General features: G+C 66.3%; 114 protein-coding genes, 2 tRNA genes and 1 other RNA gene (2 of these 117 cut by a window edge). 47 read left to right on the forward strand and 70 right to left on the reverse strand.

Translation table 11 applies throughout. The features are described from left to right. A protein-coding gene (locus tag VH326_RS04550) for a DUF1465 family protein (RefSeq protein ID WP_329630794.1) crosses the window boundary here: on the reverse strand, nt 1-180 show its start. The gene continues 282 nt to the left of window position 1, outside the view; 180 of the gene's 462 nt are visible here — the first part of the coding sequence; the start codon lies at nt 178-180; its stop codon lies off the left edge, out of view. Between the two features lie 82 nt (nt 181-262). Continuing rightward, nucleotides 263-460: a YdcH family protein gene (locus VH326_RS04555; protein ID WP_329630601.1), complete on the reverse strand. Its 198-nt coding sequence runs from the start codon at nt 458-460 to the stop codon at nt 263-265. A gap of 143 nt (nt 461-603) precedes the next feature. Between VH326_RS04555 and VH326_RS04560 the strand changes: the two genes are divergently transcribed. Beyond that, nucleotides 604-759: a YdcH family protein gene (locus VH326_RS04560; RefSeq protein ID WP_329630602.1), complete on the forward strand. Its 156-nt coding sequence runs from the start codon at nt 604-606 to the stop codon at nt 757-759. A gap of 41 nt (nt 760-800) precedes the next feature. On the opposite strand, the gene VH326_RS04565 is transcribed toward VH326_RS04560, so the two are convergent. Both VH326_RS04565 and dksA read right to left on the reverse strand, forming a co-directional pair. After that, on the reverse strand, nt 801-1,175 hold the full coding sequence (locus VH326_RS04565; RefSeq protein ID WP_329630603.1) for a PilZ domain-containing protein: 375 nt from the start codon (nt 1,173-1,175) through the stop codon (nt 801-803). A gap of 92 nt (nt 1,176-1,267) precedes the next feature. Further along, nucleotides 1,268-1,729 carry an RNA polymerase-binding protein DksA gene (gene dksA / locus VH326_RS04570; protein ID WP_329630604.1) on the reverse strand — a complete coding sequence of 154 codons (462 nt, stop codon included), beginning with the start codon at nt 1,727-1,729 and terminating at the stop codon, nt 1,268-1,270. 452 nt (nt 1,730-2,181) lie between these two features. Here dksA and VH326_RS04575 point away from each other — a divergent pair, with 452 nt between their 5' ends. Next, nucleotides 2,182-3,039: a hypothetical protein gene (locus VH326_RS04575; RefSeq protein WP_329630605.1), complete on the forward strand. Its 858-nt coding sequence runs from the start codon at nt 2,182-2,184 to the stop codon at nt 3,037-3,039. Between the two features lie 147 nt (nt 3,040-3,186). On the opposite strand, the gene VH326_RS04580 is transcribed toward VH326_RS04575, so the two are convergent. After that, a complete protein-coding gene (locus VH326_RS04580; RefSeq protein WP_329630606.1) occupies nt 3,187-3,696 on the reverse strand; it encodes a host attachment family protein in 510 nt (169 codons plus the stop codon). A 90-nt stretch (nt 3,697-3,786) separates the two neighbouring features. Between VH326_RS04580 and serS the strand changes: the two genes are divergently transcribed. From serS to VH326_RS04615, 7 genes are all read left to right on the forward strand, one after another. Continuing rightward, nucleotides 3,787-5,067: a serine--tRNA ligase gene (gene serS / locus VH326_RS04585; RefSeq protein ID WP_329630607.1), complete on the forward strand. Its 1,281-nt coding sequence runs from the start codon at nt 3,787-3,789 to the stop codon at nt 5,065-5,067. Nucleotides 5,068-5,135: 68 nt separating this feature from the next. Then, nucleotides 5,136-6,227, forward strand: a complete 1,092-nt coding sequence (locus tag VH326_RS04590; RefSeq protein ID WP_329630608.1) for a M23 family metallopeptidase — start codon at nt 5,136-5,138, stop codon at nt 6,225-6,227. Between the two features lie 495 nt (nt 6,228-6,722). Continuing rightward, on the forward strand, nt 6,723-7,244 hold the full coding sequence (locus VH326_RS04595) for a glycine-rich domain-containing protein-like (RefSeq protein WP_329630609.1): 522 nt from the start codon (nt 6,723-6,725) through the stop codon (nt 7,242-7,244). A gap of 79 nt (nt 7,245-7,323) precedes the next feature. Next, nucleotides 7,324-7,986, forward strand: coding sequence for a class I SAM-dependent methyltransferase (locus tag VH326_RS04600; RefSeq protein WP_329630795.1), 663 nt, complete (start codon nt 7,324-7,326; stop codon nt 7,984-7,986). A gap of 352 nt (nt 7,987-8,338) precedes the next feature. Beyond that, complete coding sequence (locus VH326_RS04605; RefSeq protein WP_329630610.1) at nt 8,339-8,539, forward strand: hypothetical protein; 201 nt, start codon at nt 8,339-8,341, stop codon at nt 8,537-8,539. A 305-nt stretch (nt 8,540-8,844) separates the two neighbouring features. Then, nucleotides 8,845-10,071, forward strand: coding sequence for a tyrosine--tRNA ligase (gene tyrS, locus VH326_RS04610; RefSeq protein WP_329630611.1), 1,227 nt, complete (start codon nt 8,845-8,847; stop codon nt 10,069-10,071). Between the two features lie 88 nt (nt 10,072-10,159). Beyond that, on the forward strand, nt 10,160-10,480 hold the full coding sequence (locus VH326_RS04615; protein ID WP_329630612.1) for a PilZ domain-containing protein: 321 nt from the start codon (nt 10,160-10,162) through the stop codon (nt 10,478-10,480). Here VH326_RS04615 and recG read toward each other — a convergent pair. Next, nucleotides 10,477-12,528 carry an ATP-dependent DNA helicase RecG gene (recG, locus tag VH326_RS04620; RefSeq protein WP_329630613.1) on the reverse strand — a complete coding sequence of 684 codons (2,052 nt, stop codon included), beginning with the start codon at nt 12,526-12,528 and terminating at the stop codon, nt 10,477-10,479. The two genes, VH326_RS04615 and recG, sit on opposite strands and share 4 nt — an antisense overlap. A 185-nt stretch (nt 12,529-12,713) precedes the next feature. Here recG and VH326_RS04625 point away from each other — a divergent pair, with 185 nt between their 5' ends. Both VH326_RS04625 and mfd read left to right on the forward strand, forming a co-directional pair. Continuing rightward, on the forward strand, nt 12,714-12,989 hold the full coding sequence (locus tag VH326_RS04625; protein WP_329630614.1) for a succinate dehydrogenase assembly factor 2: 276 nt from the start codon (nt 12,714-12,716) through the stop codon (nt 12,987-12,989). Next, on the forward strand, nt 12,986-16,438 hold the full coding sequence (gene mfd, locus VH326_RS04630; protein WP_329630615.1) for a transcription-repair coupling factor: 3,453 nt from the start codon (nt 12,986-12,988) through the stop codon (nt 16,436-16,438). Before VH326_RS04625 ends, mfd begins: the two co-directional genes overlap by 4 nt. Before the next feature lie 13 nt (nt 16,439-16,451). Here the strand turns inward: mfd and VH326_RS04635 are convergent, their stop codons facing one another. Together VH326_RS04635 and VH326_RS04640 are read right to left on the reverse strand one after the other, a co-directional pair. Beyond that, a complete protein-coding gene (locus VH326_RS04635; RefSeq protein ID WP_329630616.1) occupies nt 16,452-18,122 on the reverse strand; it encodes a tetratricopeptide repeat-containing sulfotransferase family protein in 1,671 nt (556 codons plus the stop codon). 326 nt (nt 18,123-18,448) lie between these two features. After that, nucleotides 18,449-20,074 (reverse strand): GGDEF domain-containing phosphodiesterase, encoded by a 1,626-nt coding sequence (locus VH326_RS04640; RefSeq protein ID WP_329630617.1) that lies wholly within the window; start codon nt 20,072-20,074, stop codon nt 18,449-18,451. Between the two features lie 107 nt (nt 20,075-20,181). On the opposite strand from VH326_RS04640, the gene moaA reads away from it, so the two are divergent. From moaA to VH326_RS04660, 4 genes are all read left to right on the forward strand, one after another. Continuing rightward, nucleotides 20,182-21,195, forward strand: a complete 1,014-nt coding sequence (gene moaA / locus VH326_RS04645) for a GTP 3',8-cyclase MoaA (protein WP_329630618.1) — start codon at nt 20,182-20,184, stop codon at nt 21,193-21,195. Further along, nucleotides 21,192-21,962 carry an NAD kinase gene (locus VH326_RS04650; RefSeq protein ID WP_329630619.1) on the forward strand — a complete coding sequence of 257 codons (771 nt, stop codon included), beginning with the start codon at nt 21,192-21,194 and terminating at the stop codon, nt 21,960-21,962. The genes moaA and VH326_RS04650 overlap by 4 nt, the downstream gene beginning before the upstream one ends. Nucleotides 21,963-22,105: 143 nt before the next feature. Continuing rightward, a tRNA-Asn gene (locus tag VH326_RS04655) sits at nt 22,106-22,180 on the forward strand. A 140-nt stretch (nt 22,181-22,320) separates the two neighbouring features. Then, nucleotides 22,321-22,902 (forward strand): CC0125/CC1285 family lipoprotein, encoded by a 582-nt coding sequence (locus VH326_RS04660; RefSeq protein WP_329630620.1) that lies wholly within the window; start codon nt 22,321-22,323, stop codon nt 22,900-22,902. 110 nt (nt 22,903-23,012) lie between these two features. Here the strand turns inward: VH326_RS04660 and secA are convergent, their stop codons facing one another. The 4 genes from secA to VH326_RS04680 all read right to left on the reverse strand — a co-directional run bounded on the left by secA (nt 23,013) and on the right by VH326_RS04680 (nt 27,445). After that, a complete protein-coding gene (gene secA / locus VH326_RS04665; protein WP_329630621.1) occupies nt 23,013-25,754 on the reverse strand; it encodes a preprotein translocase subunit SecA in 2,742 nt (913 codons plus the stop codon). Between the two features lie 82 nt (nt 25,755-25,836). Then, nucleotides 25,837-26,091 (reverse strand): hypothetical protein, encoded by a 255-nt coding sequence (locus VH326_RS04670; protein ID WP_329630622.1) that lies wholly within the window; start codon nt 26,089-26,091, stop codon nt 25,837-25,839. A gap of 107 nt (nt 26,092-26,198) precedes the next feature. Further along, nucleotides 26,199-27,026, reverse strand: a complete 828-nt coding sequence (locus tag VH326_RS04675) for an energy transducer TonB (RefSeq protein WP_329630623.1) — start codon at nt 27,024-27,026, stop codon at nt 26,199-26,201. Further along, nucleotides 27,023-27,445, reverse strand: a complete 423-nt coding sequence (locus VH326_RS04680; protein ID WP_329630624.1) for a TonB family protein — start codon at nt 27,443-27,445, stop codon at nt 27,023-27,025. The genes VH326_RS04675 and VH326_RS04680 overlap by 4 nt, the downstream gene beginning before the upstream one ends. Before the next feature lie 94 nt (nt 27,446-27,539). Between VH326_RS04680 and argJ the strand changes: the two genes are divergently transcribed. Then, on the forward strand, nt 27,540-28,766 hold the full coding sequence (argJ, locus tag VH326_RS04685) for a bifunctional glutamate N-acetyltransferase/amino-acid acetyltransferase ArgJ (RefSeq protein WP_329630625.1): 1,227 nt from the start codon (nt 27,540-27,542) through the stop codon (nt 28,764-28,766). On the opposite strand, the gene VH326_RS04690 is transcribed toward argJ, so the two are convergent. From VH326_RS04690 to pdhA, 12 genes are all read right to left on the reverse strand, one after another. Beyond that, nucleotides 28,767-29,108 (reverse strand): virulence factor, encoded by a 342-nt coding sequence (locus tag VH326_RS04690; RefSeq protein WP_329630626.1) that lies wholly within the window; start codon nt 29,106-29,108, stop codon nt 28,767-28,769. 35 nt (nt 29,109-29,143) lie between these two features. Beyond that, nucleotides 29,144-29,467, reverse strand: coding sequence for a thioredoxin TrxA (gene trxA / locus VH326_RS04695; protein WP_329630627.1), 324 nt, complete (start codon nt 29,465-29,467; stop codon nt 29,144-29,146). Nucleotides 29,468-29,528: 61 nt separating this feature from the next. Continuing rightward, a complete protein-coding gene (addA, locus tag VH326_RS04700) occupies nt 29,529-32,951 on the reverse strand; it encodes a double-strand break repair helicase AddA (protein WP_329630628.1) in 3,423 nt (1,140 codons plus the stop codon). Continuing rightward, nucleotides 32,938-35,895 (reverse strand): double-strand break repair protein AddB, encoded by a 2,958-nt coding sequence (addB, locus tag VH326_RS04705; protein ID WP_329630629.1) that lies wholly within the window; start codon nt 35,893-35,895, stop codon nt 32,938-32,940. The genes addA and addB overlap by 14 nt, the downstream gene beginning before the upstream one ends. Continuing rightward, nucleotides 35,888-36,649, reverse strand: a complete 762-nt coding sequence (locus VH326_RS04710; protein ID WP_329630630.1) for a nucleotidyltransferase family protein — start codon at nt 36,647-36,649, stop codon at nt 35,888-35,890. Before VH326_RS04710 ends, addB begins: the two co-directional genes overlap by 8 nt. Then, the gene (locus VH326_RS04715; protein ID WP_329630796.1) at nt 36,646-37,629 is read right to left on the reverse strand and encodes an aminoglycoside phosphotransferase family protein; all 984 of its coding nucleotides are present in this window, start codon (nt 37,627-37,629) and stop codon (nt 36,646-36,648) included. The genes VH326_RS04710 and VH326_RS04715 overlap by 4 nt, the downstream gene beginning before the upstream one ends. Continuing rightward, nucleotides 37,626-38,072: a tRNA (adenosine(37)-N6)-threonylcarbamoyltransferase complex ATPase subunit type 1 TsaE gene (tsaE, locus tag VH326_RS04720; protein WP_329630797.1), complete on the reverse strand. Its 447-nt coding sequence runs from the start codon at nt 38,070-38,072 to the stop codon at nt 37,626-37,628. The genes VH326_RS04715 and tsaE overlap by 4 nt, the downstream gene beginning before the upstream one ends. Then, on the reverse strand, nt 38,066-38,362 hold the full coding sequence (locus VH326_RS04725; protein ID WP_329630631.1) for a CcdB family protein: 297 nt from the start codon (nt 38,360-38,362) through the stop codon (nt 38,066-38,068). Before VH326_RS04725 ends, tsaE begins: the two co-directional genes overlap by 7 nt. Next, nucleotides 38,362-38,610 (reverse strand): type II toxin-antitoxin system CcdA family antitoxin, encoded by a 249-nt coding sequence (locus VH326_RS04730; RefSeq protein ID WP_329630632.1) that lies wholly within the window; start codon nt 38,608-38,610, stop codon nt 38,362-38,364. The genes VH326_RS04725 and VH326_RS04730 overlap by 1 nt, the downstream gene beginning before the upstream one ends. A 48-nt stretch (nt 38,611-38,658) precedes the next feature. Beyond that, on the reverse strand, nt 38,659-40,998 hold the full coding sequence (locus tag VH326_RS04735) for a PAS domain-containing sensor histidine kinase (RefSeq protein ID WP_329630633.1): 2,340 nt from the start codon (nt 40,996-40,998) through the stop codon (nt 38,659-38,661). A 24-nt stretch (nt 40,999-41,022) separates the two neighbouring features. Next, nucleotides 41,023-42,420: a pyruvate dehydrogenase complex E1 component subunit beta gene (locus tag VH326_RS04740; RefSeq protein ID WP_329630634.1), complete on the reverse strand. Its 1,398-nt coding sequence runs from the start codon at nt 42,418-42,420 to the stop codon at nt 41,023-41,025. Beyond that, entirely contained in the window at nt 42,420-43,463 is a 1,044-nt protein-coding gene (gene pdhA / locus VH326_RS04745; RefSeq protein ID WP_329630635.1) for a pyruvate dehydrogenase (acetyl-transferring) E1 component subunit alpha, read from the reverse strand. The genes VH326_RS04740 and pdhA overlap by 1 nt, the downstream gene beginning before the upstream one ends. Nucleotides 43,464-43,616: 153 nt before the next feature. On the opposite strand from pdhA, the gene VH326_RS04750 reads away from it, so the two are divergent. Genes VH326_RS04750 through VH326_RS04760 form a run of 3 tightly spaced genes read left to right on the forward strand, consistent with a single transcriptional unit; the run spans nt 43,617 to nt 47,239 of the window. Next, on the forward strand, nt 43,617-44,903 hold the full coding sequence (locus tag VH326_RS04750) for an MFS transporter (protein ID WP_329630636.1): 1,287 nt from the start codon (nt 43,617-43,619) through the stop codon (nt 44,901-44,903). Further along, nucleotides 44,900-45,820: a cysteine synthase A gene (gene cysK / locus VH326_RS04755; RefSeq protein ID WP_329630637.1), complete on the forward strand. Its 921-nt coding sequence runs from the start codon at nt 44,900-44,902 to the stop codon at nt 45,818-45,820. Before VH326_RS04750 ends, cysK begins: the two co-directional genes overlap by 4 nt. A gap of 57 nt (nt 45,821-45,877) precedes the next feature. Further along, a complete protein-coding gene (locus tag VH326_RS04760) occupies nt 45,878-47,239 on the forward strand; it encodes a cell wall hydrolase (protein ID WP_329630638.1) in 1,362 nt (453 codons plus the stop codon). A gap of 28 nt (nt 47,240-47,267) precedes the next feature. Here VH326_RS04760 and VH326_RS04765 read toward each other — a convergent pair whose 3' ends face one another. The 4 genes from VH326_RS04765 to hisI all read right to left on the reverse strand — a co-directional run bounded on the left by VH326_RS04765 (nt 47,268) and on the right by hisI (nt 50,533). Continuing rightward, nucleotides 47,268-49,067 carry an acyl-CoA dehydrogenase C-terminal domain-containing protein gene (locus tag VH326_RS04765; RefSeq protein WP_329630639.1) on the reverse strand — a complete coding sequence of 600 codons (1,800 nt, stop codon included), beginning with the start codon at nt 49,065-49,067 and terminating at the stop codon, nt 47,268-47,270. 2 nt (nt 49,068-49,069) lie between these two features. Further along, a complete protein-coding gene (locus VH326_RS04770) occupies nt 49,070-49,495 on the reverse strand; it encodes a MerR family DNA-binding transcriptional regulator (RefSeq protein WP_329630640.1) in 426 nt (141 codons plus the stop codon). A gap of 46 nt (nt 49,496-49,541) precedes the next feature. Beyond that, complete coding sequence (locus VH326_RS04775; RefSeq protein ID WP_329630641.1) at nt 49,542-50,033, reverse strand: hypothetical protein; 492 nt, start codon at nt 50,031-50,033, stop codon at nt 49,542-49,544. A 140-nt stretch (nt 50,034-50,173) separates the two neighbouring features. Next, nucleotides 50,174-50,533 (reverse strand): phosphoribosyl-AMP cyclohydrolase, encoded by a 360-nt coding sequence (hisI, locus tag VH326_RS04780; protein WP_329630642.1) that lies wholly within the window; start codon nt 50,531-50,533, stop codon nt 50,174-50,176. A 95-nt stretch (nt 50,534-50,628) separates the two neighbouring features. Between hisI and purF the strand changes: the two genes are divergently transcribed. Next, nucleotides 50,629-52,074: an amidophosphoribosyltransferase gene (gene purF / locus VH326_RS04785; RefSeq protein ID WP_329630643.1), complete on the forward strand. Its 1,446-nt coding sequence runs from the start codon at nt 50,629-50,631 to the stop codon at nt 52,072-52,074. Between the two features lie 2 nt (nt 52,075-52,076). Beyond that, the gene (locus VH326_RS04790) at nt 52,077-52,778 is read left to right on the forward strand and encodes an SDR family NAD(P)-dependent oxidoreductase (protein ID WP_329630644.1); all 702 of its coding nucleotides are present in this window, start codon (nt 52,077-52,079) and stop codon (nt 52,776-52,778) included. Between the two features lie 133 nt (nt 52,779-52,911). Here the strand turns inward: VH326_RS04790 and VH326_RS04795 are convergent, their stop codons facing one another. The 4 genes from VH326_RS04795 to VH326_RS04810 form a co-directional block, all read right to left on the reverse strand. Next, nucleotides 52,912-54,132, reverse strand: coding sequence for a cyclopropane-fatty-acyl-phospholipid synthase family protein (locus VH326_RS04795; protein ID WP_329630645.1), 1,221 nt, complete (start codon nt 54,130-54,132; stop codon nt 52,912-52,914). Nucleotides 54,133-54,196: 64 nt separating this feature from the next. Continuing rightward, complete coding sequence (locus VH326_RS04800; protein WP_329630646.1) at nt 54,197-55,228, reverse strand: 2-oxoacid:ferredoxin oxidoreductase subunit beta; 1,032 nt, start codon at nt 55,226-55,228, stop codon at nt 54,197-54,199. A gap of 47 nt (nt 55,229-55,275) precedes the next feature. Then, nucleotides 55,276-57,246 carry a 2-oxoacid:acceptor oxidoreductase subunit alpha gene (locus tag VH326_RS04805; protein ID WP_329630647.1) on the reverse strand — a complete coding sequence of 657 codons (1,971 nt, stop codon included), beginning with the start codon at nt 57,244-57,246 and terminating at the stop codon, nt 55,276-55,278. A gap of 73 nt (nt 57,247-57,319) precedes the next feature. Then, nucleotides 57,320-58,243: a histone deacetylase gene (locus VH326_RS04810; protein ID WP_329630648.1), complete on the reverse strand. Its 924-nt coding sequence runs from the start codon at nt 58,241-58,243 to the stop codon at nt 57,320-57,322. 40 nt (nt 58,244-58,283) lie between these two features. On the opposite strand from VH326_RS04810, the gene VH326_RS04815 reads away from it, so the two are divergent. The 8 genes from VH326_RS04815 to VH326_RS04850 all read left to right on the forward strand — a co-directional run bounded on the left by VH326_RS04815 (nt 58,284) and on the right by VH326_RS04850 (nt 65,452). After that, the gene (locus VH326_RS04815) at nt 58,284-59,258 is read left to right on the forward strand and encodes an alpha/beta hydrolase (protein ID WP_329630649.1); all 975 of its coding nucleotides are present in this window, start codon (nt 58,284-58,286) and stop codon (nt 59,256-59,258) included. Further along, nucleotides 59,255-59,752, forward strand: coding sequence for an RNA pyrophosphohydrolase (locus VH326_RS04820; protein ID WP_329630650.1), 498 nt, complete (start codon nt 59,255-59,257; stop codon nt 59,750-59,752). Before VH326_RS04815 ends, VH326_RS04820 begins: the two co-directional genes overlap by 4 nt. 9 nt (nt 59,753-59,761) lie before the next feature. After that, nucleotides 59,762-60,958 carry a hydrolase gene (locus VH326_RS04825; protein ID WP_329630651.1) on the forward strand — a complete coding sequence of 399 codons (1,197 nt, stop codon included), beginning with the start codon at nt 59,762-59,764 and terminating at the stop codon, nt 60,956-60,958. Continuing rightward, nucleotides 60,955-61,971 (forward strand): arginine N-succinyltransferase, encoded by a 1,017-nt coding sequence (locus VH326_RS04830; protein WP_329630652.1) that lies wholly within the window; start codon nt 60,955-60,957, stop codon nt 61,969-61,971. Before VH326_RS04825 ends, VH326_RS04830 begins: the two co-directional genes overlap by 4 nt. After that, complete coding sequence (locus tag VH326_RS04835; protein ID WP_329630653.1) at nt 61,971-63,236, forward strand: N-succinylarginine dihydrolase; 1,266 nt, start codon at nt 61,971-61,973, stop codon at nt 63,234-63,236. Before VH326_RS04830 ends, VH326_RS04835 begins: the two co-directional genes overlap by 1 nt. Before the next feature lie 51 nt (nt 63,237-63,287). Then, nucleotides 63,288-63,506 carry a hypothetical protein gene (locus tag VH326_RS04840; protein WP_329630798.1) on the forward strand — a complete coding sequence of 73 codons (219 nt, stop codon included), beginning with the start codon at nt 63,288-63,290 and terminating at the stop codon, nt 63,504-63,506. Nucleotides 63,507-63,599: 93 nt separating this feature from the next. Next, a complete protein-coding gene (locus VH326_RS04845; RefSeq protein WP_329630654.1) occupies nt 63,600-64,667 on the forward strand; it encodes a radical SAM protein in 1,068 nt (355 codons plus the stop codon). Then, nucleotides 64,658-65,452, forward strand: coding sequence for a hypothetical protein (locus VH326_RS04850; protein ID WP_329630655.1), 795 nt, complete (start codon nt 64,658-64,660; stop codon nt 65,450-65,452). Before VH326_RS04845 ends, VH326_RS04850 begins: the two co-directional genes overlap by 10 nt. On the opposite strand, the gene gatA is transcribed toward VH326_RS04850, so the two are convergent. From gatA to VH326_RS04865, 3 genes are read right to left on the reverse strand one after another with little or no spacing between them, the layout of a single operon-like run. Further along, complete coding sequence (gene gatA / locus VH326_RS04855) at nt 65,424-66,908, reverse strand: Asp-tRNA(Asn)/Glu-tRNA(Gln) amidotransferase subunit GatA (protein WP_329630656.1); 1,485 nt, start codon at nt 66,906-66,908, stop codon at nt 65,424-65,426. The two genes, VH326_RS04850 and gatA, sit on opposite strands and share 29 nt — an antisense overlap. Continuing rightward, nucleotides 66,908-67,210 carry an Asp-tRNA(Asn)/Glu-tRNA(Gln) amidotransferase subunit GatC gene (gene gatC, locus VH326_RS04860; RefSeq protein WP_329630657.1) on the reverse strand — a complete coding sequence of 101 codons (303 nt, stop codon included), beginning with the start codon at nt 67,208-67,210 and terminating at the stop codon, nt 66,908-66,910. Before gatC ends, gatA begins: the two co-directional genes overlap by 1 nt. Before the next feature lie 39 nt (nt 67,211-67,249). Next, nucleotides 67,250-69,067, reverse strand: a complete 1,818-nt coding sequence (locus VH326_RS04865) for a DUF4153 domain-containing protein (protein WP_329630658.1) — start codon at nt 69,065-69,067, stop codon at nt 67,250-67,252. Nucleotides 69,068-69,190: 123 nt separating this feature from the next. On the opposite strand from VH326_RS04865, the gene VH326_RS04870 reads away from it, so the two are divergent. Genes VH326_RS04870 through VH326_RS04885 form a run of 4 tightly spaced genes read left to right on the forward strand, consistent with a single transcriptional unit; the run spans nt 69,191 to nt 72,974 of the window. After that, complete coding sequence (locus tag VH326_RS04870) at nt 69,191-70,297, forward strand: DUF3089 domain-containing protein (RefSeq protein ID WP_329630659.1); 1,107 nt, start codon at nt 69,191-69,193, stop codon at nt 70,295-70,297. Continuing rightward, nucleotides 70,294-70,761 carry a Holliday junction resolvase RuvX gene (ruvX, locus tag VH326_RS04875; RefSeq protein ID WP_329630660.1) on the forward strand — a complete coding sequence of 156 codons (468 nt, stop codon included), beginning with the start codon at nt 70,294-70,296 and terminating at the stop codon, nt 70,759-70,761. Before VH326_RS04870 ends, ruvX begins: the two co-directional genes overlap by 4 nt. Before the next feature lie 30 nt (nt 70,762-70,791). Next, entirely contained in the window at nt 70,792-71,778 is a 987-nt protein-coding gene (locus VH326_RS04880; RefSeq protein WP_329630661.1) for an aspartate carbamoyltransferase catalytic subunit, read from the forward strand. Then, on the forward strand, nt 71,775-72,974 hold the full coding sequence (locus VH326_RS04885) for a dihydroorotase (protein WP_329630662.1): 1,200 nt from the start codon (nt 71,775-71,777) through the stop codon (nt 72,972-72,974). Before VH326_RS04880 ends, VH326_RS04885 begins: the two co-directional genes overlap by 4 nt. 1 nt (nt 72,975) lies before the next feature. On the opposite strand, the gene VH326_RS04890 is transcribed toward VH326_RS04885, so the two are convergent. Genes VH326_RS04890 through VH326_RS04900 form a run of 3 tightly spaced genes read right to left on the reverse strand, consistent with a single transcriptional unit; the run spans nt 72,976 to nt 75,639 of the window. Continuing rightward, nucleotides 72,976-74,259 carry an SPOR domain-containing protein gene (locus VH326_RS04890; protein ID WP_329630663.1) on the reverse strand — a complete coding sequence of 428 codons (1,284 nt, stop codon included), beginning with the start codon at nt 74,257-74,259 and terminating at the stop codon, nt 72,976-72,978. 16 nt (nt 74,260-74,275) lie between these two features. Beyond that, nucleotides 74,276-74,902, reverse strand: a complete 627-nt coding sequence (locus VH326_RS04895; protein WP_329630664.1) for a hypothetical protein — start codon at nt 74,900-74,902, stop codon at nt 74,276-74,278. 14 nt (nt 74,903-74,916) lie between these two features. Continuing rightward, nucleotides 74,917-75,639 (reverse strand): ParA family protein, encoded by a 723-nt coding sequence (locus tag VH326_RS04900; RefSeq protein ID WP_329630665.1) that lies wholly within the window; start codon nt 75,637-75,639, stop codon nt 74,917-74,919. A gap of 167 nt (nt 75,640-75,806) precedes the next feature. Between VH326_RS04900 and VH326_RS04905 the strand changes: the two genes are divergently transcribed. Further along, nucleotides 75,807-76,826, forward strand: a complete 1,020-nt coding sequence (locus VH326_RS04905; RefSeq protein WP_329630666.1) for an SPOR domain-containing protein — start codon at nt 75,807-75,809, stop codon at nt 76,824-76,826. Between the two features lie 82 nt (nt 76,827-76,908). Here VH326_RS04905 and serB read toward each other — a convergent pair whose 3' ends face one another. Continuing rightward, nucleotides 76,909-77,781 (reverse strand): phosphoserine phosphatase SerB, encoded by an 873-nt coding sequence (serB, locus tag VH326_RS04910; RefSeq protein WP_329630667.1) that lies wholly within the window; start codon nt 77,779-77,781, stop codon nt 76,909-76,911. A 112-nt stretch (nt 77,782-77,893) separates the two neighbouring features. On the opposite strand from serB, the gene miaA reads away from it, so the two are divergent. The 3 genes from miaA to VH326_RS04925 are packed head-to-tail and all read left to right on the forward strand — an operon-like array spanning nt 77,894 to nt 80,494. Beyond that, entirely contained in the window at nt 77,894-78,820 is a 927-nt protein-coding gene (gene miaA, locus VH326_RS04915) for a tRNA (adenosine(37)-N6)-dimethylallyltransferase MiaA (protein WP_329630668.1), read from the forward strand. Nucleotides 78,821-78,831: 11 nt separating this feature from the next. After that, a complete protein-coding gene (gene ilvC, locus VH326_RS04920; protein ID WP_329630669.1) occupies nt 78,832-79,851 on the forward strand; it encodes a ketol-acid reductoisomerase in 1,020 nt (339 codons plus the stop codon). Between the two features lie 31 nt (nt 79,852-79,882). Next, the gene (locus tag VH326_RS04925) at nt 79,883-80,494 is read left to right on the forward strand and encodes a TMEM175 family protein (protein WP_329630670.1); all 612 of its coding nucleotides are present in this window, start codon (nt 79,883-79,885) and stop codon (nt 80,492-80,494) included. Here VH326_RS04925 and VH326_RS04930 read toward each other — a convergent pair. From VH326_RS04930 to folE, 4 genes are read right to left on the reverse strand one after another with little or no spacing between them, the layout of a single operon-like run. Then, nucleotides 80,491-80,883 carry a BLUF domain-containing protein gene (locus VH326_RS04930; protein ID WP_329630671.1) on the reverse strand — a complete coding sequence of 131 codons (393 nt, stop codon included), beginning with the start codon at nt 80,881-80,883 and terminating at the stop codon, nt 80,491-80,493. The genes VH326_RS04925 and VH326_RS04930 overlap by 4 nt on opposite strands. Nucleotides 80,884-80,929: 46 nt before the next feature. Then, nucleotides 80,930-81,289, reverse strand: a complete 360-nt coding sequence (locus VH326_RS04935) for a dihydroneopterin aldolase (RefSeq protein ID WP_329630672.1) — start codon at nt 81,287-81,289, stop codon at nt 80,930-80,932. Further along, complete coding sequence (locus tag VH326_RS04940; RefSeq protein ID WP_329630673.1) at nt 81,282-82,064, reverse strand: SDR family NAD(P)-dependent oxidoreductase; 783 nt, start codon at nt 82,062-82,064, stop codon at nt 81,282-81,284. Before VH326_RS04940 ends, VH326_RS04935 begins: the two co-directional genes overlap by 8 nt. Then, nucleotides 82,064-82,693, reverse strand: a complete 630-nt coding sequence (folE, locus tag VH326_RS04945) for a GTP cyclohydrolase I FolE (RefSeq protein ID WP_329630674.1) — start codon at nt 82,691-82,693, stop codon at nt 82,064-82,066. Before folE ends, VH326_RS04940 begins: the two co-directional genes overlap by 1 nt. Before the next feature lie 234 nt (nt 82,694-82,927). Here folE and VH326_RS04950 point away from each other — a divergent pair, with 234 nt between their 5' ends. Further along, on the forward strand, nt 82,928-85,900 hold the full coding sequence (locus VH326_RS04950; protein WP_329630675.1) for a TonB-dependent receptor: 2,973 nt from the start codon (nt 82,928-82,930) through the stop codon (nt 85,898-85,900). Between the two features lie 87 nt (nt 85,901-85,987). On the opposite strand, the gene fghA is transcribed toward VH326_RS04950, so the two are convergent. From fghA to VH326_RS04965, 3 genes are read right to left on the reverse strand one after another with little or no spacing between them, the layout of a single operon-like run. Beyond that, the gene (fghA, locus tag VH326_RS04955; protein WP_414714247.1) at nt 85,988-86,821 is read right to left on the reverse strand and encodes an S-formylglutathione hydrolase; all 834 of its coding nucleotides are present in this window, start codon (nt 86,819-86,821) and stop codon (nt 85,988-85,990) included. Nucleotides 86,822-86,835: 14 nt separating this feature from the next. After that, entirely contained in the window at nt 86,836-87,216 is a 381-nt protein-coding gene (locus VH326_RS04960; RefSeq protein WP_329630676.1) for a VOC family protein, read from the reverse strand. Nucleotides 87,217-87,236: 20 nt separating this feature from the next. Continuing rightward, complete coding sequence (locus tag VH326_RS04965) at nt 87,237-88,349, reverse strand: S-(hydroxymethyl)glutathione dehydrogenase/class III alcohol dehydrogenase (protein ID WP_329630677.1); 1,113 nt, start codon at nt 88,347-88,349, stop codon at nt 87,237-87,239. 213 nt (nt 88,350-88,562) lie between these two features. Between VH326_RS04965 and VH326_RS04970 the strand changes: the two genes are divergently transcribed. Continuing rightward, the gene (locus VH326_RS04970) at nt 88,563-88,823 is read left to right on the forward strand and encodes an SWIB/MDM2 domain-containing protein (protein WP_329630678.1); all 261 of its coding nucleotides are present in this window, start codon (nt 88,563-88,565) and stop codon (nt 88,821-88,823) included. 277 nt (nt 88,824-89,100) lie between these two features. Here the strand turns inward: VH326_RS04970 and VH326_RS04975 are convergent. The 5 genes from VH326_RS04975 to VH326_RS04995 form a co-directional block, all read right to left on the reverse strand. Further along, nucleotides 89,101-89,177, reverse strand: a tRNA-Arg gene (locus VH326_RS04975). Nucleotides 89,178-89,212: 35 nt separating this feature from the next. Beyond that, the gene (locus VH326_RS04980) at nt 89,213-89,641 is read right to left on the reverse strand and encodes a DUF1178 family protein (protein ID WP_329630679.1); all 429 of its coding nucleotides are present in this window, start codon (nt 89,639-89,641) and stop codon (nt 89,213-89,215) included. Beyond that, entirely contained in the window at nt 89,638-90,459 is an 822-nt protein-coding gene (locus tag VH326_RS04985; RefSeq protein ID WP_329630680.1) for a carbon-nitrogen hydrolase family protein, read from the reverse strand. Before VH326_RS04985 ends, VH326_RS04980 begins: the two co-directional genes overlap by 4 nt. Further along, nucleotides 90,456-90,713, reverse strand: a complete 258-nt coding sequence (gene grxC, locus VH326_RS04990) for a glutaredoxin 3 (RefSeq protein WP_329630681.1) — start codon at nt 90,711-90,713, stop codon at nt 90,456-90,458. The genes VH326_RS04985 and grxC overlap by 4 nt, the downstream gene beginning before the upstream one ends. 32 nt (nt 90,714-90,745) lie before the next feature. Further along, nucleotides 90,746-91,462, reverse strand: coding sequence for a ComF family protein (locus VH326_RS04995; RefSeq protein WP_329630682.1), 717 nt, complete (start codon nt 91,460-91,462; stop codon nt 90,746-90,748). Nucleotides 91,463-91,503: 41 nt separating this feature from the next. Between VH326_RS04995 and VH326_RS05000 the strand changes: the two genes are divergently transcribed. Further along, nucleotides 91,504-92,334 (forward strand): class I SAM-dependent methyltransferase, encoded by an 831-nt coding sequence (locus VH326_RS05000; protein ID WP_329630683.1) that lies wholly within the window; start codon nt 91,504-91,506, stop codon nt 92,332-92,334. Here VH326_RS05000 and VH326_RS05005 read toward each other — a convergent pair. Beyond that, on the reverse strand, nt 92,317-92,700 hold the full coding sequence (locus tag VH326_RS05005) for a (deoxy)nucleoside triphosphate pyrophosphohydrolase (protein WP_329630800.1): 384 nt from the start codon (nt 92,698-92,700) through the stop codon (nt 92,317-92,319). The two genes, VH326_RS05000 and VH326_RS05005, sit on opposite strands and share 18 nt — an antisense overlap. 94 nt (nt 92,701-92,794) lie before the next feature. Here VH326_RS05005 and VH326_RS05010 point away from each other — a divergent pair, with 94 nt between their 5' ends. Both VH326_RS05010 and VH326_RS05015 read left to right on the forward strand, forming a co-directional pair. Further along, complete coding sequence (locus tag VH326_RS05010; RefSeq protein ID WP_329630684.1) at nt 92,795-92,968, forward strand: Flp family type IVb pilin; 174 nt, start codon at nt 92,795-92,797, stop codon at nt 92,966-92,968. A gap of 124 nt (nt 92,969-93,092) precedes the next feature. Next, a complete protein-coding gene (locus VH326_RS05015; protein WP_294040102.1) occupies nt 93,093-93,260 on the forward strand; it encodes a Flp family type IVb pilin in 168 nt (55 codons plus the stop codon). A 68-nt stretch (nt 93,261-93,328) separates the two neighbouring features. Here the strand turns inward: VH326_RS05015 and VH326_RS05020 are convergent, their stop codons facing one another. Genes VH326_RS05020 through VH326_RS05035 form a run of 4 tightly spaced genes read right to left on the reverse strand, consistent with a single transcriptional unit; the run spans nt 93,329 to nt 97,126 of the window. After that, complete coding sequence (locus tag VH326_RS05020; protein WP_329630685.1) at nt 93,329-94,276, reverse strand: acetyl-CoA carboxylase carboxyltransferase subunit alpha; 948 nt, start codon at nt 94,274-94,276, stop codon at nt 93,329-93,331. A gap of 9 nt (nt 94,277-94,285) precedes the next feature. Next, the gene (locus VH326_RS05025) at nt 94,286-95,200 is read right to left on the reverse strand and encodes a tyrosine-type recombinase/integrase (RefSeq protein WP_329630686.1); all 915 of its coding nucleotides are present in this window, start codon (nt 95,198-95,200) and stop codon (nt 94,286-94,288) included. Further along, complete coding sequence (locus VH326_RS05030; protein WP_329630687.1) at nt 95,197-96,993, reverse strand: hypothetical protein; 1,797 nt, start codon at nt 96,991-96,993, stop codon at nt 95,197-95,199. The genes VH326_RS05025 and VH326_RS05030 overlap by 4 nt, the downstream gene beginning before the upstream one ends. After that, nucleotides 96,974-97,126, reverse strand: coding sequence for a hypothetical protein (locus tag VH326_RS05035; RefSeq protein ID WP_329630688.1), 153 nt, complete (start codon nt 97,124-97,126; stop codon nt 96,974-96,976). Before VH326_RS05035 ends, VH326_RS05030 begins: the two co-directional genes overlap by 20 nt. A 68-nt stretch (nt 97,127-97,194) precedes the next feature. Between VH326_RS05035 and VH326_RS05040 the strand changes: the two genes are divergently transcribed. Genes VH326_RS05040 through VH326_RS05050 form a run of 3 tightly spaced genes read left to right on the forward strand, consistent with a single transcriptional unit; the run spans nt 97,195 to nt 99,619 of the window. Beyond that, the gene (locus VH326_RS05040) at nt 97,195-97,746 is read left to right on the forward strand and encodes a shikimate kinase (protein ID WP_329630689.1); all 552 of its coding nucleotides are present in this window, start codon (nt 97,195-97,197) and stop codon (nt 97,744-97,746) included. Beyond that, a complete protein-coding gene (gene aroB / locus VH326_RS05045; protein WP_329630690.1) occupies nt 97,743-98,843 on the forward strand; it encodes a 3-dehydroquinate synthase in 1,101 nt (366 codons plus the stop codon). Before VH326_RS05040 ends, aroB begins: the two co-directional genes overlap by 4 nt. Continuing rightward, the gene (locus VH326_RS05050) at nt 98,840-99,619 is read left to right on the forward strand and encodes an energy transducer TonB (RefSeq protein WP_329630691.1); all 780 of its coding nucleotides are present in this window, start codon (nt 98,840-98,842) and stop codon (nt 99,617-99,619) included. The genes aroB and VH326_RS05050 overlap by 4 nt, the downstream gene beginning before the upstream one ends. Here VH326_RS05050 and VH326_RS05055 read toward each other — a convergent pair. The 8 genes from VH326_RS05055 to VH326_RS05090 form a co-directional block, all read right to left on the reverse strand. Continuing rightward, on the reverse strand, nt 99,613-99,951 hold the full coding sequence (locus VH326_RS05055; protein ID WP_329630692.1) for a DUF423 domain-containing protein: 339 nt from the start codon (nt 99,949-99,951) through the stop codon (nt 99,613-99,615). The genes VH326_RS05050 and VH326_RS05055 overlap by 7 nt on opposite strands. Further along, a complete protein-coding gene (locus VH326_RS05060) occupies nt 99,948-100,331 on the reverse strand; it encodes a diacylglycerol kinase (RefSeq protein ID WP_329630693.1) in 384 nt (127 codons plus the stop codon). Before VH326_RS05060 ends, VH326_RS05055 begins: the two co-directional genes overlap by 4 nt. Then, nucleotides 100,328-102,157: a cation:proton antiporter gene (locus tag VH326_RS05065; RefSeq protein WP_329630694.1), complete on the reverse strand. Its 1,830-nt coding sequence runs from the start codon at nt 102,155-102,157 to the stop codon at nt 100,328-100,330. The genes VH326_RS05060 and VH326_RS05065 overlap by 4 nt, the downstream gene beginning before the upstream one ends. Further along, a complete protein-coding gene (locus VH326_RS05070) occupies nt 102,157-102,588 on the reverse strand; it encodes an iron-sulfur cluster assembly scaffold protein (protein WP_329630695.1) in 432 nt (143 codons plus the stop codon). Before VH326_RS05070 ends, VH326_RS05065 begins: the two co-directional genes overlap by 1 nt. Nucleotides 102,589-102,675: 87 nt before the next feature. Further along, complete coding sequence (locus VH326_RS05075) at nt 102,676-103,317, reverse strand: CvpA family protein (RefSeq protein WP_329630696.1); 642 nt, start codon at nt 103,315-103,317, stop codon at nt 102,676-102,678. 10 nt (nt 103,318-103,327) lie between these two features. Further along, nucleotides 103,328-104,695: a DNA repair protein RadA gene (gene radA, locus VH326_RS05080; RefSeq protein ID WP_329630697.1), complete on the reverse strand. Its 1,368-nt coding sequence runs from the start codon at nt 104,693-104,695 to the stop codon at nt 103,328-103,330. 62 nt (nt 104,696-104,757) lie between these two features. After that, nucleotides 104,758-105,354 (reverse strand): hemerythrin domain-containing protein, encoded by a 597-nt coding sequence (locus VH326_RS05085; protein ID WP_329630698.1) that lies wholly within the window; start codon nt 105,352-105,354, stop codon nt 104,758-104,760. Between the two features lie 59 nt (nt 105,355-105,413). Further along, on the reverse strand, nt 105,414-106,121 hold the full coding sequence (locus VH326_RS05090) for a glutathione S-transferase N-terminal domain-containing protein (RefSeq protein WP_329630699.1): 708 nt from the start codon (nt 106,119-106,121) through the stop codon (nt 105,414-105,416). A 194-nt stretch (nt 106,122-106,315) separates the two neighbouring features. Between VH326_RS05090 and VH326_RS05095 the strand changes: the two genes are divergently transcribed. Further along, nucleotides 106,316-106,723: a BLUF domain-containing protein gene (locus VH326_RS05095; RefSeq protein ID WP_329630700.1), complete on the forward strand. Its 408-nt coding sequence runs from the start codon at nt 106,316-106,318 to the stop codon at nt 106,721-106,723. Nucleotides 106,724-106,791: 68 nt separating this feature from the next. Beyond that, complete coding sequence (locus VH326_RS05100; RefSeq protein ID WP_329630701.1) at nt 106,792-107,943, forward strand: glycosyltransferase family 1 protein; 1,152 nt, start codon at nt 106,792-106,794, stop codon at nt 107,941-107,943. 16 nt (nt 107,944-107,959) lie between these two features. On the opposite strand, the gene VH326_RS05105 is transcribed toward VH326_RS05100, so the two are convergent. The 6 genes from VH326_RS05105 to VH326_RS05130 form a co-directional block, all read right to left on the reverse strand. Next, the gene (locus tag VH326_RS05105; protein WP_329630702.1) at nt 107,960-108,499 is read right to left on the reverse strand and encodes a J domain-containing protein; all 540 of its coding nucleotides are present in this window, start codon (nt 108,497-108,499) and stop codon (nt 107,960-107,962) included. 142 nt (nt 108,500-108,641) lie between these two features. Continuing rightward, nucleotides 108,642-109,013: RNase P RNA component class A (rnpB, locus tag VH326_RS05110), an RNA gene on the reverse strand. Between the two features lie 11 nt (nt 109,014-109,024). Next, nucleotides 109,025-109,714, reverse strand: a complete 690-nt coding sequence (locus tag VH326_RS05115; RefSeq protein WP_329630703.1) for an N-acetylmuramoyl-L-alanine amidase — start codon at nt 109,712-109,714, stop codon at nt 109,025-109,027. A gap of 38 nt (nt 109,715-109,752) precedes the next feature. Further along, entirely contained in the window at nt 109,753-110,571 is an 819-nt protein-coding gene (locus VH326_RS05120) for a protein-glutamate O-methyltransferase CheR (protein WP_329630704.1), read from the reverse strand. Continuing rightward, the gene (locus VH326_RS05125) at nt 110,565-111,638 is read right to left on the reverse strand and encodes a chemotaxis protein CheB (protein ID WP_329630705.1); all 1,074 of its coding nucleotides are present in this window, start codon (nt 111,636-111,638) and stop codon (nt 110,565-110,567) included. Before VH326_RS05125 ends, VH326_RS05120 begins: the two co-directional genes overlap by 7 nt. A gap of 28 nt (nt 111,639-111,666) precedes the next feature. Continuing rightward, nucleotides 111,667-111,689, reverse strand: the 3' portion of a protein-coding gene (locus VH326_RS05130) for a response regulator (RefSeq protein WP_329630706.1). The gene runs 343 nt beyond the window's last position; 23 of the gene's 366 nt are visible here — the last part of the coding sequence; its start codon lies off the right edge, out of view — the gene reads right to left on this strand; the stop codon is at nt 111,667-111,669.

Genomic DNA, 111,689 nt, shown 5'->3' on the forward strand with positions numbered 1-111,689 from the left:
GGTAACCTTGAGCGACTCGCAGCTGAACGTCACACGTCCCAGCGGGTCGAGCGCCTCGCGCTCGATCCGTGCGCCCTGGTCGAAGTAACCGCGTGCCTCGTCGGCGAGCAGCATCGCCTCGACATAGAGCGAATCGATCAGCCGGCGGTGGATCCGCGCGTTGGTGACAGCTCCTGGCATGGCAGCCACCGTCGCCGGAAACGCGAGCGCCCGCAAGCGCGGCAACACCGCTTTCGCGTCCCGTTTTCGATCATCGTTAAAATTAGGCAATGATGTCGGGGATTAACTGATCCTCGAGTGCGCTGATTTCGTCGCGAAGCGCGAGCTTGCGCTTCTTGAGCCGGGCGATCTGGAGCTGGTCGCTCGAGCCCAGCGCGCGCAACGCGTCGATCGCCGAATCGAGATCGCGATGCTCGGTCCGGAGCGAGTCGAGCCGCTTCACGATCTGCGCTTCCTCCATCACCTCTCCGGCTGCCCCCGCGGATTTTTCCGGTCATCGGCAAAACGATGCGACATGTCGATTCGCAAACGAAATCGATGGCGACTTTTAACGATTAAAGTGTTCTATTCGCATCCCCCGCCCGACTGAAGGAGGTCGCTCCCATGCAGAACCCGCATCTTTCGGCTCTTGAGACGAAGCACAATGTGCTGGACCGGCAGATCATCGCCGAGAGCCACCGCCCCGCACCCGACACGCGGATCCTGGCGGACCTCAAGAAGCAGAAATTGCGAGTGAAGGAAGCGATCGCCGGGCTCTAGCGACCGACAAAGGCGCCCCGGTTTCGACCGGGGCGGCCGATTTACAATATCGGTTTGATCGGCCGGTCTTTGGTCGGCGCGCTCTTGGGCACGCCCACCGGCTTGCGCGCTTGCATCGGGTCGATCGGATGCTCGAACGAAACGCCGATGCGGCCCGCCGCGGTCCAGGCGATTTCACCATTGATCTTGCCGATGCCGCGCAGCTCAACCTCGACGGCCGTGCCGATATCGACCGGATGCGGATAGTCGGCCATCAGCCCGCCGCTCGACAAGTTGCGAACGCGAACCTGGCTCGATTCCAGCCGCCCGTCGATCCGAACCTCGGCGACGAGAAACAGGCTGTCGCGCGGCTTGCCGCGCTGCGCCGTCGCATCGCTCGGTTGGGGAACGAAACTGTCTTTTGGAAACTGGTCCATGCATCCTGTCCGAACGGCGACATGTGCCGGTCACGCCCGCATAGGCCCAAAATATTGTCGAAAGCGTTAAGCCTGCGCGGCGATCGTCGCGCTCAATCCTCGCGGGAGATCTTCTCGTTGCGCTCGTGGCGCTCCTGCGCCTCGACCGTCATCGTCGCGATCGGCCGCGCCTCGAGCCGGCCGAGCGAGATCGGCTCGCCGGTCACTTCGCAATAGCCATATTCGCCCTCTTCGATGCGCCGCAGGGCGGCGTCGATCTTGGCGATCAGCTTGCGCTGACGATCGCGAGTGCGGAGTTCGATCGACCAATCGGTTTCGCTCGACGCCCGGTCGGTGAGGTCGGCCTCACGCAATGGCTCGACCTGGAGCTGCGACAGCGTCGCTTCGGCCTCGCGGTGGATCGCGTCCTTCCAGCGCAACAGCTTCTCACGGAAATACGCCTGCTGGCGCGCATTCATGAAGGGTTCGTCCGCGGAAGGCCGATAATCGTCATCCGCGTCGTTCGCCGGCATCCCGAAACTGGAATTGTCCACGCGATTCAAAGCCGTCGCCATATCCCGCTCTCCCTCATGACCCGCGACTCCGGTACATGCCGTCGCGTCGGGCCATCCCCTGGGGCGGGCCTATAGCGGCGCCGGACCGGCTCCACAAGCAATTGACGACGGGGCGATTTCAGCAAGCCCTTGGTCAACGAAAGCGCCTCTACGCGTCTCAAGGTTGCCGCGGCGTGAACCCCACCTTCATCTTTCGGACAGTATGTCGGCATCCCCCACGGCGCGTGAGAAACGATGGCGACGTATCACAATGATACGTTAACCAAAGCGGGTCCGCAGCCCGAATGCTTAAGATGAGTTTTCTGCGATTATTCTTGGTTAACGCGATTGCGCTTAATGTTTTGTTTTGCGCTTATGCCAATAGCGGCAAGCCAGCTGCGAAGAACCATCACCGTCTCTGTGGGGGCAGATACGGTTAAAGAGAGAGTGATGCGATGTCTGTTCGGATGGCCATGGCTAAACTTTGCGCCTGCGCTTGCGGCGGCGCGATCGTCGGCGGCGGTGCCGTTCGGGTCGCCGAGACCCCGCGCACCGGCTACGTCAAGACCACCTACAAGAAGCGAGTCGTTCGCACGCAGCGCACCGTCGCAGCGCGCGCCGCTCGCGTTCGCAAGGTGGTGACGACGACCACGACGACGTGCCCGCCCGCGATGGTGACGGTCGCCGGCGGTCCGCCGCTTCCCGTCCCGCCCCCATTCGTCGGGTCGAGCGGTGAAGGCGGCGCGACGGTCGTTGGCGGCTCGGGCGGCGGCTTCGGCAGCGGCGGGTTCTTCGCCGGCGGCTTCTTCGGCGGCGGCGGCGGATCATCGGGCGGCATCGTTGTCTCGTCGACATCGAGCTCGAGCGGCGGATCGACCAGCAGCTCAACCTCGGGCGGATCGACCTCGTCGTCTTCGTCGAGCTCGTCCTCGACCGGCGGGGCGAACGTCGACATCAACAACCAGAACAACAACAATAACAATAACAATGACAACAATCAGAACAGCAACACGAACAACAACAGCAACAACCAGAGCCAGAATCAAAACCAGGACCAAAATCAGAACCAGAACCAGAACCAGGATCAGAACCAGCACCAGTCGAGTGCCTCGTCGACCTCGTCGTCGAGCTACGGTTCGTCGTCCAAGGGCTGGGGCTCGAGCGGCGGCTGGTCGTCGAACGGCGGCTGGCACGGCAGCAGCTCGACCGGCTCGACCGGCGGCACGCCCGCTCCGGTCCCGGCGCCGCCGATGATCTTCCTGTTCGGCGGTGCGGCCGCGGCCCTGGTCGCGCGCAAGCGGTTCGCTAAGAAGACGATGGTCACCGCGTAAGGCGACCTGCTCAGGATAAAGAAAGGCCCGCGTTCCCACCGGAGCGCGGGCCTTTTCCTTTTTCGTCGCCCCGGCCTTGAGCCGAGGTCCCGCTTTCGAAACCAAAGCAGCGGGATGCCGGATCAAGCCCGGCATGACGGATAGGAGTTACGCCGCCGACAGCGCCTTCTCGATCTCCAGGATCGGGTGTCCAGTCAGATCCTTGGCGATCTCGCCCGCCAGCCGGTTCTCGACCTCGACATGGTAATGCTTGCGCAGCTCGCCGAGCGTCTTGGCGGGCGCGGCGATGATCAGCGACTCGAACTCGTTGGCGAGCGCGCGAGTCTTGAGCATCGCGCCGATGTCGGCGGCGAAGCGGTCTTCCTCCTGCTGGTGGAAATCGACCTCCCCCATCGTTCCGCGTGACGGCGCGAATTGCGCGCCGCCGCCCTGCGCATGCATCGACCCGCCCTGTGCCACCGGGGGGGCGCCGGCACCGCTCTGGGTCGAGGAAGCGCCGCCCGCCGCGTCGCTCTTCTGATCGCGATCCTTGGGGCTCGGATGGTTCTCGGCATGTTCGACGATGAGGTTAGGAAAGGCGGCGTCGCCTTCGTTGCGCAGGAACAGCGCCTTGCGGCCATCGGCGACGACGACGAGCGCGTTGTGGGCGAGTTGCATGGGGCGAATCTCCTGATTGTTTCGTTGGAAGAACGCCGCAACCGCCCGCCGGGTTGCGCGCCCCGCCCCGCCTCGGCATAGCCGCGAGCCATGCACGACATCCGCCTGATCCGCGAAAATCCGCAAGCGTTCGACGCCGGCCTGGCGCGGCGTGGCTTGGCGCCGATGGCGAGCGAGTTGCTCGCGCTCGACGAGCGGCGGCGTGCGGTGATCACCGAACTGCAGGCCGGCCAGACTCGCCGTAACGAGGCGTCGAAGGCGATCGGCGCGGCCAAGGCAGCGAAGGACGAAGCGACCGCGCAGGCGCTGATGGCCGAGGTGGCGACGCTCAAAACCCGGATGCCCGAGCTCGAGGCCGAGGAGAACGCCGTCGGCGACGCACTCGATGCGCAACTCGCGGCGATCCCCAACCTGCCGCTCGCGGACGTACCCGACGGGGCGGACGAGAACGACAATCAATTGATCGCCGAGCATGGCGCACGGCCCTCCTTCGCCTTCGAAGTGAAGGAGCACGACGCGATCGGTCCTGCGCTCGGCCTCGATTTCGAGACCGGCGTCGCGCTCGCGGGCGCGCGCTTCACCCTGGTGCGCGGCGCCGCCGCCCGGCTCAACCGAGCGCTCGGCCAGTTCGGGCTCGACGTGCTGACCCGCGACCATAGCTATGAGGAAGTCGTGCCCCCGCTGCTCGTCCGCGACGAGGCGATGTTCGGCACCGGCCAGCTGCCCAAGTTCGCGGAGGATCTATTCCAGACCACCGACGGGCGCTGGCTGATCCCGACCGCAGAGGTCAGCCTGACCAACATCGTGCGCGAGAAGATTCTGAGCGAAGCCGAGTTGCCGCTGCGCTTCACCGCGCTCACCGCGTGCTTCCGCTCCGAAGCCGGCGCCGCGGGCCGCGACACGCGCGGCTTCATCCGCCAGCACCAGTTCGAGAAGGCGGAGATGGTCTCGATCGTCGCCCCCGATCAGTCCGAGACCGAGCACGAGCGGATGACCGCAGCCGCCGAGGATGTGCTCACCCGGCTCGGGCTGCCGTTCCGCCGGATGAAGCTGTGCACTGGCGACATGGGCTTCTCCGCCGCGCGCACCTACGACCTCGAAGTGTGGCTGCCCGGCCAGGGGCGCTACCGCGAGATTTCGAGCTGTTCGACCTGCACCGATTTCCAGGCGCGCCGCATGAACGCGCGCTACCGACCCGAGGGGGAGAAGGGCACGCGGTTCGTCCATACGCTCAACGGCTCCGGGCTGGTGGTTGGCCGGATGATGGTCGCGATCATGGAGAACTATCAGCGGGAAGACAGATCGGTCGCGATCCCCGATGCGCTGCAGCCGTATCTCAAGGGACTCAACCGGCTGGAGCCCGCCACCTAGCCGGTGCCGCGGAGGAATTGCCTCCTCGCCCGCCCGCGCTATGCTCGCCCCGCCGGAAGGAGGGCGCGATGCGGAAAGCGGGAATGTCGATCATCGTCGCGCTGTCGCTTGCCGGGTGCATCCCGCCGGGGCAGGATTACGGCCCGCCCGACGCCGGATCGCCGCCGCAGGATTACCCCTCGAACCGCGATGCGCCGCCCGACCGCTACGAACCGCAGCGAATCGATGGCGACGTCCCCGCCCCGGCCGAGGCGCCGCCCACCTGGATCGCTCGCCCGGTCACGCCCGACGCGCGCACCGTCCCCGACTCCACCTACGTCGTTGAGCCCGGCGACACGCTGCGCGGGATTGCCGAGCGAGCCGGCGCGGGATCGGAGAACATCGCCGCCGCCAACGGCCTTCAGCCACCCTTCGTCGTCCGCGTCGGCCAGCGGCTCAGCATCCCCGGCGGCCGCTATCACCTCGTCCGCCCCGGCGAATCGGGCATTGCGATCGCGCGCGCTTACGGCGTCAAATGGGCCGACATCATCGCCGCCAACGACCTGAGCGAGCCCTATCTGCTGCGCTCGGGCCGCCGCATCCTGATCCCCGGCGACGAGCCGTCGCGTCCGCAAAGCCTCGCCGAACGCGCCGCTGCGTTCAGGATCGACCTCGGCGACATCGCGACCGGCGGCGGGGAGCCCGCTATTCCCGAGGGCGACACCGTGCCGCGCCCGACGCGCGTGGTGCGCGCACCGCTCGCCTCATCCGTGCCGATTGCTTCGCCCGGCCCCTTCAACGGCGCATTCACCTGGCCCGTCGCCAGCGGCAACATCGTCGCGCGCTTTGGCGCCGGCGCCAGCGGCGAGCGCAACGACGGCATCAAGATCGCCGTCCCGGTCGGCACCCCGATCAAAGCCGTCGCCGGCGGCGTGGTGATCTACACCGCGACCGGTGTCGCCGGGCTCGGCGGGCTGGTGATGGTCAAGCACGGCGACGGCTGGACCAGCGTCTACGGCCATGCAAGCCGCATCCTCGTCCAGCGCGGCCAGGCGGTGAAGCGCGGCCAGTCCATCGCGTTGTCGGGTGATAGCGGGTTCGCCGACCGGCCGGAGTTGCATTTCGAGCTACGCAAGGGCCGCGCGCCGGTCGATCCGATGGCGGAACTGCCGAAGCGGTGAAACTGCGGCGAAACTTCCGCAATTCGGTGGGTTAGCGGACGTTTGCGGGTTCCAGTTGCGGCGCTATGATTCTTGGGTGACTAGCGACCTCCGATTAACGGGATGCTGCCAGCCAAAGTGTGACAGCTGGAGAACCGGGTCACGCTTTCTCCTAGGAAGCTGTACTACACCAACAGAATATCGACGGTTGCCGACGGGTACCAGCTGGACTCGGAAAAAATGACTGAAGCCACGGCGAAACATCAATCGTTTCCGGCGGCATATCCTAGCCTTCCTTACAAAAGAAGAAAATCCCTTTGCCTAAATAGACTCAAATAGACCAACGAATCTGCCTAGCGGCCAGAGATTGCCAATCACAACCCTTTCCAGTCAGGCGTAAACTTGTCTTGCACGACGAGTAAAAGACGGCCAACGTATTGGGAGGCGTTAGGCGTCTCGCTTATCGTCGGCCATGGAGTACATGCTATGTCAATTGACAATCTAGATTTGCCCCAGTTGAGCGTCGACCTCGTAGAGGCCGCGCACCGCGCACGAGGGCCGCTCGCCGGGCTAGACCGCGCTCTAGTCGGAGAACTCGTTCAGCGTTACCGCATGTTCCTTCACTTGAAGTCGATGAATCCAGACCTCTCATTTGCGCCCAGCGGTTTGCTCGACGAGGTATGGCATCTCCATATGCTACATCCCAGGGCGTACTCGGCGGACTGCGTGGCTATTCTTGGCGACATACTCGACCACAACCCAGGCTTCGGTACGAGCGAGGATGAAGAGACAATTCTACTCGACAAGTTCGAACGCACGGAGGCGCTCTGGAAGGCCACATTTGGCACCGAATACGTCGACGAGGAACTTGGCGAGCGCTGTGGCCTCCAAGATCTCACTGCAGTCGTAATGTGCGACGACAAAGGCAAAGACAAAGACAAGGATGGCACGAAGAAACCAGCGCAGCATCCCGCTAAATCGCCAAGCCATCCTGATAAGAAAAAGCCTACCCCTAAATCGGTTCTGATGATTGCCTGAATCCGAGTCGGAGTATTTCGACCACGTTTACGCGACTCTCGCCGCCACGGGGCGGCGGGGGTCGTCCGTCGAGGCGCAGGTGGCTTTCATACGTCGGCGCCTACTAACGCGACCCGCGCTCGCGTTGCTCGATCTTTGCTGCGGTCAAGGGCGCCACTTGGCGGCCCTGAGCCAGGACGGTCACACGCTTACGGGTATCGACAGCAGTGTCTGCCTCCTCGCTTTAGCAGCGGGCGCCGTCAACTCTGACACCCGGCTTATCCACGCCGATGTGCGCAGCTACTGCTTTGCTCAGCGTTTTGATGTAATCATTTGCATGGAAAGCTCCTTCAATTTCGACGATTCCGAAGCTCCAAGTGTCATGCGGATGCTAGCAAATTCGCTCGCTAAGGATGGCGTGCTATTGCTCCATTCCTTCAATCCTCCCTACGCAAAACACGTTCTTCCGCGACGGACTTGGACCGAGCTTGACCGTGTCTTCATTTGCGAGGGCCGCAGCTATGACAACAATAAGCTGGTAATCATTCAGGAACGTTTCACTCTGCTCGAAAACGGCTGTTACGATCGATTCACCTCGGAAATAGCGATGTCGATGCGTGAAAAACGAAATTTGAGCGTGCTGGCGGCCGAAGCCGGGCTTGACCTCACGGAGGTCTACGGCTCGTTCGAGGAGGGAGAGCTGAATGACGAGCAGCCGGAATTAATATGTCTCTTCCGACATGCTCAATTGCCTGCCCAGTGACCGGGTCGGTGATTCGGGAACGTTGTCATCGACGCGACCCGGTTAATCGAGCGTCGGCAGCATCGTCGAACGATATGCAGAAGGCACCTTTCTGAGGTTGCCTCTTAGTGGGCGAACCGGGCTCAGCACAGCTTGTGATGGCCGTCGGTGAGCAGAAAATGCTACCGAGGGGAGCAGCTGCGGGAGTCGTGACTGGATTGGCACTTGGCGTGGTCGCCGTTCTCTTTTTGGTCTTGAAGTACTTCGACCACTGAACGCGCCACTGGCGGCCGAACTGAATGTCCCCATGGGATGCAAGGGGTCGCCAAACAAACCCTTCCAATGTAGGATTTCGTCTGAAATATACTGGCGGATGACCGAGCAGCCGCGCTCACCGTTCGCCGATCTCGGCCCCGACGACTCCGCGCTCACCTTCGCGCCAGTGGCCACCAAGCTGCGCCACGATGGCTGGACGCCCGAGCGGCAGCGCCATTTCATTCTGCTGCTCCGCGCGATGGGCGTGGTCGCGGCGGCGGCGAAGGCAGTGGGGTGCACGGCCCAAATCTGCCTATAAGTTACGCCTGCGTCCCGATGCCGCCGATTTCGCCGCCGCATGGGACTGCGCAATTTCCGAAGGGCGAGCGCGCGCGCGTTCGAACTCGCCTTCGATCGCGCGATGAATGGCGAGGAGCAACCACGCTGTGTCGCGGCAAGTTGGTCGGCACGGCGCGCCGGGTCGACGACCGCCTTCTTATCGCCGCGCTCAATTATGCTCGCGTGGTCCGCCCCTGCCGGCAGCCATGGGCGGCGAAAGAACCTAGCCAAGGAAACTTCGACAACTTTGCCCGCCGCCCTCCCCGTGCTACCGGCGCGCGCATCATGAGCGCATATCAGTCCGACTTGCTCCGCACGCTCGATGCGCGTGGTTACATCCACCAGATGACCGACGCGGCCGGGCTCGACGCGCTCGCGGCGAAGCAGATCGTGCCGGGCTATATCGGGTTCGATGCCACCGCGCCGTCGCTTCATGTCGGCAATCTCGTCTCGATCATGCTGCTCAGGCGGTTGCAGCAGGCCGGCCACAAGCCGATCGTGCTGATGGGCGGCGGGACCAGCAAGGTCGGGGATCCGAGCTTCAAGGACGAAGCGCGCAAGCTGCTCGGCGAGGACACGATTGCCAGCAACATCGCCTCGATCCGCCGTATTTTCGAACGCTTTCTGAGCTTCGGCGACGGAGCCACGGACGCCGTGCTAGTCGACAATGCCGAGTGGCTCGACCGCATCGAATACCTGCCCTTCCTGCGCGACATCGGGCGCTATTTCTCGGTCAACCGCATGCTCAGCTTCGACTCGGTCAAGCTGCGGCTCGATCGCGAGCAGTCGCTGTCGTTCCTCGAGTTCAACTACATGATCCTCCAGGGTTACGATTTCCTCGAACTGTCGCGGCGGCTGGGCTGCCGCTTGCAGATGGGTGGGTCGGACCAATGGGGGAACATCGTCAACGGCGTCGACCTCGCTCGCCGCGCCGACGGCACTGAAGTGTTCGCCGTGACGACGCCGCTGATCACTAACGCCGACGGCAGCAAGATGGGCAAGACCGTGTCGGGCGCGGTGTGGCTGCACGAGGACCAGTTGCCGCATTACGATTACTGGCAGTTCTGGCGAAACACCGACGATCGCGATGTCGGCAAAAGGCTGCGGTTGTTCACCGACCTGCCGCTCGAGGAGATCGAACGGCTGGAAAAGCTCGAAGGCGCGGAGATCAACCAGGCCAAGGTCGCGCTCGCCGACGCCGCGACCGCGATGTGCCGCGGCGCGGCGGCGGCGGCGTCGGCGGCCGAAACCGCGCGCAAGACTTTCGACGAGGGCGGCGCGGGCGAAGACTTGCCGACGATGCCCGTTCCGCAGGCGATCAACATCGTCGATGCGCTGATCGGATTGGGGTTCTGCACCTCGAAAGGCGAGGCGCGGCGACTGATCGCCGGCGGCGGCGCGCGGGTCGATGGCGAGAAAGTGGCGAACGAATTGCTTACCATCAGGATGGCCGGAAATACGGTGCGCGTGTCGGCGGGCAAGAAGCACCACGGGCTGCTGACGCCCACCTGAAACTTGGTCAACGCGCGTTAAATACGTTCCTTTTCAAGCTCTTCACAAGCAGTCGCGTAGCGGGGGAGTCGAAAGGAAATCACCGGCAATGGGCGCCACCGCACTGGCCTTTACCGAAAAGCGCGAAGCGCCGCGCGACGAGGTCGATTATCGCGCGCGCGCCTATGGCGGCGACGCCCAGCCGCTATCGATTCAGATCGTCAACATGTCCGCGCAGGGGCTGATGGCGCGAGTCGTCGGCGACCGCCCCGTCGGCGAGCGGCTGCACATCACCTTGCCCGTGGTCGGCGTCATCACCGCGGTGGTGCGCTGGTCGCTCGGCGGACGGATCGGCTGCGAGCTCGACCGGCCGATCGGGATGGCGGAATATTACGAATTGCTCGCGGCGTTGCTGAAGGGCGTGCGCTAGCCCGACCGCAGCAGTTGCACGCCCGCGTCTCGTTCGAACAGATAGAGCGCAATCCGCGCCGCTTGCCCGCGGGGCCCGTCGAGCCCGCCGTCTCGGTCGACCAGCAGGCGTGCATCGTCGTTGGCGATCGGCAGCAGCTCGCCCAATTGCTCGGGCGTCGCGAGGCGGAACCCCTGCTCGCCCGATTGCCGCGTGCCGAGCATCTCACCGCTCCCGCGCAGCCGCAAATCCTCCTCGGCAATGCGAAACCCGTCATTGGTCTCGCGCATCAACGCGAGCCGCGCCCGCGACGTTTCGCTCAGCGTTCCGCCGCGGATCAGCAGACAGTTCGACTTCTCCGACCCGCGCCCCACCCGCCCGCGCAATTGGTGAAGCTGGGCGAGCCCGAAGCGATCGGCATGCTCGATCACGATCAGCGTGGCGTTGGGCACATCGACCCCGACCTCGATCACTGTCGTCGCGACCAGCACGCTCAGCCGCCCACTGGCGAACGCCGCCATCACCGCGTCCTTCTCCGCCGGCTTCATGCGGCCGTGAATGAGCCCGATACGATCGCCGAACCGCGACTGCAGCGCAGCGGCCCGAGCTTCGGCGGCGGCGAGATCGGACTTCTCCGATTCCTCGACCAGCGGGCACACCCAATAGGCTTGGCCGCCGCTGTCGATATGCCGGCCGAGCGCCTCGACCACTTCGCCCAGCCGATCCGCCGACACCACGCGAGTCTCGATCGGCTGGCGGCCCGGAGGCATCTCGTCGAGCCGGCTAACATCCATTTCGCCATATTGCGCAAGCGTCAGGGTGCGCGGGATCGGAGTCGCGGTCATAGCCAGCAAGTGCGGCGCGTTGCCCTTGCCCTGCAGCAGCAGCCGTTGCGCAACGCCGAAGCGGTGCTGCTCGTCGACCACCACCAGCGCAAGGTCCTTGTACGCCACCGCCTCCTGGAAGATCGCGTGCGTTCCGACCAGAATGTGGATCGATCCGTCGGCGAGCCCCATCAGCGTCGATTCGCGCACCCTGCCCTTATCGCGCCCTGTCAGCACCGCGACATTGACCGGCAATCCGGCGAGCATGCGCTGCAACGTTTCGTAATGCTGGCGCGCGAGGATCTCGGTCGGTGCCAAGAACGCCCCCTGCGCGCCTGCCTCGACCGCCATCAGCAGCGCCATCGTCGCGACCAGAGTCTTGCCCGACCCGACATCGCCCTGGAGCAGCCGCAGCATCGGCGCGGACTGAGCCAAATCGCCCTCGATTTCGCGGATCGTCCGCGCTTGCGCGTTGGTGGGCGAATAGGGCAGTTGCAGGATGTCGCGCAGCCGCCCGTCGCCCGCCAGCGCCCTGCCGCGCCGCGCTCGTGACGATTGCCGCACCAGCATGAAAGCGAGCTGGTTGGCGAACAGCTCGTCATAAGCGAGCCGTTCACGCGCCTTCGCATCGGCCGGATCGGCATGGATGGCGACAAGCGCGTCGCGCCAGTCGGGCCATTCGCGCTTGGCCTTCACGCCAGGCTCGATCCATTCGGGCAGCACCGGCGCGCGCTCGACCGCCTGGTGCGCGAGTTGCCCCAGCCGCCGCGCCGTCAGCCCTTCGGACAGCGGATAGATCGCCTCGCGCTCGCGAAAGCCCTCCCCCGCTTCACCCAGGTCCGGATGGATGATCTGCAAATCCTCGCCATAGCTTTCGAGCTTGCCCGACACGCGCTTGGGTTCGCCGAGCGGGAGCAGCTTCTTCACCCAGCCGGAAGACCCGCCGAAATAGACCAGGCTGACGTAATTGCCCTTGGCATCGGTCGCATGGACTCGCGTCGGCCCGCGCGGGCTGGCGCTGACACGATAATCGACCGGGGTCAGCGTGATCGCGATCGTGCGGCCCGCGTCGGTCATATCGAGTTCGTCGCGTGGCACGCGGTCGATGAACCCGGTCGGCAGATGGAACGCGACATCGACGACGCGGTGCAGCCCGAGCTTGTCGAGCGGCTTGGCCAGCCCCGGGCCGACGCCCTTCAACGACGTCACCTCGGCGAACAGCGGGTTGAGGATATCGGGGCGCATGACTATTTGGACGCTTATCGCGTTTCGGCTTGCGCCGAAACGGTGCGGTGCCAGCCCGCTCCCCCACCCGACCTCCCAACGCCAGTATCGATAGGGGAGGTCGGGTGGGGAGCGGGCTGGCACCGCGACAAGTCAAACGCCGACTGCGCCGAAAAGCGCTGCCGGCCAATCGCCGTTGGAAGACCATGGACCGGGACACTCGCCTCAAACGCCTGCGCTTCCGCGCCTGGCATCGCGGCACCAAGGAAGCCGATCTGATGATCGGCGGGTTCTTCGACCGCCACGGCGAGAGCTGGACGCCGGATCAGCTCGACTGGTTCGAGGCTCTGCTCGAAGAACAGGACGTCGACATCATGGCTTGGGCGATCGGCACCCAAAGCGTACCCGCGCGTTGGCAGGGGCCGATGATGGACAGGCTGAAGCACCTCGATTTCGTACCGGTCGCCGCGAAACCCGAATGACTGATCCTCGTAATATCCTCGCCGCCGAGGCGCCGCTGACGCTCGCCGGCGTGCCTGCCGGATTCTTGCCCGTTCTGCTCGCGGATCTTGCGCGCGCGGCGCCGAGTCGAGTCGTGCTGATCGCGCCCGACGAAGCGGAAATGCGCAGCGTTGCCGCCACCGCGGGCTATTTCGCGCCCGAGCTCGAAGTGTTGGCGTATTCGGCATGGGACTGCCTGCCCTATGATCGCGCCTCGCCGAGCCTGCGTGTGATGGCGGAGCGGCTGGCCACGCTGCACCGGCTCCAGGCCAAGCCCAAGGGGCCGCAACTCGTCGTCACCACCGCCAACGCCGCGATCCAGCGCACGCTGACGCGGTTCCGCATCCGCCAACTCGTGGCAACGCTCGCGCCCGGTGAACGGATCGGGCGCGACAAGCTCGCCGAATTACTCTCGGCAAACGGCTATGTCCGCACCGACACGGTCCACGACCATGGCGATTTCGCGGTTCGGGGCGGGCTGGTCGACCTGTTCCCGAGCGGCGAGGAACAGGCGCTGCGCCTCGATTTCTTCGGCGACGAGATCGAATCGGTGCGGACGTTCGACGCAGCCGACCAGCGCACGACCGGGCGAGTCGACGGCTTCACGCTACTGCCGGCGTCCGAAGCGTTGCTCGACGACGAATCGATCAAGCGGTTTCGCGCGCGCTATCGCGAGACGTTCGGCGCCACCGCGACCGGCGACCCGCTCTACCAGGCGATTAGCGATGGCCGTCGCCTCGCGGGGATGGAGCATTGGCTGCCGCTGTTCGAGGACCGGCTGGAAACGCTGTTCGACAATATCGGCGGCGACGCGGTCGTCGTACGCGAAGCCGGCGTTCCCGCGGCGGCCGAGCAACGTTTCGACGCGGTCACCGACTATCAGGCTAACCGAGTCCGCGCGCAATCGGGCGATCCCGGCAGCTATCGGCCGCTGCCCGCCGATGCGCTCTATCTCACCGCCGACGAGTGGGCTCGCCGCATCGCCGCGGCGAAGGCGCACCTGACCACGACCTTCCACGAGCCCGAGAGCACGAGCGTCATCGACTTCGCGGTGGATGGTCCGCGCGACTTCGGGCCCGAGCGATCGAGCGGCGTCAACATCTACGAAGCCGTAGTGGAACACCTCGACAAGCTACGCAAGGACAAGAAGAAACCGATCCTCGCCAGCTATTCGGCAGGATCGCGCGATCGCCTCGCCGGGCTGCTCAAGGATCATGACCTGACCGGCGCGGTGATGGTCGATACCTGGCAGGAAGCGCTCGGCGCGGGCAGCCGAGGCGTCGCGCTTACCGTCCTGCCGCTCGAGCACGGTTTCACCTCGGCCGATGTCGCGCTGCTGACCGAGCAGGACATGCTCGGCGACCGGCTCGTCCGTCGCAATCGCCGCAAGAAATCCGCCGACGCGTTCCTCGCCGAACTCACCACGCTCTCGCCCGGCGACCTCGTCGTCCATGCGGATCACGGCATCGGGCGCTATGAAGGCCTGACCCAGATCCCGGTCCAGCAAGCGCCGCACGATTGCGTCGCGCTCTCTTATGCCGGCGGCGACAAGCTCTACGTTCCGGTCGAAAATCTCGAGGTACTGAGCCGCTACGGGTCGGACGAGGCAGGCACGCTCGACCGGCTCGGCGGCGAGGCATGGCAACGCCGCAAGAGCCGGATGAAGGAGCGCATCCGCGAAATCGCCGGCGAGTTGATCGCGACCGCCGCGGAACGCGCGCTCCACCCCGGCGACGTGATTGAGCCCGACGAAGCGGGCTACCCGGCGTTCGTCGACCGCTTTCCGTACGAGGAAACCGACGACCAGGACCGCGCGATCGACGACGTGCTCCGCGATCTCGCGGCGGGCAAGCCGATGGACCGGCTGGTGGTCGGCGACGTGGGGTTCGGCAAGACCGAGGTGGCTTTGCGCGCCGCGTTCGCCGCGGCGATGGCCGGCAAGCAAGTCGCGATCGTCTGCCCCACCACGTTGCTCGCGCGCCAGCATTACAACAATTTCGTCGCGCGCTTCGAAGGCTTTCCGATCCGCATCGGCCGACTATCGCGGCTGGTCGGCACCGCCGAGGCCAAGGCGACTCGCGAAGGCCTTGCCGACGGCACGATCGATCTTGTCGTCGGCACGCACGCGATCTTGGCCAAGCAGGTCGAGTTCAAGCGGCTCGGGCTGGTCGTGGTCGATGAGGAGCAGCGGTTCGGGGTCACGCACAAGGAGCGCCTCAAAACTTTGCGCGCCGACGTCCACGTCCTGACGCTCACCGCGACGCCGATCCCGCGCACGCTGCAGATGGCGATGTCGGGCATTCGCGAGCTGTCGGTGATCCAGACCCCACCGGTCGATCGGCTCGCGGTGCGGACATACGTCATGCCGTGGGACCCGGTGGTGCTGCGCGAAGCGTTGCTGCGTGAGCATTACCGCGGCGGGCAGAGCTTCGTCGTCACGCCGCGGATCAAGGACTTACCGGAGATCGAGGAATTCCTGCGCGAGCACGTGCCGGAAGTCCGCTACGTCGTCGCGCACGGCCAGATGGGGGCGGGCGAGGTCGAGGAGCGGATGTCGGCCTTCTACGACAGGAAGTTCGAGGTGCTGGTCTCGACCACGATCGTCGAGAGCGGCCTCGATATCCCTAGCGCCAACACGATGATCATCCACCGCGCCGACCGCTTCGGCCTCGCCCAGCTATACCAGTTGCGCGGCCGCGTGGGCCGGTCGAAGACTCGCGCCTATGCCTACATGACCACCCCGCCCGATCGGATCGTTACCGAGACCGCCGACAAGCGCCTCAAGGTGCTGAGCGACCTCGACACGATCGGCGCGGGATTTCAGCTCGCGAGCTACGACCTCGACATTCGCGGCGCGGGCAATCTGCTCGGCGACGAGCAATCGGGACATATCCGGGAGGTCGGGTACGAACTCTACCAGTCGATGCTCGAGGAAGCGATCATGGATGCCAAGGCAGGCGGGCTGGCCCACCGTCCGCGCGACTTCAGCCCCCAGATCACCGTCGACGCGCCGATTATGATCCCAGAGGACTACGTCCCCGATCTCGACCTCCGCATGGGGCTGTACCGCCGCCTGAACGAGCTCGACGATGCCAACGGGATCGAGGCATTCGCCGCCGAACTGATCGACCGGTTCGGGCCGCTGCCCGAGGCAACCGAGAACCTCGTCAAGCTGGTCGAGGTCAAGCTCCACGCCAAGCAGGCCTGCATCGCCAAGATCGATATGGGCCCGAAGGGCGCCCTGGTCGCGTTCCACGACGACAAGCCGCCCAACATCGACGGCTTGCTCGCCTATGTCGATCGCCTCAAAGGCGTCGCCAAGCTCCGCCCCGACAGCCGGTTGGTGATCACCCGCGACTGGCCCGACCCGCAAGCGCGGCTCAACGGCGCGCTGCAACTCTCCAAAGGGCTCGCCAAAGCGGCTGGCTAGCCGCGATGCGCGGTCAGGCGGTGTAGCCGCCGCGCTCCATCGCCTTAGCGACGACCGCCTTCACCGGGGCCAGTTCGCTGGCATAGTTCCGCCACCGCCCGACCGACTTGTCGTACAGCGGCTGCTGGACCTGATTGTAGCTCGGCGTCGGCGCGAGCCGTTTGTTTTCGTGAAAGCGCCGCTGCGCCGGATCGACCGCGATTCCGATATGCCCCATCAGACGGCGAGTCTCGCCTTCGGCATCCCCGACGAATTTTTCGTACGCGAAATCATGGATCGGTATCCCGATCGCCTTCCACGCCTCCATCAGGTCGGACACCGCCGCCAGATGCTCCGCGGCGGTGTCGAGGCGGAAGCCACAGTTGAACCCGTGCGTAAGGTTGTGCCCCATCACCGAGACCAGGATGTCGAGCGGATGGCGGCCGACCACGATGACCTTGGATTCAGGAAACGCCAGATGGAGCAGCGGCAGGTACGTATCGTTCAGCGGCATCTTGTCAGTGAACCATTGAGCGCCGGGCGCAAGCAGCCCGTGCTGCTCGGCACGCGCGAGATAGAAATCGCGAAACACAGTGACGAGATGGTGGCGATCCGCGCCAGCCAATGCCGCCAGCCCATCCGGGAAGCGCCCCACCTGCCCTGCCGCGAATTCCACCAGTTCGCCGGTAAAGGGCAGTTCGTCCCCCGCTCGGATTGCCGGATGGCTAGTCAGCAATTGCTCGGTCATCGTCGTGCCCGAGCGGGGGAAGCCCAGAACGAAGATCGGTTGAGGAACGTCCCGCCGCACGGCCGCACGCGGCAATGCCGCCATGCGTTCGGCGCTGAAGAATGTCCGCAACTTGTCGAGATGACCGGCCACGCCAACGCGATCATACGCCAACCGGTTTTCCTGGGCGACTCGATGCTTTCCTTCGACGAAGTCCGCCCAGGCATCGCCGAAGCGCCCCGCTTTGTCGCGCAACCGGCCGCGCGTCAGGAACGTCGCCCCTTGGGTCGGATCGATGCGGTCGAACAAATCCAGCCCGGTTCGCCAGTCGGGCGAGCTCTCCCACAACAGCAATTCCTGTCCTGTCACGTCCTGTCGTGCATCTTCGGCAGCCGCCTTCAGGCTGGCGAATGCCGCCCACGCCTCGTCGAGGCGGCCCAACCGTTCCAGCGCGACTACGTGGTGCGCACGGGCGAGCAGGGCATCCGGCATCGCCGCGACCGCCTCGCGCAGCAGGGGTTCCGCCGCCTCCACCATGCCCTGCCTGATAAGATTGTGCCCAAGCGCCGCCAGCAACTCCGGGTTTCGGCCTTCGATCTGGACAGCCCGCCGCAGATGCCAGGCGCCAGCGACGAGCGAGTCCCGTTCCGACAAACGCATGCCGAGCATCCCGTGGGCCACGCCATTGTCGGGGTCGAGGCTCAGCGCCTCGCGGCATATCGCCTCCGATTCCTGGCTTCGGCCCTGAAGCATCAGTAGACGGGCGAGCGCAATTGTGATTGACCGTGCCGGTTGCGCGGCCAGAGCCGCGCGGAGGCGCGATTCCGCCGCCGCGGTCCGCCCGAGTCCGTGCTCGGCAAACGCGGCGATCTCAATTGCGTTGTCGCGATCGGGCGCTTCGCGAAGGATTTCTTCGGCCCATTGCAGCGCATCTGAAAGTCGGCCGACCGCCAGCGCTGTACGGGCTTGGGCGATCAAATCGTTTTCCGTGGCAGTTTCAGTTATGGACACCATACTACCTCGCTAGCAACGGCCGCGATGGCCGTCACCCCCGCCCCGGCAAAGGGGCCCGCGAACCCTTCGCGGCGATCGGGGCCTATTGGCGCACGGCGCAGCCGGTCGAGGATGATGCGCTGGTGCTGCTCGATATGCTGGCGAAGGGCGCCGGCGCGCAGCTCAAACGCATCGCGGATCAGCGCGCGCGAGGATCGCTTCCTAGTCGGCCAACTCGACCTCGCGCTCTTCGTCGAGCGCCTCAATCGAGAATGTCGCGAGTCACCATATTCCGGCGCGTTGCGGTGATCTCACCCGGCGATCCGGGCAGCCAGCGCTTCGACCGTCAAGGGAGGCGCGCACAGAAAGCCCTGATAATATTGGCACCCTTCCTTGGCGAGGAGATCGAGTTGCTCCTCGGTCTCGACTCCCTCGGCGATGACCGCGAGGCCGAGCGAGCGCGCCATGTCGATCACGCCGCGCACCACGACGCGGTCGCGCACGGTGCCGGTAATGTCGTGCGCGAGCTTCTTGTCGATCTTGAGATAATCGAGCGGCAACGCCTTCAAGTACGCAAGGCTCGAATAGCCCGTGCCGAAATCGTCGATCGCGACTCGGCAGCCCGCGTCGCGCAAGTCGGTCAGCAATTGCGCGGCGGCGCCGAGGTCGTCGATCAGCCCGCTCTCGGTGATCTCGACCGTCAGCCGCGAGCGGGGGAACCGTACCGAGTCGACGCGATCGAGGAAGATGTCGACGAACCCGGGGCGGGCGATGTCGGCGGCGGTCAGGTTGATCGCAAGGCGAAGCTCGTTGAGCGGCGCTTGCCAACCAGCGGCCGTCGCCAGCGCCAGGCGCTGGATGTGATCGGACAAAGCGATGCCCAAATCGGCGCGATCGGCGGCGGCAAACAGCAGATCGGCACCGACCGCGCCGAACTTGGGATGTTCCCACCGCGCCAGCACCTCGACCCCGACGATCCGCCCGGGGGCGATCGCGACTTGCGGCTGGAACAGCACCGCGATTTCTCCGCCGTCGATCGCGCGGCGCAAATCGACCGACAGCGCGTCGGCGATCGCCGGCTCGTCCGCGGTACGGACTGTGGCGCCGTCCGAAATGCGGGCATCGTCGAGTGCGTCGTTTGCCCGGCGCAGCAACGCGTCGACGCTCTCCCCGGCTCGCGCGACCGCCACACCAAGTCGCGCACCGACCGAAACCAACCCGCTCTCGATCGCAAAGGGGCGCGCGAACGATGCCGACAGCGTCTGCGCCAAGGTCTCGGAGTCCGCGCCACCGTCGAACGCCAGCAGGAATTCCGGGCCCTTGGTGCGCGCGACGACGTGATCGCTGGCCAGAACGGTCCCGGCTTCGGCGGCGATCCGGCGCTCGGCTGCGTGGATCAAGGCGTCGCCGGCGGCTTGGCCATAGCCGCTGTTGACGAGATCGAACCGGCTCAGCGCGACGAGAATGACGCCAACCGGCTCGCCGTGATTCAGCCGTTGCGCGATCCAGTCGCGTGCGGCGTCCGGATCGAGCGAATGATCGCCCGGCGCTCCGCCAGGCGATTGCTCGGCAAGGCGTTCGACGTGCCGCCAGGCAAAGTGCAGTGCCTGCGCGAATTCCTCGTCGCCGAATGGGCTGACGAGGAAATGCGTCGCGCCGGCGGCGAGAAACGTATCGAGCGCCACAACATCCTGTTTCGACACCAGCACCAGCACCGCGCCGCCATGCACCCTCGCCGCATCGCCCAGCGCGGGAGCCGCCGCCAAGCCGTCGTCGAGCGCCTCGCGCGCATCGAGCACCACCAAGCGCGCCGAGCCGTCGCGCTGCGCGGTCGCCATACGCCACCCCGCAGCCGTTGCGATCGCCGACAGCTCGTGGTGTCGCCGCGGCGACAGTAGCAGCAACGGGTCGCCCACAGGAACGTGATGCATGTTCATCGCGCGCCCGTGTAGCCACGCCCGGGTTAACATCGCATCCTCCATGGCGGCCAATCGCCGACGATCGCTCTTGCAGCGGTTCGCCCGACGCCCTAGCTCACCCAGCGATGGCGTCCTCCCCCGCCCTGATCGCCAATCCATTGAAAGATGGGCACGGCCGCACGATCAGCTATCTGCGCGTGTCGGTGACCGATCGCTGCGATCTGCGCTGCCGCTATTGCATGGCGGAGGAGATGACCTTCCTGCCCAGGAGCGCGCTGCTCGCGCTCGAGGAAATCGCGATCATCGCCGAGCGCTTCATCGCGCGCGGGGTGACCAAGATCCGGTTGACCGGGGGCGAGCCGCTGGTGCGGCGCGACGTGATCGATCTCGCGCGGCGGCTGGGCGGGCATATCGGCCGCGGGCTCGACGAGTTGACGCTGACCACCAACGGCATGCGGCTCGCCGATCATGCCGCGGCACTCCAAGACGCTGGCGTGCGCCGCATCAACGTCAGCCTCGACAGCCGGGACCCCGAGCGCTTTCACTACATCACTCGCCACGGCGATGTCACCCGCGTGCTCGACGGCATCGCGGCGGCCAAGGAGGCGGGGCTGGCGGTCAAGATCAACATGGTCGCGCTCAAGAACTTCAACGCCGACGAGATCGCCCCGATGCTCGCCTGGTGCGTCGATCAGGGCCATGACCTCAGCCTCATCGAAACGATGCCGCTCGGCGCGATCGACGAGGATCGCACCGACCGCTTCCTGCCCCTGACCGACGTGTTCTCCGAGCTTGCCGAAGCCTTCGAGTTGACTCGCGACAGCCATACGTCGGGCGGCCCCGCGCGCTATTGGCGCGTGGGCGGGGGCGATACGCGGCTCGGGCTGATCTCACCGCTCACCGCCAATTTCTGCGACGGCTGCAACCGCGTGCGGCTGACGACCGAGGGGCGACTTTATTCGTGCCTTGGGCATGACGATCAGGTCGATCTCAAGGCGGCGCTCCGCGATGGCGGCGCCGCGGCGCTCGACGCCGCAATTGATGAGGCGATCGCGATCAAGCCGGCGCGCCACGATTTCCGCATCGCCACCGGATCGGCGCCTGCGGTCGCGCGCCACATGAGCGTCACCGGCGGATGACTCGCCGGGCCTTGGTCGCCTCGCCGACCGACCCTGCCCAGGCCGCCGAGCAAGAGCTGCGCGCCGCCTATGATTGGGTCGATGTCGACGATGCCGAGCTGATCGTCGCGCTCGGCGGCGACGGCTATATGCTCCAGACCTTGCATGCGATGCTCGAGCGGCGCGGCGATCCCGTGCCGGTGTTCGGGATGAACCTGGGTACCGTCGGTTTCCTGATGAACGAGTGGCGCTGCGAAGGCCTCGACGCTCGGCTCGAACGGACCAAGCCGTTCAAGGTCAGCCCGCTCGAAATGACGGCCCAGACGGTCAACGGTGACACGTTCGTGTTGCCCGCGATCAACGAAGTCTCGTTGCTCCGCGAAACGCGCCAGACCGCCAAGCTCGAAGTGACGCTCAACGATCGCGTCGTGATGCCCGAACTGGCTTGCGACGGCATCCTCGCGGCGACGCCCGCCGGATCGACCGCGTACAACCTCTCCGCCAACGGCCCGATCCTGCCGCTGGGCTCCGCGCTGATCGCGCTGACTCCGATCTCCGCGTTCCGGCCGCGGCGCTGGCGCGGCGCGATCCTGCCCGACAAGGCGCGGATCGGGCTTCGCGTCCTCGAGCCCGACAAACGCCCGGTCTCCGCGGTTGCCGATCAGCGCGAGGTCCGCGAGGTCGCCGAAGTGGCGATTGCGATCGACCGCACGCGCGAGCTGACCTTGCTGTTCGATCCCGAACACGCGCTCGACGACCGCATCACGATGGAACAGTTCCTCGCGTAGAGCGGCATGCCGCATGCTACGGCAAGACTCGCTCAAGCGCGGCCGGCGTCGCTTTTGCGACGGCCGTCGGCGCGGCTTTGCCGCGGCGTGTATAGGGCTTGCATCGCCATGTCCGCCGTTTATAGAGCGCCCCTCGACGCTGTTCCCTGATAGCTCAGCGGTAGAGCTCTCGACTGTTAATCGAGCGGCCGTAGGTTCGAATCCTACTCAGGGAGCCAGCGTCGTTCTCCATGCAAATCGCTGAAATCGATCAAAAATCTTTCGGCGAAGGGTTTGGGGAGCCAAACCGTTCATCCTGCGTTCCACCTGTGGTAGGTACGATGGGTCGTTTCGAACCATCGATAAACGGAGATGTGTGATGGCGTTTTCCTTTCGCCGCGCGTCGGCCCTCGGCCTGATCGCGGCTTCCACGCTGGCCTTGGCCGGATGCATGACCGAAACGACGTACCGCCCGGCGACCGGCAGCGGCTTCTCGCGCGAGGGCTATAGCGAGCGACAGATCGAGCCCAATCGGTTCGAGGTCAGCTTTGCCGGCAATACGATGACGTCGCGCGACACGGTCGAACGCTACCTGCTGTTCCGCGCGGCCGAACTGACCGTGCAACAGGGCTATGACTATTTCGTCATGGCCGGTCGCGATACCGACAAGAAGCAACGGACCTATGCGACCCCGAGCTTCGGCGGCGGGTACGGCTTCGGCTATGGCGGCTGGGGCCCGCGCTGGCGGTATTTCGGGCGCGGCTATGGCTGGCGTTCGTGGGATCCGTTCTGGGGCGACCCGTTCTTCGACCGTGACGTCGACATCAACACGGTCGAGAAATACGAAGCCACCGCGGAGATCGTGATGGGCAAGGGCCCGAAGCCCGAAGGCAACGTTCGCGCGTTCGACGCGCGCTCGGTAATGGAGAACATCGGGCCTTCGGTGGTGATGCCGAAATAAATGCGTCGCCCCGGCGAAGGCCGGGGCCGCCATGTCATATATAGCAGTGCCGGCCTACGCCGGCACGACGCAATGAAAAGGCCGGGGATCGCTCCCCGGCCTTTTTCGTATCAGGCCACCTGCCCGTGGCAGTGCTTGTACTTGAGCCCCGACCCGCACGGGCACGGCGCGTTGCGACTGACCTTGCCTTCCCATTCCTTGGGGTCGGTGCCGAGGTCGGGCTGCTCGGGCCGGACGATCGACAGCGCCGGCATCGCCGTCGTCACCGTCCCCAGCGCGCCGCCATCGAAATCGTTGGTGTCGTCGTCGCCCGAGAATGGATCGAAATGCTGCGTGATGAAATCGGGCAGATCGGGCAGCTCGGGCGTAGGCTGGAACTGGAACTGCGCGTGCGCCAGCGTCCGAGTGACGTCCTCGCGAATCGAGGTCAGCATGCGCTCGAACAGTGCGAACGCTTCCTGCTTGTACTCGTTGATCGGCGTCTTCTGCGCATAGGCGCGCAAGTGGATGACCTGGCGCAGCGCGTCGAGCGTCGCGAGATGCTCCTTCCAGTGATGATCGAGGTTCTGGAGCAGGATCGATTTTTCGATGCTCGTCCAGGTCTCCGGCTCGATATCGTTGCTCTTGCCGGCGACCAGCGTATCCGCCGCCTCGCGCAAGCGCTGCTCGACCATCTCGACATCGACCGACTCTTCCTTGAGCCAATCGTCGACCGGCGGCTGGACGCCGAGCAGTTCGGCAGCCTTGGCCTTGATCCCCTCGATGTCCCATTGCTCCGGATACGAGCCGGGCGGGCACGATTCACCGACGATCGAATTGACCGTTTCGGCGCGCATGTCCTCGACCACGTCGCCGACCGCTTCGGCATCCATGATGTCGGCGCGCTGCTCGTACACGACCTTGCGCTGGTCGTTCATGACGTCGTCATACTCGACCACCTGCTTGCGGACGTCGTAGTTGCGCGCCTCGACCTTTTTCTGCGCGGTCTCGATCGCCTTCGACATCCAGCGCGACGGCGGCAGCGCTTCGCCGTCCTCGAGGCTCGATCGCATCATCTTGGCGAACAGGGTGTTCGGCCCGAAGATGCGCAGCAAATCGTCGTCGAGGCTGAGATAGAAGCGAGACAGGCCCGGATCGCCCTGGCGTCCCGATCGGCCGCGCAGCTGATTGTCGATGCGGCGGCTTTCGTGGCGCTCGGTGCCGAGCACGAAAAGTCCGCCCGCAGCGAGCACTTCCTGCTTCTCGGCGGCGATCTCCTGCTTGATCCGCTCGATCGCCTTGTCGCGTTCGGGCCCCTCGGGCATTTCGGCGAGCTCGTCCTCGACCCGGAAATCGAGGTTGCCGCCAAGCTGAATATCGGTGCCGCGGCCCGCCATGTTGGTCGCGATCGTCACCGCGCCCTTGCGCCCGGCCTGCGCGACGATGTGCGCTTCCATCTCGTGATAGCGCGCGTTTAGAACCTTGTGCTCGACCTTTTCCTCGTTGAGAAATTCGGAGAGCATTTCGGACTTTTCGATCGACACCGTGCCGACCAGGATCGGCTGGCCGCGTTCGGCATGCTCCTTGATCGTCTTGGCGATACCGCGGAACTTGTCGTTGATGTCCTTGTAGAAGGTATCCTCCTCGTCGACGCGCTTGACGGGGACATTGGTCGGGATCGACACCACGTTCATCTTGTAAATGTCGTAGAATTCCGCCGCTTCGGTCGCCGCGGTGCCGGTCATGCCGCTGAGCTTGGGGTACATCCGGAAATAATTCTGGAAGGTGATCGAGGCCATCGTCTGGTTCTCCGGCTCGATCTCGACGCCTTCCTTGGCCTCCACCGCCTGGTGGAGGCCATCCGACCAGCGCCGCCCGTCCATCATGCGGCCGGTGAATTCGTCGATGATGATGACCTTGCCGTCCTTGACGATGTAGTCGATGTCGCGCTTGAACATCATGTTCGCGCGTAGCGCCTGGTTGAGGTGATGGACCACCTGCGTGTTTTCGAAGTCGTAGAGATTGTCGCCTTCGAGCAGCCCCCCCGCCTCGAGCATCCGCTCGACCGTCTCGGTGCCGTCCTCGGTCAACGTGACCGACTTCTGCTTCTCGTCCTTCTCATACGTATCGGTGGCAAGCTGCTTCACGATCGCATCGACACTCTTGTAGAGCTCGGACTTGTCGTCGGTCGGGCCCGAAATGATCAACGGCGTGAGCGCTTCGTCGATCAGCACCGAATCGACCTCGTCGACTATCGCCATCGAAAACGGGCGCTGAACCATCGTCTCGCGCTCGTACTTCATGTTGTCGCGCAGATAATCGAACCCGAACTCGTTGTTGGTGCCGTAGGTGATGTCGGCGCCGTACGCCTGCTTGCGCTGGTGATCGGTCAGATTGGGGATGATGACGCCGACGGTCATGCCGAGGAACTTGTAGATCCGCCCCATCCACTCGGCGTCGCGCGCGGCGAGGTAGTCGTTGACGGTGATGAGGTGGACGCCCTTTTCGGTGAGCGCGTTGAGATAGACCGAAAGCGTCGCGACCAAAGTCTTGCCTTCGCCGGTGCGCATCTCGGCGATCTCACCGCGATGGAGCACGATGCCGCCGATCATCTGGACGTCGAAATGGCGCATGCCGAGTACGCGCACCGACGCCTCGCGCACCGTTGCGAACGCTTCGGGGAGCAGATCGTCGAGGCTCTCGCCGCCGGCCAGCCGCTCGCGGAACTTGACCGTCTGGTTGGCAAGCGTGGCATCGTCCATCGCCTGAAGCGACGGTTCGAACGCGTTGATCTTGTTGACGATTCCCCCGAGAGACTTGACGTAGCGGTCGTTGGACGACCCGAAGATGGATTTGGCGAGTCCGCCGAGCATGATGATGATTCCCGTAATATGGAGGGCGCACGATCCGCCGGGACCGCGCCATGAAGTTCGCGAAGTTGTGGCTAGGCCAGCGCTATTCGCGCCGGCGGCTCGCAAAAGCGGGGACTGCGTCAATCAGCGCTAAGGGGCGCGGGATCGCGATCAGCGCGTGAACCGGTCCGGCAATCGCCTGGGCCGGTCGCGAGGCGACGCGCGCCTCGGCGGTTGCCGACGCCCGAACCACGCCCGCGACGCTGCTGCTCAACGCCGCCGGCGTCACCGGCGCACGCGCGCCCGTCGTGCCGCTAAGCGCGGACAGCAGGGCAGACAGGAGCAGGATCAGGTTCAAGCGGGCCGAACTCGAAGATTTTGACGGGCGGTGCATAAGGCGGGCGGGATCAAACGTCCAATCCAAATGGTCACCCCAGCCACCGGGTGCAATCGCATCACGCAACGTCACTTGATCGGCGCCCGCGAAAGAGCGCTGTTCATCGTCAGCCCTTGGGGCCTTTCGATCGGCTGAAACGGCGTCGGCGCGTTCGAGCAGATGTCGGCCTCTGTCCCGCTCTGCGCGATGACGCGGCAGTTTTTCAGGTCGCCCGTCACGTCGACATCGTAGTGGCGCTCGGCCAGCCGGAGGAGTTCCCGACCCTCTTTCTCATAATCCATCGCCAGCGGCTGATCGCCATCGATGTCGAGCGACGTCTCCATCGTCACCTCGACCAACTCAGCAGCCGCTCCGCTGCGAACGGAAAGCCCAAAATTAGCTGGCGCCGTTTTGCTTTCCATACATATCGACAGCCCGGCGGGGGCGGGTCCGGATATTTCATCGCGGCACGACACTATCTTGCCGGTGCGGTCGATCTGCATGATTCCGGCGACCCGCCATGGGCCTGCCAGCTTCAGGCGGGGCCGGGATAATATCCAGCGCACGCCCGGGAGAGATATCTCGCCCATCGTCGCGCGTCCTTGGGCGTCCCTTGCCGGACGGAATTTCCCGTTGGTGACCGCAAGCCTGCAGGTTGCCTCGTCGAGCCCGGCCGACCCACTGCTACTAACGACCGTGCAACCGGTCGGCGTGCCGGTGCTGTCGATGGCGAGCTTGACGACCACCCTGCCCTGTTCTCCCTTGCGCTTCGCCTCTGCGGGATAAGCGCTTTCCGGAAACCAGTTCGCCGGATTGGTTTTTGCCGCGACGGGTGTCGATTTGTCCTTTGCGGCCATCGCGACAGTAGGCAGTGCGATGCAGGCGAACGCAACGATGAGCGCCTTGGAGGTCGTCACTTTTTGGCCTCAGGGACTGGCGGCGTCGCGGGTGGCGCAGGCGGCGGCGTCTCGAGCTTCCAGGTCACCGATGAACTCCATTGGCTCATCACCGGCTTGTTCTTCTTGTCGCGCGGCGGCGTAAAGCGGCCGTTGGCGATCAGGTAGTTGCACGTCGTTTCGTCGAGCAGCGGCGATTCGGACGTCGCGGTCACCTTGCAATCGGACACGCGGCCGGTCTCGTCGATTGTCAGCGTGAATCCGACGCGCCCCTCCTCCTGCGACGCCGCCGCCGCAGGCGGGTAGCCGCCGGCCGGAATCCAGGCGCCGGGATTGCCGATCGGCTTTGCGCGCGGCAGCGGATCGTCCTGCGCCGCCGCCGGTGAAACAGCCGCGAGCGCCAGCCCGCCTGCCAGCACGGTCGATATGATGGTACGCATAACCCTCCGTTGGCTGCTCCCTACCCCAAGCGGAGGCGCGATGTCACTCTCTCGGCGGCTTGCACGCCGGCGGGCCACGCCTATGAGGACGCGGATGACCGATCGCTCGCCCCTCGCCCCTGCGGCCTTGCCCGACACGCCCGAAATCGCCGGCGTCACCCGCCGCGTCGCTCGCGCGCGGTACAAGACGTGGGATCGCTGCGACCTGACCTATGTCGAGCTGGCGCCGGGCACGAGCGTGGCGGGGGTCACGACGCAGAGCAAATGCGCCTCGCCCGAAGTCGATTGGTGCCGTGCGGCTTTGGTGCTCGGCCAGGCGCGGGCACTGGTGGTAAACGCAGGCAATTCGAACGCCTTCACCGGCAATCGCGGTCGTCACGCGGTAGAGGGCATCGCCGCGCAAGTCGCGCAGCATCTCGGGTGCCAGCCGTCGGACGTGTTCGTCGCATCGACCGGGGTGATCGGCGTACCGTTGCCGCTCGACAAGGCCGAAGCCGGACTGGCCGCCGCATTCGCCGCCGAGCCATGCAGCTGGCAGGCCGCCGCCGAGACGATCATGACCACCGACACCTTCGCGAAGGTCGCGGTCACGCGCGCGACGATCGGTGAGCGGACGGTGAGCCTGGTCGGGATCATCAAGGGGTCGGGGATGATCGCGCCCGACATGGCGACGATGCTGGGGTTCGTGTTCACCGACGCCGCGATCGATCCGGCATGGCTGCAGGCGGCACTGTCGGCGGCCAACCGCCGGAGCTTCTCGTGCATCACGGTCGATAGCGACACCTCGACCAGCGATACCGTGCTGGCGTTCGCGACGGGCGCAGCGGGCAACGCACCAATAGGGAGCGACGACGATCCCGGCGCCGACGCGTTTCGTGCGGCCCTCGACGACCTTTGCCTCCAGCTCGCGCATCTCGTCGTCCGCGACGGCGAAGGCGCGACCAAGTTCATCCGTATCGACGTGACTGGTGCGGAGAGCGACGACAGCGCGCACCGCATCGGCATGAGCATCGCCAACTCGCCCTTGGTCAAGACCGCAATCGCCGGCGAGGACGCCAATTGGGGACGCGTCGTGATGGCGGTCGGCAAGGCCGGCGAGCCCGCCGAGCGCGACAAGCTCGCGATCCGGTTCGGCGAAACCCAAGTGGCGCGCGACGGGCTGGCGGTCGAGGGGTATGACGAAGCCCCGGTGGCGGCGCACCTGAAAGGTTCGGAGATCGAGATCGGCGTTGATCTAGGCCTAGGCGATGGCCGCGCGACGGCTTGGACGTGCGACCTGACGCACGGCTACATCTCAATCAACGCCGATTACCGGAGTTGATCAGCCCATCGCGGGCAGTAGGTCGTTATTTTCTTCGATACGCAACATTCTGATGTCGCGCACCGCAGGTTGGAACCAGTCATACTCGCGTCGCAACTCCTGAACCACGAGTACGCAATCGACAGGAGTTACATTCTCATTGCCGAAATATGTTGAGCCCTGTTGCCAATCGAATCCCCGCGTCTCCAAAATTCGCCTGATGTCGGAATACGCGTTGTTCCACGATGCATTTCGGTAGGTAGCCTGCAGAACATTTGTGTCGAGATCGAAAACGATCGCGTACATGCTTCGCCCTCCCGCGCCGCGCTGCGGCCAGTATCGATTATGACCTATCGCGTTCATCAGAGGTCCTTAGCTCAATAAGGGGAGCGCGCCAATTAGGCCAACTCGCCCTCGATCCAGGCCTTGATCCGACCCTTGGGCTCCGCGCCCACCTTGGTCGCCGCGGGGGCGCCGCCCTTGAACAGGATCATCGTCGGGATGCCGCGCACCCCGTATTTGGCCGGCGCGTCGGGATGATCGTCGATGTTGAGCTTGGCGATGGTGACTTGGTCGCCCAGTTCCTCGGCGATTTCCTCAAGGCTCGGCCCGATCATCTTGCACGGCCCGCACCATTCCGCCCAGAAATCGACGAGCACCGGCTTGTCGGAATCGAGCACGTCGGTCTTGAAGCTGTCGTCGGTGATGGCAACGGTCGGCATCGGGGAATCTCCTTCGACTGCTATGTAGTGCGCACGTTTCGCCGGCTCAACGGGCGGAAGCCTAGCTTTGCTCCGTGGCACCCAAGCCGGGCTTGTGGCGGTCGAGCAGATCCGCAGGCAAATCGAACAGCCGCGGTGCGGCGGTGTAGAGCAACGCCGCCTCGACCGCACGATCGGGGAAGATGACGCGCAGCGCTGCGGCATAGGCCGCCATCTGGCGGAGGTGAAACACGGGGATTTCGCCGAGATCGAGCGGCACGCGGCGGCCAGTCTTGAAATCGACGATGCGAACTCGATCCGTCTCGACCAGCAAGCGGTCGACGGTCCCGGCGATGACGTAGCCGCCTGGCACGACCGCGGAGATTGGTGCCTCACCGAGCGAATCGGGACCAAACAAAGCGGCATGCGCTGGATCGCCGATGACGTCGCACACGGTCGCGACGATATCGGCACGCGCGGCAGCATCGGCGACGCCGCCGACGGTCGAAAGCCACTTGTGGGCGGCAGCCGCTCGGCAGTCCGGCGCGACCGCGGGGAGCCGCTCGAACAGCGCATGGATCAGCCGCCCGCGTTCGGCCGCCGCACGCACCTGCGGGCTCGGCGGCGGGTCGGGCACATCGTCCTCGCCGAGCGACGATGGCGCCAGCGGACGCGGCGGGCGTGCTTCGGCGGGCGCGGGCTCACCGACCCATGCGGGCAATGCGGCGCGTTCCGGAACCTGCTTCGTCTCGGGCTTGGCCGACACCGGCGCCGGCGGCTCATGCCCGGCAAACGAACGCCGCGCGGTGTCGGTCGGTTCGGCCCCCAGCGTCGTCAGCGCGGCGTCTGCGACGGCGTACCAACTATGATCGGGCGGCACACCCTTGGCACGCGGGCCGAGCGCGCCGGCGATTTCGAGCCGCTCCTCCGCCCGCGTTGCCGCGACATAGAAAAGCCGCCAATGCTCGGCCAGCTCACGCGCATCCGCCTGGTCGATTGCGGCGGCGAGCGCCTCGGTCCGCTGATCCTTTTTGGGGCGGAAGATCGGCAGCTCTACGTCCTCGTCGACCTGCCAATTCATCGTCGATCGCGGTCGCGCGTCGGGGTCGGCGGTGGCATCGGCGAGGATCACCAGCGGCGCCTGCAATCCCTTGGCGCCGTGCACCGTCATCACGCGGACGGCATCGAGCGGTTGCGACGGGTCGCGCACGATCTCGACATCGCCACGGTCGAACCAGTCGAGGAAGCGCTGGAGCGACGGGATCGCCACGCGTTCGAATTCGAGTGCGGCGTTGAGCAATTCGTCGATCGGGTCTCGCGCCTCCTGCCCGAGCCGCCGGATCAGTTTGCGACGTCCGCCGAGCGGCCCGGTCAGCAGTTCTTCGAGGAACACGTAGGGCGTGGTGAAATCGGCGCGGCGCAGCATTGCGTTGAGCGGGTCAAGCCGATCAGGGGGCTGGGTCGCCTGAAGGTGTGCCCACAACCCGCCGCGCCGCTTCATCGCGGCGTGCATCAGCTCGTCCTGACTCCAGCCGAGCAGCGGCGAGACGAGCAGGCTGGCGAGCGCGAGATCGTCCTGCGGCTGGAGCACGAAGCGGATTGCGGCGAGCAGATCCTGCACCGCGAGCGGTGCGGTCAGCCGCAGGCGATCGACGCCAGCCACCGGCACCCCTTCCGCGTACAGCCGCGCGACGATCAGCGAAGCGAGTTCGCCGCGGCGCTTGACCAGGATCATGACGTCCTCGGGGCGCAGTCGGCGCCCCTTGCTTTCGAGCATCAGCGGATTCGCCGGGTCGAGCCATGCCTTGACCCGCCGCGCGATCCGCATCGCGTGGGCGCGCACCGCGTCCGCGATCCACGCTTCCTCGTCGTCGCCGCCTTCCTCGGGCAGCGTCGGCGCCCACAGGTTAACCTGCCCCGGTCCCGGCACCTTGCTGGCGTGGAGCTCGCGCTCGACCGCCCCCATCCCGTCACCCGGCAACGCCTCGATCGCGGCATCGACGAATTCGAGGATCGGCGCGGTCGAGCGAAACGAGGCGGTCAGCGACAGCCGCTCGAACGGCACCGGCTCGATTTCGTCGATTTCGCTCTGCACCGCGGCCAGCGCTGTGAACAATTGCTCGGCGGCGTTGAAGAAGGCGGGGTCGGTCCCCTGGAACCCGAAGATAGCCTGTTTGTGGTCGCCGACCGTGAACAATGTGCGGGTCCGGTCGCCGCGCGTCCCTTGGCCCGAGAAATATTCCGAGACGATCGAGCGGACGATCGCCCATTGCTGGGCGTTGGTGTCCTGCGCCTCGTCGATCAGGACATGCTCGGTCGCTTGATCGAGCTTGTAGCGGATCCAGTCGCCGATCCCCTCCTGCCGCAGCAAATCGACCGTCGCGCGGATCAGATCGTCGAAATCGACCGCGCCGGCGCGGCGCTTTGCGGCGCGATAGGCAGCGGCATAGTCGCGCCCGACCGACAATCCGCGCGCCAGCAAGTCGGCATAGGCAGCCTGCCGCCGCAGCGCGAGCAACGCGGCGCATTCGTCGTAGAAAGCATTCGCGGTCAGCGGGTAATCGGGGTCCTGCGGCGCCTGTCCCTTGCCGAACGACCGCACCTCGCCGTCGCGCTTGGCCCAGACGCCATGGAGCGTTTCGAGCTCCGTCACGCGCTCGGACGGCGACAGATCTAGCCAGTCGCGGATCAACCCGGCGCGTTCCAGTCCGCTCTTGGTGCCCCAGCCCCGATTGAAGTCGTGGAGGACGCGAAGCCCCTCCTCGTCGATCGCGCCGCATCCTTCGGCGATCGCCCCCTCGACATCGCCGCTCGGCAAATCGAGCGCTCGGCGGATGTACGGCTGAACCCCGTCGCCCAGCGGCAGCGCGGCGAGCGCTTCGGGCGCCTTCGCGCACGCAGCGAGGAACGCTTCCGCCCCACCCTCGCCCAGCGCTCGGCTCAGCGCGCCGACGGCGGCGACCGGCTCTTCGCGGCCCTCGCGCTCCGCATCGACCAGCAGCCCTGCCAACGCCTCCCGCGCGAGTTGCGATTCCTCACGCGCCTCCAACGGCCGAAAGCCCGGTACCAGCCCCGCCTCGACCGGAAACGCCGCGAGCAGCGATTGACAGAAGCTGTGGATCGTCTGGATACGCAAGCCACCGCCCGGCGCGTCGAGCACCTTGGCGAACAGCGTGCGCGCGCGGGCGATGCGTTCGGGGCTCGGCCGCTCGCCGAGCGCAATGAGGTCGCCGCCAAGGTCGGTCTCGCTCGCGCGCACCCACGCCGCCAGCCGCTGTTTGATCCGCCCCGCCATCTCGGCCGCGCCCGCCTTGGTGAAGGTCAGGCACAGGATCGCGCCGGGGTCGGTGCCGCCAAGCAGCAGCCGGTACACCCGCGCGGCCAGCACCTGCGTCTTCCCGGTGCCCGCCGATGCCGCGAGCCACACATGCGTGCGCGGATCGCTGGCACGCGCCTGCTCGTCGACCAGCGGCGGGAGGGGACCGCGGGCGCTACTCACGGCCATACCATTCGTCGCGGCGCATCAGCTGGTCGTAATCGCCGAACGGGGCGTATTCGGGCTTGAGCTTGGCGGTGAACGGCGCATCGCCGGTCAGCCACTTCGCCGCCGCGCCTTCGAAATTGCGCGTCGCGCGCGCGACGAATTCGTCGGCAGGGATCGGGTCGCGGCGCTTGGGATCACACGGGCTGTCGACATAGCCGAACCCGCCGCTGCGGTTGCGCGCGAGCGACCAATATTCGAACCCCGTCGCGGTGCCGCTGACCCCGGCGAACTTGCCACGCTCGGCGATCAGCCCGAGCAGCCCGAGCTGGAGGCTGAACCCTTCGCGCACCGCGCCGATCGAGGGCGGCTGGCCGGTCTTGTAATCGACCACCACCAGTCCGCCGGTCGAGGCCCGGTCGATGCGATCGAACCGCCCCGACAGTTCGACCCCGAACATATCGAGCACTCCGCGTCCCTCGACCGCCAGAATGGTGCGCTCATCCTCGCGCGCGCTAACCTCGCACGCGATCCAGTCGATCGCCTCGATCAGCCGCGGCCCCCAAAGAGCACGGATCATCGGATGCGTGCGAACGTCGCCGAGCAACGCTTCCGCGCGAGGGCGCAGGCGGTCGGGCGCCGCGCCGTCTTCGTCGAACCAGCGCTCGAGGATGGTGTGAACCTGATTGCCCCGCCACGCCGCGCTCGGCTCGGCATCGACCGGATCGATCGGCGACAGTTTGAGCATCCGGCGCGCGTAAAAGGCGTAGGGATCCGCCTTGAGCCGGTCGACCTCCGTTACCGAGATTCTGCGCGGGCGATCGGCGACGGGCGGCGCGGGCGCGGGACGCGGTATGAGTTCGGAATCGCCCGGATCGTCAATCGCGGCGGCCCAATCGGAAAGCTCTGGCGCGTATTCGAACCGTTCGCCCGCCAGCGCTTCGAGCCGTAGCCAGAAACGCGAGGCCAGCGTCGGCGACCGCCCATCGCGCCGCGCCCGCGTGATCAGCACCCTTGGCGCGCCGAGCGCATTGGCGAAATCGTGCGCCGCGACGCCGATGTTGCGTTCCAGCCCCGGCAGCCCGAGCTCGGCGCGGATTCGAGGCGCGAGCCACGGATCGGGCTGCGCGATCGCGGGCCACGTTCCTTCGTTGAGCCCGCCAAGGATCATCAGGTCGGCGGTCTGCAATCGCGCTTCGATCAAGCCATAGATCGCGAGGCGCGGATGCCCGCCCTGCGGCGGCCGCACTGCCGTCTCCTCCATCAGCGTGCGGAGCAACGGCGCAACACTTTCCGGATCGGCGGTCGGCGGGCCGCTCGCCGCCTGTACTTCGAGATCGGCAAGCAGTTCCGCCGCCGCTCGCCCCGCCGGCCCCGCCCACAGCGCATCGCCGCACAACGCCTGCGCCGTTTCGCGCAACGTAGCGATCATCGCCGCCAGCGGTTGCTTGCCGTCGCCGAAGCACTTGGCGATCGGCTCGAGCAGCGCGCGCATCTCCGGCCACACCGCGCGCGCCGCGACGCGAATCTCCGCCTCACGCTCGTCGCCATCGCGCAGATGTGCGTCGATTCCGTCCAGTCCCGGCGCCGGCCGAGGGCCGCGCAGCGCGCGGTCGAGCTTGCGCACGTCCTCGAGCCACAAGGTTCGCGGCGGGCCGGTTTGTACCAGCGGGTGCTTGAGTAGCGCGAGCAGCGCGAGCGGCGCGAAATCCTGCGCCGCCGCCTCGGCCAGCACGGTCAGCAGCGTGCCCGGCGGGCGCGTCGCCAGCGGACGGCCCGCGGTGTCGTCGATCGCGATCCCCCAGCGTGTGCAATGCGCGGCGACTCGCTCGGCCAGCGCGCGGTCGGGGGTGACCAGGGCAGCGGTGCGCTCGGGCGTCTCCAGCGCCTCGCGCAATGCCAGCGCGATCGCCTGCGCCTCGTCGGCGGCGGTCGCCAGCTCGACCGCGCGAATCCCCGCCAGCCGGCGGCGGTCGGCGTCGAGCGTCGTCCACTTGCCCGTGAAATCGGCCGGCGCGAGCGCGTTGGCGATCGCTCGCCCGCGCGCAAGCGACGCGTCGTGATCCGACCCCGCCGGCCATTGCCGCACCTCTCCGCGTCCGGCGCCGATCCGGTCGAGCAGCAGCTTGAGTTGGAATTGCGGATGAGTCTCGATTGCGCGGCGGCGTAGGCCGGTGGCGGGATCGGGCTCGTGCGGCCCGAGCGCGTCCCATTCCGCATCGGGCATGCCGAGCGCCAGATCCTGGAACACCACCGTGCCCTCAGGCAGCGAGGCGACGCGGCGCAGAAGCCCGGCCACCGCTGGCGCGGTATCGCTGATTCCCGCCGCACAGACGAACCCGGCGAGAGGCGTAGCGCGCCATTGCTCCGCCAGCCGCACCAGCATCTTGGCGCGGCGATCGGCGGCGTCGACCGCGCCCAACCGCGCCAGTTCGGCGGGCCAGCGGTCGAGCACGATGCGAAACAGTTCGAGCGAGCGCTCCCAATGCCCTTGCAACTCGCCGAGATCGAGCGCGCGCAGCTTCGTGGGCTCGACGCCCTCGACGAGCATCTGGTCGAGCGTCCGAGCGAGTGCGCCCGCGAGCCGCACCGCTTCGTCCGCGGTTACCGGCTCGCCAACCGTCGCGCGCGCCTCCGCCACCAGCCGAGCGAGGATCATCCGTCGCGCGAGCGGCGACACCGGTGGCGGCAAAGGCTCCGCTTCGTCCGCCGGGTCGAGCAACGCGCCGGCCGCTTCGTCGAGGTCGGGATCGCCGATCGTCACCAACCGCGGCAGCAACAGTCCGCCGCCGCTCGCCCGCACGAACGCGTCCTGCACCGCCCGGCGCCCGCGATTATTGGGCAACAGCACCAGCCCGCGCGCCAGCCGCAGCGGATCGTCGCCATATTGCTTCATCAACCCGGCGACGAGCGAGTCCGCGAACGCTCGCTGCGCGGGGATCGTATAGAGCGCCAGGCGCTCAGCCATCGATCATCAGCGCTTCGGTCTTGGCGATGGCGCGGGGCGTGCCGACGTCGAACCACAGCCCCTGATGGACGAAGCCATAGGCGCGACCCGCAACGATCGCGCGCTCCCAGAACAGCATCGTCGAGAACGGCTCGTCGGGCCAATCCCGGATCACGCGCGGGGACAGAATCTGGACGCCGGTATAGACGAACGGCGCGACCCGGCCGGGCTTGCGGCGACTGGTGATCCGTCCCGTCGCGTCGAGGTGGAAGTCGCCGCGCCCCGGATGGTTGTGCGCGCGGGCATAGGGCACCATCAGCAACAATGCGTCCATCGTCGCATCGTCCCAGCGCGACGCCAGCAACCGTATCGTATCGGCCGGGCCGTCGACCCACAAATTGTCCGCGTTTGCGACAAGGAACGGCTTGTCGCCGATCAGCTCGCGCGCCTTGACGATCCCGCCGCCGGTCTCCATCAGCCGGTCGCGCTCGTCCGAGATCACGACGTCGATGCCCCGGACATGCGCCGCAAGATGCGCTTCAAGCGCGTCGGCGAGATAGTGGACGTTGACGATCGCGCGCTTGACCCCCGCCGCGCGCAGCCGATCGAAGACGTGATCGAGCAGCGCGCGCCCACCCACCGGGATCAGCGGCTTGGGCCGAGTCGCGGTGAGCGGGCGCATCCGCTTGCCCAGCCCCGCCGCCATCACCATCGCGGTTTCGGGCACGGTACCGCCGGGATCGGGACGGATCGCCAGCGTGCGTCTGGCGGTCATGCCCCGGCTTTTTCCGTGCCGATTTCCATCGGATCGCCGCGCAGATCGGGGGGAATATTGGCGTCGAACCACGCCTTCACGGGCACGAGCGCTGGATGTTCGAGGTCGGCGTTCAGGTACCGCCATACGCGCGGGCACAGCGCCGGGTAGCGCGGCTTGCCGTCGCGTTGCCACAGCCGGGTGAAGATACCGACGATCTTGGCGTTCCGCTGCGCGCCAAGCACGTGATATGCCGCGAGGAAATCGTCCCCCGCGCCGGTAGTGCGGCGATAGCGGTTGAGCATCGCCGCTTCGATCTCCCGCTCGACGTCGCGCCGCGCATCCTGCAGCAGCGATACGAGGTCATAGGCCGGGTGCCCCGCCGCCGCGTCCTGGAAATCGAGCAGCCCGAGCGCTTCGGTCCCGCCGATCAGCATCAGGTTTTCGGCATGGTAATCGCGCAGTACCGTCACCGGCTCGGGCGTCAGCGCGGTTTCGAACACTGCGTCCCACGCCGCGCGATATTCCGCCGGATCGACCGCGATCCCGATCGCCGGGCAATACCATTCGACCAGAAGATCGGACTCACGGTGCAATTCCTTGCGATCGTACGCCTTCCAGGGCCCCGCAGGCTCGCGGTGCAGCCGGACCAGGATATCGACCGCCGCTTCGTAGAGCCGCAGCAGCGATTCGGGCGCGGCATCGACGGTTTCGCGCATCCGGGCGTCGCCGAAATCCTCGAGCAGGACGAGGCCTTGATCGAGATCCTTGCCGATAATCGCCGGCGCCGGAAAACCGCGCTGCGTCAGCCACTCGGCGACATCGAGAAACGGCTTTGGGTCCTCGTGCGGTGGCGGCGCGTCCATCAGCACTGCGCTGCGGCCATGATCGGCGACGCGGAAGTAGCGGCGAAACGACGCGTCGCCTGCGAGCGGCAGCACGTCGGCCGCCCCCCATCCAAGCTGGTCGAGAAAGGCGGCGGCGCCCGCCGGCGGGTTCATGTCAGGGGCCATCGCCCTTCCCATGCCGTGGGGACCATGGCTGTCAAGGCGCGTCCGCCATCGGGTGCGAAGTTCAGGCTCAATGCCAGCGCATCGGGCCACCAGCCGGGCGCGCGTTCGGGCCATTCGATCACCAGCACCGAATCCGCTCGCGCTTCGTCGATCCCGAGTTCTTCGATCTCCGCCGGGTCCTCGATGCGATACAAATCGACATGCACCACCGGCAGCCGCGTTTCGGGCGGCGCATAAGGCTGAACGATCGCGAACGTCGGCGACGGCGCTTCACCCTCAAGCCCGAGCGCGGCGAGCATCCCGCGCGCGATGCTCGTCTTGCCTGCGCCGAGCGGGCCCGACAGTGCGACGACGTCGCCGGGACGGACGACGGCGGCGAGGCGAGCGCCGAAGGCTTCGGTCGCCGCATTGTCGGTCAGGTGCCTCAAAATCCGCTCAATAGCATGTCGATCGCATTCATGATCGTTGGTTGCTCATCCGCCAGCGAACCGACCTTTTTGCCGAGCTCCGATTTCGGGATGCCAACCAGCAAGGTTGTCACCATCGCGACCCGCGCGCCTGCAACTTCGAACACCGGATTTAGACGCGGAAGCTTCGGATTGGCGTGGTCCACCGGCATCAGCGGCGCGACCAGCCGGGTTTCGATCCCCGACAGGAAGTCGGTCTGACAATCGAGCAGCAGCGCCCCGCTCGCCGTGCGATAGACATCGAACCGCGCCATCAAAATCGCCGGTATTTCGCCAGCGGCAGCTCACTGGTTCTCACCCACTCATTATATTCGGCAATCGCGTCGCGGTTTTCGTCTAGCCAGCGCCGCTCCCGCTCAGCCTTGAGTTCACGTGCCAATCCTTCCTCGCTGGCACGGGAAACGTTGATCCCAAGCTCTTTCGCCTCGGCAACAAGCCGGGCATCGATCGATACGTTGGTCGGACGGCGGAACGGCGCGCGATCTTCGCGGACTCGGACCATGGCAATCTCCTATGCGCATAGATTATGCGCATATACGACCAGGTCAAGTCAGCGCGGCAGCTCCACGGTGATCAGCGTCCCCGCCCCCACTTCCGACAGTAGCTTGATTGTCCCGCCATGCGCTTCGGCAAATTGCCTGGCGAGCGGGAGGCCAAGGCCGAGCGCGCGGTCGTCGACCTGGACGCTCGGCTCCGAGAATCGCTCGAACGCGCGCGCCGCCTCTTCGGGGTCCATTCCCGCGCCGTCGTCCGACACCACGATCCGCGCGCGCTTCTTGTTGCCGTCGGTATGGAGCAGCACGCGCCCGCCCTCGCCGACTCCGGCGACTGCGTGGCGCAGCAAATGCTCGACCATCTGCTGCAATTTCTTCTGGTCGCCGCGCACCGTGCCCGTCGACGGCGCGACCTCGATTGCGAAGTCGATTTTCTTGCGTTTCGCTGCCGTCGCCACCGATTCGGCCGCGGCGTGCGCGAGGCTTTCGATATCGACGTCGCGGCGCTCGATCGGTTGCGCGTTCTCGGCGAGGTCGAGCACGTCATCGACCAGCGCCGACAGCCGCGCGACCGATTCAAGGATCGCGTCGACATAGCCGTCAGCCTGCTTGGGCAGCTTGCCGGCATAGCCCTCGCCCATCATCTCGGCGAAGCCCTGGATCGACGTCAGCGGGGTGCGCAATTCGTAGCTCATATTGGCGACGAACGCCGTCTTGACCTTGTCGGCGGCCTCGAGCGCTTCGGCACGGTCGCGCAGCGCCTGCTCCGCGCGACGGCTGTCGGAGATGTCGAGCATCGTGAACAGCGCGTTGCCGTCGGGCAGCGGGACTCCGGCGAACTCGAAATGGCGGCCGTCGGCGAACGCCACGCGGCCCGCGCGCTGCGTGCGCCCGACCGCCGCCGATCGCACGAGATCGGCGATCACCGTCGCGCGACCGGGCTGGGCAAGCTGCGCCGCACCCTTTTCCACGAGCGCGTCAACGCGCGGGTGAGTCGCCAGGAACTCCTCGTCGAATCCCCACAATTTTCGGAATTTGTCGTTCCAGATCTGCAGCCGGCCGTCACCCGCGAACACGCCGAGCGCTTCGAACAGATTGTCGAACGTCGCAGTGCGCACGCGCAACAACGTGTCGCGCGCGCTTGCGAGCTGGACTTGCTCGGTCCGGTCCTCGAAGATCAGCAACAGCCCACCGTCGGGGAGCGGGTGCGCGACGACGCGCAAGTGCGTGCCGCCGGGCAATGTCCAGCTTTCCTCGATCGCTCCCGTCGCGACGAACCAGTCGCGCCGCTCCGCCTTCCAGCCCGGGAAGTCGCGCACCTCAGGCAAGCGCCCCGCCTCGCGCATGCGTTCGAGGACGCGGTCGAATTCGGGCCGGTCGGCGAGCCATTCGCCGCGCATCGCGAACAGCCGCTGGAACGGCTGGTTGCAAAAAGTAAGACTGCGATCGGCGGCGAACTGCGCGACGCCGGCGGACAGCCGATCGAGCATCGCGCGTTGCGCTTCGGCGAAGCGTTTGATGCCGCCGCGCGCTTGCTCCAGTTCGTCGACATCGATCGCGAACCCGGCGACGCCGCCCGGGGGGTTCGGCAGCGGCACGTCGTGGACGCGCAACGTCCGCCGCGCACCGTTGATCGTCGCCGGCAAGGTGGTGATCGTCGGCCGGTCGCTGTCGCGCGCCTTGACCGCGCTCGCGAGCGGCCCACCCGCACCCGAGCCTTCGACCAATTCGACCCCGCGCGACACGACATCGTGGGCGTCGGTGCCCTCGACCGCGCGGACATAGGCCGAATTGACCATCGCGAGCCGCAAGTCGGCGCCGCGATACCACATCGGCATCGGCGCCGCCTCGATCAGCCCTTGCAGCGCAGCGAACGCCGCCGCCAACTCGTCGGCTTGCCTGCGCAACGTGCCGATCTCCGCCTCGACATCGGTCGCGTCGAAGAACCAGACGACCACGCCGCCCGGTGCCCCGACCTCGCGCGGCGCGCGCTGGCCACGCGCGGTGAGCGTCCGCGCCGATCCCTGCGGGCGAATCGCCAGGGTAAACGGCTCGCCTGCTTTCTGCGCGGCGGTGACTGCATCGGAAAAGGTTGCCGCATCCTCAGTGGTGAGACCGGCGCCCGGCGCCGTCAGATCTGCGAGGAACCGGGGCGGCGGCGCGAGGCCCAGCCAATCCGCCAGCCGATCGGGCAATTCGAGCCGCCCGTCGGCGCGCACCGTCAGCGCCAGCGCGGGGCCCGAAGCAAGCAGCGCCGACAGCCGGTCGTTCCCAGCCGCCGTCGCTCCGGCTGCCGCCTTCGCGCGCAACCCGATATAGAGCACCCAGCACGCGGCGACGATCGCCAGCGCGAGCGCTGCTCCTACCAATCCTAAAGCGCCACTGGACAGCGCCACCCTCCTTGCCGAACGATCGTCGGGCTAGCGGTAGCACACCTTTTTAACCGCGCTCACCACCTTGTCGGCGGAAATCAGCGCAAGCTTCTCGAGGTTCGCGGCATACGGCAATGGTACATCCTCGTCGGTCACGCGCAGGAGGGGGGCGTCGAGGTCGTCGAACCCTTCCTCCATCACGAACGCCGCGACTTCAGCCGCGATCGAGCAGGTCGGCCAGCCTTCCTCCGCCACGACGATACGGTTGGTCTTGGCGAGACTCTTGAGCACGGTCGCCCTGTCGAGCGGGCGCAGCGTGCGCAGGTCGATCACCTCGGCGTCGATCCCTTCTTGGGCAAGCTTGTCCGCCGCCTCGAGGCTGACCCCGACGCCGATCGAATAGCTGACGATCGTCACGTCCTTGCCCTCGCGCATCACCCGCGCCTTGCCGATCGGCAGCACCCAATCGTCGACGGCCGGCACCTCGAACGTGCGGCCATAGAGCAGTTCGTTTTCGAGGAAGACGACGGGATCCTCGGTGCGAATCGCTGCCTTGAGCAGCCCCTTTGCATCGGCCGCATCGTATGGTGCGATCACGATCAGGCCAGGGACGCTGGCGTACCAGGGCCCGTAATTCTGGCTATGCTGCGCGCCGACGCGGCTCGCCGCGCCATTGGGACCGCGGAACACGATCGGGCAGCGCATCTGACCGCCCGACATGTAATTGGTCTTGGCCGCCGAATTGATGATGTGGTCGATCGCCTGCATCGCGAAATTGAACGTCATGAACTCGACGATCGGGCGCAGGCCGCCCATCGCCGCGCCCGTGCCGACGCCGGCAAAGCCATATTCGGTGATCGGCGTGTCGATCACGCGCTTGTCGCCGAATTCGTCGAGCAGACCCTGCGTGACTTTGTACGCCCCCTGATATTGGGCCACTTCCTCACCCATCACGAAGACGCGTGGGTCGCGGCGCATTTCCTCGGCCATCGCGTCACGCAGCGCCTCGCGCAGCGTGATCTTGACCATCTCCGTCCCCTCGGGAACCGCCGGATCGGCGACCTCGGCGTCGTGCTTGGCAGCCTCGAACATCTGCCGCGCGCCGGTTTCGACCAGATGCGGCTCGGGCGCCTCCGATTCAGAGGCCTTCTGCTCGGTGGCCGGTTTCTCGGCCGGGGCCGGCGCGGGCGCGGAGGCATCTTCACCTTCCGCCGCCAACGTCGCGATGACCGTGCCGACTTTCACGTTGTCGGACCCTTCCGCGACTAGAATCTGCGCGATCGTGCCTTCATCGACCGCCTCGAATTCCATCGTCGCCTTATCGGTCTCGATCTCGGCCATGATGTCGCCCGACTTGACTGTGTCGCCTTCCTTGACCAGCCACTTGGCGAGCGTGCCTTCCTCCATCGTGGGCGACAGCGCCGGCATCTTGATCTCGATCGGCATCAATACGACTCCACCAGCACGTCGGTATAAAGCTCGCCCGGTTCGGGCTCCGGCGTCTGCTCGGCGAAGTCCGCCGCTTCGTTGACCTGCTTACGGATCGCCTGCTCGGCGGCCTTCAACTCGTCCTCCTTGACCCCCATCTTTTCGAGCAACTGCTTGGCGTGCTCGATCGGATCGGACTTGTCGCGCACCGCCTGCACCTCGTCGCGGCTGCGATATTTGGCGGGGTCGGACATCGAGTGGCCGCGATATCGATAGGTCTTCATCTCGAGGATCAGCGGCCCCTTGCCGGCGCGGACCCAGGCGAGCGCTTCCTCGGCAGCACCGCGGCACGCGAGCACGTCCATACCATCGACCTGGATGCCGGGAATACGAAAGCTCTCGCCGCGGCGATAGAGCTGGTCCTCGGCCGACGCGCGATTGACCGACGTGCCCATCGCGTATTGGTTATTCTCGATCACGTAGATGATCGGCAGCTTCCACAGCTCGGCCATATTGAACGATTCGTAGACCTGGCCCTGGTTGGCCGCGCCGTCGCCGAAATAAGCGAGGCAGACGCCGCCGTCTTCGCTGTACTTGTGGCTGAACGCGAGGCCGGTGCCGAGCGACACCTGCGCGCCGACGATGCCGTGGCCGCCATAGAATTTATGCTCGACGCTGAACATGTGCATCGAGCCGCCCTTGCCCTTCGAAATCCCCGCCTGACGCCCGGTCAGCTCGGCCATCACGTCCTTGGGTGGGATGCCGCACAACAGCATGTGCCCGTGGTCGCGATAGCCGGTGATCACGCTGTCCTTTTCGGCCAACGCCGATTGCAGCCCGACCGCGACCGCTTCCTGCCCGATATAGAGATGGCAGAACCCGCCGATCAGCCCGAGCCCGTAGAGCTGACCCGCTTTCTCCTCGAAGCGGCGGATCAATAGCATCTGCTTGTAGAATTCGAGCAGCTCGTCCTTCGACGCCTTGTACGGCTGCGGCTCGTCGGGGCGCGGACGATTGGGAGTCGCGGGCGGCGCGGACTGTTTGGCAGGGGCCTTGGCCAAGGGTAAGCCTCGTTTCCGTAAGTAAGAAAGCGCGGCCTATAGGCCGGGTTCGACGGGGGTTTCAATCGTGCGGTGCGGCATGGACCAGCGCGATAACGGCCCAGCGAAGCTGCGGTTGCGGAAAAGCCTTTGGGCTGCTTAAGGGCAGGTCAGATGTTCCCCGCCGACCATCCGCTCCGCATCGCGAACTTCCGCGCTTACTGGCTGTCGCGCTTTGCCGGCACGATCGCGGTCAGCGCGCAGGGGATCATCATCGGCTGGCAGGTGTACGGTCTGGCGCGCGGGGAGATGGGCTACAGCATCGAACGCGCGGCGGCTCTGCTCGGGCTGATCGGGTTGGTGCAGTTCGTGCCGTTGTTCCTGCTCACGCCGCTGGTCGGGCTCGCCGCCGATACGTTCGACCGGCGCTGGATCGTGCGCGGCACCACCGCACTGCTTGGGGTCAATGCGGTGATGCTAGGCGCGCTGACCTGGGGCAACCATCTGTCGCTGCCGTTCCTGTTCCTCGCCGCCGGGTTCGTCGGCGTGGCGCGGGCATTCTCCGGCCCGGCTTATTCGGCGCTCGCACCAAACCTTGTGCCGCGCGAAGTCCTGCCGACCGCGATCGCGATCTCGACGCTGGCGTGGCAGACCGGGACGATCGCGGGGCCGAGCGTCGGCGGCGTGCTCTACGCGATCCACCCCGATGTCGCCTATGCCAGCATCGCCACCCTGTTCGTCGTCGCGCTCGCGCTGATGTTCCTGATCGGCCCGGTGCCGCAGCCGCCCGCGCAAAGCGACCGCCACCCGCTGCAACGGATCCTCGACGGTTTCCGCTACGTGCGCCGCAACCGGCTGGTGCTCGCCGCCATTACCCTCGATCTGTTCGTCGTATTGCTCGCCGGCGCGACCGCGTTGCTGCCGATCTATGCGCGCGACATTCTCCATGTCGGGGCGAGCGGGCTGGGGCTTCTCGCGGCGGGCATGGGGATCGGCGCGGCGCTGGCGTCGCTGTTATTCTCGTTCCGGCCGATGAAGCACAATGTGGGGATCAAGATGCTCGGGGCGGTGATCGTGTTCGCCGGCGCGATCCTGACCTTCGGCGTGTCGCGCTGGTTCCCGTTGAGCCTCGCCGCGTTGATCGTCGCCGGCGGCGCCGACATGGTGTCGGTCTATGTCCGATCGTCGCTGATCCAGCTCCACACGCCCGATGCGATGCGCGGCCGCGTGAGCGCAGTGTCGCAGCTCACGATATCCGCCTCGAACGAGCTCGGTGAGGCGGAGACGGGGCTGATGGCGTCGTTGCTCGGCCCGGTGGGCGCGGTGGTGTTCGGCGGGGTCGCGGCGATCGCGATCACCTTGCTCTGGTCGCGACTGTTTCCCGAGCTGAGACTTGCAAAGTCGTTCGACCCGCCCGAAATCCTCGAAACGCCCCCCGAACATGGAGTGACTCAGCCATGAAGGCCAACACCATCCTCGATACGATCGGCAACACCCCGCACATCCGCGTCCAGCGGCTGTTCCCCGGCGCCGAAGTCTGGATCAAGTCCGAGCGGGCAAACCCCGGCGGGTCGATCAAGGACCGCGCCGCGCTGTCGATGATCGAGGCGGCGGAGCGCGACGGCAAGCTCAAGCCCGGCGGGACGATCATCGAGCCGACCAGCGGCAATACCGGGATCGGACTGGCGATGGTCGCCGCGGTCAAGGGCTACAAGATCATCCTCGTGATGCCGGAGTCGATGTCGCTCGAGCGACGGCGGCTGATGCTCGCGTATGGCGCGACGTTCGACCTGACCCCGCGTGAAAAGGGCATGAAGGGCGCGATCGAGCGCGCGCTCGAGCTGGTCGAGCAGACGCCGGGGTCGTGGATGCCGCAGCAGTTCGAGAACCCCGCGAACATCGAAGTGCATCACCGCACGACCGCGCGCGAAATTCTCGAAGATTTTGCTGATTCTCCAATCGACGTGATCATCACCGGGGTCGGTACCGGCGGCCACATCACCGGGGTCGCCGAGGTGCTCAAGAAGGAGTGGCCGAACCTCAAGGTGTTCGCGGTCGAGCCGACCCTGTCGGCGGTGATTTCGGGCGGCCAGCCCGGTCCGCACCCGATCCAGGGGCTCGCTGCGGGGTTCATTCCGGCGAACTTGCACACCCAATTGCTCGATGGCACGATTCAGGTCGAGGCAGACGACGCCAAGGAGATGGCGCGCCGCGCTGCACGCGAGGAAGGCGTGTTGGTGGGGATCAGCTCAGGCGCGACGTTGGCTGCGATCAAGCATAAGCTGCCCGATCTGCCCCAAGGCGCGCGCGTCCTGGGGTTCAACTACGACACCGGCGAGCGCTATCTGTCGGTGCCGGACTTCCTGCCCGAGAGCTGACCGGAACGCGGCACGCGGTCGCGGGTTTTGGCAAGCGGCGCGCATTGCGCTAAGGGCTTGCGCCCGCTCGCGCCCGCATACCCCTCGACAGGCCAGGAATTGATCGACCGCCAGCCCCCTTCGTTCGCGCTACGTATCGTGCTGATCGCGCTCGGCGTCGCGTTGGTCGCAGTGCCGGCGCTGATCGTGTTCCTCGCGCCAGCGCCCCGGCCGCACGTGCCTGTCGTGGTCGCGCACCGAATCGTGCCCAAGACCGAGCTGCCCCCGGTCGAGCCGGTCAAGTTCCAGGCCGTCGCGCCCGCCGATGCCAAGGCGTTCAACGACACGATCCCGTTCTCGACTGCGCCCAATCCCGCGGCGCGGCCCTTTCTCTTTTCCGGCGACAGCGCCGCCCGCGCGCGAGCAGTCGACTGCCTCGCGGTCGGCGTGCTCTACGAAGCGGGCGACGATACCGAGGGCGAACGGGCGGTGGCACAGGTGGTGCTCAATCGAGTTCGCCACCCCGCTTTCCCCAAATCGGTGTGCGGCGTGATCTTTCAGGGCTCGGAGCGCTCGACCGGATGCCAGTTCAGCTTTGCGTGCGACGGCGCGATGAACCGCTGGCACCCGACGCCCACCGCGTGGAACCGCGCCCGTGACGTGGCACGCGCCGCTCTGAACGGCTCGGTCTATACGCCGGTCGGCTATTCGACGCATTACCACACCGACTGGGTGGTGCCGTATTGGAGCGCGAGCCTCGACAAGGTCGCCGCGGTCAAGACTCACCTGTTCTTCCGCTGGACCGGCTGGTGGGGCACCCCCGCCGCGTTCGTGCGCACCGTGTCGGGATTCGAGCCCGGCATCCCCGCACTCGCTGGCTTCTCCGCCGCGCATAGCGATGCGGCATTCGATACCGCGGTGATCAAGCCCGCCGAGGTCGACAGCGCGACGCTCGGCGGCGGCGCGCAACCGCTGTCGATCGATCCCAATAGCTTCCTCGTCACGCTCGACGCGCGATCGAGCCCCGATTCGTTCATCCAGGTCGCAACCAAGACCTGCGGCACGCGCGAATATTGCAAGCTGATGGCGTGGACTGACAAGGCGCGCACGCCATCGGGCCTGCCGCTCGGCCAGGCGCAGATCGCGACGATGGCGTTCAGCTATCTGCGCGACAAGGCGCGCGGGTATGAGAAGGCGCTGTGGAATTGCGCGCAGTATAAGCGCGCGTCGAAGGGCGAATGCATGAAGCTGCAGGTGCTCGGCGTGCCGACGGCAGCATTGCCTTCGTCCGTGTCGAAGGCCGCGACGAGCGCGTCGCCCGGCGCGCCACAGTCCAACGTCAGCTTCACGCTCAAGCCGGTCGCACCCGACGGCTTGAGCGGCGTACGGCGCAAGGAGGTGCCGACGCCGGCTGCAACACCGAAGCCGGAACGCCCCTAAAACTCCCCTCCCTTGAAGGGAGGGGAATTCAGGCAGCGAACATCTCCGGGGGGATCGCCATCAACGCGTCCGCGCCACCCTCGATCTTGCGCCGCAACGCCCCGGCATCGGGCATGATCCGCTCCGCGAAATAGCGCGCCGTCGTTAGCTTGGCATCGAGGAAAGCAGCATCGCCCTCCCCGGCCGCTTTGAGCTTCGCCGCCGCGATCGCCATCCGCAGCCACATCAGCCCGACCGCGACGATCCCCATCAAATGCATGTAGCTATACGCGCCCGCCGCGACGTTGTTCGGGTTGGTCATGCCGTTGGCCATGAACCACATCGTCGCGGCCTGTAATTCGCCATTGGCCTTCTCCAGCCGCGCCGCGAAATCTGCGGTCGCTGGGTCGGCCTTGCCCGCCGCGACATCCTCCGCCACGACCTTGAACAGCAATTGCACCGCGCGGCCGCCATTCTGCGCGAGCTTGCGCCCGACCAGGTCCATCGCCTGAATGCCGTTGGTGCCTTCGTAGATCATCGCGATCCGCGCATCGCGGACGTACTGCTCCATCCCCCATTCGCGGATATAGCCGTGCCCGCCATAGACTTGCTGCGCGGCGGTGGCGATCTCGTAGCCCTTGTCGGTGCCGTAACCCTTGATCACCGGGGTCAGCAGCCCGACCAGGTCGGCGGCGTGCTGCCGCTCGTCCTCACTCGCCGCCGCATGTTCGAGATCGACCTGGAGCGCCCCCCACAGGCACAGAGCACGCAGCCCTTCGGTTAGCGCCTTGGCGTCCATCAACATCCGTCGCACGTCGGGGTGGACGAAAAGCGGATCGGCCTTTTCCTGCGGGTCGGCCGCGCCGGTCAGCGCTCGGCCCTGACGGCGATCATGCGCGTATTGGACGGCGTTCTGGTAGGCGGTCTCCGCCACCCCGAGTCCCTGCAGCCCGACACCGAGCCGCGCCGCGTTCATCATGATGAACATCGCGGCGAGCCCCTTCATCTCCTCGCCGACCAGCCATCCTTTCGCGCCGTCGTAATTCATCACGCACGTCGAATTGCCGTGGATTCCCATCTTGTGCTCGATCGAGCCGCACGACACCGCATTACGCTCACCCAGCGAGCTGTCGTCACCGACCAGGAACTTGGGCACCACGAACAGCGAAATGCCCTTCGAACTGTCGGGCGCGCCGGGCGTTTTCGCGAGCACCAAGTGGATGATGTTGCTCGTCAGGTCATGCTCGCCGGCCGAGATGAAGATCTTAGTGCCGGTGATCGAATAGGACCCATCCACATGCGGCTCGGCGCGGGTACGGATCAGCCCGAGGTCGGTGCCACATTGCGGCTCGGTCAGGTTCATCGTCCCTGACCACTCGCCCGAGATCATCTTGGGGACGTATTTCTCCTGCTGCTCGGGCGATCCCTTGGTCAGCAAAGCGGCGATCGCGCCGTGGGTCAGCCCCGGATACATCGCAAACGCCATGTTCGACGAGATCATATATTCCTGGAATGCGGTCGAGACGACGTGCGGCATCTCCTGCCCGCCGAACTGCGCCGGAGCGCTCAGCGTGCCCCAGCCCGATTCGACGAACTTCACGTAAGCTTCTCTGAACCCCTTGGGCGTCGTCACGCTGCCGTCGTCGTTGCGCGTGCAGCCCTCGAGGTCACCCGATTGGTTGAGCGGGAACAGCACCTCCGCGACGAACTTCCCGCCCTCGCCGAGCACCGCCTCGACCATGTCGGGGGTGGCGTTGGCGAACCCGGGGAGGTTCGCGTACCGGTCGAGCCCGAGCACATGATCGAGCACGAAGCGCGTGTCGCGCACCGGGGGCGTGTATTGCGGCATGGTCAGTCCTTCGTGTCGGCGCGCGCGCCTTCTTCGAGCAAGGCGGTGAATTCAGTCAGTTCGGCGATCGCCGCATCAATGTCGCGCTTCTGTGCATTCAACGTCGCGATGCGGTCGTGACAACGGTCGATCGTGCGCTGGCGCTGCGTACGCCGGCCGTCGCCGACATCGTACAGGTCGATCAGTTCACGGATATCGGTCAGCGAAAAGCCGACTCGCTTGCCGCGCAGGATCCACGCCAGCCGCGCGCGGTCGCGGTGCGAATAGATGCGCTGTGTACCCCTCCGTTCGGGGGCGATTAGCCCTTCATCCTCGTAGAAACGCAGCGCGCGCGCGGTGACACCGAACTCGGCCGACAGGTCGGAAATCGAGAAATCGTCGCGCTCGGGCAGCGGCTCGATCGGCGCGTAGGACGGCACCCAGGTCATGGCCCGTTTCTACGCGTGCATTACGTTTACGTCAAAGGGAGCGCCGCTATTTGCCGCCCGCACATAGCATCCTGCCGCGCCCGTCGCGCAGCGCCGCGGCTTCGGATGGCGAATCGCTCAGCCGCTCGACGCTGAGCGCGGCGAGCGAGGCGCGTTTCGAGCACGCTTTTCGGCAAGCATCGGGCAGCGCGCCGGGAAGCGAGATGCGGTCGCCTTCGAACCTCGCGTCGAAGCTGCAACCGGGGGCGCTGGTCAGTTCGACGTGCAATGTCTCCCCCGCGCGAGTCGCCTCGCCGGTGCCGCTGCAGAAGAAGTCGTCGCCGTAATCGACGTAGATGCCCACTCGAAATGCGGTCGCGCTGGGGACGACGCAGATCTTGTCGCGGTCGCGCGCGTAGAGCCCGGTGGGGTCGGTGTTGGCGGGATCGGGGACGATCCCCGCGTCGATCGCGGCGGCTTCGAGGCTGGTCGGGGTGGGTGGCGCGTCGGGGGTGGAGGACTCCCCGGAGCAAGCGGTCAGAAGCACAAGTGCCAACACCCCTCCCACGCCTCCCCGGCGAAAGCCCGGGCCCAGGTGGGGAACGAGCATGGCGACGCGCATCGCTCTTTCGCTCAGCTCTCTCCAACTGGACCCCGGCTTTCGCCGGGGAGGTGTCTTGAGGCGAGAGGTCGCCTCTCTCACTCCACCCGCTCCAACCGATCACCCACCACTCGCCGGAAGAAGCACGTCGCCTCCCCCGTATGACACGCCGGTCCCGCCGCATCGACGATCAGCCACACCGCATCCTGGTCGCAATCGATCCGTATCTCGCGCACGCGCATCGTGTTGCCGGAGGTCGCGCCCTTGCGCCACAATTCCTGCCTGCTGCGCGACCAGAACACCGCTTCTCCGCTCTCGATCGTCGCGCGCAACGCGTCGGCATTCATGTGCGCGACCATCAAAACTTGCCCGGCGATATCGCCCACCACCGCGGTGATCAGCCCGTTCGCGTCCCATCTGGGGTCCAGGGTCAGTCCGGTATCGCGTGAATCGCTCATGGAGCGGTCATATTCCGCGCCGGACTCCGTGACAAATGGGCGACAAACGCATGCGGCGTCACTATATGGCTCTCGCGCCACCGCACCGGATCCCAATGCTCACGACCAACCCGTTCGAGGACGACAAGCTCCGCGAGGAATGCGGCGTATTCGGCGTGTCCGGCGCCGACGGAGCCGCCGCGCTGGTCGCGCTCGGCCTGCACGCGCTTCAGCATCGCGGACAGGAAGCCGCCGGGATCACGTCGTGGGACGGCACACACTTTTATAGCCACCGTGCGATGGGACACGTCGCGGGCAATTTCGACCGCGACGAGATCATGGGCGCGCTGCGCGGTAACGTCGCGTGCGGGCATGTGCGCTATTCGACCACGGGCGAGACCGCGCTGCGGAACGTCCAGCCGCTCTATGCGGAGCTTGCCACCGGCGGGTTTGCAGTCGCGCATAACGGCAACATTTCCAACGCGATGTTCCTGCGCGACGACCTTGTCGCGCGCGGCGCGATCTTCCAGTCGACCAGCGACACCGAGGTGATCCTGCACCTCGTCGCGACCAGCTCGTACCGCGATCCGCTCGACAAGTTCATCGACGCGCTGCGCCGAGTCGAGGGCGCCTGGTCGCTGGTCGTGCTGACGCCGCAGGGGATGATCGCGTGCCGCGATCCGCTAGGCATCCGGCCGCTGATCATGGGGCGGCTCGACGACGCCTATATCTTCGCGTCGGAAACCGTCGCGCTCGACGTCGTCGGCGCGGAATACGTCCGCTCGATCGACCCGGGCGAACTGGTGATCGTCGAGAACGGCCAGCTCCGCTCGCTACGCCCGTTTGCCCAGGCCAATCCGCGCCCATGCATCTTCGAATGGGTCTATTTCTCGCGCCCCGATTCGATCGCGGATGATCAGTCCGTTTATTCGGTCAGGAAAGCGATCGGCGCCGAACTCGCGCGGGAAGCGCCCGTCGAGGCCGACATCGTCATTCCCGTCCCCGACTCGGGCGTTCCCGCCGCAATCGGTTACGCCCAGCAATCGGGAATCCCGTTCGAACTCGGCATCATCCGCTCGCACTATGTCGGGCGCACCTTCATCCAGCCGGGCGACCAGATCCGGCGTCTTGGCGTCAAATTGAAGCACAACGCCAACCGCGCGCTGATCGCTGGCAAGTCGATCATTCTGGTCGACGATTCGATCGTGCGCGGCACCACCAGCCTCAAGATCGTCGAGATGATGCGAGAGGCCGGCGCACGCGCGGTGCACATGCGGATCGCCAGCCCCCCGACCAACAATCCGTGCTTCTACGGCGTCGACACGCCCGAGCGCGAAAAGCTGCTCGCGTCGCGCTTCTCGGTCGAGGGAATGGCCGATTTCATCCACGCCGACAGCCTGGCGTTCGTGTCGATCGACGGGCTCTACAAGGCACTGGGCGAGGCGAAGCGCGACGATCTCACGCCGCGCTATTGCGACGCCTGTTTCACCGGCGACTATCCGACTCGCCTGACCGATCACGACGCGATCGACGAACTCGCTCTCCACGAAGCCGCGGAATAAATATGACACTTGAAGGACAACTCGCGCTGGTGACCGGCGCGAGCCGGGGGATCGGCGCCGCCACCGCCAAGGCGCTTGCCGCGGAAGGCGCGCACGTCATCCTGACCGCGCGCTCGGCGGGGGCGCTGGAGGCGGTCGAGGAGGAAATCCACGCGGCCGGCGGCAGCGCAACGATCGCCCCGCTCGATCTGACCGAGACCGACAGCATAGCGCGGCTCGCGACCGCGGTGGCCGAGCGCTGGGGAGCGCTCGACATATTGGTGCTCAACGCGGCGACGCTCGGGTCGCTATCGGCGGTGCCGGCGATCGATCCGGCCGAGTTCGCACGCGTGATGACGCTCAACGTCTCGGCGCAAGCCGCGCTGATCGCCGCATTCGACGGGCCTTTGCGCAAATCAAAGCACGGCCGCGTGATCGCGCTAACGTCGAGCGTCGGGCGCAAGCCACGTGCCTATTGGGGCGCGTACGGTGCGTCGAAGGCGGCGATGGAGACCTTGGTGCTCGCCTATGGCGAGGAAGTCGAAGCGGTGACCAATATCCGAGTCGCGGTGCTCGATCCCGGTGCCACCCGCACCAAGATGCGCGAGCGCGCCTATCCCGGCGAGGACCCGGCGAGCGTCAAGCCGCCCGAAGCGGTAGCGGGCCGCATCGTCGCGTTGCTGACCGAAGATTTCGCATCCGGCTATATCGAACGAGTCGGCTAAATTCCTGCTTTCAATGTAGGATTTCGCGTGTCACCGTGTTGGCTCGCTGTTGCTCGTTGTCGTCGTATCCGCGATCATTCTCACCGCATGTTTCATGCGCGATAGTGTGACCTTGGTGTGACCTTAGCGCGGATCAGTCCTTCACCAGCGTCACTTGCGCGACATCGATCGCGCCGCCGCGGAACCCGCCTTCGCAATACATCAGATAATAGCGCCACAAGCCGATGAAATGCTTGTCGAATCGTTCCGGCAGCCGCCCCGCCGCAACCACCGCATCGAACGCTTCGCGCCAGCGCTTGAGCGTCTCGGCATAATCGAGCCCGAAGCCGTGCCGGTCACGCCACGCCAGCCCGACCTTCTCGGCGATCGCGCGGAACCGGCTTTCGGAGAGCAGCATCCCGCCGGGGAAGACATAGCGCTGGATGAAGTCGACGTTGCGTGCATAGCCGTCGTAGATCGCATCGTCGATCGAGATGAACTGGATCGCCGCGCGGCCCCCGCTCTTGAGCGCGCGCGCGATCGCGGCGAGGTAATCGGGCCAATATTCCGCGCCGACCGCCTCGACCATTTCGATGCTCGCGACGCCGTCATAGGTGCCGGTCACGTCGCGATAGTCGACCAGCTCGATCTCGGTGCTGGCGGTGTTGAGGCCCGCCAGCCGCGCCTCGGCATAAGCCTTCTGCTCGGCCGACAAGGTGATGCCATGGACATCGACTCGCGCTCGCGCCGCCGTCTCGGCGAACGAGCCCCAGCCGCAGCCGATCTCGAGCACCCGGTCGCCGGGCTTGGCGCCGGTGCGGCCAAGGATTGCGGCAAGCTTGGCGTGCTGCGCTTGCTCGAGCGACTGGTCCGGCGCGGCGAACCTGGCGCTCGAATAGGTCATGCTGGGATCGAGCCACAGCGCATAAAACTCGTTGCCGAGATCGTAGTGCTCGTGAATGTTGCGCCGTGCACCGGCACGGTCGTTACGGTGCGCCCGGTGCCACGCGCGGCGCAACCAGCGCCACATGCCATGCGCGCGGCCGGTTTCGGCAAGCGCATGCCGGTTGAGCGTGAACAGCTCGAACAAGGCGACCGGATCGGGGCTTTCCCACTCGCCCGCCGCCCAGGCTTCGTACCACCCCACGGAGCCACCCGCCACGAGCCGCCACAGCGCGCGCCAACTATGCAGGATGACGATCGCCTCGGGGCCCGCGCTGCGCCCGCCGAGCCGCGCCGGGACATCGCCAGGGAGCGAGACGGTGATCGCGCCGCGTTCGAGCCCGCGGTCGATGCGCCCGAGCACCCGCCGGCCGATCCAAGCCAGCGGTCCGCCAAGGCTGCGCTGCCCCCGAGTCTTTGCCGGCGCATCCATGCCGCGATCCATGCACCAGCGCTCTGTCACCGCCAAGCAATTTGGTTAGCGTCGTCGCAAGCTTTCAGATCACGTGCGGCTGTTTCTCGACCATCCAGGTCTGGCCCTGGCTCAGCAACTTTTGCAGATCGGGCTTCTTGCCGTGGGCGGCCGCCTTGTTCTGCGCGATCACCGCGCTGTCGAAGGTCGGCGCGGGATCGTCGTACAACACGCCGAGCGCCATCGGGAACGCGCCGAACGGCATCTCGACCAGCATGTGCGCGAGGCCGCGATTGGTCTGGTCGTGGACCGCGACCCCCGCGCCCTGCCAGTCGCCATCGGTCACATCGACGACCTTGAGCATTAGCCGATTGATATCCATCGCCAGTCCCTTGGTTCCGCCCGCGAACAGCAAAGGCTCGCCGTGCGTGACCCACATCTGATTGCCGGCATTGGCCTTTTCGGTGAAGGCGGCGAACACGTCGTCGTTATAGACGATGCAGTTCTGGAAGATCTCGATGAACGCTGCGCCCTGATGGGCATAGGCTGCCTTGAGCACCATCGGCAGGTTCTTGTGGACGTCGATCCCGCGCGCGACGAACCGCGCGCCCGATCCGAGCGCGAACGCGCATGGCGCCGCCGGGCGATCGACCGATCCGAACGGAGTCGACGGGCTGCGCGTCCCGACGCGGCTGGTCGGCGAATATTGCCCCTTGGTCAGGCCGTAAATCTCGTTGTTGAACAGCAAAACCTGGCAATTCAGGTTCCGCCGCAACAGGTGCATCGTGTGGTTGCCGCCGATCGACAGCGCGTCGCCGTCGCCGGTGATGATCCACACGTCGAGCTCCGGATTGGCGAGCTTGACCCCGGTCGCCACCGCCGGCGCGCGGCCGTGGATGGTGTGGAAGCCATAGGTTTCCATGTAATAGGGGAAGCGCGACGAGCAGCCGATGCCGCTGACGAACACGGTGTTCTCGGGCCGCGCGCCGATTTCCGGCATCGTGCGCTGCACCGCTTTCAGGATCGCATAGTCGCCGCAACCGGGGCACCAGCGCACCTCCTGGTCGGTCTCCCAATCCTTGGGCAGCGACTTTTGCGGTGGGGTCATGTCGTTCATTTCAAACCTTTCCGACGAACCGAGCGTCGACTTCGAATATGCAGTGCTCAGGATTGCGGCGAGTGGTGCTCGCGCAGGCTGCCGTCGTCGTGCCCCGATACCGGCTCGGGCAATTGCGTGTGGTCGGCCGGCACCTCGCCGCCCGATCCGCCGTGCAATATCGCGTCGATCGCCGCCTCGATCTCGGCGATGCGGAACGGCTGGCCGCTGACCTTGTTGAGCGGTCGCGCATCGACCAGGAACTGGTCGCGCAGCACGGTCTTGAGCTGACCGGTGTTCATTTCGGGCACCAGTATTTTGTCGTAGCTCTTCAACAACGTGCCCAGATTGGCCGGCATCGGCCAGATGTGGCGGATGTGGATATGCGCCACATCCTGGCCCTTGCGACGCGCCCGGCGCACCGCTTGATGGATCGGGCCGAAGGTTGAGCCCCAGCCGACCACCACAAGCTGCCCGCTCTCCTCGCCGATTTCGACCTGCTGGTCAGGTACCTCAACCCCGGCAACCTTGGCCTGGCGGATGTCGGTCATCGCCTGATGGTTGGCGGGCGAATAGTCGATGTTGCCGGTGCCTTGCGCCTTCTCGATTCCGCCGATCCGATGGAGTAGTCCCGGCGTGCCAGGCTTGACCCAGGGCCGCGCCAGCTTGGCGTCGCGCGAGTAAGGCTGGAACCCCCCGGCGGGCGCTTCATCGAGATACTGGACCGGAAACGGCGCGTAGTCGCTAACCGCGGGCACCTTCCACGGCTCGGCGGCATTGGCGATGTAGCCGTCGGTCAGCACCATCACCGGCGTCATGTATTGCGTGGCGATGCGAACCGCTTCGATCGCCACCTCGAACGCGTCGGACGGGCTGCGCGCGGCGATCACCGGCATCGGCGCGTCGCCGTTGCGGCCGTAGACCGCCTGATAGAGATCCGACTGCTCGGTCTTGGTCGGCAGCCCGGTTGATGGCCCGCCGCGCTGAGAATTGATGATGACCAGCGGCAGCTCGGTCATGATCGCGAGCCCCATCGCCTCGCCCTTGAGCGCGATGCCCGGCCCCGAGGATGAGGTCACCCCGAGCTGTCCGGCATAGGACGCGCCGATCGCGCTGGCGATCGCGGCGATCTCGTCTTCTGCCTGGAAGGTCGTGATGCCGAACTCTTTCAAGCGGCTCAAATGATGCAGGATCGCCGACGCGGGCGTGATCGGATAGCCGCCGAAGAACATCGGGATGTTCGCCAGCTGCGCGCCCGCGACCAGTCCCATCGAAATCGCGTCGGCGCCCGTCACGGTGCGGTAGAGGCCAGGCTCTGCGGGCGCGGCCGCGACATGATGCTGCTTGAGCGGTCCGGCAATCTCCGCGGTCTCGCCATAGGCATGGCCGGCGTTGATCGCGGCGATGTTGGCCTCCGCCAGCGTCGGTGCCTTGGCGAACTTCGCCTTGAGCCAATCGATCAGCGTGTGGCGGTCGCGGTCGAACATCCACAGCGCGAGCCCCAGCGTCCACATGTTCTTGCAGCGCAGCGCTTCCTTGTTGCCGAGCCCGAACGGCTTCACCGCGTCGAGCGTCAGTTGCGAGATGTTGAACGCCAGCACTTGCCATTTGGCCAGGCTGCCATCCTCGAGCGGGTTGGCGTCGTACTTCGCCTTGGCGAGGTTGCGTTCGGTGAACTCGCCGCTGTCGGCGATGATCAGCCCGCCCAGCTTGAGCGCGTCGACGTTGGTCTTGAGCGCCGCTGGGTTCATCGCCACCAGAACGTCGAGCGCGTCGCCAGCGGTCTCGATCGAGGTCGATCCGAAATTGATCTGGAAGGCCGAAACGCCGAACAGCGTGCCGAGCGGCGCGCGGATCTCCGCCGGGAAGTCCGGGAAGGTCGACAGATCGTTGCCCGCCAGCGCGGTGGACAGCGTAAACTGCCCCCCGGTCAGCTGCATGCCATCGCCGGAATCGCCGGCAAAGCGGACGACGATCGATTCTGCGTTGGGGTGGGCCGACGCCTCTTGCGGCGTCACTTCGTGGGCGGCTGTCGCCATATCGGCACTGTTCCTGCGGTCTTGATTGGGCTTCTCTATGCGCCGGGAGCCCCTGCGCACCAACCTAGATCGGTTACGCCTGTGTGAAAACCGTTCTTTGCCATCGCTCCTCGAAAGCCTGTCCCAGCGTCAGGATAGCCGCGACGTGGCGGCGCGCGATGGCGAGGACATCGTCGCCATAGCCGCCGCCGACGGTGCTCGCGAGCGGGATGCCGCGCTCGATCGCCAGCCGCGCAACCAATTGCTCGCGTCGCCGCAGCCCGTCGTCAGTCAGATCGAGCCGCCCCAGCCGGTCGCCACCGAACGGATCGACCTCACCCTGGTACAGGATCACATCGGGCTGCTCGGTATCGAGCATCGGTTCCAGCGTCGCTTCGAGTGTTTCGAGATATGCATCGTCTCCCACCCCGTCCGGCAACGGCACGTCGAGCGTCGACATGGCCTTGCGCACCGGAAAGTTCTTTTCGGCGTGGATCGAATAGGTCGCGATTCCCGGCAGCCCTGCCGTCAGCGCTGCGGTGCCGTCGCCCTGATGAACGTCGCAATCGACGACCAGCACGCGCCGCCCTTCGCTCGCCAGCCGGATCGCGGCGATGGCGAGGTCGTTGAACAGGCAATAGCCAGCCCCGGTGTCCGCAAGCGCGTGATGGCTCCCGCCCGCGCTGTTGGCGGCATAGCCGCGTTCGAGCGCCAGCTTGGCGGCGAGATACGTCCCGCCCGGCACGATCTGCGCGCGGTTCGCGACCACCGCGTTGACGGGGAAGCCTATCCGTCGCTCCTTCTCGCGCGGCACGCGCGCTTCGATGACCTCCGCGACATAGGCTGGATCGTGCGCTGCCTCGATCCAGCGCCGTGGCATCGCTTCCGGCTCGAACCATTCGACTCTATCGCCGGCTTCACGCAGCAAGTCGCGGATCGCGCCGTTCTTGTTCCACTGATAGCCCGATTTCGGCTGGTCCGGCGCGACATAGTCGGGGTGATGGACGACCGCGATCATCGGTTTTATTTAGGAACTCAAATCACGAGAGGATAGCTGAATGACCGAGCCCTTCGTCCGCCCCGATGTTCGCGGATTCCTCGATTTCCTGAACAACATACCCGGCCCGAAGATGCACCAGCTCGATGCGCCGGCGGCCCGCGCGCAATATCTTGCAATGAAAGACGTGGCCGATCCGCCGGTCGGCCAGCTCGGTACGCGACTCGATCTCGCGATCCCCGGCCCCGCCGGCGACATTCCCGCGACGTTGTTCGATCCGCGCGCCAACCGCGAGCCGGGGCCGGTCGTGGCCTTCTTCCACGGTGGCGGGTTCGTAATCGGCAATGTCGAGACTCACGCCAGCTTCTGCGCGGAAATGGCGCGGGCGCTCGATCTGCCGGTGATTTCGGTCGGCTATCGCCTCGCCCCCGAATCGCCATGGCCCGCCGCGCCCGACGATTGCGAAGCGGCTACGCGGTGGATCGCCGACAGCCCAAGCGAGTTCGGCCGCGCCGTTACCTCGCTGATCGTTGCCGGGGATAGCGCGGGCGGCAATCTGGCGGTGGTGACCGCGATGGCGTTGCGCGACTCACCCGCCAAGGTCCCGGTCATTGCGCAGCTGCCTTTCTATCCCGCGACGGACATGGCGCAGGAATATCCCTCGTACAGCGAGTTTGCCGATGGTTATCTGCTGACCCGCGACGGCATGGAATGGTTCGCCGCCGCTTATGCCGCGGAGCTTGAGCATGTCCGCACCTCGCCGTTGCGCGGCGATGTCGCCGGGTTGCCGCCAGCGGTGATCGTCACCGCCAGTCTCGACCCGATCCGTGACCAGGGCCGCGCCTATGCCGCCGCGCTCGCTAAGGCCGGCGTGCCGGTGGTGTTCCGGGAGGCGAAGGGACAGATCCACGGTTTCATCACCTTGCGCCAGGCGATCCCCTCGGCAGCGGGTGATGTCGCCGGGGCGCTCGCTGCGCTCAAGGATCTGATTGTCGAGGCCGAAGGCGATCGCGTGATGGCCCAAGCCGCCGAATGACCACCACGGAAGACCTGCCTTACCGCCCCTGCGCCGGAGTGATGCTGCTCAACCGCGACGGGCTCGCGTTCGTCGGGCAACGGCTCGATGCGACGATGGAAGCGTGGCAGATGCCGCAGGGCGGCATCGACGACGGCGAAGACGCGCGAACCGCGGCGATCCGCGAGCTGGGCGAGGAGATCGGCGTTCGCCCGGATCATCTCGAGCCGATCGCGGAGGCTCCCGGCGAATTCTTCTACGATCTGCCCGACGATCTGGTCGGCAAGGTGTGGAAGGGCAAATATCGCGGCCAGCGGCAGACGTGGTTCCTGTACCGCTTCACGGGCGAGGACACCGACATCAACCTCGCCACGGCGCATCCGGAATTCATGTCCTGGCGCTGGATGAGTCCGTACGAACTCCCCAAGCTGATCGTTCCGTTCAAGCGGCAGCTCTACGAGGACGTGCTCGCGGCGTTTCGGCCTCACCTCGACCCCGACGCGCGAACCGCCTAGACGGCGGGCATGACATCCTCTGCCGCGCTTATCGATCGGCTCGCCGCCGAGCCGATGCTCGAACACACCCGCGCCTGGGCGGCGATCAATAGCGGGACGCGCAATCTTGGCGGGCTGAAAACCATGGCAGGGACGCTGGCCGATGCCTTCTCCGTGCTGCCGGGCGAGGTGTCGCTGGTCGCGCCCGAACCCGCGAGCAGCGTCACCGCGGACGGCACCGTCGCGACGCTCGATCACGGTCAGCATCTGGTGGTGAAGGTCCGACCCGAAGCGCCGACGCGGATGCTGTTCACCGGGCACATGGACACCGTTTATCCCGCCGACCATCCGTTTCAGGATCAGCGCTTTCTCGACGATAATACGCTGAACGGTCCGGGCGTTGCCGACATGAAAGGCGGGCTAGCGCTGCTGCTGGCAGCGCTCAAGGCGGTAGAGGCGTCGCCGCTTGGGGCGCGGATCGGTTATGACGTGATGATCAATTCGGACGAGGAGACGGGTTCGTTCTCGTCCGCCGCGCTGATCGCCAATCTGGCGCGCGGCAAGGTCGCAGCGCTGACCTATGAGCCGGCGCTCGCCGACGGCACGCTGGCCGGCGCGCGCGGCGGCACCGGCAATTTCTCGATCGTCGTTCGCGGCAAGAGCGCTCATGCCGGGCGCAACCCCGACGACGGACGCAACGCCATCGTCGCGGCAAGCGACCTCGCGGTGCGGCTCTTCGCGGCCAAGCAGATTGGACTGGCGGTAAATCCCGCGCGCATCGAAGGCGGCGGTCCGAATAACGTCGTACCCGACCTTGCCATCCTGCGGATCAATTTCCGCCCCGCCTCGGCCGAAGCGATCGCCGCCGCGCAAGCCGCGATCGACGGCGCTATTTCCGCGGTCGCGCGCGACCGAGACGTGCAGATCGAGTTGCACGGTAGCTTCAACCGCCCGCCGAAACCGATCGACGATGGCGCCGCGAAGCTGTTCGCGCTCGTCAAGCAAACCGGCGGCGAGATCGGCCTCGACATCGCCTGGAAAGCGACCGGCGGCGTGTGCGACGGCAACAATATCGCCGCTGCCGGCGTACCGGTGGTCGACACGATGGGCGCGCGCGGCGGCGCGATCCATTCGACGGACGAATTCCTGCTGGTCGACAGCCTGGTCGAACGCGCCGCGCTGTCGGCGCTGACCGTCCTCAGGATCGCCAAAAAGGGGGGATTGTGAGCTTTCGTATCCGTGCCGCGACCGATGCCGACATCGATCATCTTTACGAGATGGCGAAGCTGACCGGCGGCGGCTTCACCAACCTACCCGCCGACCGCCGCGCGCTGAAAAAGCGCCTCGCGCAAAGCAGCGCGGCATTTGTGCGCCCGGACGACACGCTCGGCGACGACGTGTTCGTCCTGATGCTCGAAAATGTCGCGACCGGCGACGTGCGCGGGACGTGCCAGATGTTCAGCCGCGTCGGGCAGAACCATCCCTTCTATTCGTACCGCATCGGCACGCTGACTCAGCAGAGCGAAAAGCTCGCCCGAACATTCCGCGCGGAAATGCTGACCTTGAGCACCGACCTTGAGGGCGCGAGCGAAGTCGGCGGACTGTTCCTCCACCCGGGCGAGCGTGCCGGTGGGCTCGGCATGCTGATCGCGCGCAGCCGGTACCTGTTCATCGCGATGCACCGCGCGCGCTTCGCCGATCGCATCCTCGCCGAGTTGCGCGGGATCATCGACGAGGCGGGCGGGTCGCCGTTCTGGGACGGGCTCGCCGGGCGCTTCTTCGGGATGAACTTCCAGGATGCCGACCGCTTCAACGCCACCCACGGCCACCAATTCATCGCCGACCTGTTCCCCAAGCACCCGATCTACGTCGCAATGCTGACCGAGAGTGCCCGGAGCGTGATCGGCCTGCCCCACCCGTCGGGCCGCGCTGCGATGCGCATGCTCGAGAGCGAGGGGTTCGCGTTCGAGAATTACATCGACATTTTCGACGGCGGCCCAACCATGACCGCGCGCACCGACCGCGTGAAGAGCATCGCCGGCGCAACGGCGGCGAAAGTCGTGGCAGTTGACGATGACGGTGGTGAGCGCGTGCTCGCGGCGACCGGCGAACTCGCGCATTTCCGCTGCGCCTTCGCAAAGGTGCGCGACGCCGGCGGCGGCGTGGTCATCGATCGCCCCGCAGCGCTGGCGCTCGGCGTCGGCGAGGGCGACCAGGTCACGTATATCGGCCGCGCCTGATGCTGGTCGAGATCAACTTTGATGGCATCGTCGGCCCGAGCCATAATTATGCCGGCTTGAGCCTGGGAAACCTCGCCGCGACGAACAATGCCGGCATGACGTCACGCCCGCGCGATGCTGCGCTCGAAGGCATCGCAAAGATGCGCGCGAACCTGCGGCTTGGCCTAACGCAAGGTGTGCTTCCACCCCACGACCGCCCCGACGACCACTGGTTGGCGGCGCTCTCGACGCGATACGCCGAGGCGGCGCCGCACCTCAAGGCACAAGCGCTGTCGGCATCGCCGATGTGGGCGGCGAACGCGGCGACCGTCTCTCCCGCGCCCGATACCGCTGACGGCAAATGCCACTTGACCGTCGCCAATCTGGTGACGATGCCGCACCGCAGTCACGAATGGCCAGAGACGCTGGCGCAGCTTCGCCTTGCCTTCGCGAACCCGGGCTTCACGGTCCACGACCCCGTCCCGGCCCCCTTCGGGGATGAGGGCGCCGCGAACCATATGCGCCTATGCGAGCGCCACGGCGATCCCGGCATCGAAATCTTCGTTTTCGGGGAGAGCGGCGGCCCCTTCCCCGCTCGCCAGCGCCGGGAGGCATCCGAAGCCGTCGCCCGCGCCCATCGACTCGACCCGGACCGGACCGTTTTCGCGCAGCAATCAACCGCCGCGATCGCGGCCGGCGCGTTTCATAACGATGTGGTCGCGGTGGCAAACGAGCGCGTCCTGTTCGCGCACGAATTGGCGTTCGATAACAAGGATTCGCTGTATGCGGACATCGCCGCCAAGGCACCGTGGTCTGAAATCATCGAAGTGCCTGCCGCTAGAGTCAGCTTGGCCGACGCTATCCGATCCTATCTCTTCAACGCCCAGTTGGTGACTCTGCCGGACGGCAGCATGACGCTGATCGTCCCGGGCGAAGCGCGCGACAATGGTGCGGTTTGGGAATGGCTGCAGCAGATGATCGGCGGCAACGGCCCGATCCGACACATCGAAGTCGTCGATGTTCGCCAGTCGATGGCGAATGGCGGCGGCCCGGCCTGCCTTCGGCTGCGCGTCGTCGCCGACCCCGCGACCGTCGATCCACGCTTCCTGGTCGATGACGCGAAGCTCGACCGAATCGTTGCGGTGATCGAAGCGCACTGGCCTGAGGAAATCGCCATCGACCGGATAGGCGACCCGACGTTGATCGACCGCATCCGTTCTGCCCGCACCGCGTTGCTCAAAGCGCTAGATCTGTCGGATTTACTTACATTTAACCAAGTTCCTTAACGCGGAATTGCGCATTTCCGCGGTTGGCACGGTGCGTGCGTTAACGTGGACATGTGGACCAAGATCACCCGCCTGTTCGTCATCAAGACCAAGTTCGAGGCGTTCCTGATCATCTATGGCCTCGGCCTTGGCGCGGTCGAGCGCGGGGTGCACTACATCCAGCAATATCCCGGCTTCGGCGGTTGGCTGCTCTTCTCTGTTTGTCCGATCGCGGTGTTCATGGCCGGCGCGCGCATTCTCGACTCGGTTGAGCGCAGCAGAGCGGAGTGACGATCGCTCGCGGCGGCCACGAGCATGGAATTCGTTGTACGAATCGATCGCCTGCCCCTAGCTGCCGAGAGTGAACAAAGGGGCGAGGGTTCAGTGGCGTCAGCAGCGTTAACCGAAACGACCGGCGGCGACTTCGCGCGCTTGCGCCGGCGCATCGGGCGTCTGGTCACGAGCAATTACGACATATCCGACCGCTGTAACCTGCGTTGCGAAGGCTGCCTGTTCTTCGCGGGCGACGATTACAAACGCTACCGCCCCGAAACCGACCTAAATCGCTGGCGCGCCTTTTTCCGCTCCGAAGCCGAGCGCGGCGTCAATTTCGGCTATTTCGCCGGGGCCGAACCATCGCTGGAGCTCGAACGGCTGCGTGCGGCGCACGGCGTCATCCCAAATGGCGTGGTCTTTTCCAACGGCCTGGTCGCGATCCCCCGCGATGTGGATTATCGGATCCACATCTCGCTTTGGGGAGACGATGCGGCATCGGTCGAACTGCGCGGCGCGGGCAACCGTAAGGCGTTCGCCAATTATGCAGGCGACCCGCGCGCGGTGTTCGTCTTCACCATCAACGCGATGAACATCGACACGATCGTGCCGGCCACTCGCGCGGTAGCGGAGGCAGGGTCAACGATCACCTTCAGCCTGTTCAGTCCCACCATCAAATACGCCGATTCGGCCAAGGCGCTCGATGCGGCCGATCTGCGCTACTTTCGGCATCGCGACGATGCGCAGAGCCCCGTCCTGTCCGCAGCCGACATGCAGCGCGCGGGCGATCGAATCGAGGAAGCGCGCCAGCTTCACCCGGCAACCGTGCGCTACTCGCCGCTCTACCATAGCTGGATCACTCGGCCGGAAGGGTTGTACGACCTGGACGAGGCGGGCGTCGCCACCAATTGCGGCAACCGGCTGAGCGGCCGTCACCGCCATTACAACGTCGACCAGAGCGCGACGAGCGCCAAATGCTGCTCGCCGAACCTCGATTGCCGCGATTGCCGCGCCTATGCGATGGGCTATGCGAGCTACCTCAAGGAAAACGTCTCACCGCGCCTTCGCGAGGCGCAGTCGCCCGAATGGCTCGAGGTCTGGACGTTGTGGGCCGAATTGTTTCTCGGGGATTCGTCCGTGGCCGTTGCGGCCGCGCTTGACCGCGATCCGTGGCGCTGAAGGCTAAGCTCTACCGCGCCTACGATCTCGGCGTGGTCGCCGCGGCTGCGCTGGCCGCGCCGGTGCCGTACAGACATCGTTGGCGCGCGCTGCGCCTGATCGGGCGGCTGCTGATGCCGATTGCTCGCGGGATCGGCCGATACCGCGACGATTACGCCGCCGAGGGGCTGGTGACGGTCGAGGAATATGTGTTTGAGTTCGCGCTGATGCGCGCGACGCAGCTTGGGCTCGGGTTCGAACCGCGCCTGTCGCATGATGGGCTGGAGATGCTCGACGAGGCGCTTGCCAGCGGCAAGCCGGTGATGCTCGTCGGCGTCCATGCCATGCTGCTCTATCTCGCCGGGCGCTATCTGATGGAGCGCGGGTGCGACTTCATCGCGCCCCGCAGCACCTTCAACCCGCCGGTCATGGGCAAACCCGGCAGCTATTATTCCTACCTTCCGTTCGATCAATCGAACGCGATGCTGCGGCTTACCCGGATGATGCAGCCCGGCCGCCTCATCACCGCGCTGATCGACGGCGATCGCAACGGACGACGGACGATCGCGGTGCCGATCGGCGCGATCGACGTTCCGATCTCGTACCCGCTGCTCAAGCTTGGCGTCGATCGCGGCGCAGCGATCCTCTTCTTTCATCCGCGTCTGATCGGCGATCGCGTGGAGCTTCGCTGGCGCCGGGCCGATGAAGCAAACGGGCTGGACGGCGTGATTGCCTCGCTCGGCGAGTTCCTTCTCGATCAGACCGCCGCCCGGTCGATTACCACCAAGCCTCCGGGCGCGCGGTGAAGCCAGCCCGTTCCTCGATCGCGAGGCACGCATCGAGCACGCCTTGTTCGTCGAGCGCCTTGCCGATCACCTGAAGCCCGAGCGGCAGTCCGGCGCTGTCGAGCCCGCCCGGCACCGACATTGCGGGCAAGCCCGCGAGGCTCGACGGCACGGTGAAGACGTCGTTGAGGTACATCGCGATCGGATCGGCCAGCTTCTCGCCTAGCGCGAACGCCGCCGACGGGGCGGTCGGCGTGAGCAGCAAGTCGCACTGCTCCCAGGCCAGATCGAAATCGCGCGCGATCAACGCACGGACCTTCTGCGCTTGGGTATAATATGCGTCGTAGAACCCGGCCGACAGCACGTAGGTGCCGATCAGGATACGGCGCTTGACCTCGGGTCCGAACCCGGCCGCGCGAGTCGCAGCGTACATTTCCTGCAGGTTGGCGCCCTCGGGCAAGTCACGCAACCCGTAGCGCACGCCGTCATAGCGCGCGAGGTTGGAGGACGCCTCGGCGGGCGCGATGATGTAATAGGCCGGCAGAGCGTATTTGGTGTGCGGTAGCGACACCTCGACCACCTCCGCACCCGCATCCGTCACCCAGTCGACACCCTGCTGCCACAGCGCCTCGATCTCCTGCGGCATGTTGTCGACGCGATATTCCTTGGGGATGCCGATCCGCTTACCGCGCAGATTGGCGTTGAGCATCGATTCCCACTTTGGCACCGGCAGGTCGAGGCTCGTCGAATCCTTCGGATCGAACCCGCACATCGCCTCGAGCATGATCGTGCAGTCGCGCACGTCGCGCGCCATCGGCCCCGCCTGGTCGAGGCTGGACGCGAACGCCACTACGCCCCAGCGCGAGCAACGGCCATAAGTCGGCTTGATCCCGGCGATACCGGTGAATGCGGCCGGCTGGCGGATCGAGCCCCCGGTATCGGTGCCCGTTGCGGCGGGACAGATCCGCGCCGCCACTGCCGCCGAGCTGCCGCCCGATGAGCCACCCGGCGCGAGCGGCGCGTTGCTGCCGTCGTTGCGCTTCCACGGGCTGATCACGTTGCCGAAATAGCTCGTCTCGTTCGACGAGCCCATCGCGAATTGGTCCATGTTGAGCTTGCCCAACATGCCCGCGCCGGCATTCCAGAGGTTCTGGCTGACAGTGGATTCGTATTCGGGCGTGAAGCCTTCGAGGATGTGGCTGCCAGCGGTGCTCGCGACGCCTTTGGTGCAGAACAGGTCTTTCATCCCGATCGGCACGCCGGCGAGCGGCTTAAGTTGCTCGCCCGCGGCGCGCGCCGCATCGGCTTCCTTCGCCGCCGCGATCGCATGGTCGGGGGTCTCGACCAGAAAAGCGTTCAGCCCCTTCGCGCGGCTGACCGCGACGACGAAGGCGTCGGCAACATCACGCGCGGAAAACTCCCCGCCGCGAACCCCATCGCGAAGATCGCGGACGCCGAGATCGGTGATGTCGCTCACTATTCGATCACCTTGGGCACGGTGAAAAAGCCATGCTCGGCCTGCGGCGCGTTGGCGAGCACCGCGTCGCGCCTGCCGCCGCCGGTCAGCGGATCGGCGTCGACGACATCGTCGCGCAGCCGCAACTTGTTCGGAATGACCGCCGTCATCGGCGCAATGCCGCTAGTGTCGACCTCGCCCAATTGCTCGATCCAGCCCAGAATATTGTCGAGCTCAGGCGCGATCTTCGCGACCTCCTCCTCAGTGATCGCGATGCGGGCGAGGCTCGCGATCTTCTTCACGGTTGCGACGTCTACGGACATGGTGGCGCGGCTAGCAGCGACGCCCTCGCCCTTCAAGCGTCACGGCTGCTTGAACGGTTGCCCAACGGGTTTGTCGCCGACGAACAATTGCCGTTGAGTGACGTTGCGCACCTCTACCTTGCCAGTGTCGACGGCATCGCGTTCGCTCTTGAGTGATGCGCGTTCCTGATCGGGTATCATCTTCGGCTCGGTCGCCTCGTTCAGTTTGTTGCTGTTGGTCCACTCGGTGCCACGCAGCACGAACACGGCGGTGTCGATCGAGCATTTGTGCTTTGGGTCTATGCGGTCGGCGACCGGGAGCGACATACAGCCATCGCCGATCACCGCTGCGCTGCTGCCATCGGGCTGCATATAGACGCGGCAAAGCACGGTGCCCTTGCAAGGAACGCTGTCGTCCCAGTCGTATGAAGGGCTAGCACTGACTGCGGTAATCTTCACCTTGAGCGCCTCCGGCAAAGTAGCCCCTGCCGGCCTGATCTCGAAACTGCCCTTAAACCGCTGCGCTTCGGCTTCACTCGCCAGTTCCACGCTATAACGTCCGTCGGCCTTGAGCGTAATGTTCGCCTGGTTCCTGATCGCCGGGTTCGACGACCGTTGCAGATCGGCTAACGCGCGTCTGCCCGGATCGCCGAAATCGAATGCCAGCGCCGCCCAGTCGAACCTGTCGACGCCTACCTTGCCCGATTTGAGCCGCACGACCTGGTCGCGCGTCGAAATCGCGTTGAACCCGGCGACCGGCGTGGCCAGGAGGAGCGCAATCCCCATTGTCGCGAAGGCCAGGCGGATATTCTCGCGACGGATCAACGGACCCCAATCCTGCCGCTTGCGGACGACGGCGACCAGATAGACCAGGCCGTAGCCAACCGCGAAAACGACGCAGACTACACCCCACAGCCGATCTGGCGTCATCCCGTATTGATGCAGGCGTAACCCCATCGCGATCGCGGCGATGATCGCAAGCGGCAGGATGACAACGCCAAGCCCGAGCGCCGACCAGCGCAGTACCGGCCCCTTCGCCTCGTCGTCATCGCCATGCCCGATCACGGCGTTCGCCAGGACCAGCGCGCCGGTAACGCACGCCATCAGCGTCGGCGTGGTCGATTTGGTCGCCCCCCATAGCGAACCGAGCCCGGTAAATGGCAGCGAGAGGACGAACAGCAACAATGCGGTGGCGAGAACCGGCGCCAGCACGCTCAACACGGCGTTCACAACCCGCTGGAGCAGCCCGACCACGCGATCGCGATCCCGTAATAGGCCTAGCGCCGTGCCGAACGCCGCGCCGATCAGCAATGCGTTCGACCAATTATGGCGCAGCAGATCCTTGAGCAGCCCGATCCCGATAAGCGCGAACAGCTCGCCCAAAAGATGCGCCAGCAACAACGCAATGCCGACGAACAGCCAACACGCGCCCCACAACACGACATTGGTCCAGGCGTGACCGTGAGTTTGAGGATATGGGAACGACCACCGGCCTTCATCTCGCGCGACCTGAAACAGCGGAACGGCGATCGCGATCGCAAGGAGCAGGCTCGCGCCGCTCCAACTCCACCAGCCGCCCGGTTGCCCGTTCCACCAGATTATCAGACTCGAGACCAGACCCAGTCCGACCGCAAAGAAGAGCGTCCAGACTCGACGGACTCTGCTCAATCCGAAACCGAATGCCAGCGCACCGACGGCGATGCCGGTCGCGACTGCGGTCCGCCACAAAGGCAGCGGCCAGCCAAAATCGGCCCATTTCTCGGGAGCCGTCAGTTGCTGGATCGCCAGGACGGCCGCTGCGCCGACGGCCAGCAGGATCAGCGTTCGGTGCGGCCAGACACTATCATCGACCGCCGCACTCGTCTGGTTGTCACTCACCGTCGTCTCCCCTCGCCCACCGGTTGACGTTGCCGGCTCGGCGATTGCAAGCGCTGCATCGATCGTGCACGGAATTATCTTTCGCTGCTGACATCGGTTCAGACGACTGCTGACGGATTGAACTTGGCCCGCAAATTTCTTTACGCGATCGTCGTTCTCCTGCTCCTCGTGGTCGCGGGTGGGTTCGTCTATCGTTTCTTCGGACCGCAGTTGATGCGGATGGCGATGGTGCCGAGCGGCGCGTTCGAGGGTGCGCCGGCCGAGCCTCCCAATGCCTACGCCGACGCGAAGATGTGGCTGGCGCGGCCCGACACCGCCAACAATCCAGCAACGTGGACGCCGCCCGGATACGGCTTACCCGCGAAGGCGCCAGCGGCGGTTTTTTTTGTCCACCCGACGTCGTATCTCGATCGGACACACTGGAACGCCCCCCTCGACGACGCCGAGGCGAACGCGCGCGCCGCACTGTTCCTTCGCGGGCAGGCGAGCGTGTTCAATGAAGTGGGGCAAGTCTGGGCGCCGCGGTATCGCCAGGCAACGTTCGGCGCCTTCCTGACCAGCCGCGCCGACGCCGAGAAGGCATTGGACTTCGCCTATCGCGATGTCGCCGCGGCGTTCGACGAGTTCTTGAAGGAGATCGGCCCCGATCGCCCGATCATTCTCGCTGGACATAGCCAGGGCTCTCTCCACCTGACCCGGCTGTTGCGTGAGCGAGTCGCGGGCAAGCCGCTCGCGAAGCGCATCGTTGCCGCCTATGTGATCGGTTGGCCGATATCGAAGACGGCGGATCTGCCCTCGCTCGGCCTGCCCGAATGCACCCGCGCCGACCAGGCGGGATGCATCCTGTCGTGGCAAAGCTTTGCCGAGCCCGCCGACCCGTCGATGCTGCTCGACGCCTTTGACCGGACCAAGGGACCGACTGGCATCGCCCGGCGCGATACGCCGTTCGTCTGCACCAATCCCTTGACCGGAACGGCCAATGCGGACGCTCCGGCGAGCGCCAATCTCGGCACGCTGGTGGCTTCGCCCGATCTCAAGAGCGGCACGATGACAGGCGGCGCGGTGCCAGCCAATTGCGTCGGGCGCGGGTTCCTGAGCATCGGCGCCCCGATCGATCTCGGGCCGTACGTGCTGCCCGGCAACAATTATCACGTGTTCGACTATTCGCTGTTCTGGGCGAACACGCGCGCCGACGCGATGCGGCGGCTCCAGGCGTTCCTGGCGAAATGATCACCGAAGATCGTGCCGCCTTTCGCGAGACGTTGCCCGATGGCGGGCGCCTGCTAGGCCTCGACGTCGGCACCAAGACGATCGGCACCGCTCTATGCGACGCAGGATGGAGCTACGCGAGCCCGGCCGAACTTATCCGCCGCACCAGATTCACCGCCGATAAAGCGGCGCTGGTGGCGATGATCGGCGCTCAGGCCGTCAAGGGGCTGGTGATCGGCCTCCCCCTCAACCTCGACGGGACCGACTCCCCGCGCACGCAATCGACCCGCGCCTTCGCACGCAATCTCGCCGACCTCGAACTGCCGATCCTGCTGTGGGACGAGCGCTGGTCGACCCAAGCTGTCGAGCGCCAGATGATCGCCGAGGATCTCAGCCGCGCCAAGCGCGCCGAGCGAGTCGACAAGCTCGCCGCAAGCTATATCCTGCAGGGCGCGATCGACGGGCTGTCGCACGACCTTGCCTGAACTGCCGCAGCGGTCTAGGCGACGGCTTTAATGCAAGCTTCGGATCATCGCCCCGCTTCGCTCATCCAGGGCGGCGCCGTTTTCCCGCACGGGCATCTCACCGGAATCGCCGGGCTCCAGCCGCACGAGATCACGTTTTTGCTCGACGAGGCCGAGCAATGGATCGCGGCCAACCGCGCGCACGCCAACCCCGACAAGCGGCTCGCCGGCCTGACGCTGATCAACGCGTTCTTCGAAAATTCGACGCGGACGCTGCTATCGTTCGAGATCGCCGGCAAGCGGCTTGGCGCCGACGTCGTCAACATGGCGGTCGCGCAATCGAGCGTTAAAAAGGGCGAGACGCTGATCGACACCGCGCAGACGCTCAACGCGATGCGCGCCGACATGATCGTCATCCGGCACGCCAGTTCCGGCGCGGTGCAGTTGATCGCCGACAAGGTCGATTGCCCCGTGCTCAACGCTGGCGACGGCAGCCACGAGCACCCGACTCAGGCTTTGCTCGACGCGCTGACGATCCGTCGGCGGCGCGGCTCGGTCGCCGGGCAGCGCGTAGTCATCTGCGGCGACATCCTCCACAGCCGAGTCGCGCGGTCGAACATCCTCGCGCTGACCGCCCTCGCCGCCGAAGTGCGCGTGGTGGCCCCGAGCACGCTGATGCCCGCCGCGATCGAGCGAATGGGTGTGGCCCCGTTCGTCGACTTCGACGCCGCCTTGGACGGCGCCGACGTGGTGATGATGCTGCGGCTGCAGAACGAGCGGATGGCGGGCGGCTTCATCCCCTCGACGCGAGAATTCCACCTCCGCTACGGCCTCACGCCTGAGCGGCTCGCGGTGGCCAAGTCCGATGCGCTGGTGATGCACCCCGGCCCAATGAACCGCGGCGTTGAGATTGCGTCGAGCGTCGCCGACGGGTTCCAATCGGCGATCACCGAGCAGGTCGAGACGGGGGTTGCGGTGCGGATGGCGTGCCTCGACGTGTTGACCCGGCGCGCGCGCGGAGTTGAGGGTTGGGCATGACTGCGCTTCGCTTCGTCAACGCGCGGATCGTACGGCCGGACAGCGTCGTCGAGGACGAGCTGTTCGTGCGCGACGGAACGATCGCCGACTCCCCTGCCCCCGAAGCGGAAACGATCGATTGCGGCGGCAAGACGCTCGCGCCGGGCATCGTCGATCTCGGCGTGTTCGCGATCGACCGCGAAGCTTTCCGCGCGGGCGGGATCGTTCGTGTCGGGTTGATGCCCGATCAGTCTCCGGTTCTCGACGGCCCGGGCATCGTCCAGCGTGCCTCGCTGGTCGGCAAGCCGCGACTATGGATCCATCCGATCGCGGCGGCGACCACGACGCTTGCCGGAAGCGATCTCGCCGAGATGGCGATCATGAAGGAGGCCGGCGCTAAGGCGGTATCGACCGGGCGCCGCTGGATTTCCGATTCCGGGGTGATGCGAAAGGTGCTCGCCTATGCCCGCGACCTCGATCTCGCGGTCATCACGCATGCCGAGGATGGCGGGCTCACTGAGGGCAAGGTCGCGACCGAGGGCGAGACCGCGACTCGGCTCGGCCTTCCGTCCGCGCCCGCGATCGCCGAGGCGCTGGCCATCGCACGGGATGTCGCGCTGGCCGAGGAGACCGAGGCCCGACTCCACATTCGTCAAGTCACGACCGCGGCCGGGCTGGACCTGGTCCGCACGGCGAAGCGGCGGGGCGTATGCGTCACCTGCGGAATCACCCCGGCCCATCTGCTGCTGTCGGACAATGCGATGAGCGACTTCCGCACGTTTGCGCACCTCTCGCCGCCGTTGCGCGACGAAAGCGACCGTCAGGCGGCGCTCGCCGCCGTGTGCGACGGAACGATCGATGTGCTGTGCTCGGGCCATGATCCGCGCGGCGCCGAGGAAAAGCGCCTTCCGTTCGCTGACGCTGCAGCGGGTGCATCGGGGGCAGAGACCTTGCTCGCGCTGGGGCTCTCGCTAGACCTTCCAACCGAGCGGCTGTTCGCGATGCTCGCGACCAATCCGGCGAAGGTGTTGGGGCTGGAATGCGGCGCGATCACGCCCGGGCTGCCCGCCGACCTGATCCTGATCGACGAAGCAGTCGCCTGGCAGATCCGCGGCGAGGCCATGACGGCGAGAGCCGGCAACACGCCGTTCGACGGATTGCCGGCTCAAGGAAAGGTGCGCCGCCTGTGGAAGGGCGGCACCGAGATTCTGACTTAGCTTACTTCTTCGTCCAGGCAGCGGCGGTGTCGCCGGCGCCGGCGCGGACAAAGCAACGCCCGCCGCGCGCATGATAACCCGCGCACAAACGATGCGCCCCGGCTTGGTCGAAGCCGCCGACAGACAGACGGTAAAAGGTCTTACCGCCGACCGTCACCGGCACGCCTTGCGGCGCCTTGCCGGCGAAGCCCGAATAAACGCGTGAGGCCCATGCCCAGCCATCGCGAGCAACGCCCGCGCTGTCATAGGCGCCGAGCTGGACAAAGAAATTGCCCTTCCCCACGCTGACCACGGACGCGCCCGGGGTGGTTTTGGCGGCGACCGGAGGTTTGACGAAAGCCTTGGATTTGACCGGGGCAACCCCGACAGCCGGCTTGGCCGGCAGCGCCTGCACGACTTCGGCGCGCGGCCCGAACACGACACTCGACACTCGCGGCGTGGGTGCGACCATCGGGTCGGCTGCGGGAACTGGCGTCGGCGCGACCACCGTAGGCGCCGCAACCGGCACGACGGGAGGCGCGGCTTCGACCGCGACGCTGACCACGGGCGTCGGTGCATTGAGCGCGAGCGCGACCGGCTGACCGGGATCCGCCGAAGGGCTCACGCCCAGCAACGAAGCGACTTGATCGGCGCGGCCGGTCGGGCGCGCGAACGCAGCCCATTCCTCGACACGCTTGTCGGTTTCGGTCGGCGACAGGTCCATCGCCGCGACTATCCGCGCATCCTGCCAACGGCCGGCCAGCCCGAGGCTGAGCGCGAGGTTCTGGCGCAGCTTGGCGTCGGCGCCCGGCTGACGCGCGACCGGCAGCATCAGGTCGACCGCGGCGACCGGATCGCCCGCCAGCGCGAGCGCGAGGCCACGATCGCTGACCGAGATCGACCCCGAATTGGCGTCGAGCGTCTGATGCGCGCCGGCCCAGTCGCCATCGGCGATCTGCGCAAGCGCGAGGTTGAGCGCGACCTTGCCGTCGCCCGGCGACAGACTGAGCGAGTCGGCAAGCGCGGTCCGCGCCGAACCGAACCGGCCCGCAAGCAGATAGGCCTGGCCCAGCAGCGCGCGATAGCCGGCGTCCTGCGGCCGCGCCGCAACGGCTTCCTCGGCGTAGCGGACGGCGGCGTCGCCATCGTGCTTGGCCATCGCCTTGGTCGCCTTGGCGGCATCCTCCCGCGCGACTTTCTCCAGCTGCGCGGCCGAGCGTTCGCCGGCCGCGGCCTGGTAAATCCCGCCGAGCGAAGCGCACAGCGCCAGCGCCGACAGACCGATGCTGAGTTTCTTGGTGTTCATCGCAATGATCCCCCGATCATCCTTTGACCCGCGCCGGGACCTGGCGCGCCAGATCGTCGACTTCGGGAAGCGTTTCGAGAAAAGCGTCGAGCGCCTCGGTGACCAGCACCTGCGCCGAACGGCCGCTCAGCGCGCTGGCAAGACGCAGGCGCAAGTGGCGATCTTCGTCGAGGCGCAGCGTGAACGCCGACTTGGTCTTGTGCCGAGTCTCACGCGCGAGCCGGCTCGCGGTCGCGACCGACACCGGTCGACGCGCAATCGACGCGACGGGCGCAGGCGCGGGCGGCGCAGGCTCAGGCGGCGTCGGCGCTTCGACCGAAATCATATGCTCTTCGTCGGGAACCGTATCGAGTACCGGCGGCTCGAACTCTTCGTGCAGGTGGCGGCGTTGCGCGAGCACCGGCGGGACGCCTTCCGGCGGCGGCGCGATCGCTTGATCGTCGCCGCTGTGGCCGTGGAGCGGGTGAACGTCGGCTTCCGGCTCCGGCAGGTGTCCCATGTCGTTCCAGCCGAGATCCTCTAGACCGCTGGCCAGCGACGCATAGCCACCGGTGAAGCCCTGCGGTCGCATCGCGGGCTTTGCCTGGCCCTTGCGCGCGAGCAAGCCCGATGACAGCGAGGCGAAGGGTTTGGGTTCGCTCATCACGTCCCCCTCCCTCAGCTCATCACGCGGCGGCCGAAGCCACCGCCCGTCGAGGGGCGCTGCATGCCGAACGTAGACGGCACCGCGGTGGGAGCGGCGAAGACGGTGCGGCGAAAATTCTTTTCGAGCCGGTCGGCGATGTACGACCACAATTCGGTCACTTCGGCGGCCGAGCGCCCCTTGGGATCGACCTCCATCACCGTGCGGCCGTCGATCATCGACGCGGCGAAATCGGTGCGGTGGTGGATCGTGATTGGCGCGACGGTGCCGTGCTGCGACAGCGCGACCGCGGCTTCGCTGGTGATCTTGGCCTTGGGCGTGGCGGCGTTGACGACGAAGATGAGCGGCTTGCCGGCGCGCTCGCACAGATCGACGGTAGCACCGACGGCGCGGAGGTCGTGCGGGCTCGGGCGAGTCGGGATGACGATCAGCTCGGCAACCTGGATGACGCTCTGGATCGCCATCGTGATCGCCGGCGGGGTGTCGATCACCGCCATCTTGAAGCCCTGCTGACGCAGCACTTCGAGATCCGCCGCGAGCCGCGCGACAGTGGTCTGGGCGAACGCCGGATATTCGTCCGACCGTTCGTTCCACCAGTCCGACAGCGACCCCTGCGGGTCGATATCGATCAGCACGACAGGGCCGGCCCCGGCGAGCTGTGCCTGCACCGCAAGGTGCCCCGACAGCGTCGTCTTGCCCGATCCGCCCTTCTGCGATGCCATCGCGAGAACGCGCATTGATCCTGTAACTCCCCGCTATTCGACAAGCGAGGTGCCACGCCGGACCCTAAGAACGGGTTAACGTGGCGCTCATTGCTCGACGTCACGAACGACAAAAACCTATGCCAATCGCCCGAGAACGGGCATTATGCGGGTCATGGTTCATCTGGGCGGGGACGAGTAACATGCGAACGCTGATCGGCGCTGCGGCGCTTTGCCTGATGGTTGGAGTGGCTGCGCCGGCGTTGGCCGACACCAAGGCTGGCGTCGATGCCTGGAACCGCGGCGACTATGCGGCGGCCGTCGCCGAGTGGCGCAAGGCGGCGATCGCCGGCGATGCCGACGCCCAGTTCGATCTGGCGCAAGCCTATAAGCTCGGGCGTGGCGTGCCGGTCGACCTGCCGATGGCGGAAAGCTGGTACCGCAAGGCCGCGCTGCAGGGTCATCAGCAAGCCGAGGACAATTACGGGCTCGCGCTTTTCGAGGACGGCAAGCGCGAGGAGGCGGTGCCGTGGCTCGAAAAGGCGGTCGCTCGCGGCGAACCGCGCGCGCAACTGGTGCTGGGAACGATGCTGTTCAACGGCGACGGCGTGCCGCGCGATTGGGTGCGCGCGTACGCCCTGCTTGTCCGCTCGTCGGCAGCAGGACTGCCGCAGGGCTCGCTAACGCTGTCTGAAATGGACAAGTATATCCCGATCGAGCAACGCCAGCAGGGTCTGGTGCTCGCTCGGCAATATGAGGCGCAGGTCGGGCGCCCGAACTATCCCGAGATCGCGGGCGGTGGCCCGACCCCGAGCGGCCCAGCGGTCACCACGATCGACGTCCCACCATCGCGCGACGGCGCGACCCGCCCTGGCGCCTCGTATCCCGTGCCAGGCAAGCCATTGCCGGTGCCGGGCAAGCCAGCGACGGCCGTCGCCAAGCCTATGCCGAAGCCGCCGGTCGTCGCGACAACGCCCAAGCCCGTGCCGCAACCGGTGGCGGTCGTCGCAGGCGGCGGCTGGCGCGTCCAGCTCGGCGCGTTCGGCGACCCGAACAACGCGCGTAAATTGTGGGGACAGGTCGGCGGCAAATTCCCGGGCCGCCAGCCTTCCTACGTGAAGGCCGGTGCGCTGACTCGGCTGCTCGTTGGGCCCTATAGGTCGAAGAGCGAAGCAGCGTCTGCGTGCGCGGCGGTCAAACCTTGCGTGCCCGTCGCCCCTTAAGCGATCGCCATTGCGAGCGTAGCGAAGCAACCCACCGCACTGGCTAAGGGATGGATTGCTTCGCTACGCTCGCAAAATCGACTTAAACGGCCGACCACTCTCGGAGCGGACATTCCTGCGCGAACAGCAACGCGGTCAGGTCGCCATGATCTATCCGCGCGCCAGCGGCTTCGGCGACGATCGGCTTAGCGTGATACGCCACCCCCAGCCCAGCTTGTGTGATCATCGCCAGATCGTTGGCCCCGTCGCCGACCGCCATCGTTGCCTCGCGCGGCAAGCCCAGATCGAGCGCCGCTTCGGACAGCGTCGCCAGCTTGGTCGCGGCATCGACGATCGGCTTGGCGACCGTGCCTGTCAGCTTGCCGTCCGCCACCTCGAGCACGTTGGCGATGACCCGGTCGAAGCCGATCTCCTTCGCCATCGGCTCGGCGAAGCGGGTGAAGCCGCCCGACACGAGGATCGTCGTCGCGCCCCAGCCGCGCATCGTGCGCACCAATTCGCGCGCGCCGGGCATGATCCGCACGCGCTCGGCCAGGCAGCGGTCGATCACGCTTTCGTCCATGCCCTTGAGCAGCGCCACGCGCGCGTCGAGCGCCTCCCCAAAATCGAGCTCGCCGCGCATTGCAGCGTCCGTGACCGCGGCAATCTTGGCCTTGATCCCGGCATAATCGGCGAGCTCGTCGAGGCATTCGACGGTGATCATCGTCGAATCCATGTCGGCGACGAGCAGCATCTTGCGGCGATGTTCGGCAGGCTGGACCACCACGTCGTAGCCCTGCCCTTCCAGCACCCGCCGTGCCGCGGTGGGGTCGCGTCCAAACTGGAGGTCGATCGCCTCGCCCTGCTCGACCCACGCCTCCGCGACCGGCAGGCACCCCGCTGCGTCCAGCCGGTCGCGTGCAGCGGACACCTCGCCCTTCGACAGACTGGCGGCTATCAGGGTCGCGGTGAACAAGCTGAGTAACCTCCAGGAAAGCCCCGCCCTACCCGTTCGTGTCGAGCGAAGTCGAGACACGTTGGTTGAGGGCAGGCTTCTCAACTTCGCTCGAAGCGAACGGAAGTAGGAGGTGCCCTTCCCGAAAGTCGCGGTCATCGCAGGCCCGACCGCGAGCGGCAAGTCCGCGCTCGCGCTGGCGCTGGCCGAGCGCCATCGCGGGACGGTGATCAACGCCGACAGCGCGCAGGTCTATCGCGACTTGTGGATCGTCACCGCGCGGCCATCGATCGAGGAGGAAGCGCGCGCGCCGCATCGGCTGTTCGGACATGTCGACGCCGCCGATACCGGCTATTCGGCGGCGCGCTGGGCGGCGGAAGCGCGCGATGCGATCCGCACGGCGATCGCGGCGGGCAGTTTGCCGATCCTGGTTGGAGGTACCGGGCTGTATCTGCGCACGTTGATCGACGGGATCGCGCCCGTGCCGCCGATCGACCCGGCGATCCGTGCCGAAGTGCGCGCGATGCCGGTGGCCGAAGCCCATGCTGCCCTGTGCGCTTCCGATCCCGCAGGCGCCGCCGCGCTCAACCCCGCCGACACGACGCGGATCGCGCGCGCGATCGAGGTGGTGCGATCAACGGGCAAACCGATCGCTCACTGGCGGCGCGCCCGCACCGGCGGGATCGGCGAACGGATCGACCTGAGTGCCCTGATCCTTTTGCCGCCGCGCGAATGGCTGTTCGAACGGATCGATCGCCGCTTTGCCGCGATGGTCGACGGGGGCGCGCTCGACGAAGTTGCGAGACTGACCGCGCGAGAGGACGTGCCGCTCGACGCACCGATCCGCCGCGCGATCGGCGTCCCCGAACTCGCCGCCGTGGCGCTCGGCGAGATCGGGCTGACGGATGCGATCGAGCATGCCAGCCTCGCCACGCGGCAATACGCCAAGCGCCAATATACCTGGTTCCGCAACCAGCCGCCACCGCACTGGCGTCGCAGCGACGCCACCGATATTGCGGCCCAGCTCGCGGCAATCGATCTTTCCCCGCCGTTTCCCTGAAAGACTTACGCATGCGCGTTTTCCGCGATCCTGACGCCGACCTCGACCTGATCCGCAACCGGCGAGTGGCCATTCTCGGCTATGGTAGCCAGGGCCATGCTCACGCGCTCAACCTGCGCGACAGCGGGGTCGAGGAGATCGTCATCGCCTGCCGGGATGGCTCGCCGACCGGCGCACAGGCTGCAGCCGCGGGCTTCGCGACGATGCGCACCGACGCGGCCGCGCGCTGGGCGGACCTCGTCATGATGCTCGCGCCCGACGAGCAGCAAGCGGCGATCTGGCAAGCCGATCTCGCCCCCAACATCCGCCCCGGCAGCGCGATCGGCTTCGCGCATGGGCTCGCGATCCACTTCAAGCTGGTCGCGCCGCCGCCCGATATCGACGTGGTGATGATCGCGCCCAAGGGCCAAGGCCACGGCGTCCGCGCCGAGTTCGTCAAGGGCGGCGGCATGCCGTGCCTGATCGCGGTCGAGCAAGACGCCTCCGGCAATGCGCATGCGCTGGCGCTGTCCTACGCCGCCGCGATCGGCGGCGGGCGCTCGGCGATCATCGAGACCAGCTTTCGCGAAGAGTGCGAGACCGATTTGTTCAGCGAGCAGGCGGTGCTGTGCGGCGGGCTCACGCACCTGATCGCGGCGGGGTTCGAGACGCTGACTGACGCCGGCTACGCTCCCGAGCTCGCTTATTTCGAATGCCTCCACGAGATGAAGCTGATCGTCGATCTGCTCTACGCTCACGGCATCGCGGGGATGCGCGAGAAGATCTCGAACACCGCCGAATATGGCGACATCACCGCCGGACCGCGGATCATTACCGATGAGACTCGCGCCGAGATGAAACGCATCCTCGCGGATATCCAATCGGGCCGCTTTGTCGACAAATTCGTCGGCGAGAGCCGCGCCGGCCAGCCCGAGCTCAAGGCCGCGCGCGTCGCCGCGGCCGCGCACCCGATCGAGAAAATCGGTACCGAGCTCCGCGCCCTGATGCCGTGGATCGGCGCGGACAAGACGGTCGACAAGGAGGCGACCTGAACCCTATCCTTGTCGGCGGGGGCGAAGCACGATGAGCGATGATGAACGCGGCCGCGAGGGCAGACCCGGCATCGGGCGCGTCGAGGCGTTCGCCGACGGCGTTCTCGCGATCATCATCACCATCATGGTGCTCGAACTGCGGCCGCCCGAGCAGCCGGGGATCGAGCGGCTGTGGCTGCTGTGGCCGACCTTCCTCGCCTACGCGCTGAGCTTTACCTATGTCGGCATCTATTGGGTCAACCATCACCGGCTGTTCAGCCATGCGCGCCAAGTGACCAACGCTCTGGTCTGGTTCAACCTGGCGCTGCTGTTCGCACTGTCGCTGATCCCGTTCTCGACCGCGTATCTGGGCGCGCAGCATTTCAGCCGCGAGGCGACGTTGCTCTATCTCGCGACGATGCTCTTTCCCGCGCTGTCCTACACGCCGCTGCAACACGTCATCCGCCGCACCGGCGCCAAAACCGCGGATGCCGAAACCTATCACCGCCAGACGATGCGCAAGGGCATCGTGGCGACGATCATCTATCTTACCGGCGTGCCGCTCACCTTCGTTTCGCCGTGGCTCGGCATTGGCTGCGCATTGCTCGTCGCGATCCTGTGGTTCCTGCCGCGCAGCCCGATCGACGATCTGTTCGGCGGCTAGGCCGGCGCGAGCGCCCGGAAATAGTCAGCGACTTGCCGCGACACGCCAGCGAGCAGGACGCGCATCCGGTCGTCGAACGAGTCGACGCTCTCGCGCCGATCGCGATGGATCATCGCCCAATCGCCGAATTCGCGCTCGTCCACCGCGCGGTCGACCAGGATTCGCATGTCGCGATGGCGGCCATCGCTCGCGAGCCGGTCGACCAGGTCGCGCATGCTCTCCTCCGGCCCCTCGATCGCCTGAAGGAAATGATCCTGTTCGGTGTAGAGCAGGCCGGTGATGCCATCGACGCCGTTGCGGGGCGCGGCCTCGCCGAGAATGGCGGGGATGTCGTCGGCCGCACGACGGCTGTCGGCGGTCGTGACGCTGCGATAGATGATTTGACGCATGTCGCATGCTAACAGGTCAACATTGCTGACACAAATCGCCGCCGTGCTAGCAGCGGCTGCGCCTGATCTCGCAGCCGATCTGCGCGTCAGGATAGACGTCCGGCTTAGTCGAGCGCACCGTCACTTCGACAACCCGGCGGTCCGAGAGGCAAAGCGCGGCGATCCGCTCACACAAGACCTCCTGGAGCATCACGTGGCCGTTCGCGGCGATCGCGCGAATGCGTTCCCGCACTTGGTCGTAATCGACCACCGCGTCGATCCGGTCGTGGGGCGCCGCCGGGTAAGCGCAGGTCATCGCGACCGATATCAGCACGCGCTGCGGCGCCGCGCGTTCATGAGCGTGGATGCCAAGCCCCATCGTCACTTCGAGCGAATCGAGGCGGATCGTGTAGGTCGCTTCAGCCATCACGGCGGCCCGGGGTCGAGAACATCACGTCGCCCTGACGCTTGAGGAAGCGCTGGCCGTTATCGACGAACAGGTTCTGCCCCGTCACCGCCGGCGCCGTCAGCAGATATTCGACGGCGCGCCCGAGCTCGGCGATCGGCACCGGGCGCTCGAGCAGGTTCTGGCCCGAGACCGAGGCGAACTCGGTATCGCTCTGGTCGCCGCTCGGCAAGGTCAGGCCCGGCGACACCGCATTGACTCGCACCCGCGGCGCCAGCGCCTGGGCGAGCATCGTCGTCGCGCCTTCCAGCGCGATCTTCGTGCAGGTGTAGCTGAAAAAATCGGGATTGAGATTGGCGACCTTCTGATCGAGCAGATTGACCACGGCGCCGTCGATCAGATCGTCCTGCCCCGCCAGCGCGCACGCCAGCGCGACCGGCGCGGCGAGGTTCACGCGCATCAGGTCCGCCAGCAAGGCTGGATCGAACGAAGGCGGGCGGTCGAACTCGAACACCGACGCGCAATTGACCAGCCCGTCGATCGGTCCGTTCATGATGTTGCGCGATGCCTGGAGGATCGCCGTCGCGGCATCGGGCTCCGCCAGGTCGCCGTTCACCGTCGCGACCCGCTCGGCGACCGGATCGAGTTCGCGCGCCAGTGCCGCGGCGTCCTCGTCGTGCGATCGGTGATGATGGATCACCACGCGATGGCCAGCCTCGGCGAGCGCGCGCACGATCGCCGCGCCGATCCGCCGCGCCCCACCGGTAACGAGGACGGTACGCACGACGCGCGCCATCAGACGTTCTTCAATCCCATCAGCGCGAGCACTTCCTTGCGGCTGCGCTCATCGTCGCGGAACACGCCCATCATCCGGCTCGTCACCATCTGCACCCCCGGCGTGCGCACGCCGCGCGCGGTCATGCAGGCGTGGGTCGCGCGCACCACCACCGCGACGCCAAGCGGCTTGAGGCCTTGCCAGATGCAGTCGGCCACTTCCGCGGTCAGCCGCTCCTGTACCTGCAGCCGTCGAGCATAAGCGTTGAGCACGCGCGCCAGCTTGGAGATGCCGACGACATGGTTGCGCGGCAGATAGGCGATGCACGCGGTGCCGATGATCGGCGCCATGTGATGCTCGCAATGCGACTGGAACGGGATTTCCTTGAGCAGGACGATCTCGTCATAGCCGCCGACTTCCTCGAATATGCGCGACAGGTGCCGCGCGGGATCGTCGTCATAGCCGGCGCAATATTCCTTCCAGGCGCGGGCGACCCGCAGCGGCGTGTCGAGCAGCCCCTCACGGTCGGGATCGTCGCCGGCCCAGCGAATCAACGTGCGAACGGCGTCCGCCACCTCGTCGGGCACCGGAATCTTGGGCGGCGCTGCGATCAGGTCGCCGTCGTTGAGGTCGTCTTGGTGCTGGTTCATCGCGATCCGTTCGTGATTAAAATCTGCGGAATGACGCTACGGCAAGGCCGCACCGCCCTCCCGGTCAAGGCAACCGGACTGTTTCCTTTGAGCAACACCACCGGCGCGCCGCAATTTTCGAGCCTGTAGCCCATTGACGACGCAAGTTTAAGCCTCCTAGGTTTGGAATGTTCGGTACGATAATCGCGCCAGCCGACGATAGATCGGGGCGTCTGCATGAGGGGATGTTTTCCAATGAAGAAATTCGAGCTCCTTGCCGCCTCGGCGATCGCGTTGCTGTCGGCCAGCCCGGCCTTCGCGCAGACCACGCCGCCGCAGGATCAGGCTGCGACCACCAGCACCACGCCGCAGACCGCGCCTGACGACGCCCAGATCGGCGACATCGTCATTACCGCGCAGCGCCAGTCCGAAACGCTGCAGACCGTGCCGATCGCGGTGACCGCGTTCAACGCCCAGGCGTTGCAGGCACAGCAGATCAACACGACGAGCGACCTTCAGCTCAACCTGCCGAACGTTACCTTCACCAAGTCGAACTTCACCTCTTCCTCGGTCTTCACGATCCGTGGCGTCGGCGAGTTGTGCGTCGGCGCGACCTGCGACTCGGTGACGGCGGTCCACGTCAACGACGTGCCGGTGCTCGGCTCGCCGATCTTCCAAAACGAATATTTCGACATGGAGCGCATCGAGGTGCTGCGCGGACCGCAAGGCACGCTGTATGGCCGCAACGCGACCGGCGGCGTAGTGAACTTCATCACCGCCAAGCCCGACCTGAGCGGCATCCACGCGTCAGGCGACGTCGAGTACGGCAATTACCAGAGCCTGCGCGTCAAGGGGATGTTCAACCTTCCGCTCGGCGATAAGCTCGGCATCCGCGTCGCGGGCTATTACCTCACGCGCGACGGCTTCACCAAGAACCTCTTCACGAACACGCGGATCGACGGCCGTAATCAGTTTGATGTCCGCGCCTCGCTCCGCTTCGAACCGACGTCCAGCACCACTCTCGATATCGTCGCTCACTGGTTCAAGGAGGATGACGACCGATCACGCATCCAGAAGCAATTGTGCCATCGTGACCCGACAGGCGTGCTGGGCTGCTTGCCCGACCGCCTGGCGACGGAGCAAGTCAATGGCAATGCCAGCTTCGCCGCAACGCTATCGTCGAACGAGTTCCTGCGCATCGCGACGGGCAACGCTACGATCGCATCTTTCGGCCTGCAGAGCGTCTACGGGCCTGATTCCTATAGCGGCGTGACGAACCCGTCCGACCTACGCACGGTTAACGTCGATTCGCTGCCGCGATTCAAGACCAACGAGAAGCAGATACTGGGTTCGCTTACGCAAGAACTCGGCAAGCAATTCACGCTGAAGATCGACGGCGGCTATACCGAGGGTTCGACCGACTCCACCAACGATTATAATATCAGCGTCGAGAATTCGCTGGTGAATAACGTTGGCCTCAACAACTTCAACGTGATTGCGGGATCGGGTGCGCTCGGGCCGGGCTTCCAGACGGTCCGCAACGACCTGCTGCGCAGCGGCAACACCAGTTCCGTATGCCAGTCGATCTCCGAGCCGACGGGCACGGGCGTTTACGGCGGCCATTACGTCTGCGCACCGAACAGCCTCGACTTCGATCGTTCGCAGGCGCATGGCAAGCAGTGGACGGTCGAGGGCATCCTGACCTCGAAGCTCGATGGGCCATTCAATTTCCTGCTCGGCGCCATCTATCTCGACTATCGGGTGCGCAACGTAGAATATTACGTCAATTCGTTTGGGCTAGACTATGCGTCGGGCATCCTCGGTTCGGCTGGCGCTCTCGGCGCCGGCAATCCCGCAGGGGCCTACCTGGCATCGCCTTTCTATCAGAACGACGGCGCCTATTATCACTTGAAGTCGTATGGTCTGTTCGGCGAGGGATATCTCAACTTCTCCTCCAATCTCAAGCTGACGGTCGGGCTTCGCTACAATCACGACGACAAATTTACGCAGCAGAAGACCTCGATCCTCAGCGACGCGGTGCCGCTCAATACGACCAACGCGTATACGTCGCCCGCTTTCCTCGCGGCCTTCGACGCAGACCCGTCGATCGCAGGCATCCAGCCCTATGCGCTGGCCACCGCCAAGTTCAGCAAACTGACCGGGCGTGCGGTGCTCGATTGGCAGATAACCGACCGTAATCTGCTCTACGCCTCCTATTCGCGCGGCTACAAATCCGGCGGCATCAACCCGCCGCTGTTGCCCGGTTCGGGTGTGCCCGTGACGTTTCGTCCGGAGCAGGTCGACGCTGTCGAGATCGGCAGTAAGAACACCTTCTTGAACGGCACGATTCGCCTCAACCTCTCCGCGTTCTATTACAAGTATAAGAACCTTCAGGTCAGCCGGATCATCGACAAAACGGCGGTCAACGATAACATCAACGCCGACATCTACGGCGCAGAAGCCGAAGCGGTGATCAAACCGTCGCGCCAGTTGCTGGTGAACCTGAACTTCAGCTATCTCCATACTCAGATAAAGTCGAACACCCTGTTCATCAATCCGCAAGATCCGGGCGGTGGGCGCGCCGACGCGGTCGTCATCAAGGATCTGCAGAACGGCAGCAACTGCGCCGTTACCGCCAACAACGGCAGCGCCGCGCTCAGCAACGGTTTCGTCGGCGCAGTGAATGGCAGCCTTGGCCTGCGCGCTCCGGTACCGATCCCCAGCACGAACAACACCGGCGCGTTCTCGATTTGCAGCGCGTTGGCTGGCACGGCCGCCGCTCCCCCGGCTGCGCTAAGTGCGGCGTTCGGCTTGCCGGCTGGAACCCCGATTCCCGTCACTGTCAACTTCATTGGCGTGCCGGTTAGCATCAAGGGCAACCAGCTTCCCCAGTCGCCGACATATAAGTTTGGCGCGGGTGCGCAGTATACCGCCGATATTGGCCGCTTCACGCTCGTGCCGCGTGTCGACCTGACCTATACTGGGGGCTATTTCGCCAGCATCTTCAACACGAACGTGAACCGCGTTCAGGGTTATGCCGTGGTCAATGCCCAGGTTCAGCTCAACGGGCCGGACGATCGCTTCTACGTCCGTGCATTCGTCCAGAACCTGACCGACAATAACGCGATCACCGGCCTGTATGTGACGGATCAGTCGTCGGGTCTGTTCACTAACGCGTTCACCCTCGAACCGCGCCGCTACGGCCTCGCGGCCGGGTTCAGGTTCTGATGCGGGGAGCTTCGGCTAGCGCAAGCTAGCCGAAGCCTCGCCAAGTCGGGCAGAAGAAGGAAAGGCTCCGGGGCTCCGGAGCCTTTCTTATTTCAGCCGCTCGGCGTGCCAGACGACGTGATCGGCCATGAAGTTCGAAATAAAATAATAGCTATGGTCGTAGCCCGGCTGCATCCTGAGCGTGAGGTTGATCCCCGCACGGTCGCATGCCGCCTCGAGCAGGTCGGGCTTGAGTTGATCGGCTAGAAATTGATCCGCGTCGCCCTGATCGACCAGGATTTCGCGGACCCGCGCCCCGGCGTCGATCAGCGCGCAAGCGTCATAGGCGCGCCACGCGACAGGGTCGGGGCCGAGATAGCCGCTCAGTGCCTTCTCGCCCCACGGGCAATGCAGCGGCGACACGATCGGCGCGAAGGCAGAGACGCTGCGGAAGCGCGCGGGATTGCGCAATGCGACGGTCAGCGCGCCGTGTCCGCCCATCGAATGCCCGGTGATCGCCTGTCGCGTCATGTCCGCCATCGGGAATTCTGCCTCGATCACCGCCGGCAACTCGTCCTCGACATAGGACCGCATCCGGAAATTGGCCGCCCACGGCGCTTCGGTCGCGTCGACATAGAACCCGGCGCCCTGGCCGAAATCGTAAGCCTCGTCATCGGGCACGCCGCCACCCCGCGGCGAGGTGTCGGGCGCGACGAAGATCACGCCCTGCTCGGCGCAGGCACGGCGATATTCGCCTTTGTCGGTGACGTTGGCATGGGTGCAGGTCAGTCCCGAGAGATACCATAGCACCGGCAAGCGCCCGCCGGGCTCGTGCGGCGGGACGTACACCGAAAAGGTCATCGGCGTACCAGTCGCGGTCGAAGCATGGCGATAGACGCTCTGCATGCCGCCGAAGGCGCGGTTCACCGAAAGGGTTTCCAACGCCGCCTCCGGAATCACGCCGGCATGCGGTGGAGCGCGCAGAGCTTGTTGCCGTCGGGATCGCGCAAATAGGCGAGATAGAGGCTCATTCCGCCGCCGCTGCGTACCCCCGGCGGATCCTCGATCGCGGTGCCGCCGCTCTCGACCCCGGCCCGGTGCCACGCATCGGCTTGCTCGGGGGACATCGCGAAGCCGATCGTCGAACCGTTGCCGTGCGTCGCGGGCTGACCGTCGATCGGCGGCGTGACCAGAAACAGTCCGCCGTTATGAGCGTAGATCAGCCGTCCCTTCGGGTCCTTGCTTCCCGCCCTGCCGCCCATCGCTGTAAACGTTGCGTCGTAGAATCTCTTCGAACGATCGATATCGTTCGATCCGACCATCATGTGGCTGAACATTGCATTCTCTCCCGTTAAAATCAGTAGACCACGACGCTGCGGATGCTTTCGCCCGCATGCATCAGGTCGAACCCCTTGTTGATCTCGTCGAGGGTTAGGACATGCGTGATCATCGGGTCGATCGCGATCTTGCCCTGCATGTACCAGTCGACGATCTTGGGCACGTCAGTACGGCCCTTGGCGCCCCCGAACGCCGTGCCGCGCCAGTTGCGCCCGGTGACGAGCTGGAACGGCCGGGTCGCGATCTCCTTGCCCGCCTCGGCCACGCCGATGATGATGCTGGTCCCCCAGCCGCGGTGGCATGCCTCAAGCGCGGTTCGCATCACGTCGGTATTGCCGGTCGCATCGAACGTGAAGTCCGCGCCGCCGTCGGTCAGCGCAACAACCTCGGCGACGATCTCGTCCCGGCTCTTGCCCCTGGCCAGGATGAAGTCTGTCATCCCGAACTTGCGTCCCCAATCCGCGCGGTCTGGGTTGATATCGACCCCGACGATCCTTCCCGCCCCGACCAGCTTCGCGCCCTGGATGACGTTCAATCCGATCCCGCCGAGCCCGAACACCACGACATTGTCGCCCGCCTGGACCTTGGCGGTGTTGACCACCGCGCCCACGCCCGTGGTCACGCCACAGCCGATATAGCAGCTCGTCTGGAACGGCGCGTCCTCGCGAATCTTCGCCACGGCAATTTCGGGCAGCACGGTGAAGTTCGAGAAGGTCGAGCAGCCCATATAATGGAAGATCGGCCGACCTTTGTAGCTGAACCGGCTGGTGCCGTCGGGCATCACCCCCTTACCCTGCGTCGCGCGGATCGCGGTGCAGAGATTGGTCTTGCCCGACAGGCACGATTTACACTGGCGGCATTCGGGCGTGTAAAGCGGGATGGCGTGGTCGCCGGGCGCCACGCTGGTCACGCCGGCGCCAACCTCGCGCACGATGCCGGCGCCTTCATGGCCCAGGATCGACGGAAAAATCCCTTCCGAATCAAAGCCGTCGAGCGTGTAGGCGTCGGTATGGCAAATACCCGTCGTCATGATCTCGACCAGCACCTCGCCCGCCTTTGGGCCCTCGAGATCGACCTCCACCACTTCGAGCGGCTGCTTCGCTTCGAACGCAACGGCGGCGCGAGTCTTCATCGGGGTAGTCTCCAGATCGTCCTACAGCGCTTTAGGCACTCGCCGCGCCGACGCAACAACTGGCCAAACCGGCGCACCAGGCGCCAAAAGATGATCCGCATTCCATCCTAAGGCGTGACAAGCGCAAAAAGGCAGCGCACAAGGAGGGGCGCTCGTCTGAGGCGTAACGACTCTAGGCCGCTCGAGCGGCCAAAAAGAACAGGAAGGAATGCAATGGCCAACGCACCCAAGACCGGCGGCATCCACGCCCCCGTCACCCCGTCGCCCGAGCTCGGCGCGATCGTCGGCACCGCGCCGCTGCCGCGCAGCCAGGTGATCAGCAAGGTGTGGGACCACATCAAGAAGAACAATTTGCAGAACCCCGCCAACAAGCGCGAGATTCTGGCCGACGACAAGCTCAAGAAGGTGTTCGGCGTCGACAAGTGCTCGATGTTCGAGATGAACAAGCACATCTCGAAGCACGTCAAGGCGTAAGGCCCGCACGATCGAAGGACGGGGCGCCCGCGGGACACCGCTGGCGCCCCGTTTTGCGTGAAGAGTTCCCGCGCTGGAAAATCCCGCCCCCCGCGAAGGCCGGGGCCCAGTCGGGAAACGGGGGCTAGGGCGCGACGCGTTCGCGTTCGCCTTGATCAAGTACGCACCTAGGGCGCTCCGCCGCGGCAAAGCCGCGTCGTCGGACGGCGCTTGAGCGCCGCCGGCCGCGCTCGCCGGTCTCACCCGCTGCTTCGCTGCGGTTGTGCCGGCAGCGCGATGGTGGTCCCGGAGGGACTCGAACCCCCGACGCCCACTTTAGGAAAGTGGCGCTCTATCCAGCTGAGCTACGGAACCATGAGCGCGGTTGGTAGTCGGCGCGCCGGAATCGGTCAATTGCACGCTTCGGGGGGAATGACGGGAAGCGGTAATGGCGCCACAGGCACACCATCCTCGATCATTTCCTTCGCCTGAGCGATCGTCGCCTGGCCATGGATCGGCGCGGGCTCCTCGTCGCCGGCGTGCATTGCGCGAGCGCGGCCGGCAAAGGCGGCGCCGACCCATTCGGATCCTTCGAGCGCCTTTGCCTGCGCAGACGCCAACGCAGCCATCGCGGCCTTGATCACGGCGGGCGGCGGCGAATCGCTCCGGTTGCCCTTCGCTCCGACCGCGGGCGCCATCACCGCCTTGTCGATCGTGCCGTCGCCGCACAGCGGGCACGCCACCAGCCCGCGCGCGCGCTGATCCTCATAGTCCGCCGACGAGCCGAACCACGCCTCGAACACATGGGCGCTTGTGCATTTGAGGTCGAACACGATCACAGCCGTTCAACGCGCGGGATCGGGCGGCGATGCCGCAAAGCCGGGATGCGCGCGCGGACGTCGTTCTGCAGCGCCACGTTGAGATCGGCGAACCCGACCCCCGGCGCCTCGCCCATGTCGAGCAGCACCTCGCCCCACGGATCGACCACCAGCGAATGGCCATAGGTCGCGCGGCCATCCTCGTGCACGCCGGTCTGCGCGGCCGCAACGACGAAGCAGGCGGCCTCGATCGCGCGCGCGCGCAGCAGGACGTGCCAGTGCGCCACACCGGTCGGACGCGTGAAGGCCGCGGGTACGCTGAGGATCGTCGCGCTCGCATCGCTGAGCGCGCGGTAGAGATCGGGGAAGCGCAGGTCGTAACAGATCGACACGCCAAGCGGCCCGGCGGGCGTATCGACCACGACCGCCCCCTCCCCCGCGGTGTAGGTCGCCGATTCGCGCCAGCTTTCGCCGCTCGGCAAGTCGACGTCGAACAAATGCAGCTTGTCGTAGCGCACGCGGATCGCGCCCGTGTCATCGATCACGAACCCGCGGTTGGCGAGCTTGCCGTCGTCGCGCCGCACCAGCAGCGAGCCGAGATGGACCCATAGCCGGTGCGCGGCCGCCGCGCCACGCACCGCTGCCAGAACCGGATCGTCGCGCTCGGCCTGGATATTCGCCGCCGCTCGCCCGCGGTCGCGGTCGACCAGTCCGGACACCTCCGGCGTGAACAGCATCGCCGCGCTGCCCGCCTTGGCATCGGCAATGGCCTGCGTCAGCGTCGCGGCATTAGCGGCGGGCTCGATCCCGCCATTCATCTGGAGGAGGGCGATCCTCATGCCGCGAGGAGCGGATCGAGCCCCCCTCGCGCGTCGAGCATCGCGAGATCGTCCGACCCGCCGATATGCTTTCCGTCGATGAACACTTGCGGCATCGTCATCCGGCCACCCGACCGCTGGACCATCTCGGCCTTTTTCGGGCCGCCCATCGTCACGTCATATTCGACCGGCTCGACTCCCTTCGACTCGAGCAACTTCATCGCGCGGCTGCAATAGGGGCACCACGCCTTGGTGTAGATTTCGACCTTCGCCATGCGCCAAGAGGTGGAGAGCGGCGGCGACCTTGTCAATCGAACGAGTCGCCGACCACGCGCGCCCAGCACAGGATGGTGACCTTGGCCGCGCCCGCCTTGAGCAAGGCGCGGGTGCAGGCGTCGGCCGTGGCGCCGCTGGTATAGACATCGTCGATCAGCACGACATGGGCGCTGTCCAGCCGCCGCGCGACGGTGAACGCGCCGCTGACCGCCGTGCGACGCTGACGCGCGTTCATCCCACGCAACGCAGGGGTTCGCTTGCCCCGCCGCAGCGCCAGCGGGTCGTGCGGCACGCCGGTTTCCCGCACCAGCGCATTGGCGATCAGAACCGCCTGGTTGAACCCCCTGCCCCATAGCCGCCAGCGGTGGAGCGGCACCGGCACCATCACATCGGCGTCGCCCGGCATGTGCCGCGCCATCAGCCGCGCCGCGGTCGTCGCGAACGCCAGCCGGCCGCCATATTTGAGGCGGAGCGCGAGCGTCCGCGCGACCGGCCCGTACGCCACCGCCGCACGTGCGCCCGCGTGGCGCGGCGGATGTTCGAGGCACGCGCCGCACTGCGCGTCCGGTCCGCGATCGATCGCGAACGGCGCGCTGCACGTCGCGCACCATGGCGGTCCGAGAAAATTGAGCGATCCCCAGCAATCGACGCAGAAGCGATGATCGCCGCGCACCACCGCGCCGCAGCCGGGACAGCGTGGCGGGAGGGCCAATGCCAAGGTATCGGCCAGGACTTCGCGAACCCCCATGGCCCCTTGTCGCGCCACCGCGCGGGCGGCACAAGCGCGCGATGGAGCCGCCCGAAATCTTCGATCGCGCCGCGCGCCGCCGCCGTCGCGACCGCGCCGCGCCCGATTACGCCGCGCACGATTTCCTCCGCGCGGCGATGCTCGACGGGATCGCCGAGCGGCTGGCCAGCGTGAAGCGCGATTTCGTCGACGTGCTCGATCTGGGCTGCTTCGGCGGAACGTTCGGCGCCCCGCCCGGCACGCACGTCACGCGAATCGACGCCGGTGCAGCGTTCGCGGCGCAGGCAGGCGGCATTCAGGCCGACGAGGACTGCTTGCCGGTCGCCGCCGAGAGCTTCGACCTGGTCATCTCGGCGGGCGTGCTCGACAGCGTCAACGACGTTCCCGGCGCGCTCGCCCAGATCCGCCGCGCGCTGCGACCCGACGGGCTGTTTCTCGCCGCGTTCGTCGGCGGCACCTCGCTCGCCACGCTGCGCGCGGCGTTTCGCGATGCCGAGGCCGATCGCCCCGCAGCACGCTTCCACCCGATGATCGACGTCCGCTCGGCGGGCGATTTGTTGGTTCGCGCAGGCTTTGCGCTGCCGGTCGCCGACAGCGAGACGCTGGTCGTGCGATACGCCAACCTGTTCGGCCTGATCGGCGACCTGCGCGGCATGGCGGGGAACAACGTGCTCAACGGCCGCGTGCCGCTCACGCGCCGCACGCTCGCCGCGGCGGCAGCGGCGTTTGCCGATCGGGCCGATCCCGACGGGCGAGTCGCCGATCGGTTCGATCTGATTTTCCTGACCGGCTGGGCGCCCTCTCCCGACCAGCCCAAGCCGGCGCGGCGCGGCAGCGCGACCGCGTCGCTCGCGTCAGCGCTCGGCCGCTAGTGCCGCGGCCAGCGGCACGTCGGCGGGCGGCATCGCGAACGCGCCGAGCATGTCCGGCGCGACCCAGCGAATATCCGCCGCGTCGAGCGCGCGCGGCTCGCGTCGCCACGAACGGCAGCGATAGAGCAACAGCACTATGCTTGCGTCCGGCGACTCGCTGAACGCCGCCGGGCTGAGCGCCGCGGCATCGATCTCGATCCCCAGTTCCTCGCGCAATTCGCGCCCCAGCGCCGCGCGTGGGGTCTCCCCGGCCTCGACCTTGCCGCCCGGAAATTCCCATAAACCGGCATGCTGCTTCCCCGCGGGACGCTGTGCCACGAGAACCTCTCCCTCGGCATTGACGAGCGCGACCGCGACCACGAGCATCGTCATCGCCGCCGTTCCCGCCATTGAGAATTCGTTAACAAAGCTGTTCTACCTCTTTGCCCTGATTGGGGAGCCGTTCGCGGCTGAAAAGACGATGATACACTTGCTTCGCCAGTTGGCCGAGTGCCGCAAGGCCGCGACCGCGGTCGAGTACGGGCTGATCCTCGCGGTGATCGTCCTTGCCATGTTCGGCGCGCTCCAACTTACCGCGACGGCGACCACCGATATGTGGAACAACGTCTCCAACAAGGTCCAGGCCGCGCACTAAGCCTCACGACTGGCACGGCTTTTGGGGCTTTAAGTTTTTATCAACCCGTCAAGCCTAGTGATTCGGACTGCTGGTTCAGGGGGCTTCTCCAGTTCCAGCCGGGTGACCTAGCTGGAGATATGACATGAAGACCATTCGCAAGATTTTCACGAACAAGAAGGGTGCCACCGCCATCGAGTACGGCCTGATCGCCGCGCTCATCGCCGTCGCCGCGATCGCCGCGATGCAGGGCCTGGGCAACCAGCTCAAGACCACGTTCACCAACGTGTCTTCGAACATGAAGGCTTCGTAAGCTCCAGCGGCTTACAGTCTGAAAAGAGGGGCGGTGGAACTTCGGTTCCGCCGCCCTTTTTCGTTGCCCTAAAGCCGCCCCATCGCAAGGAATTTGTCGCGGCGGTCGAGCTTGAGCTGGTCGGGCGACAGGTTGTGCAGGCTCATCAGCGCACCCTCCATCGCATCGCCCAGCGCGGCGATCGCCGCATCCGGATCGCGGTGCGCGCCGCCGAGCGGTTCGGAGACGATCGTGTCGATCACCCCGAGCTTTTCGAGATCCTGCGCAGTGATCTTCATCGCATCGGCCGCCTCCGACGCCTTGTCCGCCGTCCGCCACAGGATCGACGCGCTGCCCTCGGGCGAAATCACCGAATAGACCGCGTGCTCGAACATCATCACGCGATTGCCCGCGGCGAGCGCGATCGCGCCGCCCGAACCGCCCTCGCCCACTACCGCCGCGATCATCGGCACCCCCAGCTTGAGGCACGCCTCGGTCGAACGGGCGATCGCTTCGGCCTGGCCGCGCTCCTCGGCTTGCACGCCGGGGAATGCGCCCGACGTGTCGACCAGCGTCAGCACCGGCAGCCCGAACCGGTCGGCGAGCTCCATCAGCCGGATCGCCTTACGATAGCCTTCGGGCTTGCCCATCCCGAAATTGTGCTTGAGCCGGCTCGCGGTATCGTCGCCCTTTTCGTGACCGATCACCATCACGCGTTTGCCGCGAAACGTCGCAAAGCCGCCCAGGATTGCCTGATCGTCGCCGAAGGCGCGGTCGCCGGCGAGCGGCATGAACTCCTCGAAGAGACCGGCCACGTAGTTCTTGAAATGCGGCCGGTCCGAATGCCGCGCGACCTGAGTCTTCTGCCATGGCGTCAGCTTGGCATAGGTCGATTTTAGCAGCGCGTCGGACTTTGCCTGCAGTCGCGCGACGTCGGCATCGATATCGATCGCGCCGTCGGCTGCGGTCTCGCGCAGCTCGTCGATCCGCCCCTGCAGCTCGGCGATCGGCTTCTCGAAATCCAGAAATGTTGCCATTGGCGCGGGTTAGGGCCGCCGCGGGAACTCGTCAACGAGCGGGTGGCGCGTGTTGACCAGCTCGACCAGCCGCTTGGCGTCGACGTGCGTGTAGATTTCGGTGGTGGCGATATCAGCATGGCCGAGCATCGCCTGGAGCGCGCGCAGATCGGCGCCGCCTTCGAGCAGGTGCGTCGCGAAGGCGTGGCGAAGCACGTGCGGGCTGACTCGGTCGGGGGGAATGCCGGCCTCGGCGGCGAGCGCCTTGATCAATTGGTGGAGCCGGACGCGCGACAGGTGCGCCTTGCCCGAGGGGAACAGCCACGCGCGGTCGCTGGCGACATGCGCGCGCCACGCCGCCACCGCCGCACGCGCGCGGTCGGAGATCGGGGCCAGCCGCTCGCGGCCACCCTTCCCCTTCACGATGATGTACGGCCGGTCGGGCTGGATCGCGTTGCGCGGCAGCGACACGAGCTCGGTCGCGCGGAGGCCCGAGCCGTAGAGTAGCTCGACCAATGCCGCGAGCCGCAGGTCGTTAGGATCGAGTGGCATCCGCGCCAGCCGTTCGGCAATCGTGGCGAACAGTCGGTCGACGTCGCTGTGGCTCAACACCTTCGGCAGCGACCGCCGCGCGCCTGGTCGCGGCAGCGCGGCGCCGGGATCGTCGGCGCGATGACCCTCGTCGGCGAGGAACGCGAAGAACCGCCGAAGCGCCGCCGACTTGCGCGCGACGGTCGATCGCGACAGATCGCCCCAGCCGTCGCCAAGCCGCGCCAGGTCGCGCTCATCCGCGCGCGCCAGCTTGGCATCAAGATCCTCCGACGCGAGCCGCAGATCGCTGGCATACGCAGCAATGGTGTTCCTCGCCGCCCCGGCTTCGGCGGCAAGCATTTCGAGGAAGCGCTCGATCAGCGCGGGGTCGTCGAGCGGCGTGTCCGCGTTCACCCGCGCGTGACGGCTTCGGCCGCGACCATCCGCGCCATGCCGCCCAGTCCGACGACGCGCAGCGCATTGACGATGTGGAACACCGCCTGCGGAGACACGCCACGCCAGTCGGTGGTCTGCATCCCGACCGCGCTCAGCAACAGCACTTCGCCCGGCCGGCCTTCCGCGGCGGCCCGGTCGATCGCGCGAGTCCAGCTATTCTCTCCGGCGACATCGACGCCGTAATTCTGCGCGACGCTGTTATCGAGCCGCGCCAGCCCGGCGAGCCCCGCGGCGAACATCTTCTGCTTGGCAGGATCGGCCGAGAAAGCCCCGACATCGCCCGAGCCATAGCGCGTATTGTTGTCGGGGTCCGCCAGCGCGATCAGCGCCGAGCCCTCGCTTCCCCGCGCTACCGCGGCACGCCAGCGCGCTGCCGAGCGATCCATCCCCGCGCTGAGCATCGAGGCGATCAGATCGTCGCTGCCGTCGGTCTTGCCCGCGACCGTCACCCGTGCCGCGGCGCGCGCGGTCAGGACCAGCCGCCCGTAATGCGCAGCCTCGCCGGCATCGGCGCCTTTCCACAGCCCGCGCAACGCGTCGAGCCGGGCATCGCGCGACCCCGCGACATAGGCGGTCTTAAGGTCGCTCGCGATCGCATTGGCGCCGGTATTGGTCTCGTCGCTCGCGTCGACCATTCCGTAAAGATCGACCAGCGCCGCGTTCGACAGCACACCCTGCCCCGCAGCCAGTTCCGCAAACTGCGCGCGCTTTACCGGATCGAGCTGCGGCGACAGCACTTGCCAGTATCGCATCTGAGGGCCGGTGCCCGCGAACAGCTCGTCCGGGATCTGCTCCCCCGCCGCCATGGCAAGCCCGTAGCGCCAGGTGTTGAGCCCAGGCACGCTCGCCCATTCGATCGTGACGTCCGCGCGGTTCGATCCCTTGCCTGCGATCTTCTGCGCGAGCAGCAGGTCGATCCCGCTCGCCACGCGCTTGGCCTGGTTCATCAACGGCGTCGCCTGGCTCGGCGCCGACGACAGCCCCGCACACATTGCGCGCGCCAGCACCCATCCCGGCTCCGGAGACACCTTCACGGCGTCGGTGGCGAGCGGACACATCGCGCCGACATCGCCGTTCGCCAGCGCCGCCTGCATCGCGACCTGATAAAGCTTCGGCGTGTAATTGTCCGGATCGACCGACTGCACGATCGCGCGGCCGATCACCGATTCGCCCATGCGCAGGAGGAGGAATGCGCGTTCCGCGGCGAAATCCGCGCCGTTGACGTCCTTCGGGGTCGCCAGCGGCTGCGCGAGCAAGCGGCGAAGCGCGATCGACATCCAACGCGACGCGATCGGCGCCTGGGTCGATCGCATCAGCGCCTCGACATAGCGGCCGTCCGCGGTCCCGAACGCGCGCGGGTCCATCATCCGGTCGGCGGATGCGATCCCGACCATGTCGAGCGAGCGGCGCGATCCTTCGGGCAGCGGGTAATGCACGGCACCGAACGCGACGGGGGTTTGCCCGATCGGCAGCCCGGTGACCGGGTCGGTCGCGACCGGAGCCGGCGTCGGCGTTGCTGCGGCAAGCGGCGCGGGCGCGGCGACAACCGGCGTGGCAGCAGGGGCGGTCGGCGTCGGGGCCGAGGGCGCGGCTGCGGACGGCGCGCGGCTCGGTGACGCACGCGGCGTCGGGGCCGGCGGCTGGTCGAACCCCGGCGGCAGGATCGATTCGGGCTTCTGCTGCGCGAACGCGCCACCCGCGACGAGCAGCGCCAGCGCCGAAAGGCCGGTGCTAGCCTTGGAGATTCGCAAGCGACACAGCCTTTTCAACGCGCACCGGCTGCTTTTCGTGCGCGTGGCTCGAGAGGAAGATCGTCCCGCCGACCAACACCACCAGCACCGCGATAAGCACCACCATCATCCGCGACATGCGATCCACTCTCATCCGAAACATATTCGGCTCGGCCACCGATTGTGGACGAGCGCTTGGGGCGCTGTATAGCCCGTAAAGCCATGTTGCAAAGCGCCCCTGCGACCGAAGTCTGGACCGGCAAGCCGATCGTGCTCGTCGGGCTGATGGGGGTGGGCAAGTCCACCGTGGGACGGCGGTTGGCCAACCGGCTCGGCGTTCCGTTCGTCGATGCCGACCATGAGATCGAGATCGCGGCCGACATGAGCGTCGGCGAAATCTTCGAAAAATTCGGCGAGCCCTATTTTCGCGACGGCGAACGTCGCGTCATCGCCCGTCTGGTCGACGGACGGCCGCAAGTCATCGCGACCGGCGGCGGCGCGTTCATCAACGACGAGACTCGAAAGATGATTCTCGACCACGCGATCGCGATCTGGCTCGACGCCCCGACCAAGGTGCTTGCCGACCGGGTCCGGCGCCGCAACACGCGCCCGCTGTTGCGCGACCGCGATCCGCTCGACGTGCTCAACGACCTCGCCGCCAAACGCAACCCGATCTACGCGCAGGCCCCGATCCGAATCGCCAGCGACCAGGCGCCGCACGAGTCCGCGGTGACGGCGATCCTGCGCGCGATCGGCTGGGGCGCGAAACGATGACCCGGATACCGGTGGCGCTCGGCGAGCGCAGCTATGACGTGATGATCGAGCGCGGCCTGCTCGCCCGCGCCGCGGATCGCCTCGCGCCGCTCGCGCGGGGGCGCTCGATGGCGATCGTCAGCGATGCGAATGTCGAGCCGCATCTGGCGACGCTGCAGCGTGCGCTGGACGATGCGGGGATCGCGACCGAGGCGATCGTGCTGCCGCCGGGAGAGACGACCAAGAGCTGGGCGCAGCTGGAAGGCTTGACCGACCGCTTGCTCGGCCACGGGATCGAGCGGAGCGACCATGTCGTCGCGCTCGGCGGCGGAGTGATCGGCGATCTCGTCGGCTTCGCCTGCGCGATCGTCAAGCGCGGTTGCGGGTTCGTCCAGATCCCGACCACCTTGCTCGCGCAGGTCGACAGCTCGGTCGGCGGCAAGACCGCGATCAACACGACGGCGGGCAAGAATCTGATCGGCGCATTCCACCAGCCCGCGCTGGTGCTGATCGACCCCGACGTGCTCGACACGCTCCCGCCGCGTGAAACGCGGGCAGGCTATGCCGAGATCGTCAAATACGGTCTGATCGACGATCCCGCCTTCTTCGAATGGTGCGAAGCCAACGCCGCCAAGCTGCTCGCCGGCGACCCCACCGCGCGCGAGCACGCGATCGCTCATTCCGTCGCCGCGAAGGCGCGGATCGTCGCTGAGGACGAGCGCGAAACCAGCGGCAAGCGCGCCCTGCTCAACCTCGGCCACACGTTCGGCCACGCGCTTGAAGCCGAAGCGGGCTTTTCCGGCAAATTGCTCCACGGCGAAGCGGTTGCCGCCGGCATGGCGCTGGCGTTCGCATATTCGGCACGCCGCGGCCTGTGCCCAGCCGAGGACGCAGTCCGCGTCGCCGCGCACCTGCGCGCGGTCGGCCTGGGGGACAGCCCCCGCGCCGTCGGCATCACGGCGAACGGCGCGACGCTTGCCGACCACATGCGCCATGACAAGAAAATGGACGGCGGCACTCTGCCGTTCCTGCTCGCGCGCGGAATCGGGCGGACTTTCGTTGACGCGTCGGTCGATCTGACTGACATTGCGGCGTTTCTGGATGAGGGGCGACGATGATCCACTTGATGATAGCTGCAATTGCCGTCGTCACAACGCCAGCTCCGTTAGCCCCGGCGGGAAAGTGGGTGGTCGATTATCGGAAGGATATGTGTTTGGTGTCGCGGCCGTTCGGCCCTGCCGACACCGCCACGATATTCGCCCTCAAGCCCGCGATCGCGATGACCGAGGGGGGGCAGACGTTGTTCGTTCTCGCACCCAACACGGGTGGGACCGGAGTTCGACGCGGGCAAGCGACGGTGACCCCGTTGCAGTCGGGTCAGCAGAAGAAGTTCGATTATGTCAGTTGGGTTCCGAAAGGGACCAAGCTGCGCGCCTACGAAATCGAAGCAAACGCGGATTTCGCAGGTTCGCTCGGTGAAGCAACGGGCGTCGCCATCGATGCGGGCAAGGATGGCTTTTCATTCGCCACGGGCAAATTGCAGCCTGTGATGACGGCGCTCGCCACATGCAATCAAGATCTGTTCCGGTCGTGGGGCATCGACCCGACGGCGAAGGCGTCGACGCAGCATGGTGCGAACCCGGGCAGTTGGTTCAAGGACGGCGATTATCCCGCGGCGGCCAAACGGCGCGGCGCGCAGGGACAATCGGTTGTCGTGCTGACGGTTTCGGGCGAAGGTCGCCCAACCGCGTGCCGCGTGGTCGTCAAGGCCGATCCTGATCTCGATAGAGTAACGTGTGAGCTGGCGATGAGAAATGGTCGCTACGAAGCGTCACCCGGAAAATCCGACCGCTATTCGATTCTGTCGGTTCGATGGGTGCTGGACGGCTACTGAGCGCGGCGTGCGTCCCACGCGAGCCATAGCCAGCCGACGATCATCGCTGCGCCACCCAGCGGCGTGATCGGGCCAATCGCCTTGCTCGGACCAAGCATCGCCATCGCGTAAAGCGATCCGGCGAACAGCGCGCCGCCCGCGACGAACAGGATCGCCGGCCATTTCGCACCCATCCGCAGCGCGACCAACGCCGCGACCGCATGGATCAACTGATACTGCCCGCCGGTCTTGAGCCACTCCGCCGCCTGCCCGCTCGCGCCGTGCGCGCCGAATGCACCCGCGCCAACCGCCATCGCGCCCGACAGCGCCGCCAGCATTGCGATCCACCTCATCGCCACCATCCCCAATCGTGCAACAGGACCGGCGCTCGGTCGACCAGCAGCGCCAGCCCGACCACCAGCGCCGCGGTGCTGATCGCGAGCACGGCACCCGCTACCATGTCCTTCGCCGCCTTGATCTCGTCGTGCAGCCCCGGATGCAGCAAATCGATCACCGACTCGATCGCGCCGTTGAGCAGTTCGAGCGCGAGGATCAGCGCGATCAGCACCGCGACGATCGCCCACCATATGGCCGCGGGGTGGAGCACGACCAGCGCCACCACCGCGACGGCGCCGATCACCGCTTGCGTACGAAAGCTCCGCTCGCGCCGCCACCCCGTGCGCCAACCGGCCAGCGCGAAGCCCAGCCGCTCGACGAAGGGCTGGTTCTTCAAGGCTCCTGCCCCCGCCCCAGCTCTTCGACCGCAATCGTGTCCTTGGCGACGACGGTCGTCCTGTGGCGGTCGGTCGCGGCGCCCAGTGCTTCCCGCTCGTCGCTGGTGATGATCCGGTCGCGCGCGGCGCTGAGGTCGCCGCCCGCCTCGTATTGCGCGCGCAGCCGTTCGCGATCGCGCGCGCGGTACATGTCCTCGGCCCGGTCGATCTGCTCGTCGTCCACCTCGATCGCCTCGAGCGCGAGCCGGCCCATCCGCACCGCCGATTCCATCACTTCGCGCACGACGCCCGATACCGGCGAGCCCTTGAGCTTGATCAGCGCGCGTCGATCATAGGTGCGCGCAAAGATCGCCGCCTGCGGGAATGCCTCGTGCACGCCCTCGATCAGGTCGGCGTCGAGCTGGTCACCATCGATGCAGAACAGGATCAGCTCGCAATCGTGCGCCCCCGCCTGGCGCAGCAGGTCCATCCGCGTGCCGTCCCCATAATAGACCTTCGCCCCGAAATTGCCGGCGACGTCGATCATCTCGATATCGGTGTCGATCAAAGTCACCGGCACGCCCGCCGCGATCAACATCTGCGACACCGTCTGCCCAAATCGTCCGTATCCGACGATCAGCGCGTTGGCGCCGTCGGCACGGGGACCGTCTCGCTCCCCTTTCACCTCCGGCGCCTCGCGGAATCTCGACGTCACCATCATCAGGAATGGCGTCGTCGCCATCGACAGCGTGATCACCGCGCTGAAGATGCTCACCGCCTGCGGGTCGATCAGCATCGCGCGTTGCGCCTGCGCGAACAGCACGAACCCGAACTCACCGCCCTGGCTGAGCAGCAGCCCGAGCGCGAGCGCGCCGCGCCAGTTCATCTTGAACGCCAAGCCGATGCCCATGAGGATTGCAGTCTTGGTCGCGATCAACAGCACGGCCATGCCGATCACCATCAACGGCCGGTCGGCGATGACGTGCAGGTCGAGCATCATGCCGACCGCGAGGAAGAACAGCCCGAGCAGGATCGACCGGAACGGCTCGACGTCGGCCTCGAGCTCGTGGCGATACGGCGAATCGGCGAGCATCACGCCCGCGACGAATGCGCCGAGCGCAGTCGAAAGGTGGAGATATTCCATCAACGCGGCGGCGGCGATGACGGTGAACAAGGCGGCGAATACGAACATCTCGCGCTCGCCGAGATTGCCGATCACGCGGAACAGCGGGCGCAGCAGGTACCGACCCACCAGCACCAAACCGCCGACCGCAAGAACGGTTTCGATGAACAGCAGCCAGCCGGGGGGACCGGCCTGATCGGCGGGATTGCGCGACAGCACTGTGACCAACGTGATCAGGGGGATGATCGAGAGGTCCTGGAACAGCAGGATGGCGAACGCGCGCTCGCCGAACGGGGTGCGCAGCCGCCCCGCCGATTGCAGCATCGGCAGCACCTGCGCGGTCGACGACAGCGCGAGCGGCAGGCCCAGCACGAGCGCGGCGGGCCAGGTGACGTTGGCGACGGCATGGACAATCGCGGCAACCGCCAGCCCGCACAGGATCACCTGGATCGATCCGAGCGCGAAGATGTCCTGCTTCATCTTCCACAGCCGGCTCGGGTTGAGCTCGAGCCCGACGATGAACAGCAGCAGCGTGATGCCGAGCTCGGCGACGCCGATCTTGCCCTCGGCATCGCCGATCAGGTGAAGCGCCTGCGGCCCGATCAGCGCGCCCGCGACGAGGAAGCCCAGGGTCGCGCCCAGCCCGAGCCGACGGAACAGGATGACGAATACAAGCCCCGCGCCGAGCATGACCACGCCGTCGCGGAGCAGCGATCCGTCCATCAGCCCCCCACCGGCCCTGCTGCGGTCTCGGCTGCCTGGGCCGCGGCTTCGAACGCCAGCCGGATCGACGGGTGCCGCGCAGTGACGCCGAGCGCGGGCGTGAAGAGGTCGAGGTCGGGCCAGTCCGGCGCGCCGCCCTCGCCGGCCAGCCACGCCGTCAACTGATCGCGCGCCGCCGCCAGTTCGGCCGGCGTCTTGCCGACCGCATGCGCGGCGAGCAGCGACGACGACGCCTGGCCGAGCGCACACGCGCGCACCAGCATCCCGATCGCGCTAACTCGGCCGTCGGTCAGGTCGATATCGACCGTCACCCGACTTCCGCAGATCGGCGAGCGCCTCTCCGCCGACCCCATCGGATCGGGCAATCGATCGTGGTGCGGGATCGACGCCGCCAGCCGCAGGATTTGGGTGTTATACAGCGGCGCGTTCATCGTTTCGGTGATGTAAGCGAGCGGGCGGCGCGATGCACCCCTGTTGTTCAAACAACACTGTGTTCCCGCGAAGGCGGGAATCCAGGATTACTTGGGGTGACGCTTGTGACCCTGGATTCCCGCTTTCGCGGGAGAACTGGTGACGCTGGGCTTGGGCGCCGGCGCGGCATCGTCGGATCCGTTGTCAACGGCGTCCGACACATTCCCCTCGTCCCCGCCGAACATCGGCCGCCCGGCGCGCCGCTTGCCAATCACGTCGGCAACATACGCGCTGGTCGCATTGAGCAGCGGATAGGTCCGCGCCTTGGTCAGCCATAACGGGCGCTGCTTCGGCCCGCCCGCCGCGGTGTCGGTGACCAGCGCAACCAGCAGGAACGCGAGGCTCGCGAGGATCAGCCCCTTGAGCGCGCCGAACCCGAACCCCATCGCGCGGTCGATCGGACCCAGCACCGACGAGCGCGTGCGCCTTCCGATCGATTGCGCGAGCATCCGACCGCCGAACCACGCCGCGCCCGTAATCAGCGCGAACGCCAGCACCGCCGCGCCGGTCGCGGTCGCGAATCCGCTCAACGCTTGAGTCACCGGTGCGTGGACGAGCTTGAGCGCGAACACCACCAGCACCCAGGCGAACAGCGACAGCACTTCGGTGACGAACCCGCGCCACGCGCCGAGCCCGGCGCTGATCCCCACGCCGAGCAGAACCAGGATGTCGAGCGTGTGCAACCCCATGGGAGAGTGGCTAGCCGCGCCCCAGCATATGGTCAACGAGCGCGCCGAGCGTGCGGAACCCGCTGACCCGCATCTCGCCGCCCTTGGTGCCCGCCGGCCCCATCGCGCGTTCGAACCCCAATTTGGCCGCTTCCTTCATCCGCAGCGCGGCGTGCGCGACGGGGCGCACCTCTCCCGACAGCGCGATTTCGCCGAACGCCACAGCGTCGGCGGGCACCGGCCGCTCGCTCAGCGCGGAGATCAGCGCCGCCGCGACCGCCAGGTCCGCCGCCGGGTCCTGCACGCGGTAGCCGCCGGCAATGTTGAGATAGACTTCGCAGGTCGAAAAGCTCAGCCCGCACCGCGCTTCGAGCACCGCGAGGATCATCGCCAGCCGCCCCGAATCCCAGCCGACCACCGCGCGCCGCGGCGTCGCGCCCGACGCCAACCGCACGACCAGCGCCTGGACCTCGACCAGCACCGGCCGCGTGCCCTCGAGCGCCGGGAACACGGTCGACCCCGTCATCCCTTCCTCGCGATGCGTCAGAAACAGCGCGCTTGGATTGGCGACCTCGCTCAGCCCGGCGGTTTCCATCGAGAACACGCCGATCTCATCGGTGCCGCCGAAGCGGTTCTTGATCGCGCGCAGGATGCGGTATTGGTGACTGCGCTCGCCCTCGAAACTCAGCACGGTATCGACCATATGCTCGAGCACGCGCGGGCCCGCGATGCTGCCGTCCTTCGTCACGTGACCGACCAGCACCACCGCTGATCCACGCTCTTTGGCGAAACGGATCAACTCCTGCGCCGATGCGCGCACCTGGCTGACCGTCCCCGGCGCACCCTCGATCAGGTCCGAATGCATCGTCTGGATCGAATCGATCACCAGCAAGGCGGGCGGCCGCCCCTGCCCGAGCGTGGTCAGGATATCGCGAGTCGATGTCGCCGCCGCCAGTTCGACCGGCGCGTCGCCCAGCCCCAGCCGCCGCGCGCGCAGCCGCACCTGGTCGGCGGCCTCCTCGCCAGAAACATACACCACGCGCTGGCCGCGCCGCGCCAGCGTCGCCGCCGCCTGAAGCAACAAGGTCGACTTGCCGATCCCCGGGTCGCCGCCGATCAACGTCGCCGACCCTTCCACGAACCCGCCGCCCATTGCGCGGTCGAGCTCCGCGATGCCGGTCGCCATCCGCTCGGGCAACGCGACCTCGGCATCGAGCGCGATCAACGCGATCGCGCGGCCGCCGCCCTGCAGATTATGCTTGGCCTGGAACGGCGTGACGACCGCGCCGACCTCCTCGACCAGCGTGTTCCATTCGCTGCAATCGACGCACTGCCCCTGCCACCGGCTGGCGACCGATCCGCACGCTTGGCAGACGTAACGCTTCTGGGGTTTGGCCATCGGCAAGGCCTAGCCCAAAAAGAACGATAGGGGAACAGACGACTTGCGAGATCGCAGCGCGGTCAGGCGATCTTGAACCCTTCCTTGTTCATCGTCCGGGTCAGCGCTCGATTCTTTTCCTCGGAGAGTTGCGACTTGAGGCCGGGGAACAGATCGTCCTCCTCCTCGCGCATGTGCTGTTCGATATCGGCCCGGAACTTTGCCATCGTCTCGAGGAAGCGCGCAGAATCGTTCGGCATGTTCTCGAGATCGTAGAGATACTGCTTGACATAGCCGTGCTCCGAATTGAGCTCGTCGGCCTCGGCCACCATCCCGGCGTCGCGTAGCGCGGGATAGATCGCATTCTCTTCCTCGAGCGCGTGCTTTGCGAGCATGTGCTTGAGGTTGGCGAGCAGCATCGCTCGTTTGACCTTGGCGGTGTCGGGCGTCGCCTGGATCGCGTCGAACACGAGCAATGTCGCCTTGTGCTCGGCGGCGAGCGCCTGGTCCCAATCGCCCGCGAGATAGGTCGGCGCCTGGACCGCGACCTTGCGCCCGATCATCGCCAGTACGCCGAGCACCGCGCCCGCCGCCCCGGCGCTGGCGACGACGCCGAGCGTGGACATGCCACCCTGCTCGCTCCTCGACGTGGACTTCTCCTGCTGCGCGGTCGTGGTCATGGCTCGGCTCCTGATGGTTCAGTCGCTCAACCCGCGAACGCCGCGAGGGTTTCCCGGCTTTAGGAAGGTCGCGCCGGAATGGTCAGCCCGCGCTGGACGGCCGGACGCGCCAGTCCGCGGTCGAGCCACGCCGCGACGTTCGAATAGCGGTCGAACGCGACGATCTCGCGCGCTTCATAGAAGGTGATCAGGTTGCGCACCCAACCCAGGGTCGCGACGTCGGCGATCGTATAGTCGCCACCCATGATCCAATCGCGTCCATCAAGCCGCGCATCGAGCACGTCGAGCAGCCGCTGGCTTTCGGCAACGTAGCGATCGCGCGGGCGCTTATCCTCGTAATCCTTGCCCGCGAATTTGTTGAAAAAGCCGAGCTGGCCGAACATCGGCCCCAGCCCGCCCATCTGCCACATCAGCCAGGCGATCGTCTCCCACCGCGCGGCCGGGTCGGCGGGGAGGAACTTCCCCGTCTTGTCCGCGAGGTAGAGCAGGATCGCACCGCTTTCGAACAGCGCCAGCGGCTTCCCGTCCGGCCCATTCGGATCGAGGATGGCGGGAATCTTGCCGTTGGGGTTGAGGCTCAGGAAGTCGGGCGCCTTCTGGTCGTCCCTGGCGAAATCGACGAGGTGCGCCTCGTACGGCAGCGCGGTCTCTTCGAGCATGATCGACACCTTGACTCCGTTCGGCGTCGGCAGGCCGTAATATTGCAGCACGTCGGGGTTCTGCGCGGGCCATTTGCGCGTGGTCGGAAAGGTAGAAAGGTTGGGCATCGATTGGTCCTCGGCTGTGGCGCCGCCGAGATAGGAACCCGGCGGCGCGACCGCCACGCGCCGGTTACAGGTTCACGAACGACGACAACATTGACGCAGATTAAGGCACGGAATTAGTTGGATAAAGCCAGCGCAGTTTACGAAGATTTTGCGTTTGCCCGGCTAATGAAGTCCCGCAACTGCCGGACGGAATCATGCAACGGATCATCTATATCAGCACCGCGCGCGCGCCGATGAGCAACGCCGATCTCGACGGACTGCTGCTCACCGCGCGCCGCAACAACGCAGCCGCCGGGGTGACCGGCATGCTCGTCGTCGGAGGGCAACGCTTCCTGCAGACGCTCGAAGGCCCCGACGCGGCGGTCGATACGATCTTCGCGCGGATCAAGGACGATACGCGCCACCATGCCGTCGTCACGCTGTCGAAGAAGGTGATCAAGCGGCCGGCATTCGGCAATTGGGCCATGGGCTACCGCGCGGGTGGTGCGCCGGGGACGAGCAACTCGCTGGTCGAGGTGGTCGGCGCGTTGCTCCAGCCGATCGAGGACCCGACGATCCGCGCCTATTTCGAAGGTTTCGCCGAACTTCACGCCGCAGCCTGAGCGCGCCGGATCCGCGCAAATTCCGCCGGAAGATAGGCAAGCCCGTTCCATCCCGCTATGGGCGGCGCATGCAACCCGGCGATCTTCGCGTCGCGCTGTTTTCGGGCAATTATAATTACGTCCGCGATGGCGCGAACCAGGCTCTGAACAAGCTCGTCGGGCATCTGCTCGCGCGTGGGGTCACGGTGCGAGTCTATTCGCCGACCACCGATACGCCGGCCTTCCCCCCCGTCGGCGATCTGGTCAGCGTGCCTGCGGTGCCGATGCCCGGCGGGCGCGACGAGTTCAAGCTGGCGCGCGGCCTGACCCAGAAAGTGCGGCGCGATCTGGAGGCGTTCGCGCCCAATATCGTCCATCTTTCGGCGCCCGACATTCTGGGCCACCGGGCGCTGACCTGGGCGCGCAGGCACAATATCGCCTCGTTCATTTCGATGCACACCCGGTTCGAGACCTACCCGCAATATTACCATATCGGCTTTGTCGTCCCCCTGATGCTTCGCTTGCTGCGGCGCTTCTATAACCGCGCGGACCAGATCGTCGTGCCGGCGCCGTCGTCCGGCGAGCTGCTCCGTAGCTGGGGCGTGACCAAGCCGATCGCGATTTGGTCGCGGGGGGTCGATCACCACCGTTTCCGGCCCGAAGCGCGCAGTCTCGAATGGCGGCGCTCGCTCGGCATTCAGGACGACGAAGTCGCGATCGGGTTTCTCGGCCGGCTGGTGCTCGAAAAGGGGCTCGACATCTTCGCCGACGTCGTCGCCGCGCTCAAGGCGCGCGGGGTGCGGCATCGCGTGATGGTGATCGGCGAAGGCCCAGCGCGCGACTGGTTCGCCGAACGCGTGCCCGAAGCGGTGTTCACGGGTTTTCAAAGCGGCGATGCGCTCGGCCGCGCGGTCGCGTCGATGGACGTGTTCTTCAACCCCAGCGTCACCGAAACCTTCGGCAACGTCACTGCCGAAGCGATGGCCGCAGGCGTGCCGGTGGTCGCGGCGCGCGCGACCGGCGCGGTCGATCTGGTCGAGGACGGCGTCACCGGCTTCCTGGTCCCGCCGCGCGACGTCGACGCCTATGCCGACGCGATCGGGCGGCTGGCGCAGGACGACGCATTGCGGCGCAGCGCCGGTCTTGCCGGACATGCCGCTGCGGAACGCTATGAATGGGATCCGGTCAACGAAGCCGTGATCGACGAATATCTGGCGATGATGGCGCGGCGCGGCGCCTGAACCGGGCGTCCACGGCCTAGGCGGTGGGTTTCCACGCCCGCTCGTCCTCGGCGACGCGAAGCACATCGTACGCCGCCTGGATCGCCTGGAACCGCTTCGCCGCCTCGGTATCGCTGGGGCGAAGATCGGGGTGGTTCTCCTTGGCTAGCTTGCGCCACGCCGCCCGCACCTGGTCGAAGCTGGCGTCCGCCTCCAGCTCGAGCACGTCGAGCGCGCGCATCTCGTCGCGCGACCGGCTGCCGTCGCCCGGCCCCGCCCAGCCGTAATGCTTGGCTTCGGCGAAACCGTTGGCGGCGCGAGTCTCTTCCGCTTCGCGCTCGGCCGCCTCCTCGGCGGTCAGGCCTTCGAAATAATTCCAGCCGCGATTATATTCGGCGGCGTGGTCGCGGCAGAAGTACCAGCGATCGGGGCTGTTGGGGGATTTGGGGGCGGGGCAATCGCCCTTCTCGTCACAGCCATGGCGGTCGCAAATCCGCACCCGCGTCGCTTCGCGCGACGAGCCATAACCTCCCCAGCGGGGAAATCCCCAATTGTCCGAACGGGTAGCGCGCGCCATGGCGGCCACTTAGGCTGGCGTGCCGAGGATTGCTACCACAAGGAAGCGGCGCGCAAGTAAATTGCGCGCCTTCGGTTCCTCGCTCGGGACACGCCACGCGCCACGAGCAACCGCGATTAGCTTTCGCTAATCGCGGCGCACGAGCGCCAGACGGTCTGTAAGCCGGGTTCTGTCCACCGCCGAAGCGGATGGGCGACCATTCCTCTAGGACGACGCTCGCGCGCCGCCTCCAGCAACCAACCCGGGCGACGAGCTGAAACGAAGCCCATATGCCGCCCCTATTCGGTCTTGCTCCCGGTGGGGTTTGCCTTGCCGCCGCTGTTACCAGAAGCGCGGTGCGCTCTTACCGCACCCTTTCACTCTTACCGGGCCCAAACTGCTTCAGGCCCGGCGACCTGCTCTCTGTGGCACTTTCCCTGGGGTCGCCCCCGGCGGGCGTTACCCGCCACCGTCGTTCCGCGGAGCCCGGACTTTCCTCGCGTGCTTGCGCACCCGCGGCCGCCCGACCCTCTGGCGGCTAGCGCCTTACGCGTCGCCTTGCGGTTTGGGAAGCAGCAGCGCGAGCAGCAAGCTACGGCACTCGCCGTCGATCTCGCCGTCGATCAGCTCGGGGCGGAAGCGGCGCTGGAACGCGACGACGGCGGCGAGCTGGTCGGTGACTTCGTAGCCGAAGCGCTCGAGCGCGAGCAGGAAGCCGGCGTCGCTCCACAAGGGGTCGATCAGATTCCTGGTCGGGCGCGGCATCGCGAGCCGCAACCGTGCCAGCCGGCCCCAGGGAAAGCGCTCGCCCGGATCCTGCTTGCGCGTACACGCAATGTCCGAATGACCGACCACGTTGCCGCGGGTGACGCCGTAGCGCTGCTTGATCTCTTCCAACAGCGAGATCAGCGCGTCGATCTGCGCGTCGGGGAAATCGCGGTAGCCGAATTCGTGACCCGGATTGACGAGCTCGATCCCGACCGACGCCGAATTAACGTCGGTGATTCCGCGCCAGTGCGACTTGCCGGCGTGCCAGGCGCGCTTGTCCTCGGCCACCAAGCGGTGAACCGTGCCGTCCTCGTCAACCAGATAGTGCGCCGACACTTCCGCAGCCGGATCGCACAGCCGCGCCAGCGCCGCCGCCGCGCTTTCCATGCCCGTATAGTGCAGCACGATCATCGTCACCGGCAGCTGCCGCTCGTTGAAATTGGGCGACGGGGTCTCGACGATGCTCACGGTGCGAAGGATTGCGGCGAACCAGCCACAAAGTAAACCTAAGCAGCAGCAGCCGTGGCCCAGTTTGGCTCATATAGGCCGCGATAGCGCTGGCTCGGCTTGAACGCGTCGGTCTGCCCGATCACGGTCTCGCCTGCGCCCAGCACCAGCACGCCGTCGGGGCGAAGCACCTTGGCCAGCCGGCCGAGCACCTGGCGGCGCAGGTCGAGCGGGAAATAGAGCAGGACGTTGCGGCACAGGATCACGTCGAACCGCCCGATCGGCAACGGATCGGCCACGAGGTTCATACGGCGGAACGACACCATCCGCACCAGCCCGGGATGCGCGACCCAATCGCCGTCGATCGAATCGAACCATTGCATCATGCGGCGGACCGGCAGCCCGCGCTGAATCTCGAACTGGGTGAAGCGCCCGGCCTTGGCGCGAGTCAGCGCAGTCTCCGACACGTCGGTCGCGACGATCTCCGGCATGTGGTCGTCAAGCCGCTCGGCGAACATCATCGCCAGGCTGAGCGGCTCCTGCCCGGTCGAGCAGCCCGCCGACCAGATCCGCGCGCGGCGCGTATCCGGTACTGCGCGCACCACCTCGGCAACGACGTCGAACACCGTCGAATCGCGGAAGAACGAGCTTTCCTGATTGAGCAATTCATCGACGATCCGGTCGCCGAGCTTGCCGATACGATCGTGGCGCAAGGCCACCGCCAGCGATTCGAGGCTGTCGTGCCCGGTCTCGCGCATCAATGGCTTGAGCGCGGTCTCGATCCGCCAGTTGCGGTTCGCCGCCATGCGCTGGCCGGTGCGTTCCTCGAGCAGGGTCATGAAGTCGGCGGCGGCGCCAGGAGACGTAGCGTTCAGCATGATGGCCGCCCCGATTCCGGACGACGACGCCGCGCTATCAACTGCCCGATCTCGTCGGGCGGGAGGATCGCGTTGGCAATGCCCTCCCCGGCGACCGCGCCGGGCATGCCCCAGATCACCGACGAAGCGCGGTCCTGCACGACCAGGCTGCCGCCCGCGGCAGACAATTTGGCCGCGCCGATCGCCCCATCCCGACCCATCCCGCTCAGCACGACGCCGAGCGCGCGCGCACCGAACGCGTCCGCGACCGATTCGAGCATCGGATCGACCGACGGCAGGCACCCGCTCGGCGCACGCGCGGCGGTCAGCCGTACTGCGGCACCGTCGCCCGTCATGACGCAGCGCAAGTGCGCGCGTCCCGGCGCGATCAGGATCCGGCCGGGGCGGATGCGGACATGGTTCTCTGCGACCGCGCACGGCCGCCCGGCGAGCACCGCCACTTGCGCGGCGAAATAGGGCATGAACGATTCGGGCAGGTGCTGCGTGATCAGGATCGGCAGCCGGAAATCGGCGGGGAGCATGCGAAGCAATTGGCTGAGCGCGTGGATGCCGCCGGTCGAAGCGCCGATCGCGACGATGTCGAAATCGTTGCCGGGCGCCGTGGCCGCCGGCGGGGTGCGCGGCATGACCACGTCATCCGGCGCGACCAGGCGATCGAGCTTTTCGTTGAGTACGTCCGCGAACCGACCCGCGAACGCGCCCACGTCCGGCTTGACCAAGGTATCGGCCGCGCCCAGCGCGAGCGCCTGGACGGTGGTCGCGGCCCCGTCGTCGCACGCGGACGAGACGATCAGCACGCGCGCGCCGCGGCCCGCCGCGATCAGATCGGGGAGCGCGGTCAAGCCGTCGACACCCGGCATCTCGACGTCGAGCACGATCACCTCGACTCGATGCTTGGCGAGGAACGTCTGCGCCGCCCGCACGTCGGGCACCGCGCCCGCGACGAGGAAACGCCCCGCGCCGTCGATCGCGCGCGCCATCACCGCCCGCGCGACGACCGAATCGTCGACGATCAGGACCGACGGCGGCGCCGCGAGCGTGGGGAGATCGGAGTGCTGGCTGGCCATCGCGGCGGTTCCAGGCAAGGAACCGGGATCAGGCCATGCCGACGATTTGGA

The sequence above is a fragment of the Sphingomonas sp. genome (assembly GCF_036269755.1).
In the GTDB taxonomy this organism is placed as follows: Bacteria; Pseudomonadota; Alphaproteobacteria; order Sphingomonadales; family Sphingomonadaceae; genus Sphingomonas.

Excerpts from the sequence above, each read along its gene's own strand:
- VH326_RS04740 (WP_329630634.1), bottom strand. The coding sequence starts at position 42,420 with ATGCCGATCGAGATCAAGATGCCGGCGCTGTCGCCCACGATGGAGGAA.
- VH326_RS04560 (WP_329630602.1), top strand. The coding sequence starts at position 604 with ATGCAGAACCCGCATCTTTCGGCTCTTGAGACGAAGCACAATGTGCTG.
- addA (WP_329630628.1), bottom strand. The coding sequence starts at position 32,951 with ATGGCCGTGAGTAGCGCCCGCGGTCCCCTCCCGCCGCTGGTCGACGAG.
- VH326_RS04960 (WP_329630676.1), bottom strand. The coding sequence starts at position 87,216 with ATGTTCAGCCACATGATGGTCGGATCGAACGATATCGATCGTTCGAAG.
- VH326_RS05120 (WP_329630704.1), bottom strand. The coding sequence starts at position 110,571 with ATGCTGAACGCTACGTCTCCTGGCGCCGCCGCCGACTTCATGACCCTG.
- VH326_RS05010 (WP_329630684.1), top strand. The coding sequence starts at position 92,795 with ATGATACACTTGCTTCGCCAGTTGGCCGAGTGCCGCAAGGCCGCGACC.
- VH326_RS04790 (WP_329630644.1), top strand. The coding sequence starts at position 52,077 with ATGACACTTGAAGGACAACTCGCGCTGGTGACCGGCGCGAGCCGGGGG.
- VH326_RS04965 (WP_329630677.1), bottom strand. The coding sequence starts at position 88,349 with ATGAAGACTCGCGCCGCCGTTGCGTTCGAAGCGAAGCAGCCGCTCGAA.
- VH326_RS04950 (WP_329630675.1), top strand. The coding sequence starts at position 82,928 with ATGAAGAAATTCGAGCTCCTTGCCGCCTCGGCGATCGCGTTGCTGTCG.
- tyrS (WP_329630611.1), top strand. The coding sequence starts at position 8,845 with ATGAGCGCATATCAGTCCGACTTGCTCCGCACGCTCGATGCGCGTGGT.
- VH326_RS04880 (WP_329630661.1), top strand. The coding sequence starts at position 70,792 with ATGCAAGCTTCGGATCATCGCCCCGCTTCGCTCATCCAGGGCGGCGCC.
- VH326_RS05015 (WP_294040102.1), top strand. The coding sequence starts at position 93,093 with ATGAAGACCATTCGCAAGATTTTCACGAACAAGAAGGGTGCCACCGCC.
- gatC (WP_329630657.1), bottom strand. The coding sequence starts at position 67,210 with ATGTCCGTAGACGTCGCAACCGTGAAGAAGATCGCGAGCCTCGCCCGC.
- VH326_RS05100 (WP_329630701.1), top strand. The coding sequence starts at position 106,792 with ATGCAACCCGGCGATCTTCGCGTCGCGCTGTTTTCGGGCAATTATAAT.
- VH326_RS04715 (WP_329630796.1), bottom strand. The coding sequence starts at position 37,629 with ATGAACCCGCCGGCGGGCGCCGCCGCCTTTCTCGACCAGCTTGGATGG.
- VH326_RS04730 (WP_329630632.1), bottom strand. The coding sequence starts at position 38,610 with ATGGTCCGAGTCCGCGAAGATCGCGCGCCGTTCCGCCGTCCGACCAAC.
- VH326_RS04835 (WP_329630653.1), top strand. The coding sequence starts at position 61,971 with ATGCTGGTCGAGATCAACTTTGATGGCATCGTCGGCCCGAGCCATAAT.
- VH326_RS05090 (WP_329630699.1), bottom strand. The coding sequence starts at position 106,121 with ATGCCCAACCTTTCTACCTTTCCGACCACGCGCAAATGGCCCGCGCAG.
- VH326_RS04555 (WP_329630601.1), bottom strand. The coding sequence starts at position 460 with ATGGAGGAAGCGCAGATCGTGAAGCGGCTCGACTCGCTCCGGACCGAG.
- trxA (WP_329630627.1), bottom strand. The coding sequence starts at position 29,467 with ATGCCGACCGTTGCCATCACCGACGACAGCTTCAAGACCGACGTGCTC.
- VH326_RS04580 (WP_329630606.1), bottom strand. The coding sequence starts at position 3,696 with ATGCAACTCGCCCACAACGCGCTCGTCGTCGTCGCCGATGGCCGCAAG.
- VH326_RS04985 (WP_329630680.1), bottom strand. The coding sequence starts at position 90,459 with ATGAGGATCGCCCTCCTCCAGATGAATGGCGGGATCGAGCCCGCCGCT.
- VH326_RS04765 (WP_329630639.1), bottom strand. The coding sequence starts at position 49,067 with ATGCCGCAATACACGCCCCCGGTGCGCGACACGCGCTTCGTGCTCGAT.
- VH326_RS04660 (WP_329630620.1), top strand. The coding sequence starts at position 22,321 with ATGGCGTTTTCCTTTCGCCGCGCGTCGGCCCTCGGCCTGATCGCGGCT.
- ruvX (WP_329630660.1), top strand. The coding sequence starts at position 70,294 with ATGATCACCGAAGATCGTGCCGCCTTTCGCGAGACGTTGCCCGATGGC.
- folE (WP_329630674.1), bottom strand. The coding sequence starts at position 82,693 with ATGAACCAGCACCAAGACGACCTCAACGACGGCGACCTGATCGCAGCG.
- VH326_RS04565 (WP_329630603.1), bottom strand. The coding sequence starts at position 1,175 with ATGGACCAGTTTCCAAAAGACAGTTTCGTTCCCCAACCGAGCGATGCG.
- radA (WP_329630697.1), bottom strand. The coding sequence starts at position 104,695 with ATGGCCAAACCCCAGAAGCGTTACGTCTGCCAAGCGTGCGGATCGGTC.
- VH326_RS05050 (WP_329630691.1), top strand. The coding sequence starts at position 98,840 with ATGATCCACTTGATGATAGCTGCAATTGCCGTCGTCACAACGCCAGCT.
- dksA (WP_329630604.1), bottom strand. The coding sequence starts at position 1,729 with ATGGCGACGGCTTTGAATCGCGTGGACAATTCCAGTTTCGGGATGCCG.
- VH326_RS05000 (WP_329630683.1), top strand. The coding sequence starts at position 91,504 with ATGGAGCCGCCCGAAATCTTCGATCGCGCCGCGCGCCGCCGCCGTCGC.
- moaA (WP_329630618.1), top strand. The coding sequence starts at position 20,182 with ATGGCGTCCTCCCCCGCCCTGATCGCCAATCCATTGAAAGATGGGCAC.
- VH326_RS04650 (WP_329630619.1), top strand. The coding sequence starts at position 21,192 with ATGACTCGCCGGGCCTTGGTCGCCTCGCCGACCGACCCTGCCCAGGCC.
- grxC (WP_329630681.1), bottom strand. The coding sequence starts at position 90,713 with ATGGCGAAGGTCGAAATCTACACCAAGGCGTGGTGCCCCTATTGCAGC.
- VH326_RS05125 (WP_329630705.1), bottom strand. The coding sequence starts at position 111,638 with ATGGCCAGCCAGCACTCCGATCTCCCCACGCTCGCGGCGCCGCCGTCG.
- addB (WP_329630629.1), bottom strand. The coding sequence starts at position 35,895 with ATGGCTGAGCGCCTGGCGCTCTATACGATCCCCGCGCAGCGAGCGTTC.
- VH326_RS04575 (WP_329630605.1), top strand. The coding sequence starts at position 2,182 with ATGGCTAAACTTTGCGCCTGCGCTTGCGGCGGCGCGATCGTCGGCGGC.
- VH326_RS04895 (WP_329630664.1), bottom strand. The coding sequence starts at position 74,902 with ATGAGCGAACCCAAACCCTTCGCCTCGCTGTCATCGGGCTTGCTCGCG.
- mfd (WP_329630615.1), top strand. The coding sequence starts at position 12,986 with ATGACTGATCCTCGTAATATCCTCGCCGCCGAGGCGCCGCTGACGCTC.
- ilvC (WP_329630669.1), top strand. The coding sequence starts at position 78,832 with ATGCGCGTTTTCCGCGATCCTGACGCCGACCTCGACCTGATCCGCAAC.
- VH326_RS04885 (WP_329630662.1), top strand. The coding sequence starts at position 71,775 with ATGACTGCGCTTCGCTTCGTCAACGCGCGGATCGTACGGCCGGACAGC.
- VH326_RS04940 (WP_329630673.1), bottom strand. The coding sequence starts at position 82,064 with ATGGCGCGCGTCGTGCGTACCGTCCTCGTTACCGGTGGGGCGCGGCGG.
- serS (WP_329630607.1), top strand. The coding sequence starts at position 3,787 with ATGCACGACATCCGCCTGATCCGCGAAAATCCGCAAGCGTTCGACGCC.
- VH326_RS05020 (WP_329630685.1), bottom strand. The coding sequence starts at position 94,276 with ATGGCAACATTTCTGGATTTCGAGAAGCCGATCGCCGAGCTGCAGGGG.
- VH326_RS04795 (WP_329630645.1), bottom strand. The coding sequence starts at position 54,132 with ATGGATGCGCCGGCAAAGACTCGGGGGCAGCGCAGCCTTGGCGGACCG.
- VH326_RS04800 (WP_329630646.1), bottom strand. The coding sequence starts at position 55,228 with ATGAACGACATGACCCCACCGCAAAAGTCGCTGCCCAAGGATTGGGAG.
- VH326_RS04615 (WP_329630612.1), top strand. The coding sequence starts at position 10,160 with ATGGGCGCCACCGCACTGGCCTTTACCGAAAAGCGCGAAGCGCCGCGC.
- VH326_RS05035 (WP_329630688.1), bottom strand. The coding sequence starts at position 97,126 with ATGAGAGTGGATCGCATGTCGCGGATGATGGTGGTGCTTATCGCGGTG.
- VH326_RS05085 (WP_329630698.1), bottom strand. The coding sequence starts at position 105,354 with ATGACCACGACCGCGCAGCAGGAGAAGTCCACGTCGAGGAGCGAGCAG.
- VH326_RS04900 (WP_329630665.1), bottom strand. The coding sequence starts at position 75,639 with ATGCGCGTTCTCGCGATGGCATCGCAGAAGGGCGGATCGGGCAAGACG.
- VH326_RS04905 (WP_329630666.1), top strand. The coding sequence starts at position 75,807 with ATGCGAACGCTGATCGGCGCTGCGGCGCTTTGCCTGATGGTTGGAGTG.
- VH326_RS04925 (WP_329630670.1), top strand. The coding sequence starts at position 79,883 with ATGAGCGATGATGAACGCGGCCGCGAGGGCAGACCCGGCATCGGGCGC.
- VH326_RS04825 (WP_329630651.1), top strand. The coding sequence starts at position 59,762 with ATGACATCCTCTGCCGCGCTTATCGATCGGCTCGCCGCCGAGCCGATG.
- hisI (WP_329630642.1), bottom strand. The coding sequence starts at position 50,533 with ATGAGCGATTCACGCGATACCGGACTGACCCTGGACCCCAGATGGGAC.
- cysK (WP_329630637.1), top strand. The coding sequence starts at position 44,900 with ATGAAGGCCAACACCATCCTCGATACGATCGGCAACACCCCGCACATC.
- VH326_RS04890 (WP_329630663.1), bottom strand. The coding sequence starts at position 74,259 with ATGAACACCAAGAAACTCAGCATCGGTCTGTCGGCGCTGGCGCTGTGC.
- VH326_RS05065 (WP_329630694.1), bottom strand. The coding sequence starts at position 102,157 with ATGGACGGATCGCTGCTCCGCGACGGCGTGGTCATGCTCGGCGCGGGG.
- VH326_RS05075 (WP_329630696.1), bottom strand. The coding sequence starts at position 103,317 with ATGGGGTTGCACACGCTCGACATCCTGGTTCTGCTCGGCGTGGGGATC.
- VH326_RS05070 (WP_329630695.1), bottom strand. The coding sequence starts at position 102,588 with ATGAACGCGCCGCTGTATAACACCCAAATCCTGCGGCTGGCGGCGTCG.
- purF (WP_329630643.1), top strand. The coding sequence starts at position 50,629 with ATGCTCACGACCAACCCGTTCGAGGACGACAAGCTCCGCGAGGAATGC.
- VH326_RS04710 (WP_329630630.1), bottom strand. The coding sequence starts at position 36,649 with ATGACCGCCAGACGCACGCTGGCGATCCGTCCCGATCCCGGCGGTACC.
- VH326_RS04680 (WP_329630624.1), bottom strand. The coding sequence starts at position 27,445 with ATGCGTACCATCATATCGACCGTGCTGGCAGGCGGGCTGGCGCTCGCG.
- VH326_RS05040 (WP_329630689.1), top strand. The coding sequence starts at position 97,195 with ATGTTGCAAAGCGCCCCTGCGACCGAAGTCTGGACCGGCAAGCCGATC.
- VH326_RS04590 (WP_329630608.1), top strand. The coding sequence starts at position 5,136 with ATGCGGAAAGCGGGAATGTCGATCATCGTCGCGCTGTCGCTTGCCGGG.
- VH326_RS05105 (WP_329630702.1), bottom strand. The coding sequence starts at position 108,499 with ATGGCGCGCGCTACCCGTTCGGACAATTGGGGATTTCCCCGCTGGGGA.
- VH326_RS05005 (WP_329630800.1), bottom strand. The coding sequence starts at position 92,700 with ATGCTCGTGGTCGCGGTCGCGCTCGTCAATGCCGAGGGAGAGGTTCTC.
- VH326_RS05095 (WP_329630700.1), top strand. The coding sequence starts at position 106,316 with ATGCAACGGATCATCTATATCAGCACCGCGCGCGCGCCGATGAGCAAC.
- VH326_RS04810 (WP_329630648.1), bottom strand. The coding sequence starts at position 58,243 with ATGATCGCGGTCGTCCATCACCCCGACTATGTCGCGCCGGACCAGCCG.
- VH326_RS04930 (WP_329630671.1), bottom strand. The coding sequence starts at position 80,883 with ATGCGTCAAATCATCTATCGCAGCGTCACGACCGCCGACAGCCGTCGT.
- VH326_RS04690 (WP_329630626.1), bottom strand. The coding sequence starts at position 29,108 with ATGAACGCGATAGGTCATAATCGATACTGGCCGCAGCGCGGCGCGGGA.
- VH326_RS04725 (WP_329630631.1), bottom strand. The coding sequence starts at position 38,362 with ATGGCGCGGTTCGATGTCTATCGCACGGCGAGCGGGGCGCTGCTGCTC.
- VH326_RS04640 (WP_329630617.1), bottom strand. The coding sequence starts at position 20,074 with ATGAACATGCATCACGTTCCTGTGGGCGACCCGTTGCTGCTACTGTCG.
- VH326_RS04805 (WP_329630647.1), bottom strand. The coding sequence starts at position 57,246 with ATGGCGACAGCCGCCCACGAAGTGACGCCGCAAGAGGCGTCGGCCCAC.
- VH326_RS04820 (WP_329630650.1), top strand. The coding sequence starts at position 59,255 with ATGACCACCACGGAAGACCTGCCTTACCGCCCCTGCGCCGGAGTGATG.
- VH326_RS04625 (WP_329630614.1), top strand. The coding sequence starts at position 12,714 with ATGGACCGGGACACTCGCCTCAAACGCCTGCGCTTCCGCGCCTGGCAT.
- VH326_RS04815 (WP_329630649.1), top strand. The coding sequence starts at position 58,284 with ATGACCGAGCCCTTCGTCCGCCCCGATGTTCGCGGATTCCTCGATTTC.
- recG (WP_329630613.1), bottom strand. The coding sequence starts at position 12,528 with ATGCGCCCCGATATCCTCAACCCGCTGTTCGCCGAGGTGACGTCGTTG.
- argJ (WP_329630625.1), top strand. The coding sequence starts at position 27,540 with ATGACCGATCGCTCGCCCCTCGCCCCTGCGGCCTTGCCCGACACGCCC.
- VH326_RS04605 (WP_329630610.1), top strand. The coding sequence starts at position 8,339 with ATGACCGAGCAGCCGCGCTCACCGTTCGCCGATCTCGGCCCCGACGAC.
- VH326_RS04840 (WP_329630798.1), top strand. The coding sequence starts at position 63,288 with ATGTGGACCAAGATCACCCGCCTGTTCGTCATCAAGACCAAGTTCGAG.
- aroB (WP_329630690.1), top strand. The coding sequence starts at position 97,743 with ATGACCCGGATACCGGTGGCGCTCGGCGAGCGCAGCTATGACGTGATG.
- VH326_RS05055 (WP_329630692.1), bottom strand. The coding sequence starts at position 99,951 with ATGAGGTGGATCGCAATGCTGGCGGCGCTGTCGGGCGCGATGGCGGTT.
- VH326_RS04970 (WP_329630678.1), top strand. The coding sequence starts at position 88,563 with ATGGCCAACGCACCCAAGACCGGCGGCATCCACGCCCCCGTCACCCCG.
- VH326_RS04770 (WP_329630640.1), bottom strand. The coding sequence starts at position 49,495 with ATGACCTGGGTGCCGTCCTACGCGCCGATCGAGCCGCTGCCCGAGCGC.
- VH326_RS04995 (WP_329630682.1), bottom strand. The coding sequence starts at position 91,462 with ATGGGGGTTCGCGAAGTCCTGGCCGATACCTTGGCATTGGCCCTCCCG.
- VH326_RS04750 (WP_329630636.1), top strand. The coding sequence starts at position 43,617 with ATGTTCCCCGCCGACCATCCGCTCCGCATCGCGAACTTCCGCGCTTAC.
- secA (WP_329630621.1), bottom strand. The coding sequence starts at position 25,754 with ATGCTCGGCGGACTCGCCAAATCCATCTTCGGGTCGTCCAACGACCGC.
- VH326_RS04935 (WP_329630672.1), bottom strand. The coding sequence starts at position 81,289 with ATGGCTGAAGCGACCTACACGATCCGCCTCGATTCGCTCGAAGTGACG.